Annotated in this window: 102 protein-coding genes, 6 pseudogenes and 2 riboswitches (2 of these 110 only partly in view); of the genes and pseudogenes, 43 read left to right on the top strand and 65 right to left on the bottom strand. The window is 62.2% G+C overall.

Annotation, left to right across the window (positions count from 1 at the left end; translation table 11 throughout):
* The 4 genes from MIC97_RS15150 to MIC97_RS15135 all read left to right on the top strand — a co-directional run.
* On the top strand, positions 1-1278 hold the 3' portion of the coding sequence (locus MIC97_RS15150) for a ribonucleoside-diphosphate reductase subunit alpha (protein WP_239800696.1). 1617 nt of this gene lie to the left of the window's left edge; the window shows 1278 of its 2895 coding nt (coding positions 1618-2895); the start codon falls outside the window, past its left edge; it ends in the stop codon at positions 1276-1278.
* A gap of 160 nt (positions 1279-1438) precedes the next feature.
* Positions 1439-2560, top strand: a complete 1122-nt coding sequence (locus tag MIC97_RS15145; RefSeq protein WP_239800695.1) for a ribonucleotide-diphosphate reductase subunit beta — start codon at positions 1439-1441, stop codon at positions 2558-2560.
* Positions 2561-2833: 273 nt separating this feature from the next.
* Positions 2834-4081 carry an aromatic ring-hydroxylating dioxygenase subunit alpha gene (locus tag MIC97_RS15140; RefSeq protein ID WP_239800694.1) on the top strand — a complete coding sequence of 416 codons (1248 nt, stop codon included), beginning with the start codon at positions 2834-2836 and terminating at the stop codon, positions 4079-4081.
* A gap of 23 nt (positions 4082-4104) precedes the next feature.
* Positions 4105-5211 carry a hybrid-cluster NAD(P)-dependent oxidoreductase gene (locus tag MIC97_RS15135; protein ID WP_239801157.1) on the top strand — a complete coding sequence of 369 codons (1107 nt, stop codon included), beginning with the start codon at positions 4105-4107 and terminating at the stop codon, positions 5209-5211.
* A gap of 142 nt (positions 5212-5353) precedes the next feature.
* Here the strand turns inward: MIC97_RS15135 and metE are convergent, their stop codons facing one another.
* The 5 genes from metE to MIC97_RS15110 all read right to left on the bottom strand — a co-directional run bounded on the left by metE (position 5354) and on the right by MIC97_RS15110 (position 12281).
* The gene (metE, locus tag MIC97_RS15130; protein WP_239800693.1) at positions 5354-7681 is read right to left on the bottom strand and encodes a 5-methyltetrahydropteroyltriglutamate--homocysteine S-methyltransferase; all 2328 of its coding nucleotides are present in this window, start codon (positions 7679-7681) and stop codon (positions 5354-5356) included.
* A 93-nt stretch (positions 7682-7774) separates the two neighbouring features.
* Positions 7775-7986, bottom strand: a riboswitch (cobalamin riboswitch).
* A 75-nt stretch (positions 7987-8061) separates the two neighbouring features.
* Positions 8062-9321 carry an ABC transporter permease gene (locus tag MIC97_RS15125; protein WP_239800692.1) on the bottom strand — a complete coding sequence of 420 codons (1260 nt, stop codon included), beginning with the start codon at positions 9319-9321 and terminating at the stop codon, positions 8062-8064.
* Between the two features lie 14 nt (positions 9322-9335).
* The gene (locus MIC97_RS15120; protein ID WP_239800691.1) at positions 9336-10001 is read right to left on the bottom strand and encodes an ATP-binding cassette domain-containing protein; all 666 of its coding nucleotides are present in this window, start codon (positions 9999-10001) and stop codon (positions 9336-9338) included.
* 4 nt (positions 10002-10005) lie between these two features.
* Positions 10006-10425: a hypothetical protein gene (locus MIC97_RS15115; protein WP_239801156.1), complete on the bottom strand. Its 420-nt coding sequence runs from the start codon at positions 10423-10425 to the stop codon at positions 10006-10008.
* Positions 10426-10532: 107 nt separating this feature from the next.
* Positions 10533-12281 carry an alkaline phosphatase gene (locus MIC97_RS15110; RefSeq protein WP_239800690.1) on the bottom strand — a complete coding sequence of 583 codons (1749 nt, stop codon included), beginning with the start codon at positions 12279-12281 and terminating at the stop codon, positions 10533-10535.
* A gap of 158 nt (positions 12282-12439) precedes the next feature.
* Positions 12440-12542, top strand: a riboswitch (TPP riboswitch).
* Positions 12543-12661: 119 nt separating this feature from the next.
* On the opposite strand from MIC97_RS15110, the gene MIC97_RS15105 reads away from it, so the two are divergent.
* From MIC97_RS15105 to MIC97_RS15075, 7 genes are all read left to right on the top strand, one after another.
* On the top strand, positions 12662-13441 hold the full coding sequence (locus tag MIC97_RS15105) for an ABC transporter permease (RefSeq protein WP_239800689.1): 780 nt from the start codon (positions 12662-12664) through the stop codon (positions 13439-13441).
* Entirely contained in the window at positions 13441-14376 is a 936-nt protein-coding gene (locus MIC97_RS15100) for an ABC transporter substrate-binding protein (protein ID WP_239801155.1), read from the top strand. Before MIC97_RS15105 ends, MIC97_RS15100 begins: the two co-directional genes overlap by 1 nt.
* The gene (locus MIC97_RS15095; protein WP_239800688.1) at positions 14373-15101 is read left to right on the top strand and encodes a hydroxyethylthiazole kinase; all 729 of its coding nucleotides are present in this window, start codon (positions 14373-14375) and stop codon (positions 15099-15101) included. The genes MIC97_RS15100 and MIC97_RS15095 overlap by 4 nt, the downstream gene beginning before the upstream one ends.
* Positions 15088-15744, top strand: coding sequence for a thiamine phosphate synthase (gene thiE / locus MIC97_RS15090; protein ID WP_239800687.1), 657 nt, complete (start codon positions 15088-15090; stop codon positions 15742-15744). Before MIC97_RS15095 ends, thiE begins: the two co-directional genes overlap by 14 nt.
* Positions 15741-16538: a bifunctional hydroxymethylpyrimidine kinase/phosphomethylpyrimidine kinase gene (gene thiD / locus MIC97_RS15085; RefSeq protein WP_239800686.1), complete on the top strand. Its 798-nt coding sequence runs from the start codon at positions 15741-15743 to the stop codon at positions 16536-16538. The genes thiE and thiD overlap by 4 nt, the downstream gene beginning before the upstream one ends.
* Before the next feature lie 105 nt (positions 16539-16643).
* A complete protein-coding gene (locus MIC97_RS15080) occupies positions 16644-18446 on the top strand; it encodes a TRAP transporter large permease subunit (protein ID WP_239800685.1) in 1803 nt (600 codons plus the stop codon).
* Between the two features lie 15 nt (positions 18447-18461).
* A complete protein-coding gene (locus MIC97_RS15075; RefSeq protein ID WP_239800684.1) occupies positions 18462-19457 on the top strand; it encodes a TRAP transporter substrate-binding protein in 996 nt (331 codons plus the stop codon).
* 18 nt (positions 19458-19475) lie between these two features.
* Here MIC97_RS15075 and MIC97_RS15070 read toward each other — a convergent pair whose 3' ends face one another.
* Both MIC97_RS15070 and rnk read right to left on the bottom strand, forming a co-directional pair.
* Positions 19476-19973, bottom strand: coding sequence for a hypothetical protein (locus MIC97_RS15070; protein ID WP_239800683.1), 498 nt, complete (start codon positions 19971-19973; stop codon positions 19476-19478).
* 218 nt (positions 19974-20191) lie between these two features.
* On the bottom strand, positions 20192-20584 hold the full coding sequence (gene rnk / locus MIC97_RS15065; protein ID WP_183827652.1) for a nucleoside diphosphate kinase regulator: 393 nt from the start codon (positions 20582-20584) through the stop codon (positions 20192-20194).
* 522 nt (positions 20585-21106) lie between these two features.
* Here rnk and MIC97_RS15060 point away from each other — a divergent pair.
* The 3 genes from MIC97_RS15060 (at position 21107) to htpG (ending at position 25528) form a co-directional block, all read left to right on the top strand.
* Positions 21107-22207, top strand: a complete 1101-nt coding sequence (locus MIC97_RS15060) for a carboxynorspermidine decarboxylase (RefSeq protein WP_239800682.1) — start codon at positions 21107-21109, stop codon at positions 22205-22207.
* Between the two features lie 42 nt (positions 22208-22249).
* Complete coding sequence (locus MIC97_RS15055) at positions 22250-23482, top strand: saccharopine dehydrogenase family protein (protein WP_239800681.1); 1233 nt, start codon at positions 22250-22252, stop codon at positions 23480-23482.
* Between the two features lie 156 nt (positions 23483-23638).
* Positions 23639-25528, top strand: coding sequence for a molecular chaperone HtpG (htpG, locus tag MIC97_RS15050; RefSeq protein WP_239800680.1), 1890 nt, complete (start codon positions 23639-23641; stop codon positions 25526-25528).
* A 71-nt stretch (positions 25529-25599) separates the two neighbouring features.
* On the opposite strand, the gene pcaF is transcribed toward htpG, so the two are convergent.
* The 3 genes from pcaF to MIC97_RS15035 are packed head-to-tail and all read right to left on the bottom strand — an operon-like array spanning position 25600 to position 28200.
* Complete coding sequence (pcaF, locus tag MIC97_RS15045; protein ID WP_239800679.1) at positions 25600-26808, bottom strand: 3-oxoadipyl-CoA thiolase; 1209 nt, start codon at positions 26806-26808, stop codon at positions 25600-25602.
* A 1-nt stretch (position 26809) separates the two neighbouring features.
* Positions 26810-27481: a 3-oxoacid CoA-transferase subunit B gene (locus MIC97_RS15040; protein ID WP_239800678.1), complete on the bottom strand. Its 672-nt coding sequence runs from the start codon at positions 27479-27481 to the stop codon at positions 26810-26812.
* Positions 27478-28200 (bottom strand): 3-oxoacid CoA-transferase subunit A, encoded by a 723-nt coding sequence (locus MIC97_RS15035; protein ID WP_239800677.1) that lies wholly within the window; start codon positions 28198-28200, stop codon positions 27478-27480. Before MIC97_RS15035 ends, MIC97_RS15040 begins: the two co-directional genes overlap by 4 nt.
* A gap of 136 nt (positions 28201-28336) precedes the next feature.
* Here MIC97_RS15035 and MIC97_RS15030 point away from each other — a divergent pair, with 136 nt between their 5' ends.
* Entirely contained in the window at positions 28337-29098 is a 762-nt protein-coding gene (locus MIC97_RS15030; RefSeq protein ID WP_239800676.1) for an IclR family transcriptional regulator C-terminal domain-containing protein, read from the top strand.
* Positions 29099-29164: 66 nt separating this feature from the next.
* Here MIC97_RS15030 and MIC97_RS15025 read toward each other — a convergent pair whose 3' ends face one another.
* Positions 29165-30730, bottom strand: a complete 1566-nt coding sequence (locus MIC97_RS15025; RefSeq protein WP_239800675.1) for a 4-hydroxyphenylacetate 3-hydroxylase family protein — start codon at positions 30728-30730, stop codon at positions 29165-29167.
* Positions 30731-30889: 159 nt separating this feature from the next.
* Here MIC97_RS15025 and MIC97_RS15020 point away from each other — a divergent pair, with 159 nt between their 5' ends.
* From MIC97_RS15020 to MIC97_RS15005, 4 genes are all read left to right on the top strand, one after another.
* Positions 30890-31531 (top strand): FAD synthetase family protein, encoded by a 642-nt coding sequence (locus MIC97_RS15020; protein WP_239800674.1) that lies wholly within the window; start codon positions 30890-30892, stop codon positions 31529-31531.
* Positions 31528-32049 (top strand): flavin reductase family protein, encoded by a 522-nt coding sequence (locus tag MIC97_RS15015; protein ID WP_239800673.1) that lies wholly within the window; start codon positions 31528-31530, stop codon positions 32047-32049. Before MIC97_RS15020 ends, MIC97_RS15015 begins: the two co-directional genes overlap by 4 nt.
* Before the next feature lie 16 nt (positions 32050-32065).
* Entirely contained in the window at positions 32066-33010 is a 945-nt protein-coding gene (locus MIC97_RS15010) for a LysR family transcriptional regulator (RefSeq protein WP_239800672.1), read from the top strand.
* A 97-nt stretch (positions 33011-33107) separates the two neighbouring features.
* On the top strand, positions 33108-34256 hold the full coding sequence (locus MIC97_RS15005) for a muconate cycloisomerase family protein (RefSeq protein ID WP_239800671.1): 1149 nt from the start codon (positions 33108-33110) through the stop codon (positions 34254-34256).
* Here MIC97_RS15005 and MIC97_RS15000 read toward each other — a convergent pair whose 3' ends face one another.
* Positions 34257-35144: a LysR family transcriptional regulator gene (locus MIC97_RS15000; RefSeq protein ID WP_239800670.1), complete on the bottom strand. Its 888-nt coding sequence runs from the start codon at positions 35142-35144 to the stop codon at positions 34257-34259. It lies immediately after the preceding gene.
* Between the two features lie 129 nt (positions 35145-35273).
* A complete protein-coding gene (locus MIC97_RS14995) occupies positions 35274-36149 on the bottom strand; it encodes a dioxygenase (protein ID WP_239800669.1) in 876 nt (291 codons plus the stop codon).
* A gap of 256 nt (positions 36150-36405) precedes the next feature.
* Between MIC97_RS14995 and MIC97_RS14990 the strand changes: the two genes are divergently transcribed.
* Positions 36406-36792, top strand: coding sequence for a hypothetical protein (locus MIC97_RS14990; RefSeq protein WP_239800668.1), 387 nt, complete (start codon positions 36406-36408; stop codon positions 36790-36792).
* On the top strand, positions 36789-37625 hold the full coding sequence (locus MIC97_RS14985; protein ID WP_239800667.1) for an alpha/beta hydrolase: 837 nt from the start codon (positions 36789-36791) through the stop codon (positions 37623-37625). The genes MIC97_RS14990 and MIC97_RS14985 overlap by 4 nt, the downstream gene beginning before the upstream one ends.
* Before the next feature lie 28 nt (positions 37626-37653).
* Here MIC97_RS14985 and MIC97_RS14980 read toward each other — a convergent pair whose 3' ends face one another.
* The 7 genes from MIC97_RS14980 to MIC97_RS14950 all read right to left on the bottom strand — a co-directional run bounded on the left by MIC97_RS14980 (position 37654) and on the right by MIC97_RS14950 (position 44815).
* Complete coding sequence (locus tag MIC97_RS14980) at positions 37654-38859, bottom strand: FAD-binding oxidoreductase (protein ID WP_239800666.1); 1206 nt, start codon at positions 38857-38859, stop codon at positions 37654-37656.
* A 77-nt stretch (positions 38860-38936) separates the two neighbouring features.
* A complete protein-coding gene (locus MIC97_RS14975; RefSeq protein ID WP_239800665.1) occupies positions 38937-39956 on the bottom strand; it encodes a TIGR04086 family membrane protein in 1020 nt (339 codons plus the stop codon).
* Positions 39957-40049: 93 nt separating this feature from the next.
* Entirely contained in the window at positions 40050-40364 is a 315-nt protein-coding gene (locus MIC97_RS14970) for a hypothetical protein (RefSeq protein ID WP_239800664.1), read from the bottom strand.
* Positions 40361-42655: an FdhF/YdeP family oxidoreductase gene (locus MIC97_RS14965; protein ID WP_239800663.1), complete on the bottom strand. Its 2295-nt coding sequence runs from the start codon at positions 42653-42655 to the stop codon at positions 40361-40363. Before MIC97_RS14965 ends, MIC97_RS14970 begins: the two co-directional genes overlap by 4 nt.
* Before the next feature lie 164 nt (positions 42656-42819).
* Positions 42820-43113, bottom strand: a complete 294-nt coding sequence (locus MIC97_RS14960; protein ID WP_183827598.1) for a DUF6522 family protein — start codon at positions 43111-43113, stop codon at positions 42820-42822.
* Positions 43110-44351, bottom strand: a complete 1242-nt coding sequence (locus tag MIC97_RS14955) for an NnrS family protein (RefSeq protein WP_239800662.1) — start codon at positions 44349-44351, stop codon at positions 43110-43112. Before MIC97_RS14955 ends, MIC97_RS14960 begins: the two co-directional genes overlap by 4 nt.
* Positions 44348-44815, bottom strand: coding sequence for a group III truncated hemoglobin (locus tag MIC97_RS14950; protein WP_239800661.1), 468 nt, complete (start codon positions 44813-44815; stop codon positions 44348-44350). Before MIC97_RS14950 ends, MIC97_RS14955 begins: the two co-directional genes overlap by 4 nt.
* A 398-nt stretch (positions 44816-45213) precedes the next feature.
* Between MIC97_RS14950 and MIC97_RS14945 the strand changes: the two genes are divergently transcribed.
* Both MIC97_RS14945 and MIC97_RS14940 read left to right on the top strand, forming a co-directional pair.
* Positions 45214-46323, top strand: coding sequence for a TRAP transporter substrate-binding protein (locus MIC97_RS14945; RefSeq protein WP_239800660.1), 1110 nt, complete (start codon positions 45214-45216; stop codon positions 46321-46323).
* A gap of 588 nt (positions 46324-46911) precedes the next feature.
* Positions 46912-47922, top strand: coding sequence for a nitronate monooxygenase family protein (locus MIC97_RS14940; RefSeq protein ID WP_239800659.1), 1011 nt, complete (start codon positions 46912-46914; stop codon positions 47920-47922).
* Between the two features lie 410 nt (positions 47923-48332).
* Here MIC97_RS14940 and MIC97_RS14935 read toward each other — a convergent pair whose 3' ends face one another.
* The 13 genes from MIC97_RS14935 to MIC97_RS14880 all read right to left on the bottom strand — a co-directional run bounded on the left by MIC97_RS14935 (position 48333) and on the right by MIC97_RS14880 (position 63919).
* Positions 48333-49403: an acyl-CoA dehydrogenase family protein gene (locus MIC97_RS14935; RefSeq protein ID WP_239800658.1), complete on the bottom strand. Its 1071-nt coding sequence runs from the start codon at positions 49401-49403 to the stop codon at positions 48333-48335.
* Positions 49404-49406: 3 nt separating this feature from the next.
* Complete coding sequence (locus MIC97_RS14930; RefSeq protein ID WP_239800657.1) at positions 49407-50594, bottom strand: acyl-CoA dehydrogenase family protein; 1188 nt, start codon at positions 50592-50594, stop codon at positions 49407-49409.
* Positions 50595-50723 carry a hypothetical protein gene (locus tag MIC97_RS25110; RefSeq protein ID WP_275592353.1) on the bottom strand — a complete coding sequence of 43 codons (129 nt, stop codon included), beginning with the start codon at positions 50721-50723 and terminating at the stop codon, positions 50595-50597. It abuts the gene before it with no gap.
* A gap of 3 nt (positions 50724-50726) precedes the next feature.
* Positions 50727-51500, bottom strand: a complete 774-nt coding sequence (locus MIC97_RS14925) for an SDR family oxidoreductase (protein ID WP_239800656.1) — start codon at positions 51498-51500, stop codon at positions 50727-50729.
* Positions 51501-52151: 651 nt separating this feature from the next.
* Positions 52152-52847, bottom strand: a complete 696-nt coding sequence (locus MIC97_RS14920; protein WP_239800655.1) for a TetR/AcrR family transcriptional regulator — start codon at positions 52845-52847, stop codon at positions 52152-52154.
* Between the two features lie 226 nt (positions 52848-53073).
* Positions 53074-53508 (bottom strand): PaaI family thioesterase, encoded by a 435-nt coding sequence (locus MIC97_RS14915; RefSeq protein WP_239800654.1) that lies wholly within the window; start codon positions 53506-53508, stop codon positions 53074-53076.
* Between the two features lies 1 nt (position 53509).
* Positions 53510-54178, bottom strand: a complete 669-nt coding sequence (locus MIC97_RS14910; protein ID WP_239800653.1) for a histidine phosphatase family protein — start codon at positions 54176-54178, stop codon at positions 53510-53512.
* A 595-nt stretch (positions 54179-54773) separates the two neighbouring features.
* Positions 54774-56480 carry a TRAP transporter large permease subunit gene (locus tag MIC97_RS14905; protein WP_239800652.1) on the bottom strand — a complete coding sequence of 569 codons (1707 nt, stop codon included), beginning with the start codon at positions 56478-56480 and terminating at the stop codon, positions 54774-54776.
* Complete coding sequence (locus MIC97_RS14900) at positions 56477-57061, bottom strand: TRAP transporter small permease subunit (protein ID WP_239800651.1); 585 nt, start codon at positions 57059-57061, stop codon at positions 56477-56479. Before MIC97_RS14900 ends, MIC97_RS14905 begins: the two co-directional genes overlap by 4 nt.
* A 175-nt stretch (positions 57062-57236) precedes the next feature.
* Positions 57237-60272 (bottom strand): aminotransferase class III-fold pyridoxal phosphate-dependent enzyme, encoded by a 3036-nt coding sequence (locus MIC97_RS14895; protein WP_239800650.1) that lies wholly within the window; start codon positions 60270-60272, stop codon positions 57237-57239.
* Between the two features lie 85 nt (positions 60273-60357).
* On the bottom strand, positions 60358-61221 hold the full coding sequence (locus tag MIC97_RS14890) for a helix-turn-helix transcriptional regulator (RefSeq protein ID WP_239800649.1): 864 nt from the start codon (positions 61219-61221) through the stop codon (positions 60358-60360).
* A 64-nt stretch (positions 61222-61285) separates the two neighbouring features.
* Positions 61286-62542 (bottom strand): cysteine desulfurase-like protein, encoded by a 1257-nt coding sequence (locus MIC97_RS14885; RefSeq protein WP_239800648.1) that lies wholly within the window; start codon positions 62540-62542, stop codon positions 61286-61288.
* A 267-nt stretch (positions 62543-62809) separates the two neighbouring features.
* The gene (locus MIC97_RS14880; RefSeq protein WP_239800647.1) at positions 62810-63919 is read right to left on the bottom strand and encodes a hydantoinase/carbamoylase family amidase; all 1110 of its coding nucleotides are present in this window, start codon (positions 63917-63919) and stop codon (positions 62810-62812) included.
* 146 nt (positions 63920-64065) lie between these two features.
* Between MIC97_RS14880 and MIC97_RS14875 the strand changes: the two genes are divergently transcribed.
* The 6 genes from MIC97_RS14875 (at position 64066) to MIC97_RS14850 (ending at position 69682) form a co-directional block, all read left to right on the top strand.
* Positions 64066-64974 (top strand): LysR family transcriptional regulator, encoded by a 909-nt coding sequence (locus MIC97_RS14875; protein ID WP_239800646.1) that lies wholly within the window; start codon positions 64066-64068, stop codon positions 64972-64974.
* A gap of 123 nt (positions 64975-65097) precedes the next feature.
* Positions 65098-66108 carry a hypothetical protein gene (locus tag MIC97_RS14870; RefSeq protein ID WP_239800645.1) on the top strand — a complete coding sequence of 337 codons (1011 nt, stop codon included), beginning with the start codon at positions 65098-65100 and terminating at the stop codon, positions 66106-66108.
* 95 nt (positions 66109-66203) lie between these two features.
* Positions 66204-67061, top strand: coding sequence for an ABC transporter substrate-binding protein (locus tag MIC97_RS14865; RefSeq protein WP_239800644.1), 858 nt, complete (start codon positions 66204-66206; stop codon positions 67059-67061).
* Positions 67062-67066: 5 nt separating this feature from the next.
* Positions 67067-67945, top strand: coding sequence for an amino acid ABC transporter permease (locus tag MIC97_RS14860; RefSeq protein ID WP_210307220.1), 879 nt, complete (start codon positions 67067-67069; stop codon positions 67943-67945).
* Positions 67942-68721: an amino acid ABC transporter ATP-binding protein gene (locus tag MIC97_RS14855; RefSeq protein ID WP_239800643.1), complete on the top strand. Its 780-nt coding sequence runs from the start codon at positions 67942-67944 to the stop codon at positions 68719-68721. The genes MIC97_RS14860 and MIC97_RS14855 overlap by 4 nt, the downstream gene beginning before the upstream one ends.
* A 16-nt stretch (positions 68722-68737) precedes the next feature.
* Positions 68738-69682, top strand: coding sequence for an arginase family protein (locus tag MIC97_RS14850; RefSeq protein WP_239800642.1), 945 nt, complete (start codon positions 68738-68740; stop codon positions 69680-69682).
* A gap of 296 nt (positions 69683-69978) precedes the next feature.
* Here MIC97_RS14850 and MIC97_RS14845 read toward each other — a convergent pair whose 3' ends face one another.
* The 13 genes from MIC97_RS14845 to MIC97_RS14785 form a co-directional block, all read right to left on the bottom strand.
* A complete protein-coding gene (locus MIC97_RS14845) occupies positions 69979-71952 on the bottom strand; it encodes a sigma 54-interacting transcriptional regulator (RefSeq protein WP_239800641.1) in 1974 nt (657 codons plus the stop codon).
* Positions 71953-72022: 70 nt separating this feature from the next.
* Positions 72023-72739, bottom strand: a complete 717-nt coding sequence (locus MIC97_RS14840; RefSeq protein WP_239800640.1) for an ABC transporter ATP-binding protein — start codon at positions 72737-72739, stop codon at positions 72023-72025.
* A complete protein-coding gene (locus tag MIC97_RS14835; RefSeq protein ID WP_239801154.1) occupies positions 72736-73551 on the bottom strand; it encodes an ATP-binding cassette domain-containing protein in 816 nt (271 codons plus the stop codon). The genes MIC97_RS14840 and MIC97_RS14835 overlap by 4 nt, the downstream gene beginning before the upstream one ends.
* Positions 73552-73580: 29 nt before the next feature.
* On the bottom strand, positions 73581-75065 hold the full coding sequence (gene livM / locus MIC97_RS14830) for a high-affinity branched-chain amino acid ABC transporter permease LivM (RefSeq protein ID WP_239800639.1): 1485 nt from the start codon (positions 75063-75065) through the stop codon (positions 73581-73583).
* A gap of 8 nt (positions 75066-75073) precedes the next feature.
* Positions 75074-75991, bottom strand: coding sequence for a branched-chain amino acid ABC transporter permease LivH (locus MIC97_RS14825; protein WP_239800638.1), 918 nt, complete (start codon positions 75989-75991; stop codon positions 75074-75076).
* 22 nt (positions 75992-76013) lie between these two features.
* Positions 76014-76772 carry an enoyl-CoA hydratase/isomerase family protein gene (locus tag MIC97_RS14820; protein ID WP_239800637.1) on the bottom strand — a complete coding sequence of 253 codons (759 nt, stop codon included), beginning with the start codon at positions 76770-76772 and terminating at the stop codon, positions 76014-76016.
* A gap of 2 nt (positions 76773-76774) precedes the next feature.
* A complete protein-coding gene (locus tag MIC97_RS14815) occupies positions 76775-78094 on the bottom strand; it encodes a hypothetical protein (RefSeq protein ID WP_239800636.1) in 1320 nt (439 codons plus the stop codon).
* 42 nt (positions 78095-78136) lie between these two features.
* Entirely contained in the window at positions 78137-78550 is a 414-nt protein-coding gene (locus tag MIC97_RS14810) for a thioesterase (RefSeq protein WP_183827522.1), read from the bottom strand.
* Between the two features lie 466 nt (positions 78551-79016).
* A complete protein-coding gene (locus MIC97_RS14805; RefSeq protein ID WP_239800635.1) occupies positions 79017-80117 on the bottom strand; it encodes a branched-chain amino acid ABC transporter substrate-binding protein in 1101 nt (366 codons plus the stop codon).
* Positions 80118-80176: 59 nt separating this feature from the next.
* Complete coding sequence (locus MIC97_RS14800) at positions 80177-80863, bottom strand: HAD family hydrolase (protein WP_239800634.1); 687 nt, start codon at positions 80861-80863, stop codon at positions 80177-80179.
* A 96-nt stretch (positions 80864-80959) separates the two neighbouring features.
* Positions 80960-82240 carry a TRAP transporter large permease gene (locus tag MIC97_RS14795; protein WP_239800633.1) on the bottom strand — a complete coding sequence of 427 codons (1281 nt, stop codon included), beginning with the start codon at positions 82238-82240 and terminating at the stop codon, positions 80960-80962.
* A gap of 4 nt (positions 82241-82244) precedes the next feature.
* Positions 82245-82715 (bottom strand): TRAP transporter small permease subunit, encoded by a 471-nt coding sequence (locus tag MIC97_RS14790; protein WP_239800632.1) that lies wholly within the window; start codon positions 82713-82715, stop codon positions 82245-82247.
* A gap of 12 nt (positions 82716-82727) precedes the next feature.
* On the bottom strand, positions 82728-83717 hold the full coding sequence (locus tag MIC97_RS14785) for a DctP family TRAP transporter solute-binding subunit (RefSeq protein ID WP_239800631.1): 990 nt from the start codon (positions 83715-83717) through the stop codon (positions 82728-82730).
* Between the two features lie 703 nt (positions 83718-84420).
* Between MIC97_RS14785 and MIC97_RS14780 the strand changes: the two are divergent.
* The 4 genes and pseudogenes from MIC97_RS14780 to MIC97_RS14765 all read left to right on the top strand — a co-directional run.
* Positions 84421-85609, top strand: a pseudogene (locus MIC97_RS14780) (IS3 family transposase); the annotation flags it as partial.
* 23 nt (positions 85610-85632) lie between these two features.
* Positions 85633-85773: a hypothetical protein gene (locus tag MIC97_RS14775; RefSeq protein WP_239801184.1), complete on the top strand. Its 141-nt coding sequence runs from the start codon at positions 85633-85635 to the stop codon at positions 85771-85773.
* Positions 85768-86339 (top strand): annotated as a pseudogene (locus tag MIC97_RS14770) (IS3 family transposase); the annotation flags it as partial. The gene MIC97_RS14775 and the pseudogene MIC97_RS14770, both read left to right, overlap by 6 nt.
* 111 nt (positions 86340-86450) lie before the next feature.
* Positions 86451-86631, top strand: a pseudogene (locus tag MIC97_RS14765) (IS481 family transposase); the annotation flags it as partial.
* Between the two features lie 8 nt (positions 86632-86639).
* Here the strand turns inward: MIC97_RS14765 and MIC97_RS14760 are convergent.
* The 5 genes from MIC97_RS14760 to MIC97_RS14740 form a co-directional block, all read right to left on the bottom strand.
* Positions 86640-87593 (bottom strand): sugar-binding transcriptional regulator, encoded by a 954-nt coding sequence (locus MIC97_RS14760; protein ID WP_239800630.1) that lies wholly within the window; start codon positions 87591-87593, stop codon positions 86640-86642.
* Between the two features lie 120 nt (positions 87594-87713).
* The gene (locus MIC97_RS14755) at positions 87714-88706 is read right to left on the bottom strand and encodes an ABC transporter permease (protein WP_239800629.1); all 993 of its coding nucleotides are present in this window, start codon (positions 88704-88706) and stop codon (positions 87714-87716) included.
* A 14-nt stretch (positions 88707-88720) separates the two neighbouring features.
* The gene (locus tag MIC97_RS14750) at positions 88721-90223 is read right to left on the bottom strand and encodes a sugar ABC transporter ATP-binding protein (RefSeq protein WP_239800628.1); all 1503 of its coding nucleotides are present in this window, start codon (positions 90221-90223) and stop codon (positions 88721-88723) included.
* A gap of 42 nt (positions 90224-90265) precedes the next feature.
* Positions 90266-91213 carry a substrate-binding domain-containing protein gene (locus MIC97_RS14745; protein ID WP_239800627.1) on the bottom strand — a complete coding sequence of 316 codons (948 nt, stop codon included), beginning with the start codon at positions 91211-91213 and terminating at the stop codon, positions 90266-90268.
* Positions 91214-91308: 95 nt separating this feature from the next.
* Positions 91309-92280, bottom strand: coding sequence for a PfkB family carbohydrate kinase (locus tag MIC97_RS14740; RefSeq protein ID WP_239800626.1), 972 nt, complete (start codon positions 92278-92280; stop codon positions 91309-91311).
* A gap of 254 nt (positions 92281-92534) precedes the next feature.
* Between MIC97_RS14740 and MIC97_RS14735 the strand changes: the two genes are divergently transcribed.
* From MIC97_RS14735 to MIC97_RS14715, 5 genes and pseudogenes are all read left to right on the top strand, one after another.
* On the top strand, positions 92535-93569 hold the full coding sequence (locus tag MIC97_RS14735) for an alcohol dehydrogenase catalytic domain-containing protein (protein WP_239800625.1): 1035 nt from the start codon (positions 92535-92537) through the stop codon (positions 93567-93569).
* Positions 93562-95283 carry a glycerol-3-phosphate dehydrogenase/oxidase gene (locus MIC97_RS14730; RefSeq protein WP_239800624.1) on the top strand — a complete coding sequence of 574 codons (1722 nt, stop codon included), beginning with the start codon at positions 93562-93564 and terminating at the stop codon, positions 95281-95283. The genes MIC97_RS14735 and MIC97_RS14730 overlap by 8 nt, the downstream gene beginning before the upstream one ends.
* Positions 95284-95567: 284 nt before the next feature.
* Positions 95568-96527, top strand: a complete 960-nt coding sequence (locus tag MIC97_RS14725; RefSeq protein WP_239800623.1) for an IS481 family transposase — start codon at positions 95568-95570, stop codon at positions 96525-96527.
* A pseudogene (locus MIC97_RS14720) lies at positions 96524-96709 on the top strand (ISL3 family transposase); the annotation flags it as partial. The gene MIC97_RS14725 and the pseudogene MIC97_RS14720, both read left to right, overlap by 4 nt.
* 30 nt (positions 96710-96739) lie before the next feature.
* Positions 96740-96985: pseudogene (locus MIC97_RS14715) on the top strand (ISKra4 family transposase); the annotation flags it as partial.
* A gap of 103 nt (positions 96986-97088) precedes the next feature.
* Here MIC97_RS14715 and MIC97_RS14710 read toward each other — a convergent pair.
* The 4 genes from MIC97_RS14710 to MIC97_RS14695 all read right to left on the bottom strand — a co-directional run bounded on the left by MIC97_RS14710 (position 97089) and on the right by MIC97_RS14695 (position 101372).
* Entirely contained in the window at positions 97089-97931 is an 843-nt protein-coding gene (locus tag MIC97_RS14710; protein ID WP_239800622.1) for a carbohydrate ABC transporter permease, read from the bottom strand.
* Positions 97928-98785, bottom strand: coding sequence for a sugar ABC transporter permease (locus tag MIC97_RS14705; protein ID WP_239801153.1), 858 nt, complete (start codon positions 98783-98785; stop codon positions 97928-97930). Before MIC97_RS14705 ends, MIC97_RS14710 begins: the two co-directional genes overlap by 4 nt.
* Before the next feature lie 107 nt (positions 98786-98892).
* Complete coding sequence (locus MIC97_RS14700) at positions 98893-100185, bottom strand: ABC transporter substrate-binding protein (protein WP_239800621.1); 1293 nt, start codon at positions 100183-100185, stop codon at positions 98893-98895.
* Positions 100186-100265: 80 nt separating this feature from the next.
* Positions 100266-101372 (bottom strand): ABC transporter ATP-binding protein, encoded by a 1107-nt coding sequence (locus MIC97_RS14695; RefSeq protein WP_239800620.1) that lies wholly within the window; start codon positions 101370-101372, stop codon positions 100266-100268.
* 179 nt (positions 101373-101551) lie between these two features.
* Here MIC97_RS14695 and MIC97_RS14690 point away from each other — a divergent pair, with 179 nt between their 5' ends.
* The gene (locus tag MIC97_RS14690) at positions 101552-102397 is read left to right on the top strand and encodes a metallophosphoesterase (RefSeq protein ID WP_239800619.1); all 846 of its coding nucleotides are present in this window, start codon (positions 101552-101554) and stop codon (positions 102395-102397) included.
* Between the two features lie 72 nt (positions 102398-102469).
* Here the strand turns inward: MIC97_RS14690 and surE are convergent, their stop codons facing one another.
* Positions 102470-103219: a 5'/3'-nucleotidase SurE gene (surE, locus tag MIC97_RS14685; protein ID WP_239800618.1), complete on the bottom strand. Its 750-nt coding sequence runs from the start codon at positions 103217-103219 to the stop codon at positions 102470-102472.
* A gap of 221 nt (positions 103220-103440) precedes the next feature.
* Here surE and MIC97_RS14680 point away from each other — a divergent pair, with 221 nt between their 5' ends.
* On the top strand, positions 103441-104427 hold the full coding sequence (locus MIC97_RS14680) for a sugar-binding transcriptional regulator (RefSeq protein ID WP_239800617.1): 987 nt from the start codon (positions 103441-103443) through the stop codon (positions 104425-104427).
* A gap of 207 nt (positions 104428-104634) precedes the next feature.
* Here the strand turns inward: MIC97_RS14680 and MIC97_RS14675 are convergent.
* The 9 genes and pseudogenes from MIC97_RS14675 to MIC97_RS14635 all read right to left on the bottom strand — a co-directional run.
* A pseudogene (locus MIC97_RS14675) lies at positions 104635-104765 on the bottom strand (IS701 family transposase); the annotation flags it as partial.
* Positions 104766-104778: 13 nt separating this feature from the next.
* Positions 104779-106614, bottom strand: a complete 1836-nt coding sequence (locus MIC97_RS14670) for a recombinase family protein (protein WP_239800616.1) — start codon at positions 106612-106614, stop codon at positions 104779-104781.
* 5 nt (positions 106615-106619) lie between these two features.
* Positions 106620-107021 (bottom strand): recombinase family protein, encoded by a 402-nt coding sequence (locus tag MIC97_RS14665; RefSeq protein WP_239800615.1) that lies wholly within the window; start codon positions 107019-107021, stop codon positions 106620-106622.
* 709 nt (positions 107022-107730) lie between these two features.
* A complete protein-coding gene (locus tag MIC97_RS14660) occupies positions 107731-108474 on the bottom strand; it encodes a terminase TerL endonuclease subunit (RefSeq protein ID WP_239800614.1) in 744 nt (247 codons plus the stop codon).
* Positions 108475-108552: 78 nt separating this feature from the next.
* Complete coding sequence (locus tag MIC97_RS14655; protein WP_239800613.1) at positions 108553-108963, bottom strand: hypothetical protein; 411 nt, start codon at positions 108961-108963, stop codon at positions 108553-108555.
* Positions 108964-109107: 144 nt separating this feature from the next.
* Positions 109108-110454, bottom strand: coding sequence for an amidase (locus MIC97_RS14650; protein ID WP_239800612.1), 1347 nt, complete (start codon positions 110452-110454; stop codon positions 109108-109110).
* A 230-nt stretch (positions 110455-110684) separates the two neighbouring features.
* Positions 110685-111341, bottom strand: a complete 657-nt coding sequence (locus MIC97_RS14645) for a DUF2848 domain-containing protein (protein WP_239800611.1) — start codon at positions 111339-111341, stop codon at positions 110685-110687.
* Positions 111342-111376: 35 nt separating this feature from the next.
* On the bottom strand, positions 111377-112240 hold the full coding sequence (locus MIC97_RS14640; RefSeq protein ID WP_345773552.1) for a putative hydro-lyase: 864 nt from the start codon (positions 112238-112240) through the stop codon (positions 111377-111379).
* Positions 112241-112328: 88 nt separating this feature from the next.
* Positions 112329-113231, bottom strand: a complete 903-nt coding sequence (locus MIC97_RS14635; RefSeq protein WP_345773551.1) for a LysR family transcriptional regulator — start codon at positions 113229-113231, stop codon at positions 112329-112331.
* A gap of 132 nt (positions 113232-113363) precedes the next feature.
* Here MIC97_RS14635 and MIC97_RS14630 point away from each other — a divergent pair, with 132 nt between their 5' ends.
* The 3 genes in view from MIC97_RS14630 to MIC97_RS14620 are tightly spaced (at most 55 nt apart) and all read left to right on the top strand, a layout consistent with a single transcriptional unit that may run on beyond the window.
* Positions 113364-114125, top strand: a complete 762-nt coding sequence (locus MIC97_RS14630; protein WP_239800609.1) for an ABC transporter ATP-binding protein — start codon at positions 113364-113366, stop codon at positions 114123-114125.
* The gene (locus tag MIC97_RS14625; RefSeq protein WP_239800608.1) at positions 114122-114823 is read left to right on the top strand and encodes an ABC transporter ATP-binding protein; all 702 of its coding nucleotides are present in this window, start codon (positions 114122-114124) and stop codon (positions 114821-114823) included. Before MIC97_RS14630 ends, MIC97_RS14625 begins: the two co-directional genes overlap by 4 nt.
* A 55-nt stretch (positions 114824-114878) precedes the next feature.
* Positions 114879-115343 carry the 5' portion of an ABC transporter substrate-binding protein gene (locus MIC97_RS14620; protein ID WP_239800607.1) on the top strand. It continues 753 nt past the right edge of the window, so the window shows 465 of its 1218 coding nt (coding positions 1-465); it begins with the start codon at positions 114879-114881; its stop codon lies off the right edge, out of view.

The raw sequence follows: 115343 nt of genomic DNA, 5'->3' as shown, positions 1-115343 counted from the left end.
AAGATCCGCGCGCTCGACCTGTGGCGCAAGATGCTGACCATGCTGTTCGAGACCGGGCATCCGTGGGTCACGTTCAAGGATCCGTGCAACATCCGTTCGCCGCAGGGCCATGTCGGTGTGGTGCACTCCTCCAACCTGTGCACGGAAATCACCCTCAACACGTCGAAGGACGAGGTTGCCGTGTGCAATCTGGGTTCGATCAACCTTGCCAATCACGTCTCCGAGCAGGGTCTCGACCTCGACCGCCTCGCCCGGACCGTGGGCACGGCGATGCGCATGCTCGACAACGTCATCGACATCAACTTCTACACCATCCCCGAAGCGCGCGCCTCGAACCTGCGCCACCGCCCCGTCGGCCTTGGTCTGATGGGCTTCCAGGACGCGCTGCAGGCGATGCGCATTCCTTATGCTTCGGAAGGGGCTGTCGAATTCGCCGACCGCTCGATGGAAGCGATCAGCTACCACGCGATCTCCGCTTCGGTGGATCTCGCCGCCGAGCGCGGCCGCTATCCGAGCTTCGAGGGCTCGCTGTGGTCGAAGGGCATCCTGCCGATCGACTCTATCAGGTTGCTGGAAGAAGCGCGCCCCGGCGTGGACATGGACTCCACCTTCACCCTCGACTGGGCGAGCCTGCGCGAGCGGGTGAAGGAAACCGGTATGCGCAACTCCAACACCATGGCAATCGCACCGACGGCGACCATCTCCAACATCTGCGGCGTGGCGCAGTCGATCGAGCCCGCCTACCAGAACCTGTTCGTCAAATCGAACATGTCGGGCGACTTCACCGTGGTGAACGCACAGCTCGTCCATGACCTCAAGGCGCGTGGCCTTTGGGACGAGGTGATGGTCTCCGACATGAAGTACTTCGACGGATCGGTGGGCCAGATCGACCGTATTCCCGACGACCTCAAGGCACTCTACGCAACCGCCTTCGAGATCGACTCCTCCTGGCTGATCGAGGCGGCCTCGCGCCGCCAGAAGTGGATCGACCAGGCCCAGTCGCTCAACCTCTACATCGCCAATCCGAGCGGCAAGAAGCTGGACGAGCTTTACCGCTTCGCATGGAAGAAGGGCCTCAAGACCACCTACTACCTTCGTTCGCGCTCGGCCACCCATGTCGAAAAGTCGACGCTGAAGGGCACCGACGGCAAGCTCAACGCCGTTTCGCCGGCCAGCATGGCGGCAGCGGAAGCCGCGACGCCGATCGTGGTCGACCCCAGCGCGGCATGGGGCAAGGCCTGCGCCATCGACGATCCCGACTGCGAAGCCTGCCAGTAAGCAGGCCCCTGCCTCCCCCGCCGGGGAGGACAAAGCCGACAGGACGGGATGGGGTGATGTGACCCCATCCTGTGCCTCACCATTCATGCGATCCCGACCGGCACATGCCGACACCTGAAGCGTCAGGAATGGGGTGCGCCAAGCCTTCCGGAGAAATAAGATGCTCGACTGGTCCGAATCCAAAAACAACCCTTCCATCCCGCTTCCGGGCAAGGATGCGCCTGCCGGCGACGCCACCGGGCTTGGCGAGATCGAGCGGGGTGCGGCGCGCGTCACCGTCGATGAAAAGCGCATGATCAATGCGCGCGCCGACGTGAACCAGCTTCTGCCGCTGAAATACCGCTGGGCGTGGGAAAAGTATCTCGCCGGCTGCAACAACCACTGGATGCCGACCGAGGTCTCCATGCAGGCCGACATCGCGCTGTGGAAGTCGAAGGACGGGCTGACCGAGGACGAGCGGCGCATGCTCAAGCGCAATCTCGGCTTCTTCGCCGCGTCCGAATCGCTGGTCGCCAACAACATCGTGCTGGCCATCTACCGTCACCTCACCAACCCCGAATGCCGCCAGTATCTGCTGCGTCAGGCCTTCGAGGAGGCGATCCACACCCACACCTTCCAGTACATCGTGGAAAGCCTCGCGCTTGATGAGGGCGAGCTGTTCAACATGTACCGCGAGGTTCCCTCGATCACCGACAAGGCGGCGTGGGCGCTCAAGCACACCCAGAACCTCGACAACCCCGACTTCAAGACCGGCACGCCGGAAGCCGACCAGTCGTTCCTGCGCGATCTCGTCGCCTTCTACGTCATCTTCGAGGGCATGTGGTTCTACACCGGCTTCGCGCAGATCCTGTCGCTCGGCCGCCGCAACAAGATGGTCGGCATCGCCGAGCAATATCAGTACATCCTGCGCGACGAATCGATCCATCTGAACTTCGGCATCGACGTCATCAACCAGATCAAGCTGGAAAACCCGCATCTGTGGACGAAGGAGTTCCAGGATGAGGTGCGCGGCATGATTTCGGACGCCGCCGAACTGGAAGCCGCCTATGGCCGCGATACGATGCCGCGTGGCTTCCTCGGCCTCAATGCGGCGCTGTGCGAGCAGTACATGCACTTCATCGCCAACCGCCGCTGCGCCCAGCTCGGCCTTGCCCCGGTGTTCGCGGAAACCGAAAACCCGTTCCCGTGGATGAGCGAGGCGATGGATCTGAAGAAGGAGAAGAACTTCTTCGAGACCCGCGTCATCGAATATCAGAACGGCGGCGCGCTCGCCTGGGATTAAGCCCGGATGGCAGCGTAATCACGCGACATCGCCTGTCGTCCTGCGACGAGGCGATGTCGTTTTCACATGCCCCCGCACCTGCGAATGATGTTTAGATCGCTATAGCCCAAGGCATCTGCCTGTTTCCGCCTTCATCCGAAACAGGCACGCGGCCCGGCACAGTGGTTTCGACTGATCGCGGTGGGCGGTCAGGGAGCGAATGGCGGGTGACCCCTCGCGGGGCCGTTCATTCCCAAATCACCACCAAGTTCAGTCCTTTGGCGAGGACAGGACATGGACGCCCGTACGAGAATGCTTGAGCTCATCCGCACCCGCAAGCCGGGTCATGCGCTGGAGCAGCCCTTCTACATCGACCCCGATTTCTACAAGCTGGATCTGGAGCTGATCTGGTATCGCGACTGGCTGTTCATCGGCCATGATTGCGAACTGCCAAAGCCCGGCAGCTTCTTTACCGTGCAGATCGGCGACTATCCGGTGGTGATCGTGCGCGACCGCGAAGGAAAAATACGGGCGTTCCACAACTCCTGCCGCCATCGCGGCAGCCGTGTCTGCACCACGGCGAAGGGCACGCAGGCGCGTCTGGTTTGTCCCTATCACCAGTGGACCTATGACCTCGACGGCAAGCTTTTGTTCGCGCGCCAGATGGCCGACGATTTCGACCCCAGCTCCTATTCGCTGAAGCCTGTCGCCTGCGAGGCGACCGGGGGCTACATCTTCATCTGCCTGGCCGACCAGCCGGCCGATTTCGCGCCATTCCGCGCCGTGATGGACCCCTATTTCAACCCGCACCGCCTCACCGAAGCCAAGGTCGCCTTCGAGACGACGACGGTGGAGAAAGGCAACTGGAAGCTGGTTTGGGAAAACAACCGCGAGTGCTATCACTGCGCCAGCAACCATCCGGAACTCTGCAAGACCTTTCCGGAGGCTCCGAATGTCACCGGAGTCAACGATGTCGAGAGCGATCCCGAAATGATCGCCCACTGGGCCAAGTGCGAAGCCGCCGGTCTGCCGTCCCATTTCCGCATCAGCCCGGACGGCCAGTATCGCGCCACGCGCACGCCGCTCCTGCGCGATTCCGTCAGCTACACGATGAACGGCAAGGCAGCGGTGAAGCGCAATCTGTCGGATCAGGTCAATGCGGACCGCATCGGCAGCCTGATGCTCTATCACTATCCCACCACGTGGAACCATGTTCTGATCGACCATGCGGTGACCTTCCGCGTGCTTCCGCTCGGGCCGGAGGAAACCATGCTCACCACCAAATGGCTGGTGCACAAGGATGCGGTCGAAGGCGTCGATTACGACCCGCATGAACTCGCCCATGTCTGGATGGAGACCAACGAGCAGGACCGCCGCATCGTGGAGGAAAACGCCTTCGGCATCCGCTCGCCCTCCTATGAGCCCGGCCCCTATTCGGAACTTCATGAGGGCGGGACTATCCAGTTCGTGCAGTGGTATGCGGATTTCCTCGAACCGAGGCTGGCAGGTGATGGAAAATCGCGCCTGAAGAACGTCGCCTGACGAAGGAGGAGACGGTGAACGTCATGACCGATCCCGGCCTCTACCGCCATCTCGACGAGATGGCGCCGTGGAACGATCGCCTTCAGGTTCTGGAGGTGATCGGCATCACGGACGAGGCGCCGGAGGTAAAGACCTTCACCTTCCGCTCGGATGCGCAGACATGGTTCCGCTACATGCCGGGCCAGTTCATCACGCTCGAACTGCCCGTGGCCGACGAACCGATCATGCGCACCTACACGCTGTCGTCGTCGCCGTCTCGGCCGTTTTCCATCTCGGTCACGGTCAAGGCCCAGGCGGACAGCATCGGCACGCGCTGGATGTTCGACAATCTGGGCGTCGGTGCCCGCCTCAAGGCCTATGGACCGGGCGGCGATTTTTCGCATCACACCCATCCGGGCGCCAAATATCTGTTCCTGTCGGCGGGGTCGGGCATCACGCCGATGATGTCGATGCTGCGCTGGTTCAGCGACTGCGCGCCGGGCACCGACGTCACATTCGTCAACTGCGCTCGGCGGCCGGAAGACATCATCTTCCGCAAGGAGCTGGAACTGCTGAATTCGCGGATGCCCGGCCTGTCGCTGGCCTTCATCGTGGAGGAGCGTTCGCCACGCGAAGGCTGGTCCGGCCATATGGGACGCGTGGATGCGGTGCGCCTGCCGCTGCTCGCACCCGACTTCCATGAGCGCGAGATATTCTGCTGCGGGCCGGAACCCTATATGAGGGCCGTGCGCGACATGCTGCAAAGCGCCGGCTTCGACATGGCCTTCTACCATCAGGAAAGCTTCGGCGCGCCGCCGGCGGAGCCCGTGTCCCCACCTTTCGCCGAGGCGCAGACGGAAGCCGCCGAGCAGGCGGCCCCGGTTCAGGAGGTCGTGCCGGTGCACTTCAGCCTGTCGGAGGTAGACGGCGAATGCCTGCCCGGCCAGACCGTGCTGCAGGCGGCACGGGCCAGCGGCGTGCGTATTTCAGCTGCCTGCGAATTCGGCCTGTGCGGCACCTGCAAGGTGAGGAAGATTTCCGGCGAGGTCGAGATGAACCACAATGGCGGCATCCTCGATGACGAAATCGCCGAAGGCTATATCCTCGCCTGCTGTTCCAGACCGCTCGGCGAGCTGGAAATCGAAGCCTGACAACCCTGAAGTAGCCGGCCCGATGACAGTGGGCCGGGTTTGAGAATGCGCGCCCGCAGCCGGCAAATCCGGCGGCGGGCCTCCACAGCATCGATAATTCAGATCGTCCTTTGTGCGTCCGAGTGAACGCACGACGATCTCATCAGCTTGCCAGCGCCCGTAATTCGCGCGCGGCGGCCACCATGTTGACCAGCGCCGGCTTCACCTCTTCCCACTTGCGGGTCTTGAGCCCGCAATCGGGGTTGATCCAGATCTGGCTGTCGGACAGGCGCTTGCGCGCCAGTTTGAGCAGGTCCGTCATCTCTCCCGTATGCGGAACGCGCGGGGAATGAATGTCGTAGACGCCCGGCCCGATCTCGTTCGGATATTTGTAATTGCGGAAGGCATCGAGCAGTTCCATGCGCGAGCGCGAGGTCTCGATGGAGATCACGTCGGCATCCATCGCCGCGATGGCGTCGATGATGTCGTTGAACTCCGAGTAGCACATATGGGTGTGGATCTGGGTCGCATCCTCCACGCCCGTCGACGCCAGCCGGAAGCTGCCGACCGCCCAGTCGAGATAGGCCTTCCAGTCCGCCTTGCGCAGCGGCAGGCCTTCGCGCAGCGCTGCCTCGTCGATCTGGATCATGACGGCACCCGCCTTTTCGAGATCGACGACCTCGTCGCGGATCGCCAGAGCGATCTGGCGGCAGCTTTGCGAACGCGGAATGTCGTCGCGCACGAAGGACCAGTTGAGGATGGTCACCGGGCCGGTAAGCATGCCCTTGACCGGCCTGTCGGTCAGCGACTGCGCATATTGCCACCAGCGCACGGTCATCGGCTCCGGCCGCGAGACATCGCCGTAGATGATGGGCGGACGGACATAGCGGGAGCCGTAGCTCTGCACCCAGCCGGCCTGCGTGAAGGCGAAACCGGCAAGCTGCTCGCCAAAATACTGCACCATGTCGTTGCGCTCGAACTCGCCATGGACCAGCACGTCGAGACCGATTTCCTCCTGCCAGCGGATCGCGGCTTCCGTCTCCCTGCGCAGGAAGGCTTCGTAGTCGGCAGCGCTCAGTTCACCCCTTGCATGGGCGGCGCGCGCCTTGCGCACCTCGGCCGTCTGCGGGAACGAGCCGATGGTGGTGGTGGGGAATTTCGGCAGGTCGAGCTTGCCGGACTGATTTTCACGCCGCGCGGCAAAAGCGCTCCTGCGGCGTTCCATGGCCCCGGTGACCGCAGCAAGCCTGTCGCCCACCTTCCTGTCGTGCACCCGCGGCGACTTTCGCCGCGAGGCGATGGCGTCGGCCGATGCCTGCAGGGCATCCGCAACCCCGGCGCGGCCCTCCGACAGCGCACGCCCCAGCACGACCAGTTCGTCGAGCTTCTGCGTGGCGAAGGCGAGCCAGGACTTCAGCTCCGCGTCCAGCGCCGCTTCAAGCTCCAGATCGACCGGAACATGCAGCAGCGAGCAGGACGACGCGATCTCGATACGATCAAGCGGACGCGCCTCCACCACGGGCTTCAGATAGTTGAGTATGGCATTGAGATCGGCGCGCCAGACATTGCGGCCGTCGATCACGCCGAGTGACAGCACTGTGTTGGAGGACACCTTCGCCGCAACGGCTTCAAGCTGCTCCGGCGCGCGGGCCAGATCGACATGAAGGCCCGACACGGGAAGCGAAGCGGCGAGGTCGAGATTGTCGCCGAGCGCGCCGAAATAGGTGGCGAGCATCAGGTTGAGTGCGGGAACCTCAGTGGCGAAGTGATTGTAGGCCGCTTCGAGCGCGGCGCGTTCACCGGCTTCGAGATCGAGAACCAGACAGGGCTCGTCGATCTGCACCCAGTCCGCGCCGGCCGCGTGCAGGCGGTTCAGCAGGTCGGTATAGACCAGCAGAAGCTTGGGCAGCAGCGAGAGCAGATCGAATTCCTCGCCGCCGGACTTGGCAAGCCGGAGGAAGCTCACCGGCCCAAGCACGACCGGGCGCGTGTGGATGCCAAGCGCCTTCGCTTCAAGAAAATGATCGACCGGCTTGGTGGTGGCCAGCACGAATTCCTGATCCGGCGCCAGCTCGGGCACCATGTAGTGGTAATTGGTGTCGAACCACTTGGTCATCTCCAGCGCCGAGGTGGAATGGACATGGCCGGGGTGGCCGCAACCCGCATCCCCCTCACTGCCGCGCGCCATGGCGAAATAAGTGTCGAGCGGCACCTCGCCGCCGGTCCAGCCATAGCGCTGCGGGATCGCGCCGATCATGACGGTTGTGTCGAGCACATGGTCGTAGAGCGAGAAATCATTGGACGGAACGCGCGTGACGCCCTTTTCGGCCTGAAGCCGCCAGTTATCTGCGCGCAGACGTCTGGCCGTCTCGAGCAGCGCCTCGGCGCTGTCCTTGCCCGACCAGTAGTTTTCAAGTGCGAACTTCAGTTCGCGGCGGCGGCCGATGCGCGGCACGCCGAGCGTTGCAACGGAAACTTTCGATTTGGCCATTCCATAAACCCCGATGGTTGGGGCGGATGCGCAAGGCAGCCGTCAACACCCGCACGATGCGGGCATATCATGGCCTCCGGGACACCCCGCCCGTGGACGTGTTTTCGTCATGGCAGGTCTCCTGGCTCACGGGTCCTCGCCTGCGTCCGTCTTCCCAGGGCTTTCACCCCAGTGACCTGAATGGACGCAAGGCTATCCGTCTACAGTTGCGGGGGCAGCGCCGGCTTTCCCATGGAAGGCACCGGCTTCCCTCTTAGCTTCGGGGCAAAATCCCGCCCCGAAGAACCACGACGCCCGCAATCTCGGCGTTTCGGCAAACGATGTCAATATCACATAAAGAAATGTTTATATCGTGATTTGCTTTACTGGCAATACTCTTGCTAGGCGCGCAATGCCTGCGCCGGGCTCTGGCGATAGGCGATCAGCGCGGGAAGAAGGGTTGCAATGGCGCAGGCGAGCAACAGGCCGGCCAGCGTCCACAGGTCCGCCGTCTGGAATTCGACCGGCATGGCGACACCGCTGCTTTTAGCCAGATGCGAGGAGATTGCCCGTACGATGGCATAGCCGATCGCGAAGCCTGCAATGACGCCGGCCGCGACGAGCATGAAGACCTCCAGCCAGACCATGCCCATCACCACAGGCCGCGGCGCACCGAAGGCCCGCAAGGCGCCGATCTGGCGCCGGCGCTGGAGAACGTGAACCGCCACCACCATGAGAATGGCGGCACCGACAAGCCCCTGCGCGCCCATAGCCACGAAGCCAAGCACGCGGCGGGCATCACCCAGCGTGCCATAGAGCCGCGTCAGCACCTCGCCGGGAAAGACGGCGAGAGTCGTTTCGGTACGGTATTGCTGACGCAGATTGTAGGCATCGGCAATGCTTTTCGGCTTGACCAGAATGGCAGGAACGCCCGGATTGTCGGCGCTCAGCAACGCGGCCTCGTCGACCGGATCGCCCGCGAAGCCCGGCCCATGGTCGTGGCCGTGATCGTGCGGAACGTGAGCGACGGCGGCCAGCCCTGCCGTCTCCGCCTCGTGATCGTGGTCGGCATGTGCGGCCCACACGGACTGGATCGGCACCAGTATGGCCCGGTCCCACGGCGTGCCGGTTGGCGCCATGCGGCCGACGACGCGGTATTCCACATGCGCATGCACCTCGCCCGCCTCCCCGACACTGCCATGAAATGGATGGAAGCTGTCGCCTATATCGCGCGTCACCTGAGAGCCGACGATGGCATCGCCCAGATGGCTGAAGCCCTCGCCCTCAGCCAGTCCGCCCAGCATGCCGATGGCATCGCCGGTGGTGCCGACGATGGGATAGCCGCCAACGAAGTCGCCGAAGCCGACCGGAATGGCGTTTTCAACGCGCGGATCGGCACGCAGGGCCGACAATGTCGCCGACGGCAGCAGTTGCAGCGGTGCTGGCTGGAGAAAGATGGACGAGAGGATGAGCTGGGTTTCCGAACCGGCCGCGCCGACAACCAGATCGAAGGCTGCGGCGGCGCGGGCGCTGCCAAGCCGCAATGCGCGCTCCTGCAAGGTGACGGACACGCCGAGCGCCGTCGCCAGCGCGATCAGGAAGGCGAGAATGAGCGCACCGATCCAGTTGCGGCGCAGGTCGGCAAGAATGAAATGAAACATCCGGTATCAGATCCTCATGCAGCCAGACGGCCGTTTTCGAGCCGCAGCGTGCGACTCATGCGGCCGATCAGCCGCTCGTCATGGCTTGCCACGATCAGCGTGGAGCCCGCCTCTTCGGTCAGATCGACCAGCAGGCTGGCGACCGATGCGCCGGCTTCCGCGTCGAGGCTCGCGGTCGGCTCATCCGCCACGATCACGCCCGGACGGCCGACCAGAGCGCGCGCCACGGCCACGCGCTGCATCTGGCCGCGCGACATCGTGCCGACGAGCTGACCGGGGCGCTGGATATCGACCCGCGCCAGCAGGTCGCGGGCGCGCGCCTGCATTCCGTCGGGCAGGCGCAGATGCGACAGGCGCTGCGGCAAAAGCACATTGGCCTCGGCCGAAAGGCCGGGGAACAGATGGAAATCCTGCATCACGAGGCCGACATTTCGGGCCCGCCAGCGATCGCGCCCACCTTCGGGCAGCGCTGCGATATCCTCTTCGTTCCAGACCACGCGGCCGGCTCCCGCCCGCTCCATGCCCGTCACGATGTTGATGAAGGTGGTCTTGCCCGACCCCGAAGGCCCCGCCAGAGCAACCATTTCCCCGGCTTCCAGCCGCAACCCGGCCAAATCGAGCGCTGGCACGGGAAGTCCCGGATAACGGACCTGAAGCCCTTCGACCGACAGAGCCTGCATCACCCTAAACCCTTCGGAAATCGGCGTTGACGATGCGCAGCAGGCTGACGAAACCCGTGTCCGGATCGGTCCACGAACCGACTTCGAGCTTGCCGGAAACCTCGATGGTGGCATTTGCCTGTTCGAAGGTCTGGGCATGGTCGAGATAGACGACGATAATGTCGTCAGGCCAGTCCGCATCGGACGAGCAGAACGGACACAGCGCCATCGGAATTTCAGTGAGCACGAAGAAATTGGCTTCCGCCTTCAGGGGCGGCGCCATGAAGCCGCGCATGGCGACCGGCTTGCCTTCCAGAGCCTTCACCTTGTCGGAGAAGGTCAGGCCCAGCACGCTGACCTTGCCATAGAGTTCATTGAAGGAAATCGGGCTCGGTGCCGAACGGGCCGGCCTTGCCGAAAGGCAGAGCGCAGCGGCACCGATCATGGCGAGCGCCTGCCGGCGATCCGGGGCGGTGAAGATCATCGCAGCCTCCTTGACTGAACGGGTGCAGGCCCGGAGACGATCCGGGCCTGCCGCTTCTTGTTTACGTGTTACTTTTTCTGCGTGGTACCAAGCGCCAGAGCGTCGGCCAGAACGCGGTAGACGTCGCTCTGCTCCATGTAGCCTTTGAAGTTCTCGGAGCCGGGGCCGGTCGCCTGCAGCACCACGTCGTCAACGGCGTGAACGCCGGTGTCGCCGTCACGCGGAATGTTGCCCTCCACGAACACCGCGCCGGGGACATCCTTGTAGGCTTCGTTGGCGATGTACTTCTTGTTTTCGTCCTGAATGGCCGGAACAAACGGACCATCCAGCTTCGGGCGGAAGGTTTCGTAGTGGTCGGGACCATTGTTGGCGGCCAGGAACAGGCGGCGCGAGACATCGACACTGTCGGGATAGCCGTCGCCGTTGGAATCGACGTAGTTCGGGAAACCGGCCTCGGCATAGGTGCCGACCTTCTCGCGCATCTCGTCGCCGGGCTTCTCGTCATCGACCGTGCCGATGATCGAAACGCCATGGGTGTGGTCGCCGGTGACGACGATCAGCGTATCGGGGTTCTTCTCGGCGAATTCACGGGCAACGCCGATCGCCTTGTCGAACTCGATGGTGTCCACGATGGCGCGGTCCCAGTCGAGCGGATGGGACATCTTGTCGATATTGGCGCCTTCCACGACGAGCACGAAGCCTTCGGCGTTCTTCTCAAGCTGGCCGATGGCGGCCTTGGTCATATCGACCAGACCGGGCTGCTCGGGAAACTTCCCGACAGTGCCCTTCTTGAGGAACTCACGGTCGAGGGTGGTGTCCATGTTGCCGGTGTGGAAGAGGCCCAGAACCTTGCCGCTGTTGGAGCCGGCGGCGGCCTCAAGCTCGCCCCTGGTGGTGGCCAGCGTATAGCCGGCATCCTTGAAGCCCGCAACGTGATCGATGTCGTCCTTGCGCTTCGAGCCGGCAACGGACTGCGGCAGGAAGTAGGCCGAACCACCGCCAAGAATGACCTCCGGCTTCAGATCAAAGATCTGAGTGTTGATCGCCGCCTTCTCGGCGCGGCGACGGGTGTGGGAAAAGAGCGCTGCCGGCGTCGCGTCCTGAAGCTCGGAGGTGGTGACGATACCGACCGACTTGGAGGTCTGGCGGCGCAGGGCCTCGACCAGCGTCTCGACCTTCGGGTCGTCGAACGGATCGGCGGTACGGTCGGCGTAGACGCCGATCGCGTTCACGGCGCTCTTGTGGCCGGTCATGTAAGCCGACATGGTGTTGGCGCTGTCGGTGGCGATCGCTTCGGTGGACGAGGTGCCGATGAAGGCCATGCGATCCAGATCATCCATGTTGAGGCGGCCATTGGCCTTGCCCTCGGTCATGCCCCTGGACATGATGCGCGCGGCGGTGCGATGGGCGACGGACAGACCGTCGCCGAGGAAGAAGATCACATTCTTCGCCTTGGGCTCGGTCGCCGTACCATAAACTTCCCAGGTCACGGTTTTCTCATCGTCGCCGGCCTTGGCGACCACGGTGTAGGTGCCGGGCTCGGTGATCGTCACGCCTTCCAGACGCACGGCAGAAGCCTCGACGCCGTCTTCCTTCTCGATGAAGGTGGCTTCCTTGCCAAGAACTTCCGCGGCCGGCTTGCCGTTGATGGTGACGGTGACATCGGAACCCGCGACAACACCATCGAACTCGACTTTCACGTCGAAGGGCGAAGCGGTGAGAATCGTTGCCCTGTCGAGCGGGTAGACCGTGGCGGCGCCGGCAACGGCCGGAACCAGTATGGTTGTTGCGGTCAGAATGGCGAGTAGGCTTCGCATGATCGGGTTCTCCGTAAACTCAAAAAAGAGAACCGCTAGCTAGGACCCGCACGTTACAGCGCGATGACAGCTCGCGATCGGGCTGATGACAGCCCCCTTCCGTTCACTGGCCAGCGGCAACGTCGCTTGACAGAACCGGGCGCTTGAAACATAGATGGCTTCATTCCGAGGGGGGCGCCGTACGGCGCTGAGATGGCAGTGAGCCGGACCCTTGAACCTGATCCGGGTTATGCCGGCGTAGGAACGGAACAAGGGCCTTCGGGCAATCCTGCCAATTCTTCGCACACCTGGATCTCCATGATGACAAGTCGGGAGATCGCCATGCAGCATCGATACGAATTCCGCCCGCCGACACGATTCCGCTTCTAGGGAATCGCGACATGCCGGCTGTTCTGGCAGCATTGCGCACCACGCTGGTGCTGGTGGCCTCATGGCAGGCCATCGTCATGGCCTTTGCCCCGCCGCGCTACATATTGCCGGCGCCGCTGGACGTCGCGGCCGCCTTCCAGCGGCAGCCGCTCTATCTTTTCGACAACATGCTGGTGACGCTGGCCGAGATCGCCGCCGGGTTCGTCACTGGTACGCTCGCAGGCGTGGCGACCGCGCTTGCCATCGCCAGCTTTCCGCGCCTTGGCCGCGCGGTCTGGCCCGTGGTGCTGGTTCTGCAAGCCTTTCCGGTCTTCGTCATCGCGCCGCTGCTGGTGCTGTGGTTCGGCTTCGGCATGACCTCCAAGGTGGTGATGACGGCGCTCATCATCTTCTTTCCCGTGGCCTCCGCCTTTGCGGACGGGCTGCGGCGCACGCCGCCGGAAATCGTCGATGCCGCCGCCCTCACCCCGGCGAGCCACCGCCAGACGCTGTTTCTGCTGCGCGTGCCACTGGCGATTCCCGCACTGGTTTCCGGGTTGCGGGTCGCCGCCCCCCTTGCTCCGCTGGGAGCAGTGATCGGCGAATGGGTGGGCGCATCGGCAGGGCTCGGCTTCGTCATGGTTCAGGCGAATGCCCGCATGCAGACCGACACCATGTTCGCGGCCATGGCCGTCATCGCCGCCCTCACCCTCCTGTTACGGCGGGCCGTCGATGCCCTTGCCCCCCTTCTCACGCCTTGGGCGCGCGAAGGCGGATTCTCTTCCCATCATCAGCAAAGGAAATCCTCATGATCCGATCCTGCGCGCTCGCGCTTCTGCTTTCCGTCACAACCGCAGGCGCCGCCCATGCGACCGACAAGCTCACCGTGATGCTGGAATGGTTCGTCAACCCCGACCATGCGCCACTGGTGGTGGCAAAGGAGCTCGGCCTGTTTGAGGAAGCGGGGCTTGAGGTGGAGCTTGTGCCGCCTGCCGATCCCTCGATCGTGCCGCGCGCGGTGGCCTCCGGCAAGGCCGAGATCGGCATCCATTATCAGCCCAATCTCTATCTCGACCATGATGCCGGCGTTTCGCTGGTGCGCTTCGGCACACTGGTCGAGACACCGCTCAACACGCTCACGGTTCTGGCCGACGGGCCGATCAGGGAGCTAAAGGACCTCGAAGGCAAGAAGATCGGCTACTCGGTTTCCGGTTTCGAGGACGCCATCATTTCCCGGATGCTGGGCAATGCCGGCGTGGACAAGAGCAAGATCGAGCTGGTCAACGTCAATTTCGCCCTGTCACCGTCGCTGATCAGCGGGCAGGTTGACGCCACCATCGGCGGCTACCGCAATTTCGAGCTCACCCAGATGAAGCTCGAAGGCCATGAAGGCCGCGCCTTCTTCCCCGAGGAGCACGGCATTCCGGTCTATGACGAGCTGGTGTTCATCACCCGTCCGGAACTGGCCGGCGACGACCGCCTGAGGCGCTTTCTCGTCGCGGTGGAGAAAGGCGCGATCCACCTCACCAATCACCCGCAGCAGGGGTGGGAGCTGTTCATCAAGGCTTATCCGGATCTCGATGACGAGCTGAACAAGGCCGCGTGGTACGACACGCTGCCGCGCTTCGCCAAGCGGCCCTCGGCACTCGACCGCGCACGCTATGCCCGCTTCGGGGCATTCCTTGAGGAAAGCGGGCTGATCAAGAAGGCCCCTGCGGTCGAAGACATCGCGGTGGAACTGCAATGAGCGCGATCCGACACGCAGCCGGCCTGCTGGACGAGGTGCGCCGGCGCCGCCCGCGCGTTCATTGCCTGATGAACGGCGTGGTCCCTAAATTCGTCGCAGACGGGCTTTCGGCGCTGGGCGCGATTCCTTCCATGACCTCCTCGCCCGAGGAGGTCGGAAATTTCGTCGCCAAGGCGGATTCGCTGCTGGTCAATCTCGGCACGCTGGATGCCCAACGCCGCGAGGCCATCGGCATTGCGGTGAATGTCGCTACGGAGCGGGGGCGGCCATGGGCGCTCGATCCCGCCCATTGCGACTACTCGCCCCCGCGCGCCGCCTTCGCGCAGGAACTGCTGGCGCGTGGTCCCGCGGTGCTGCGCGCCAATGCGGCCGAATTCGACCTGCTTTCCGTGCCCGCCGCAGTGGTGGCGGTACGAACCGGCAAGGCGGATCGCATCGCGCACAACGGGGCATCCTTCTCAGTGACCAACGGCCATCCGCTGACCGCATTGGTGACGGGAACCGGCTGTCTTTCCGGTGCCGTCATCGCCGCCTTCCTCGCCATCGAACCCGATCCCTATCTGGCCGCATGCGCGGCCATGCTCGCCTTCGGTGTGGCAGCCGAGATGGCGGGCAAGGTGGCTGCCGGGCCGGGCAGCTTCGAGCCTGCCCTTCTCGACGCGCTCGCCAATCTCGAAGGCGCTCACATTCCTACATTCGCAAAGGCAGATCATGAACAGGGTTGACTACAGGCTGAACGCCATCATCGACGGCGCGCTGCGCCCGCTCGGCAATCTGGCTGAAATGGCCGGCATCGCCGCGCGCAGCGGCGCCACCATCATCCAGTACCGCGACAAGGAGGCCTCGACGCGACAGATGATTGCGGAGGCGGAGGCAATCCGTGCAGCGCTCGCCGGAACCGGCGTCCCGCTGGTGGTGAACGACCGTGTGGACGTGGCCCTTGCGGCGGGTGCCGACGGCATCCACATCGGCCGCGACGACATGCCGGCCGAGACCGCGCGCCGCCTGCTCGGCCACGATGCCATCATCGGCCTGACGGTGAAGAACGAGGCGGACGCAGATGCGGCCATCGCCGCTCCCATCGACTATGCCTGCATCGGCGGCGTGTTCGAGACCCTTTCCAAGAAGAACCCGGATGCGCCGGTCGGGCTCGAAGGATTTAGTGTCCTGCGCGCACGCATCCGCGCAGCGAAACCCGAACTTCTGGTTGGCGCGATCGCCGGCATCGACGTGCCGCGCACGGCGCAGGTGGTACAGGCCGGCGCGTCGGGCGTGGCGGTGATTTCGGCCATTTTTCGGGCCGCCGACATTGCCGCTGCGACCCGAGAGCTACGAGCGGCAGTAGACAATGCCGGAGGCCGACCATGACGGCAATCGCGCTCACCATCGCCGGTTCGGACAGCGGCGGCGGGGCCGGCATACAGGCCGACCTGAAAACCTTCTCGGCGCTCGGCGTCTTCGGCACCAGCGCCATCACCGCGATCACCGTGCAGAACACGCAAGGGGTGCGCGACGTCGAGGACATCAGCCCACATATCGTCGCCGGCCAGATCGACGCGCTCTACGAGGACATGGAGATCGACGCCGCCAAGATCGGCATGGTCTCGCGCATCGATACGATCATGGCCATCGCCAGCGCCCTGCGCCGCCACAAGGTGCGGCCGGTGCTCGATCCGGTGATGGTCGCCACTTCCGGCGACCGTCTGTTGCAGGCCGACGCCATCGAGGCACTGCGCAGCGAGTTGCTGCCGCAGGCCATCATCGTCACGCCCAACCTGCCCGAGGCCGCCCTGCTCAGCGGCAGGCCCGTAGCGGAAGACGAGGCGCAGATGATCGCGCAGGCGGAGAGCCTGCTGGAGACCGGAGCAAATGCGGTCCTGATCAAGGGCGGCCACGGCACGGGGCCGGAAAGCACGGACCTTTTGCTCGACGGCTCCTCCCTGACCCGGCTTTCGCGCCCGCGCATCGCTACGCCCAACACCCACGGCACCGGCTGCACGCTCTCTGCTGCAATCGCCGCCGGGCTGGCGCGCGGCATGCCACTTGCCGAAGCCGTCGCGCAGGCAAGGGATTACCTGCACCAAGCCCTTCAAGCCGGGGCAGACCTCGCCATCGGCAAGGGCAGTGGCCCGGTCCATCACTTCCATCACTGGTGGCGTTAGAGCCTTTCCGGTGAAAAAAGGGATCACCTCGAATGCTCTCTCTTTTTGTTTCTACGCAGTTCCGGCCGCAAAACCGCTGCGCACATTTGCTGGAACGGCTCTAGGATGACCCGCGCCGGCCATTGGGCAGCTATTTTGCAGCGCGCGCTGGGGCGCGCCTGCGGCGTGGTGCTTGCCCTGATGCTGGCGGCGGTGACGGCAACGACCCTGCAGCGCTATCTGCTGGGTTCGGGCTTCCTCGGCATCGAGGAAGCCATGGTGTGGCTGCTGCTGCTGCTCGCCTGCCTCGGCTTTCCGATGATCGCCGATGGCGCGCTGGCGATGCGCATCGAGCTTTTCGCCCATCGCCGCAAAAGCAGATGGGCCGCCTTGCGCGAGACACTTGCGGAAGCCTTTACCCTTGCCGCCTGCGGCGTGCTGGCCACGGCCGGAACGAAAGCCGCTCTGGAGGTCGGCGGGCATTCCGCCCTGCTCGGCCTTGGCGAATGGATGCGCCCGGCAGCGCTCGGGCTGGCCGGCGCAGCCGGGATCGCAATGCGGGTGCTTGTGCTGATCGGCGCGCGGCGCAAAGGGCTTCTGCTTGCCGCCGGCGCGGTTGCAGCGCTGATGCTCATGCCGGTTGCCGCCGGGGTGTCCTCATCCCTGCTTTCGCCCAGCCTTGCCGCGCTCATCGTGATCGGCATCGGCATCCTTGTCGGCGCGCCGCTTGTCCATGCCTTCGTGCTCGCCGGCTATGTCGCGCTCGCCTTCGGCAGCATGCTGGTCGAGCCGGCTCTGGCGTTGTCGCTGCTTGGCGGCATCGGCCGCTATCTGCTGCTCGCCATTCCCTTCTTCCTGCTGGCCGGGGGCTTGCTGACCATCTCGGGCGCCGCCAGCGATCTGGTGCGCTTCGCCGCCGCGATGGTCGGGAGGCGCCGCGCCGGGCTCGGCCAGACCGTGCTTCTGACCAGCGTGTTATTTTCCGGCGTGTCGGGCTCGTCCATCGCCAATGCGGCGTTCAGTTCCAAGACCTTCATGAAACCGCTGACCGCAGCCGGCTATACGCCCGAACGCGCTGGCGCGATCATCGCCTCCACCGCCGTTCTCGACAACATCATCCCGCCCTCCATCGCCTTCCTGATTCTGGCCGCGGCCACCAACCTGCCGGTCGGCCCCCTGCTGACGGGGGGCCTTTTCGCCGGGCTTGCGCTGGCGGCGGCGCTGGCCGTGGCCATCCATTTCAGGGCTGTCATCGAGGTCCCCACTGCCAGCGAACCGCAAGCTTCGCGCGCGCGGCTGGCGCTGCGGGCCGTGCCGGTCTTCGGGCTGGGGCTGATCGTGGTGGCCGGCATCCGTTTCGGCATCGTCAGTCCCACCGAGGCTGCGGCGCTGGCCGCGGCCTACACGCTGGTGCTGGCCCTGTGCGGCCGTCACAGCCGCGCCGGCATCTTCCCTGCCCTTCAACAGGCAGGCGTCGAAACCGCCGCCATCATCATGCTGATCGGGGCTGCGACCCCGCTCGCCTTCCTGTTGGCCATAGACGGCATCGGCCCATGGGCCACCGGCCTTGCCCGGTCCCTCGGCGAAAATCCGTTCATGGTCATGATCGCAGCCAATCTCATCCTGCTCGGCGTCGGCCTCGTGCTCGACATCGGCGCCGCCATATTGCTGTTCTCCCCGATCCTGCTGCCTGTCGCTGCCGCGGTGGGCATCGATCCGGTCGCATTCGGCGTCGTGGTGGTCGTCAACCTGATGATCGGCGGGCTGACGCCGCCGGTCGGTATACTGGTGCAGGTCACGAGTGCCGCCACCGGCGTGCCGGCAACCCGCCTGTTCTCCGCCACCCGTTCCTATCTCGCAGCGCTGCTTCTGGCGCTGCTGTGCATCAGCATGGGCATCGCCGCCCACGCCGCTTTCCTTAGCCCCTGATCAAGGACCAGAGCCATGCAAACCAATCGCCGCACCTTCCTTTCCGGACTTGCCGCAATGCCGCTTGCCATGCCGGCACTGAGCCGCTCCCTCGCCGCAACGCCCGTCGTCGCAGCCTCGCTGCTGGGCGACGACAAACCCGAAACGCTGGTGTGGAAGCACATAGCCGAGACGGTGGAGCGCGAACTGCCGGGGCGCTTCGCTTTCAACATCGTGCCGAACGCGGCACTCGGCGGCGAGAAGGAAGTGGCGGAAGGCATCCGCCTCGGCTCCATTCAGGCCAGCCTGTCGACGCTCTCCAACCTGTCTACATGGGTGCCGCAAACGCAGCTTTTCGACCTGCCCTTCCTCTTCCGCGATGCTTCCCATCTCGAGGCCGCGCTGGAGGGCGCGTGTGGAGATGACCTTGGCGCGAGGCTGGAAAAGGAAGGCATCGTCGCGCCCGCCTTCATCAATTACGGTGCACGCCATCTGCTGGCGCGCGAGCCCCTGCTGTCACCGGACGAGGTGAAGGGCAAGCGCATCCGCGTCATCCAGAGCCCGCTGCATGCGCAATTGTGGGAAAGTTTCGGCGCGCATCCGATCGCGCTGCCGATCACCGAAACCTACAACGCGCTGTCCACCGGCCATGTCGACGCCATGGATCTGACCTTGTCCGCTTATGCGGGCTTTCGCCTTTACGAGGTCGTGCCGCAGGTCACGCGGACCGGCCACATTCACGCGGCGGGCGCCGTGATCTTCTCCGGCCGCTTCTGGTCGGGACTGGACGAGGAAGCCCGCTCCGTCCTGCAAAAGGCCGCCGTCGAGGGCGCGCGCCATTTCAACGCACTGATGGCGGCCGACGAAAAGGCGTCGGTGAAGGTTGCCGAAGACGGCGGAGCCGTCCTTCATGAAGTCACCGACCGGGCTGCGTGGGAAGCTCCGGCACGTGCGGTGTGGGAAAGCTTCGCTGAACGCGTCGGCGGCATGGAGCGCATCGAGGCCGTGGCCGCCGGACAGTGCAGCGCCTGATCTGCCGGCCCAAGCCTGTCAGGCAGCGCTCGGGCCGGGATCGTCATCCGGATCGAAGGCGACAGGTGCGGCCATGCTTCGGGGCCGGAAGGCCACCACTTTCCTGACGGAGCCGGCCGCACGCGCCTGTGCCTCCGGCTGCGACAGGATCTCGCGAACCTGCACCAGTTCGACACCGCCGTTTTCGGCCGGAACCCGGAGCGCCGAGCCTGCTGAAAGACCAAGCAGCGCGAGACCGTGCAGCGTGCGGATGGAAAGGACACCCGCTCCTTCCTCTGCCTCGCCTGCAACGATTTCGCGTGGACCACGGGTTGTCTGATCAACCACATAGATCAGCCGTGTGCCGATCGTCACCACGTTCGACGGGATATCGTCGCGGAAATAGATGGTGCTTTCGCGCACCTTGCGTTCAAGCAGCGACATGAACGCATCATAGGGGCCGTTGTGCCGTTCCAGAATCGCCTGGAGGGTCGTGTGGTCCCCTGTTGTGAGTTGGAAATGAGGCTCCGTCACCATGGCAAATCTCCCGCAGGAACGGGTAAGCCGTTCCGACGCCAGTCCGTTATGGCTTGATGGATCACTCCCCTGATGCGGGTCGTCGCATCAGGGGTCAGAGGCCTGCGATCAGGCACCCCGCGTGATGGAAAAATCTGTGTGGAGCGCCGGCAACAAGGCTGCCGCGAACAATCATTTCGGGCTGTTCAGGCAGGGCAACACGCGCCGGCACATCCGCCTCACGAAGCTTCGACGACGTCTTCCACCGAGGTGATGGTGAGGCGATGCGTGCGGCCGTCATTGGCGGTCCAGTCGATGGACTGACCGACCTTGAGGCCCAGCAGCGCCGTGCCGATCGGCGTGAGGATCGAGACCTTGCCCTGTGCGATATCGGCATCGGCCGGATAAACCAGCGTGACGCGGCGCTTGTTGCCGTCATCTGATTCGTAATCGACGGTCGCGCCCATCTGCACGGTGTTTTGCAGCGCATTGCCCGAGGCGGCCACCTTGGCGCGCTCCAGCTCGTTGAGCAGGGCGTCGGCCATTTCCGGCTTCCTCTCAAGAAGGCCGTTGGCAAGGGTGGTCAGCCGATCGTGGTCGGCCTTGCTGATGATGATGCTCGGTTTGCGCATGGCGTTTTCTGCTTCGCTCTGCCGCCCGCACGGGCGGTGTGTTGAGCCCGAAGGTGTCGCCTCAGGGCCTTCCGGTTGAAGGTTCTGGTGCTGTCCTGCACCGCTGGATTTCGAAGATGGAATACCCCCGGACTCGGGGGGACGGCCCGAGCCGGGTCAGCATCCCATCAAGGGATGACACCGAAACATGATATGGGCCCACGAAATACTCATGCTTAATAGCTTGGATCATATTGGCGTTTTGTCAAGCAGGACCGTGTCGTGAAGATGTCACTTGAACTTAAGGGGGGGGTCCATTAACTTCCGCGGCATGAAGACGACCCTGAGACCCAGACTGGAGCCCGCGAGGTAAGCGGGCGCATTGCCCGGACGCTGATGATCAAGCGTCGCCGGGTCGTCATTTTCCTTTCAAACGAATCTGAAACAATCCGCCTGGAGCCGCGGACAAGGTTTCAAAAAGCGTTTCCCCGAAATCCGAAGTTTGAAATCTCCTTATCCGGGAGAATTTCGCGAGCAGGCCGAATGACCCTTCAGACCCCCTACTACCTGATCGACAAGGCTAATCTTCTCCGCAACATGGAAAAGATCGCCTATGTGCGCGAAAAATCGGGGGCAAAAGCCCTGCTGGCACTGAAATGCTTCGCCACCTGGTCGGTGTTCGACTTCATGCGCCAGTACATGGACGGCACAACCTCCTCCTCGCTCTACGAAGTACGGCTCGGCCGCGAGAAATTCGGCGGCGAAACGCATGCCTATTCGGTTGCCTACGCCGATTACGAGATCGACGATGTCGTCTCTCACGCCGACAAGATCATCTTCAACACCATCGGCCAGCTTGAGCGGTTCGGGGATCGCGCCGGCAACATCGCGCGCGGCCTGCGGCTCAATCCCGGCATCTCGTCATCCTCCTTCGATCTCGCCGATCCGGCCCGCCCGTTCAGCCGGCTGGGCGAATGGGATGCGGCGCAGGTTGAAAAGGTCATGGACCGTGTCAGCGGCTTCATGATCCACAACAATTGCGAGAATTCGGACTTTTCCCTGTTCGACAAGATGCTGTCGCAGATCGAGGAGAAGTTCGGGTCGCTGCTCGCAAAGGCCGAATGGGTGAGCCTCGGCGGCGGCATTCATTTCACCGGCGACAACTATCCGCTCGACGCCTTCTGCGAACGCCTCCGGGCGTTTTCCGAACGCTTCGGGGTGCAGGTCTATCTGGAGCCGGGCGAGGCCGCGATCACCAGAAGCACCACGCTGGAGGTGAGCGTGCTCGACACGCTGTTCAACGGCAAGCAGCTCGCCATCGTGGATTCGTCGATCGAAGCGCACATGCTCGACCTTCTGATCTATCGCGAGACCGCCAAGGTGGCGCCGAATGAAGGCCCGCACCGCTACATGGTCTGCGGCAAATCGTGCCTTGCCGGCGATATCTTCGGCGAGTTCGATTTCCCGACAGATCTGAAACCCGGCGACCGCATCTCCATTCAGGACGCGGCCGGCTACACCATGGTCAAGAAGAACTGGTTCAACGGCGTCAACATGCCGGCAATCGCGATCCGTGAACTGGACGGATCGGTCAGGACCGTCCGCGAGTTCGGATTCGCGGATTACGAGCAGAGCCTCTCATAAGGCCTGCACTTTCCCTCCAGCGATAAGGAAACATCCCCCGGAATGAAGAAAAACGTGCTCATCATCGGCGCCGGCGGCGTGGCGCAGGTCGTGGCGCATAAGTGCGCGCAGAACAACGATGTGCTCGGCGATCTGCATATCGCCTCGCGCACTCTTGCGAAGTGCCAGTCCATCGTGGACTCCGTCCGGGAAAAGAAGGCCATGAAGGCCGAAGGCGTGTTCGAGGCCCATCAGCTCGACGCGTTTGATATCGAGGCGACCATTGCGCTGATCAAGAAGACCGACGCCAAGATCGTCATCAATGTCGGCTCTGCCTTCCTCAACATGTCGGTCATGTCTGCCTGCATCGACACGGGTGCGGCCTATATCGACACCGCCATCCACGAAGACCCGGCCAAGGTGTGCGAGACGCCGCCATGGTACGCCAACTACGAGTGGAAGCGTCGCGAGGAGGCCGAGAAGGCCGGCGTCACCGTGATCCTCGGTGCTGGCTTCGACCCCGGCGTGGTCAACGCCTATGCCAAGCTTGCCTATGACGACTATTTCGACCGCATCGATTCGATCGACATCATAGACATCAACGCCGGCAGCCATGGCCGCTGGTTCGCCACCAATTTCGATCCCGAGATCAACTTCCGCGAGTTCACCGGCCGCGTGTGGTCGTGGCAGGACAGCAAGTGGACCGAGAACAAGATGTTCGAGATCGGCAAGGAATGGGACCTGCCCGTCGTCGGCACGCAGAAGGCCTACATGACCGGCCATGACGAGGTTCACTCGATCTCGCAGATCCTGAAGGTGCCGAATGTGCGCTTCTGGATGGGCTTCGGCGACCACTACATCAACGTCTTCACCGTGCTGAACAATCTGGGCCTGCTGTCCGAGAAGCCGGTGAAAACGGCGGAAGGGCTCGAAGTGGTGCCGCTCAAGGTGGTCAAGGCGGTGCTTCCCGATCCCGGTTCGCTGGCCCCCGACTACACCGGCAAGACCTGCATCGGCGATCTCGTGAAGGGCGTGAAGGACGGCAAGGAACGCGAAGTCTTCATCTACAACGTCGCCGACCATAAGGAAGCCTACGAGGAAGTCGGTTCGCAGGGCATTTCCTACACCGCCGGTGTTCCGGCAGTTGCGGCCGCACTTCTGGTCGCCTCCGGCGAATGGGACGTGAAGAAGATGGCGAATGTGGAAGAACTGCCGCCGCGCCCCTTCCTCGACCTGCTCGGCAAGATCGGCCTGCCTACGCGCGTGCGCGAAGGCGACGACGACCGCGCGCTGTAACAACAGCTCGACAGATGAGGGAAAGGCGGGCGAATCCATTTTCGCCCGCCTTTTTCATGGAAAGCAGTTCATCGCTTTCAAGGCTTGAAAATGCGTTCCCGTGCCGCCATCTGGGAGCCGGATAATTCAGAGCGGATAATTCAGGGGCAATCCGACATGACGACGACCACACCCGATATGGAAACCAAAAGCTTCGAGGCCGATGTCGCCCGGCTGCTGCACATGATGGTGCACTCGGTCTATTCCGAGCGCGAGGTGTTCCTGCGCGAACTGATCTCCAACGCCGCCGACGCCTGCGAGAAGCTGCGCTATGAGGCGATCTCCCGGCCCGAGCTGCTGGGCGACGATCCCAAGCCGCGCATCACCATTGTCGCGAATGCCGACAACAGGCGCCTTAGCATCGAGGACAACGGCATCGGCATGAATGGTGCGGACATGACCGAGGCGCTGGGCACCATCGCCCGCTCCGGCACCCGCGCCTTCATGGAACGGCTGGAGGCGGCCAAGGGCGGCGAGAAGGCCGAGCTGGTCGGCCAGTTCGGCGTCGGCTTCTATTCCGCCTTCATGGTGGCCGAGAAAGTCGAGGTCGTGTCTCGTCCGGCCGGATCGGACGAGGCATGGCGCTGGACCTCCGACGGCAAGGGCGCCTACTCGGTAGGTCCGGCGGCACTTGAAGATGCCCCGCAGCGCGGCACCCGCGTCATCCTACACCTGATGGAAGACGCCCTCTCCTTCACCGAGGCCTGGCGCCTCGAACAGCTTGTGCGCTCGCATTCCGGCCACGTGCCGGTGCCTGTCTCGCTGATGGAGAAGCCGGACGCGGAGCCGCGCGAAATCGCCGACGGCACAGCACTTTGGATAAAGTCGAAGAACGACATCAGCACCGAAGAATACACCGACTTCTACCGCAGCGTTGCCGGCCAGTATGACGAGCCCGCCGCCACGATCCATTTCCGCGCCGAGGGCCGCCAGGAATACAATGTGCTGGCCTTCATTCCGGGTTCGCGTCCCTTCGACCTGTTCGATCCGGACCGCTCCGGCCACATGAAGCTCTATGTGCGGCGCGTCTTCATCACCGATGACGCCGAACTGGTGCCGCGCTATCTGCGCTTCGTGCGCGGCATTGTCGATTCCGCCGATCTGCCGCTCAACATCTCGCGCGAGATGATCCAGCAGAACCCACTTCTCGCCGCCATTCGCAAGGGCGTGACCAATCGCGTTCTCAACGATCTCGCCAAAATGGCCGAGAACGATGCCGAGGCTTATGGCAAGATCTGGGAGAATTTCGGCGCGGTCATCAAGGAAGGCCTCTACGAGGACTTCGAGCGCCGCGAGCAGATTCTGAAGCTGGTGCGCTTCACCTCGACCGCATCGGGCGACGAGACCCGCAATCTGGCCGATTATGTCGCGGCCATGAAGGAAGGCCAGAAGGCCATCTACTTCATGACCGGCGACGACCGCGCCCGCCTCGAGGGCTCTCCGCAGCTAGAAGGGTTTAAAGCCCGCGGCATCGAGGTGCTGCTGCTCACCGATCCGATCGATGCGTTCTGGACGGCCAACGCCCCGGATTTCGACGGCAAGCCGTTCAAGTCCATCACGCAGGGCGGTGCCGATCTGGCCGAGATTCCGCTGACCGAGACGGAAGCGAAGGACAAGCCGGAAACTCCGGCCGAAGTCGATGGCTTCCTCGCTTTCGTGAAGGAAACGCTGGGTGACGACGTTTCCGATGTGCGCGCCTCCGAGCGCCTGACCGAGAGCGCGGTCTGCCTCGTTGCGCCCGAGAATGCGCTCGACCGGCAGTTCGAGCGGCTGCTCAGCGCAGCGGGTCGTCTGGACAAGGCCTCGAAGCCGATCCTCGAAATCAACCCGCGCCATCCGCGCATCGCAGCGCTTGCGAAACTTGGCGAAGCCGAGCCGGATTTCCGCAGCGACGTGGCGCATCTGCTCTATGACGAGGCCCGCGTTCTGGACGGGGACCGCCCGCTTGACGCCAAAGCGTTTTCGCAACGCCTCGCCCGGTTGATCGACCGTGGGCTCGGCGCTTAAAAAAGCTCTCTTCAATACAAAACGGCGGGGAAATTCCCCGCCGTTTTCATTTCAGCAAGTGTGCAACCGCCTCAGACGGCCTCGACGGCGATGGCGATGCCCTGCCCGACGCCGATGCACATGGTGGCGAGCGCCAGCCTGCCGCCGCGCAGCTTCAGTTCCAGTGCCGCCGTGCCGGTGATGCGCGCGCCCGACATGCCAAGCGGATGACCAAGCGCAATTGCTCCGCCATTGGGGTTCACCTGAGCGGCATCGTCGGCGATGCCCAGTTCGCGCAGAACCGCAAGGCCCTGTGCGGCAAAGGCCTCGTTGAGCTCGATCACATCGAAGGCGGTGGGCACAAGGCCAAGCCGCGCGCACAGCTTCTGCGTGGCTGGCGCAGGTCCGATGCCCATGATGCGCGGCGCAACGCCGGCGCTCGCCCCGCCCAGAACCCGGGCGATGGGGGTCAGGCCATATTTCTTCACCGCCGCTTCCGAAGCGATGATAAGGGCGGCAGCACCGTCATTGACGCCGGAGGCATTGCCTGCGGTCACCGTGCCGCCTTCCTTCCTGAACGGTGTCGCCAGCCTGGCCAGCGTGTCCACCGTGGTGCCGGCGCGCGGATGCTCGTCCTTCGAGACCACCACTGCATCGCCCTTGCGCTGCGGGATCGTCACCGGCACGATTTCCTGCGCGAGGCGCCCGTTCTCCTGTGCGGCAACCGCCTTGTCCTGACTGCGCACGGCAAAGGCGTCCTGATCGGCGCGGCTGATGCCGAAATCGGCGGCCACGTTCTCGGCCGTCTCCGGCATGGAATCCACCCCATACTGCTTCTTCATCAGCGGGTTGATGAAGCGCCAGCCAATGGTGGTGTCGTGGATTTCGGCAGCGCGCGAGAATGCCGTCTCAGCCTTGGGCATGACGAAGGGCGCGCGGCTCATCGATTCCACGCCGCCGGCGATCATCAGTTCGGCCTCGCCGGCCCTGATGGCGCGGGCGGCACTCATCACCGCATCCATGCCCGAGCCGCACAGGCGGTTGATGGTGGCGCCGGGCACCACATCGGGCAGGCCTGCCAGCAGAAGCGACATGCGGGCCACGTTGCGGTTGTCCTCGCCGGCCTGATTGGCGCAGCCATAGAGCACGTCATCGACCGCCTCCCAGTCGACGGACGCGTTGCGCTCCATCAGCGCCTTCAGCGGCACCGCGCCAAGATCGTCGGCGCGCACCGACGAAAGCGAACCGCCAAAGCGCCCGATCGGCGTGCGGATATAATCGCAGATATAGGCTTCAGACATGTCAGAGCTCCGGAACAGAAAGATCGGCAATGGTTCCCTCGACGACCAGCCCGGCTCCGGTGAGCCCCTGCAATTCGTCAAGACTGATGGCTGCCAGCTTTTCGCGCACAACGAAGCGCTGCGCAACGATGTCGATGACGGCAAGGCTGGTGTAGACACGGGTCACGCAGCCGACGCCGGTAAGCGGCAGGCTGCAGGACTTGACCAGTTTCGGGCGTCCGTCCTTGGTGACGTGATCGGTGATGACGGCCACGCGCTTCGCGCCGTGCACGAGGTCCATCGCTCCGCCGACAGCCGGCACGCCCTTCGGCCCGGTGCTCCAGTTGGCGAGGTCGCCGGTCTCTGCCACTTCGAAAGCGCCGAGGATCGCGACATCGAGATGGCCGCCGCGCACCATGGCGAAGCTGTCGGCATGGTGGAAGAAGGACGCGCCGGGGTTCAGCGTCACCGCCTTCTTGCCGGCATTGATGAGGTCCCAGTCCTCCTCACCCTCGGGCGGGGATTTGCCGAAATTGAGAATGCCGTTTTCGGTATGGAAGATCGCCTGTTTGCCGGGCGGCTGGTATCTGGCGACCATTTCCGGAAAGCCGATGCCGAGATTGACATAGGCCCCGTCCTCGATGTCCTGCGCTGCGCGCCAGGCGATCTGGGCGTTGGTGAGCTTGGTGGTCATGCGTATTCCACTCCCGCGCGGATCAGCGCTTCTTCCTGAGCCGCTTCGCGAATCTCGACGACACGGTCGACGAAAATGCCGGGCGTCACCACATGTTCGGGCTCGATCTCGCCGGCAGCGACGATCTTCGATGCCTGAACGATGGTGGTGGCAGCCGCCATCGCCATCAGCGGCGAGAAATTGCGCGCCGCCTTGCGGTAGGTGAGATTGCCGTGAGGATCCGCGAGTTCGGCCTTGATCAGCGCCACATCGGCCTTCAGCCAGCGTTCCTGCACATAGTTTCGGCCCTCGAACTCAGCGACGGGCTTGCCCTTGGCAAGGTCGGTTCCGTAGGTGGTAGGCGTGTAGAAGGCGGGAATGCCCGCACCGCCGGCGCGGATACGCTCGGCCAGCGTGCCCTGCGGCACCAGCTCCAGCCCGATCTCGCCGGCCAGATATTTTTCCGTGAAGGCGCGCGGATCGGACGAGCGCGGGAACGAACACACCATCTTCGCCACCATGCCTTCGTCGATCATGGCGGCGATGCCGATGCGACCATTGCCGGCATTGTTGTTGATCACCGTCAGGTTCTTCGGGCTTCCGGTGGCGCGAAAGCGGTCGATAAGGGCGTGGATCAGCTCGATGGGCGCGCCTGCGCCACCGAAACCGCCGATCATCACGGCCATGCCATCCTCTATGCCGGCGATCGCTTCTGGAAGGCCGGCGACTGTCTTGTCCATGTCAGCATCCTTTCCGGACGGGCGAAATGAGGCCGGTCCTGTGCGCGCAGACTAGGCAGCGGCAGCCTCTTCCGGCAATGGCATTTGTGCGATATAGTGTATTTGTTGACTTATCGCACAAATGAAAAGGCAGGGCATGACCATTCAGGAGCGCGACATCATGGGCGGGCTGGCCAAGGGGCTGGCGGTGATCGAAACCTTCACAGCCGAACGCCCCCGCCAGTCGATCGCGGAAGTGGCGGTCGCCTCCGGGCTCGACCGGGCGACGGCGCGGCGCTGCCTGCTCACGCTCGCCCATCAGGGCTATGCCGATTACGATGGCAAGTTCTTTACGCTGACGCCGCGCGTGCTGCGGCTGGGCACCGCCTGCCTCGCCACCATGCCCCTGCCGCAGCTCGTCCAGCCCCTGCTCGATGCGCTTTCCGAACAGCTCGGTGAAAGTTCGTCTGTTTCGATCCTCGACGGAGCGGACATCGTCTATGTCGCCCGGGCGGCGCAGAAGAAGGTGATGTCGATTGCCCTGATGCCCGGTTCGCGCCTGCCCGCCTATTGCACCGCGATGGGACGGGTGCTGCTTGCTGCCCTGCCCGGTGATCAGGCGCGCGCGCTGCTTTCAGCGACGCCCTTGCCGGCCCGCACCTCGCACACGCTGACCAACCCTGAAGCGATAATGAGCGAACTGGGCCGCGTGAAAAATCAGGGCTATGCGCTGATCGATCAGGAGGTGGAAATGGGGCTGCGCTCCATAGCCGCTCCGCTGTTCAATGCGCGGGGCGTCGCGGTCGCTGCCGTCAATGTCGGCGTCCCGGCCACCCAGGTCGGCGTGGAAGAACTGGTCCCTCTGTATTTCGAGGCTCTGCGCGGCCTTCAGTCCAACCTGCGCGCCGTTCTCAGATGACGACAAAAGCCCGCCACCGGAAACCGGCGGCGGGCTCTTTCACCTCCAGGCGACGCGAAGCGGAGGCTACTTTCCAGCCAGCGTGTGCAGCGCGTTAACGTCGTTCGGATTGATGAGGTCCTTGGCCACCCAGCCCTTGAGGTCGTATTCGGCCATGCAGCGACGGGCCATGTCCTGCAGCATTTCTAGTTCGCCGGTGGCCTGCGCGGTCAGCAGCGTCTCGATGCGCAGATTGTCCTGATTGCCGGCATAGTTGCGCTCGTAGAGTTCGTGGCGTCCGCCGAACTCCGAGCCGATGGCGTCCCACAAGAGCTTGAGCAGCTTCACCCGGTCGATGGCCGCATAGCCGTTGGAGCCGCGCACGAAGCGGTCGAGATAGGGCCGGATTGCCGGGCTGTCGAAATCGGCCGCCGAAGACGGCAGGTAGATCAGGCCGGAGGCGACGTTCTGCTCGATCAGTTCCTTGATCTTCGGATAGGCCATGGCCGCCAGCACGCGATAGGCAAGGCCGTAATTCATGTTGGGCAGGTTGTAGCCATCCGTGCCCTGCCACGGGATCGGCGACTTCACCATGGCATCGGCAAGGCCGTGGAAAGTGTTGCGCCAGGCCAGAGCCTCGCCGACGGCCGCCTGAACCCCGCGGAAGGTGGACGAGCCGGTGGCCTCGACGGCCATGGAAAACAGTCCGGCGATGAAGTCGAGCTTCACCGCGAAGCGTGAAATGCCGTGCAGCGTGAAGCGCGGCACGAAGCCGGAGGCCGGGAAGAAGGCATTCACCTTCTCGGTGTCGCCATAGATGAAGATGTTCTCCCACGGCACCAGCACCTTGTCGAACACCAGAATGGAATCATTCTCGTCGAGGCGTGACGACAGCGGATAGTCGAAGGGGCTGCCCATAACCGCCGCCTGCGCCTCGTATGACTGACGGGCGATGAGCTTGACACCGTCGGCATCCATCGGGACGGTGAAGATCAGGGCGAACTTCTTGTCCTTGATCGGAATGCCGTAGTGGGCGATGAAATTGTAGTGCGTGAGCGCCGAGCCGGTGGCCACCACCTTGGCGCCCGAAACGACCACGCCGGCATCGGTTTCGCGCTCCACATGCATGAACACGTCCGCCACTTCCTCGATCGGGCGGTCGCGGTCGATCGGCGGGTTGACGATGGCATGGTTCCAGTAGTCCAGCTTCTGCTGGGTGCGGCTGTACCAGCTGCGGGCATTGGCGGCGTAATCGCCATAGAAAGCCGAGTTCGCGCCCAGCGTGCCAAGAAAACTCGCCTTGTAATCCGGTGAACGGCCCATCCAGCCGAAAGCCGGCTGCTGCAGGTCCATGATGGCGTTCTTCGACTTCACCAGATCTTCCGAGGTTTTCGAACCGAGGAAGAAGGGGTGAGTGAGCTTGCCTGACCCGTTATCGCAGGTCACGCCGATATCGGCCTTGTTGGCGTGGAAGCGGTCATACCAGCGCGCCACCATGCGCGCCGAATTGCGGAATGCCGGATGCGTCGTCACATCCCTGACGCGCTCGCCATAGATGTAGATCTCGCGGCCGTCGCGGATGCTTTCGAGGAATTCGCTGCCCGTATAGGCATCTGTCTGGCCGGCGGTGATGTCAGGATTGATCTGGTCCAAGGTTTCCTCCCGTGCTGGATCGGGAAGAACTCTCTCATCACCCTCGCGCTTCCATAAGGTATCGTGCCTTACCTGTGCGGGCATTGCCGCGAACCGCCTGCTCCGCCAGCCTGAAACCATCGGTGATCATGCCGCCAGCGTCGGGAAGGAGGAGTCCGGATGCCAGCATCGCTATCGCACACCCCGGTTTCAGCACGCCGCACCAAAGATGCGTGTCCCATAGACGCCTGCCCCTCGGGTGCATCCATTGCCATAGGCGCTTTCGATGGCGTCCATCTCGGTCATCAGGCGGTGATCGGCGCCATGCTGCGCCGGGCGCGCTCGCAGGGGCTGGCAGCTCTCGTTCAGACCTTCGACCCGCTGCCCAAGGTGGCATTCGGGCGGGGCCGGCCGATCTGCCCGCTCTCCGAACGGCTGGCACGCATTTATGCCCTCGGCGTCGACCGGGTGCATGTGGCGGACTTCACGCCGGACTACGCCGCGCGCCCGGCCGAAGCCTTCCTCGACGATCTGAGCGAACTGGGCGTGCGGGAAGTCTATGTCGGCGAGGATTTCCGCTTCGGTTGCGGCCGCACCGGCGATCTTGCACTGCTGGCCACCCGCTTCTGCGTGACGACGGCCGAGAGCGTTACCTGCCCGCTGGGCGAGCGCATTTCCTCCACCCGCATCCGCGGCCTGCGCGCCAGCGGCCAGCCCGGCGCGGCCCGCGCCCTGCTCGGCCTTCTGCCCGGCGCCTTCGCCCTTGTGCAGGAAGCTGCGGCCCAAAATCTTTCTCCCCTCGATCTGGAGATGTTGTCGTGACCACACTGGCCCCAGCACCTGACGCCCCCGTTCTGGACGCCCCCGTTCTGGACGCCCGCGAATTCCGCAATGCCTGCGGCGGGTTCAGCACCGGCGTGACGGTGATCTCCACCCGCTGCGGCGAAGGCGACCATGCCATGACCGCCAACGCCTTCATGTCGATCTCACTCGATCCGCCGCTGATCGCCATTTCGCTGGCCGATACCGCGCGCATGTTGCCGAGGCTGCGCGCCGCAGGGGCTTTCGCCGTCAGCGTGCTGCGCGAAGGCATGGAGGACATCGCCTGGCATTTCGCGGGCAAACCGCGCATCGAAGGTGCCGCCCCGTTCTCGGAACTCGGCGGGCTGCCGGTGATCGATGAGGCGGCTACGGTGTTCGTTGCCGATGTCCACAGCGAGATGACGGCGGGCGACCATGTCATCGTCGTCGGACATGTGCATTCCATGCGCAGCGATCCGCAGGCGCGCCCCCTGCTTTTCCACGGCGGACGCTTCGCCTGCCTGCCGGAGGTGGCATGACGATGCCGGAAACAAGATGAGCGCCGAAGACGGTGCCAGCACGGCGCAGCCCTTCGACATCAGGCGGCTGCGCTACTTCCTCGCCGTGGCGCGCGAACTGCATTTCGGTCGCGCTGCCGACCGGCTGGGCATAGCCCAGCCGCCACTGTCACGCATGATCTCGCAGCTCGAACGCGATCTCGACGTGCAGCTCTTCGACCGCAGTCGCAGCCAGATCGGGCTCACCCAGGCGGGCGAGCTCCTGAAGACGCGGGCGAGCTACATTACCGAGGAAATCGAGCGCGCCGTGCGCGATGTGCGCCTTGTCGGCAAGGGCGGCTCGGGCGTCTTGCGCGTCTCCTTCGTCGGCTCGGCCACCCACGGCCCCTTCCCCACGCTGATCAAGCGTTTTCGTTGTGCCTTTCCGGAAGTGGACCTGCGGCTCAGCGCCATGAACAATGCCGAATCCCACGAACAGCTCATCACCCGCGCCATCGACGTGGCAGTGGTGCGGCCCAGCCTCGATGACGCCACCCTGCGCCAGCAGCTTTTCGCCGAGGAACCGCTGGTGGCGGCCCTGCATGAAAACGCCGCAAAGGAGCTTGGCGGTTCGATCCGCCTCGCCGCGCTGAAAGACCAGCCTTTCGTGCTGTTTCCGCGCAAGCCGCGTCCCTGTTTCGCCGACATGGTGCTCGGCCTGTGCAGCGAGGCCGGCTTCCAGCCGCCGCATATCGTGTGGGCGCCGGATTACCAGACCGCCATCAGCCTCGTGGCCGTGGGCGAGGGCATCTCCATCGTGCCGGCCTGTTGCGAGGCCGCGCACCGGCCAGGCGTCAGCTTCTGCCATCTCAGCGACGCGCAGGCCCGTACCCGCCTGTCGATCTGTGCCCGCACCGACAACCAGAGCCCGCAGGTCTTCAAGTTCCTCGACTTCGCCCGCTCCTTCGCTCGCTCGCTGACAAACGGACAGGCGGCGGCATGAGGTGGGCGGTATCGCGTCAGACCTGCCGAGTATTGGACAATCGACCGCACCAGCCCGAAACTCACGGCATTGATTGCACTGAAGAACTGGACGTGACGTGACCACCATTGATCATATCGAAAGCATCATCATCGACGTGCCGACCGTGCGCGGCCATGTCCTGTCGATGACGACGATGATGACCCAGTCGGTCGTTCTCGTGCATGTCCGCTTTTCGGACGGATCGGAAGGCTGGGGCGAAGGCGCTTCGATCGGCGGCCTCTCCTACGGCCCCGAAAGCGTGGAAAGCATCAAGCTCGCCGTCGACAGCTACATTGCGCCGGTGCTGCTTGGAAAGGACGCCGACCGCATCGCGGCGGCTTGCGGGCTGATGGCGCGCGCGGTGAAGGGCAATCATGCCGCCCGCGCGGCCGTGGAAACGGCTTTATGGGACGGGCTTGCGCGCCGGCTCGGCACTTCCGTAGCGCAGCTTTTCGGCGGCCGCATCCATGAGCGACTGCCGGTGGCGTGGACGCTTGCTTCCGGCAACAGCGAGACCGACATTGCCGAAGCCGAACAGATGCTTTCGGAACGCCGGCATCGCGATTTCAAGCTCAAGATCGGCAAGCGCAAGGTGAAGGACGACCTCGCCCATGTCGCGGCCATTGCCCGCGCCGTCGGCGACCAAGGCACCATCCGCGTCGATGTCAATCAGGCGTGGAGCCTGACCGAGGCCCGCTACGGCGTGAAGGGGTTGCAGGAGATCGGCTGCGTGCTGGTCGAACAGCCGGTGCCGCGCGAACGTCTCGACGGCCTGCGCGCCCTAACACAGGGCTACGAGATCGCCATCATGGCCGATGAGGTGCTGCAAGGCCCGGCGGATGCCATGCGCGTCGCCTGCGAGCACGCCGCCGATGTGTTTGCGGTCAAGGTGTGCCAGTCCGGCGGGCTGCTTCCGGCCGCCGAGGTCATCGCCATTGCGCGCGCCGCCGGCATCGGCCTCTATGGCGGCACCATGCTGGAAAGCGGGCTCGGAACCGCCGCTGCCGTGCAGCTCTTCTCCACCGTGCCGGAACTGGCATGGGGCACGGAGCTGTTCGGCCCGCTGCTTCTGACCGAGGAAATCCTCGCCGAACCGCTGGACTATCGCGACTTCTCCGTCGCGGTCCCCACGGGCCCCGGCATCGGCACCATGCCCGACCCGGACAAGGTGAAATTCTATCGCCGCGACCGCAGCGACAGCCTGCGCGCCGTCGGCGCGCCCTGATCAGACCACCTTGCGCGCCACCTTTTGCGCCAGCGTCACGAAATTGTGGACGTGGATGCCCTGCTCGTCGATGCGGTGATTGACGGAAATGCCGGTGCGAACCGTCAGGCCCGCAATCTCGTGATAGCGCACGCCATGACGCTGTGCCGTTCCGACGGATGCCGGCACCAGCGCCACCCCCTCGCCCACAGAGACCAGTGCGATCGCCGTCTGGAAATCCATGGTGAAGACCCGGCGTGAAATGTCGGCGCCTACGCTTTCGCAGGCTTCGATCACCACATCGGCAAACGAGGGGCGCGGATATTCCGGGTAGAGAATATAGGAAACGGCCCCAAGCTCGGGCAGCGAAACTGGTCCGGGCGCGGTGATCAGCGCATCGGGTGCGGCCAGCACCAGCGGCTCGTCGATGAGCTTGCGGGTGACGATCTCGCTGTCATTCAGCGCCGGGCGCGCGATGGCGATGTCGATGTCGCGCCTGATCAGCGAGCGCTGGAGCTGGGCGTTGTTCATCGGCACCAGCGACAGGTTCACTTCCGGCCAGGAGGCGCGGAACGACTTCAGGATCGTTGGCAGCATGCCGTAGGTGGCCGAGCCGACGAAGCCGATGCGCAGGCGCCCCTCCGCGCCCTGTCCGATGCGCCGGATCTCCAGCCTGATGTCGCTCAGCTCTGCCAGCAGGGCCGAGCCGCGCTCATAGAAGCGCTCGCCGGCCTGCGTCAGCGAAATGGCGTTGCGGCCACGGTTGATGAGCTGCGCGCCGAGATCGGCCTCGATCTGCTGGATCTGGCGCGACAGCGGCGGTTGCGCCATGCCCAGCCGCTCGGCGGCGCGGCCGAAATGCAGCTCCTCGGCAAGGGCGATGAAATATTCGATCTGCTTCAGGTTCATGCATCTGCTCCCTGTGCTCCAAGCTGACGAAATGCCGTGTTGATGGCAAGCCGCGCGTCCGGGCCGGTCCAAACGCAAAATGCCGCGCCCTTCCGGGGCGCGGCATTCATATGCTTGGGAAGATGAAGTTTATTCGGCCGCCAGCCTCTGCTCTTCTGCGTGCGGCCGCAGCGTGAAATCGAAGCGGACGTAGAGGTCGGTGTCATCGCCCGGCCGGCCCTTCTCGAACGTCGCGACGAGGCTGTTCTTGACCGCGAACACGGAGTCTTCGTCCAGCCATGGGCTGTCAGCGTCGAAGACCTGGCTGACCAGAGTGCGATAGCCATCCTTGGCGAGGATGAAGTGGAGGTGTCCCGGCCGGTTGGGGTGATGGCCCATGTAGCGGATGAGCTCGCCGGCCGTTTCGTTGTCCGGGATCGGATAGGGCACGGGGCGCACGGCGCGCAGAACGAAATGACCCTCCTCGTCAGTCTCGAAACGGCCGCGCAGATTGTATTCGGGCTGGTCCGGGTCGTGGTTCTCGTAGAGGCCGTTCGGCGCGTCTTCCCAGATGTCGAGGGTCACGCCGGCCAGCGGCTTGCCTTCCGTGTCGGTGACATAGCCTTCGACGAGTACGGTTTCCTCATCTTCGAAATGCTTCTGGACGGTCGACGCGCCCTTGGGCAGCACCGGCGGGTTTTCGCGATAGAACGGCCCGAGCACGGTGGATTCGCTCTCGCTGCCGTCGATCGGGTTCGACAGCATGTCGACCAGCACCTCGACGCCCAGAATGTCGCCGAGCAGGATGAACTCCTGACGCTTGTCGTCGCACACCTGGCCGGCCCGGGCGAGGTAGTCGCAGGCCTGAAGGAACTCGTGATGCTGGAGTTTCACATCGCGGCAAAAGCCATGCAGATGCTTAAGAAGCGACGTCATGATCTCGCGCTGGCGCGGCGAGATTTCGCCATGCCTGCCAAGCGAGTCGATAACGGCGTCGGTGACTGTGTCGATGGTTACGTTGCGCATGCCTATCCTCCCGGGTCTGCGATGACGGGCCCTGCCTGCCCGCTGTACCGTCCCAACTATTCACGCCTCCCCCGGCGCCGCCAATGCACCGCCCGGTATCGCCCGATACCCCGTCCTTCCCTACCCTCCGGTGCCTGCGGCGCGCCGGTATCGGGACATACCCCGACCGGCATTGCCTCGGAGGTGCTGCTGCTCTTGATGGAATGATGCCGCATTGCTCCGGGCAGGTCGATGCGACTCGGAGGACAAACACATCATGCTTGAAACCTTGTTGACGATGCAGCGGCGCCACAACGCCTCGCCGCATATTCTGCGCCTCGGACGGCTGTTTTGCGAAACCGTGCTGATCGAGGTCGAAGACCAGTCGTTCTATCTGCAATTCCGCGACGGGCAACTCATATTGGTCACGCCCGGTCCTTCGGCAAAGACACCGTGGCGCTTCGCTCTGCGTACCGACAGGCAGGCGCTCGAAGCGTTCTGGGAGCCTCGGCCCGCACCCGGTTTTCATGACATCTTCGGCCTTGTGAAGATCGGCCGCGGCCGTATCGACGGCGACATTCTGGCGCTGGTGAAAAACCTGCGCTTCTTCAAGGAATTCATGGCGCTCGGCCGCCCTGCAGCGAACGGGGAGCAGCCGGCATGAGTTTCGAGCCAGTCACCGGACGCTACATAAACATCACCGTCGCCGGGCGCGGGCAGCGCATCTATGTCGAGATGGCAGGCGAAGGCCGTCCGGTCCTGTGCCTCCACACGGCGGGTGCCGACACGCGGCAGTGGCGGCATGTCCTCAACGATGCGGAGCTTGCCGCCGGGCACCGCTTCTTCGCCTTCGACATGCCGTGGCACGGTAAATCCCTGCCGCCGCACGGCTTCGAGACCGAGGAATATCTGCTCACCACAGAAACCTATATCGAGACGGTTCTGGCGGTTGCGGATGCGCTTTCGCTGGAGAAACCCATTCTCGCCGGCTGCTCGATGGGCGGGCGCATCGCACTCCAGATCGCTGCACTGCATCCCGAACGCTTTGCGGGCTTCATCGCCATCGAAGCCTCGGATTTCCAGCCGGCCTGGTACGACATCGACTGGTTCCATCGGCCCGACGCCCATGGCGGGGAAATGGGCGCGGCGCTGGTTTCCACCAACATTTCACCCCACGCGCCGGCGGCAGACCGCTGGGCGACGCTGTGGATGTTCATGCAATCCGGCCCCGGCGTGTTCCGTGGCGATCTTTCGTTCTACACGAAGGATGCAAGCCTCATCGAACGGCTGCCCCTTATCGACACCAGCCGAACACCGGTGCATCTGCTGGTGGGCGCCTATGACCTGACCTGCACGCCCGACGATGCGAAACGCACCGCCGACGCCATTGCCGGCGCGACGCTGACGGTCATGCCCGAGCTTGGACATTTCCCGATGTCGGAGCACCCGCAGGCATTCCGGCCCTATTTCATGGATGCACTGAAGCGGATGGGCTGACCGGCCGCCCGCTTCACCGCCTTTCGCTTCACAGGGCAAAAATATCGGCATCGGTATCCCCGGCCCCGGCGAGACTGGTGCGGATCAGTTCGGCACCGATGCGGGAGAAGGTGATGCCGTTGCCGCCATAGCCCATCAGGGCAAACAGGCGCGGCTTGCCGGGAACCGGGCCGATAAGAGGAAGGCCGGTCGAGGTGTTGCCGAAGCTGCCCGCCCATGCGAATTCCGCGGTCGGATCGAGATCGGGAAGCAGCTTGCCGAGCTTTCGGGAAATCCGCTGCGTCTTCTCCTTCAAAAGCGCGTCGCGCTTGTCCTCATCCTCGAATTCCGCATCCTCGCCGCCGCAGATGACGCGACCGTCATGGGTGGTGCGCATGTAGAGATAGGGATCGGAAGCCTCCCAGATCAGCGCTTCACCCGGCCACAATTTCGACTTCGGCTGGCGTCTGGTGGCGATCGCCCAGGTGGAAATGATCTGGTGACGGTCATCGCTGACAACGTCCATCAACTCATAGCCGGTGGCCAGCACCACATGGTTTGCGGAGATTTCATGACCCGAGCGCGTCGTGACCTTCACGCCATCACGCCTGTGCACGATCTTCACTGCCTCTTCCGGCGCATGAAGGCGCGCGCCGCGCCGTAGCGCGGCCAGAAGCAGGCCGCCGGTCAGCTTGACCGGATCGAGCGCCAGATTGCCCTGCGACAGGATCGCGCCTGCACGATCGATGCCGAATCCAGACCGGAGCTGCGAGGCGGTAAGATAGCGCGCCGAAAGCCCGGCGGCGGCACGCATGTCCGCTTCCTCGCGCAAGGCCGAACCCGTCAGCACATTGCCGGCAAGGTAGAGCGTGGGACGCGGCACCATGTGGCAATCGATGCCAAGCTCGGCAATGCGCTCGCGCAGATTGCCGACAGCCAGCCGCGCGCGCCGCCATGCCCGCAGTGCGTTGTCGGCGCCGATCTTTTCCTTCAGCTCACCCAGCGGCGTGTCGACCTCATACTGGATGAGTGCCGTCGTTGCCGGCGTCGATCCGAGCGAGACGCCGCGCCTGTCGATCATCACGACATCATGTCCGGCCTCGGTCAGCAGGTCGGCCACCATGGCGGCCGAAATGCCCATGCCGACGATCAGCACATCGGTCGAAACATCCCCGGCCAATTTCGACTCGGCCGGTCTGCGGCTGCGGTAGGACATCCACACGGGAGTGCCGCTTCTGAGGTCAAGCTTGCGCATGAGCCGTCTTCCAATGGTGCGATGAAAAATGGAATTCGGGCGCGGGTTCCCTCGGGAAACCCGCGCCCATCGCCCGATCAGGCGAAGTGGTAGCGGTCGCGGCTGCGCATGCCGAACAGGCCTGCGAAGGACGCGACGGCAGCGCCCACAAGCGAGGCCAGGAAGCCCCACAGCGCCGCGCTGGAGGCGGCGGAGGCAGCTGCATCGGCCTGACGGCGAGCTTCCGCTTCCATCTCGTCAAGACGCTGACGGGCATTGGCGAGCGTCTGCTCGGCCTGATCGATGCGGGCAGTGATGGCATCGCGGGCCTTGGTGTAGGTTTCGACGGCCTTGTCGGCAGCCTGTTCGGCTTCCTCACGGGTCATGCCGTTGTTGACCAGCCCGGTCACGACATCGTCACGGTTGATGTCGCCGGCAACGGAATCGACCCGCGCCTTCAGGTTCTTGCCGAGATCTTCGGCGATACGGCCGAAGTCGCCCGGGTTGAAGGCAAGCTCGCGTCCGGCGCTGGTCACATCCTCGCGTGCCCCCTCAAGAACTGGTTCGAGGTTCTCCGGCTGCAGGGCTTCGATCTGCGTGTTGCGAAGCTGGCTGCGCAGGTCGCGGCGGGTCTGATCGAGATCGAACTCGCCGATCAGCTTGTCATCGACTGCACCGGCAAGGGCGGACGCTGCGCCACCAGCGGCATTGCCCGCGGCCCCGGCCACGCTGCCAGCCGCCGAAGCAACCGAGCCGACGGCCGAAGCCGTAGTGCGCGCGGCACCCGAGATCGCCATGACGCTGAGCACGATCGCCACCAGCATGGCAACCGCCCATGTCAGGAAGCCATGGGTGAAACCCGCGTTCCCGGCCAGCCGCCCGGCGACAAAACCGCCGGCCGCAAGGCTGATCAGAACGGCCACCGCCGAGGAAAAGCCGACAGCCATGCCCACGCCTTCAAGAGGGTTGCGCGCCTGCGCGTCGACCATGCCGAGCCCGAGCGAAGTGGTGAGCATGGAAAGCAGGATGGATACAGCCAGCACGGTGACCGCACCGGCAATGATCGCCCCCCACGAGGCCACGCGCGCATGTTCGTGGGTCGTCGTTACTTCTATCATGTCTGAACTCCACCAGATGTTGCCTTGAGCTGGCTGAACAACCATCACGTGGAAAAGTTCCACAACGCAGGGTTTACGTTGCGGCAAAACCGTTCAGGAGGGCGGAATTCCAAACGCGGCAAGCAGGCGCGCACCTTCGGGCCCGGACTCGTAGAAGGTCCGCATCGTGCGGGCATCGCGCCTCGTGACGCTGAGCAGTTCACCGGTTTCTTCGAGCGCCGTGATCTCGCGCAGCACCAGCGCATGCTCGATGTCGAGCAGACGCGAAAAGCTTCGGCTGTCGCGGGCTATGCCAAGATGATGTGCGGCCAGAAGCCCCGCCTGCAACGGGCTGAGGCGCGATTCCAGCCGCATCAGCCGTTCGGTGGTATCGACGAAGGCTTCGGCGTCCGGCTCAGTGCGCGTCACGCCGCCTCTGGAAGACGGAACTTCACCATGACGGATTTCGAGGTCGGCGTGTCGCTTTCCTCGCCGGCGCTGCCCAGCGGCACCAGGACGTTGAGCTCGGGATAGTAGCCGGCGATGCTGCCGCGTGGAATGTCGTAAGGCACGAAGCGGAAGCTCGGCGCCACGCGCTCGATGCCGTCATCATGCACGCCGACCACGTCGACCCGGTCGCCCGCCTCCGCACCCATCTCGCTCAGATCCTGCGGGTTGATGAAGATCACCTGCCGCTCGCCATAGACGCCGCGATAGCGATCGTCGAGCCCGTAGACGGTGGTGTTGTACTGGTCGTGCGAACGGAAAGTCTGCAAGGCGAAGCGATTGTTTTCACGCCGCGCCCGCTGGTGCACGGTCTCCAGCGGCAGCGGCCCGGCGAAGAAGGTGGCCTTGCCGGCCGGCGTGTTCCATTCCCGATGGGCGGCACTGTTGCGCAGATGGAAGCCGCGCGGCTTGCGCAGGCGCTTGTTGTAATTCTCGAAGCCCGGAATGGTGGCGGCGATATGGTCGCGGATGCGATCATAGTCCTCAGCCAGCGCCATCCAGTCCACCTTGGCGGAACCGACGGTGGCGGCAGCAATGCCGGCGATGATCGCCACTTCGGAGCGCAGATGGCGCGAAGCGGGGCGGTTGATGCCGCCCGAGCCGTGCACCATGCTCATGGAATCCTCGACGCTGACGAGCTGGGACTGTCCCTGCGCGTTGAGGTCCATCTCGGTGCGGCCGAGGCAGGGCAGGATGAAGCTGACCTCGCCCGGCATGAGATGCGAATGGTTGGGCTTGGTGGCGATGTGGACGGTGAGCTTCTGCTTCGCCAGTGCCTTAGAAACCAGCGCGCTGTCCGGCGTTGCGCGGGCAAAGTTGCCGCCGAGGCCGATGAAGGCCTGCGCCGAGCCGTCTAGCATGGCGCCGATGGCCGCCAGCACATTGTGCCCGTCCTTGCGCGGAGCGGTGAAGCCGAACTCCTTTTCCAGCGCATCGATGAAGGCCGCCGGCGGCTTCTCGTTGATGCCGACGGTGCGGTCGCCCTGCACGTTGGAATGGCCGCGCACCGGGCACAGCCCCGCTCCCGGCCGGCCGACATTGCCGCGCAGGAACATGAAATTGGAAATCTCGCGGATGGTGGCAACCGAATGCAGATGCTGGGTCACGCCCATGGCCCAGGTGCAGATGACCCGATCGGCGCTCATGTAGACGTCCGCCGCCCGCTCGATCTCGGCGCGCGTCAGGCCGGACTGGTCCTCGATCTCGTCCCAGCCGGTGGCCTCGACCGCACGGCGATAATCCCCGAAGCCCGCGCAATGCTGGGCAAGAAAGGCATGGTCGAGAATGGAAGGCCGGCCGGCCGCCACGGCCGCATCCTCGGCCGCCAGAACCACCTTGGCCATGCCGCGCACGGCAGCCATGTCGCCGCCCAGCGCGGGCTGGAAATAGTGACTGGCAATGTCGGTGGAGCCGCCCCGGATCATCTCGATCTTGTCCTGCGGATCGGAGAACCGCTCCAGACCGCGCTCGCGGATCGGGTTGAAGACGACGATGCGCGCACCGCGCATGGCCGCACGCCGCAGGTCGCCCAGCATGCGCGGGTGGTTGGTGCCGGGGTTCTGGCCGATGACAAAGATGGCGTCGGCCTCCTCGAAATCCTCAAGCAGAACCGTGCCCTTGCCCACGCCTATCGACTGCCTGAGGCCAACGCCGCTCGCCTCGTGGCACATGTTCGAGCAATCGGGGAAATTGTTCGTGCCATACATGCGCACGAAGAGCTGGTAGAGATAGGCCGCCTCGTTGCTGGCCCGGCCCGAGGTGTAGAATTCTGCGCGGTCGGGATTATCCAGCCCGCGCAGGATGGTGCCGATCTCGGCGAAAGCCTGTTCCCAGTCGATCGGCAGGTAGCGGTCGCTGGCGGCGTCGTAGCGCATGGGATGGGTGAGCCGGCCGTTGAGCTCCAGCTCATAGTCGGTCAGCGCGCGCAGCTCCGTCACCGTATGGGCGGCGAAGAATTCCGGCGTGGCACGCTTTTCCGTCGCCTCCCATGCGACAGCCTTGACGCCGTTCTCGCAGAACTCAAAGGAGGAGCCGTGCTCCGGATCGCCCCACGCGCAGCCGGGGCAATCGAAACCGTCCGGCTGGTTGGCCTTGAGCATGGTGCGCGCGCCGGTCAGCGGCGAACCGCTGGCCAGCAGCTTCTTGCCGCAGCTTTTCAGAGCACCCCAGCCGCCGGCGGCAGCCGATTTCTTGCCGATGAATGTCGTAACCATGCCTTATAGATCGTGCATCCGGACGATGCGTCAAGGCGGCTGACCTAATGGTACGATAGGAGTTTTCTATTGAAAATAGGCTGGAGAAACAACCAGCTACAGTAAAAACGATGCTTTTGGCGGCATGATGCGAACGCGCGTCATTCGCCTGATTGCGCTTACGCTCACGCCGGCCTTCCACTGCGCAGGGGTACGAATTCGAGGTGCTCGTCGGAAATCGCGCCATCCGGGCCGACGATGGCCTGCCATCTTCGGTTGCCGCAGCGCACGGTGAGCCGCCATTTGCCTTCGTCTTCGCCCTCGCCGCGCTCGACTGTGCTGGCCACCATGCCGCGCCGCATGAAATCGCGCAGGGTTTCGGCCGGCCAGCCGAAATGTTTCGCCAGCAGATCGGCGTCGAGGGTAAATGCGCCGGCTGCGTCTCGCGCCACGAGAGGATGTCGGACAAAGGCGGTCATGCAGGTCTTCCCGGCGGTTGCGAGGGCTGCCTGGGTTTCAGTTTCGGCTGCAGCAACATGCCTCCATAGCGCAGGCAAAAGCCGAAAAAAGCAAGTGCCCACAAGCCGGCCGACAGGTGCAGAAGACCGATCTCGTCCGGCATGAAAGCGGCAATGATGCGCGCCAGCGCGGCAAGCACGATCGCCGCATAGATCAGTCGGGTCGGCACATCGGCCCGGAGGTCACGCCCGGTATGACCGAGCGTCGCGCGGGTCATCACGGCCAGCGTCATGGTGCCTATGGCGCCGACGCCGAAGGCATGAAGGGCGGCAACTGCCGGAACGCTGGCCGGGTCGAGCGCCGAGATTCCGCCCAGCAGCAACCCGGCGGGCACGAAGAGGTAGCCGAGGTGCAGGATCAGCACCAGCGGATCGCGCAGGGTGCGGTCTCCCGCCCAGCGGGCAAGGCGGGCGAGATGAAGAACCCCGGCCAGGCACAGCACAAGGCCCGCCATCATGCCATCTGGAGCAACCGTCCACAAAAGCAGGGCAATGGCGCAGACCAGCAGCGTGATCTTGTCGAAGCTGTTGAAGGGAACCGGCAGCCGGCCGGGATTCTCACGCACCATCCAGTTGCGGGTGAAGCTCGGGATGATGCGTCCCCCGATGATGACGATCAGCATCACGGCAGCGCCGATCGCCAATCTGCGCGCGTAGTCGCTGGAGCCGCCAAGGCCCGCTTCGACGTGGAACAGCACGTTGGCCAGCAGGAACACGGTGGCTGGAACCAGCACCATGAGGTTGCGCCAGTTGCGACCGGCGACGATCTCCTTCGCCGCGGAAGCGGCAACGGCGACGAGGAACGCGCAATCGATGATCGCGGCGGCGATCCAGCCGATCTCGGCGGAGAAGAAGACGGCGAAGCGACCTGCCAGCCACAAAAGCACCAGCGCCAGCAGCGGTGCGCCCCGCACGGGCAGGCGGCCGGTCCAGTTGGGAATGGCGGTGAGCAGGAAGCCGGTGATGATGGCCGCCAGATAGCCAAACATGGTTTCGTGAACATGCCAGTCCACCGGCGTAAATGTGCTGGAGGTCTCGATGGTGCCGCTGAAGATCGGCAACCATGCCAGAACGACCAGACCCGCATAAAGCGCACCGAGCAGGAAGAATGGCCGGAACCCGTAGGATAGCAGGGCGGGCCACTCGCCTCCGCGACTCTCTCCTACGTCGAGTGGCAGATGCTTCGCGCGGGCCGTCATGACAGCGTGTCCTCAAGGATGGGTTGGATTTTCAGCGAATCCTCCCCGTGGTGGAAAGCAATGGCCAGCCGGAATGAATGCGCGACGCGCATGGCCCTGTCCATGAACAGCGCCGCCACCTCCGGCGGGCAAAGCTTGCGAACGGTCGCCCTGAACAGGGTGAGCCAGCGCCGGAAATGCGCTTCACCAAGTCCCGGGAGCCTTAGATGAGGCGCCAGAGGGCGGCCATCGTAGCGGCCGGTGCGCAAAAGGGTTGCCGACCAGAAGTCACACATCTTGTCCAGATGGTGAGGCCACTCCTCCGGCGCGATTGCGCCCATGAAAATCGGCCCCAGTAATTCGTCCCTGCGGATTTCGTCGTAGAATCCGTGAACGACCGCGACGATCATCTTCTCGTCCAGAACCTCGGGCAGCGGCTTGCCATCCACGACGATGGTGCGTTGCGGGGCGGGGCGTCCCTTCATACCGAATTCTCCATGGCCGCTCCTGCGGCTTCACCTGCAGCATCGGCGCCGGTATTTTTTCGCACCCGCAAGGCCTGCGGGTGCACGGAACCGATCATCCGTCTCACCGCTTTTCTATTAATGGCGCCTGATGTGGCCAAATACAACAAGTGCAACGCGTGTGGGACTTTGTGTCTCGCCGGTCGTGAACTGGCAAAAACTTCAACACAGCAGCCTACCGGCCATTTCATACTATAGTCGAAGGTCTCATCCTGATCGATCGCCCGACAGCCCTTGGCGCTGGACTCGATATTGACCGCGTGTAATGTCTTGCCGAAAGCTGGCCTGGCAAATCAAATACTTCCTTTCGGAGGTATTCGTTGCAGGCTGGTGCACCATCAGGAAAGGGAGGAGAATTTATGGATCGCCGTTCATTCATCAGGAAGGCCGGCACGACCGGCGTGGGAGCCGTTGCCGCCGGGGCAGCACTTGCCACCCCGGCCATCGCCCAGAGCAACCCGAAGATCACATGGCGGCTCGCCTCCTCCTTCCCGAAATCGCTGGAAACCGTCTATGGCGGCGGCGAGGTGATGGCGAAGATGCTGTCGGAAGCGACCGACGGCAATTTCCAGATTCAGGTCTTCGCCGCCGGTGAGCTGGTGCCCGGCCTGCAGGCCGCAGACGCTGCCAGCACCGGCACCGTCGAAGTGGCGCACACGGTAGGCTACTATTACTGGGGCAAGGACCCGGCATGGGCGCTGGGTTCCGACGTGCCGTTCTCGCTCAACGCGCGCGGCCGCAATGCCTGGCACTATCATGGCGGCGGCATCGAGCTTTACAACGAATTCCTCGCCAAGCAGAACCTGTTCGGCCTGCCCGGCGGCAATACCGGAACCCAGATGGGCGGCTGGTTCCGCAAGGAAATCAACACGCTCGACGACCTCAAGGGCCTCAAGATGCGCATTGCCGGCTTCGCCGGAGCGGTGGTGGAGAAGCTCGGCGTCGTGCCGCAGCAGCTTGCCGGCGGCGATGTCTATCCGTCGCTTGAAAAGGGCACCATCGACGCCGCCGAATGGGTCGGCCCCTATGACGACGAGAAGCTCGGCTTCCACAAGGTCGCGCCTTATTACTACTATGCCGGCTGGTGGGAAGGCGGCCCGACCGTCCACTTCATGTTCAACAAGGACAAGTACGAGGAACTGCCGGCCGCCTACAAGGCGATGCTGCACACCGCCTGCCGCGCGGCGGATGCCGACATGCTGCAAAGATACGATTACCTGAACCCGAAGGCGCTGCGCTCGCTGGTCGCCAATGGTGCACAGCTTCGCCCCTTCAATCAGGAAATCCTGTCGGCCTGCTTCGATGCCGCCAGCGAGATTTACACGGAGATGAGCGCCAAGAACGAGGAATTCAGGAAGATCTGGGATTCGATGGCCGCGTTCCGCAAGGACCACTATCTGTGGGCGCAGGTGGCCGAATACAATTTCGACACCTTCATGATGGTGCAGCAGCGCGCCAACAAGCTCTGACGGCAACAAACGCGAACATGAAAAACCCGGAGTCTTGCTCCGGGTTTTTTTGTCTGGTCTCGTGACGCGCCTCACAGGCAGAACTGAGCATTTGGCCAGCTGCGCCGGACGGCACCAGCAAACGATTTTGGCCTGCCGTAGAACCGTTCCGCCTCGTCAGCCCGTGATCAGAGCGCGCAACCAGCATAAGAAGACTCTACCGGTTCTCGCCAAGCATAAACTGGCAGACATTGCGGATGCCTTCATCCGCCTCTGAACATGGCAATAAATCGAGAGGGAGCAATCACTCCGTTCGGGATGCCGGGCGTGTTGTTTTTCTATACGGACAGCGATGATCTATTCCCGATCATGGGCCTGTGGCCTGCCTTCCTGTGGATGAGGAATTCAGGTTGCTGGACGGGCCCATTCACATGGCTGCACCACTATGAAACGGAGAAGGAAGTTGTTGCACTTTCAGGCAGGTGGCGACAAAAGCGTATAAGTGCATTCAGTGCTTTATCCGGCAGGACCGGCAAGGCCGGCTGGCGCGATGCTCCTGATCCTCGCCCATCTGAAATCATCCTGCCACGGCTATGAGGAGTCGGCCGCATGACATCGTTTGAAAATCGCTTCACCCGCATGTTCGGAATCGAACACCCCATCGTTCAGGGCGGCATGCAGTGGGTGGGACGGGCCGAACTTGTTTCCGCCGTTGCCAATGCCGGCGCTCTGGGTTTCATCACTGCCCTCACTCAGCCCACCCCGGAAGCGCTGGCACAGGAAATCCGCCGCTGCCGCGACATGACGGATCGTCCTTTTGGCGTCAATCTGACGACACTGCCCACCATCAACCCGCCGCCTTATGCTGAGTACCGGGATGCATTGATCTCAGAAGGGATCAAGATCGTCGAAACCGCAGGGAACCGGCCGACCGAGCATCTTGAATCCTTCCGTGCAGCCGGGGTGAAAGTCATCCATAAATGCACATCGGTCAGACACGCGCTTTCAGCTGAGCGCCTTGGCGTCGACGCGATCTCGATTGATGGTTTCGAATGCGCCGGCCATCCCGGCGAAGACGACATTCCCGGCCTGATCCTCATACCCGCCGCAACGCGCAAATTGTCGATCCCGGTTATCGCATCGGGCGGCTTCGCGGACGGCCGGGGGCTCGTCGCGGCGCTGGCGCTGGGTGCCGAAGGCATCAACATGGGCACACGTTTCCTTTGCACGCAGGAAGCCCCCGTTCACGAGGCCGTAAAGGCGCGGATTGTGGAAGCTGACGAACGTGCTACCGACCTGATCTTCCGGACCTTGCGCAACACATCGCGTGTGCAGCGCAATGCTGTGAGCACGGAAGTTGTCGAAAAGGAAAAGCAGGGCGCAAGCTTTGAGCAGATCCGGGATCTGGTGTCGGGCCAGCGTGGAAGGAAAGTCTACGAGACCGGAGACCTCGACTATGGCATCTGGTCCGTCGGCATGGTGCAGGGCCTTATTCACGACGTGCCGACGGTCAGAGAGCTTGTCGAGCGTATCATGTCGGAAGCGCGGCAGATCGTGGCAAACAGGCTGCCCGGACTGCTCGCGACATCTGCACACCCGGTTACAGCCGCCGCTGAATAGCCTTTCAGCCAGAGAAAACGGGGCCGCTGATCAGCGATCCCGTTCTTTGGTTCGGGCAGAGGCAAATCAGGTTGGGTGCCACCCTTTTTTGGAACGGTGTCTCGCCCGCGCGATCACCCGCATGGTGCGTGCAGTGGCCGACTTGTCAGGAACGCGCATCCACAAGCTGGTGTTCAGGAAGCGCCGAACGTTCTGCCTTCCTCGCCTCCCCCATAGGCGTCAGCTGCAATGCGCGAGATATTCCGGGGGTGTGGCGTCCGGAATTTGCCTCATCAGGAAAGCAGCCCGACCCTTTCCTCTTGCCGGGTTGGGCAACGAGACATCAAGGTTTTCGGAACCGACGAAGGTCAGTTCCAGAGCAATCAACTAGACATGTCGCTGCGCTGCGTCCGTGCTCAGGAAAGCTCTATTCACGCAGCATAGGACTGCATGACCTCCTCAAGGCAATGGTCCGTGTCGCCCAACTGGTGATCGATCATGACAAGACGTTTGGAGTAATGCGAACCGGCGTATTCCCAGGTCATGCCGATGCCGCCACTCATCTGGATCGTCTCCTCTGCCACCAGACGCGCGGCCCGGCCGATGAGGTTCTTTGCCATGGCCGCCCTGAGGTCGCCATCAGGTCCATCCAGAGCATCGGCGGCCGCAATCGTGATCGAACGGGCCTGTTCGATTTCGGTCAGCAGATCGACGGTTCGATGCTGAAGGGCTTGGAAGCTTCCAATGGCAACGCCGAATTGGCGGCGGGTTTTGAGGTAGTCCAGAAGAAGCTCATAGGCAAACTGCATCGCGCCAACCGCTTCCGCACACAGGGCCAGCCGCCCGGCTCTGATCACGCTGTTCAGCAGCGCCCCGGCGTCCCTGGCGAGCAACACGGCCGGAGTTTCGTCCATTAGAACCTCGGCCGCGCCGCCTCCGTCAATCATGCCGTAAGGCGTGATACCGGCTGCGCGGGGATCGACCTCGAAGACGGCCGGCTTGCCGTCCAGCAGTGCGGCAATGAGGAGCCTATCCGCCACCTGCGCGCCATATACCGCGGTCTTGCGGCCCGAAAGAGTAAAGCCCACCCCGTTCCCGCGCGCACAGGTGGCAATGCCGGCGAGGTCGTAGGGGGCATCAATTTCGGAAATGCCCACCGCATAACGGATGGAGCCATCGACAAGGCCTGCCTGATCCTGACCCACCGCGCCCAAAACACGGCTGGCAAGAAGAGCGGGCAGAAAAGGTTCGGGACACAGAGCGCGGCCCAGCGCTTCGAACACGACGGAGATATCGAAACCCGTTCCGCCAAAGCCGCCCTGCTCTTCCGGAACCAGAGCCCCCGGAATACCCAGCTCGGCCAGTTCCGACCACTGCCCTGCATCGGAGTAAGGCGCGGTATAAGCGACGCGGTTGCGCGTTTCCCAATCATACCGGCCGGCAAGGAAGCGGCTGAGCGTTTCAGACAGCATCTGCCGGTCTTCAGTCATATCGAAATTCATGGCTTACAATCCCAGCATCGCTTTGGTCAGGATATTTCGCTGGATCTCGTTCGATCCTCCGAAGATCGATGTCTTGCGGTTGTTGAAATAGGTGGCAGCATTGGCCTCCGAGTTCAGCGGACCGAACATGAGATTTGCTTCGGTTATCGTTCCCGGAAATGGAGCCGCCACCGGGCCGAGCGCGCGGCGGGCCAGATCACGCAGTTCCTGACTGACCTGCGTTCCCTTGATCTTGAGGATGGAAGTTTCCGGTCCGGGATGGCCCTGTTTCTGCGCCTGATACAGCATGCGCAGATTCGTGATCTTCATCGCTTCCAGATCGATTTCCACGCGGGCGATGCGCGCTGCGAACAGCGGGTCCTCTATAAGAGGTTTGCCTTTGCGGATCATCCTGCGTGCAAGTGATTTCACCTCTTCCAGTGCCTGCATCGAGATGCCGACGCCCGCGATATTCGTGCGCTCGTGGCTCAGGAGGAATTTGGCGATCGTCCAGCCCTTGTTTTCCTCTCCGACGAGATTGGAGACGGGCACACGCACATTGTCGAGAAAGACTTCGTTGACCTCATAGCCACCCTCGATCAGGCGGATGGGCCGCACCTCAAGCCCCGGAGAGGGGATGTCCATCATGAGAAAGCTGATGCCCTCCTGGGGCTTGCCTTCCTTTTTTGTCCGCACGAGGCAGAAGATTTTGTTGGCGTGCTGCCCAAGGGTTGTCCATGTCTTCTGTCCGTTGACGACATAGTGGTCGCCATCGCGTTCGGCGCGCGTTTTCAAACTCGCAAGATCCGAGCCCGCACCGGGTTCCGAATAGCCTTGCGCCCACCAGTCTTGACCTGAAAGAATCCGTGGCAGAATGCTGTCCTTCTGCTCCTGCTTGCCGAAATTCTGGATCACGGGCCCCAGCATGCTCGGGCCAAACGGCACGATGCGCGGTGCGCAGGCCCGGTTGCATTCCACATCGAAGAGATAGCGCTCCACCGGCGTCCAGCCGGGTCCGCCATATTCTTTCGGCCACGTCGTTCCCAGCCACCCCTTGCGGCCGAGGATTTCATGCCATTCCTGTATGACGGCACGCGGCAACTCGGCGCCTGAACGGACGGCCGCGCAAATATGCTCTGGCAGGCTGGCGTTCAGAAAGTCCCGGACTTCCTGCTGAAAGTCCAGTTCCCGTTGCGTAAACTTCAAGTCCATTCAGGTGTCCTTTCCTGCGCGTTGCAGCAAGCCAAAGAAGTCCGCGCTCAGGGATGCTGCCAGCGCAAGCGCGCGGCCGATGCCGCCCACCGCGCCTGTCACCACCGCAATCCTGCCGGCGATCTCCATGAATCAGGCCCACATATTGGTGCCGCCGCACAGCGTCAGCGCCTGCCCCGTCATGAAGCTGCTTTCATCCGACGCAAGGAAGACCGCGACGCCCGCGAAATCCTCCGGCTCGCCAAAGCGGCGAAGCGGAACCTGGGTGCGCGCCCGCTCCTCGGCTTCCGGCGAATCCCACAGCGCACGGGCGAAATCAGTTTTCACCACACCGGGGCAGATCGCATTGGCCCGAATGCCCTGCGGCCCATATTCCAGCGCAAGGTTGCGGACGAGGCCGATCAGCGTCAGCTTCGACATGCCATAGACACCGAGCATCGACGAAGGCTTCAAAGCCCCCACGCTCGCGGTAAAGATCAGCGACCCGCGCTTCTTCTCAGCCATGTCCGGAACGACCAGCCGCGTCAGCCATAGATTGACCTGCACGTTGGTCTTCATGATCTTCTCATAGGCTTCGTCGGGTATCTCCGAGATCGGCCCGTAATGCGGGTTCACACCCGCATTGCCGATGAGAATATCGACTTTTCCGGCGACATCATGCGTTCTGGCAACCAATGCCTTCAGGTCGTCATCACGGCCCGCGTTCGCCGCCACTCCATAGACCCGTCTGGCTCTGCAATGGTCGTTGATTTCATCGGCAGCGAGATCGAGCTGGTCCTGCTTTCGGGAAGAAATCACGACCGTTGCGCCCTGTCTGGCAAGGCCGAGCGCCATCTGCTTGCCCATACCCCGCGATGCGCCCGTCAACAGCGCCACCCGCCCTGTGAGATCGAATAATCCGGTCATGCTCATGGTCCCTCAAAAAAATGCCGCTGCTGCGCTTCCGGGCAACGGCGGTCTGTCATGAATTCGAAGCCTCGAAGGTGGAACTGAAGCGCGGGCGGCCACAGCGTAATGAACCGCATCCGGGCCGTCGGCGAAACGCTTCCCCAAAGGAATAACCAAATCCTGACACTTGTCAGGCTACACCGGTACGAAGGCAGCTGACAAGCGTCATTTTGGCCTTTCGCCTGCTTCGTCAACGGTTGACGACAACGCTGCGATGCGATCGGCGAGTTCCGCAGGGACAGCTGAAAGCGCTGAAGAATTTTCGGTCTCATGCCGATCCATCGATGATCACGGAGGGTCCGGAAGAGGAATGGAAGTGAGACCTGCACCACGATTGCCGCATGTTGACCGCACGCGAGCGATCCATGGCAGGCCAATCCTCATGGGTCTCAACGGCTTCCGCCGAACGCTCATCGTTCAGAATGCCGGGAATGTGTGAGTGCAGGGCATGGCCCGCATGCCAGCCCCGCCTATAACGCGATGGCGAGCCCGGGAATCGCACCAGTCAGGCAGGCGCGGGATTGCAAAACGTTATAGGCAGGGGAAGCTGACTGTCGCTTTCTGACCGGATGCGGGCCGCGCTCCTTCTCCCTTTGGGTTAGCCGGGCGTTACCTGCCCGCCAAATCCGGCTCGACCGGACTTTCGAGAATGCGCACGATCATTGCCGCGGCTCCGCGTGAAACGAGTTGCACGAGAAGCTCGGAGCCGGCTCCCCTCGGATAGAGCCAGTCCCGCATCGGCGCGAAAGCGGAAAGAAAGACCGTCAGATTTGCCGCGACCTGCGCCCTTATGTCATCAGACGCCAGGCCAGCCCGTGCCGCCAGCAGCGCCCCGCTTTCCTCCAGCAGCTTTTCCTCGCGATCACGCATGGCCGCGCGATCCTCCTTGCGCATATCCGGCACCGAACGATAGATCAGCAGCGTTCCCTTGCGCTTCTTGTCCCATGTCTCGCGAAAATATTCGGCAAGTACATCTTCGAGACTGCGGCCTTCTTCCCTCAGCAGGTCGGGCAGCATCGGAACGTCGGTTCTGAACCAGAGCTGGTTCAGAAGCCTGCGCAAGGCATCATTTTTGTTCGCAACATAATCGTAGATGCTGGCATGATTGACGCCCGAGCGTCCGCAAATGTCACGAATGGTGGTGGATGCGAAACCCTTCTCAAGGAACAGATCAAGGGCTGCCTCGCAAATCTGCTCGCGGCGACGGCGCACCAGATCTTCATTGCGCACGACATCGACAGACGCCTCTGCCAGAACATTGCCCTTCCCACCTTCCGGATCGTCAGGCGGCGCATCTCGGGTCATCTGCAACTCCACGGCATACGGAATCCGACATCATTACCGCGCGTTTTGCAGCGCCTCAACCCGACGGCCATCCTGCCCCGGCTGAACCCCGTGCGCAAACAGGAAACTGACAAAGTCAGGATTTTCCCAACCGGGTGAACGCCTCGCCTTGAGGACAAACGTTTTCTTTCGCTTCAGTCTCCGGAGGCGGCTCCGTCAACCGCTGTGGCGTCCAGCCGCTTGCCTGCTAGTCGCCAACGCCAGTGTAACGAAAGACCCCCGTTCCGCTGGCGATCAGTGTTCCGGTGGCATCCGTGATCCGGCCTTCAGCGAAAAAGGTCGACTTCCCGCCCCCTGTCCGCCGCCCTTCCGCGATCAGAACATCGCCCGAGGGACGGGAAACGAAATGCGTCGTCAGCGACAGGGTCATGGCCTTGCGCCGAACCGCAGGATCGCCTGTGTAGCTGCCGCTGTAGCCCATCACCGTATCAAGGAGCACCGCATAGACGCCGCCGTGAGGAATGCCATAGCGATTGTTCAGATAGTCCTTCAAAGGCAGTTCGAACACCGCCCGGTCGGCAGACCAGGCCTTCATCACAAAACCCATATGGCGCTGAAAAGGATAGGCCGGCTCTGTCAGCAGCACATCGTCGTCGCCTGAGACCACATCGGGTTGCGTCATTTCATGCATAGGTCATCAGCCTTTCATCTGCCTGGCTTCGCAGATAGGGAACTTCGTTGAAGGCGTGCAGAAACATGCCGTTTGCGGACCCGACCAGCGTCGAGACCGCACAATTGCGCATCTGTAGTTGCAGGGAGATCATCTGCGGTGCGGGCGCATCGAGGACGCTGACGATTATCCGGCTGATTGCACCGCCACTGCTGACGGCCAGCACACGCCCCTTTTCCGCGATCATTGCATCGCGAGCACGCAGCACCCGTAAGGAAAAGTCGCGCCAGCTTTCCGGCGGATTGTCTATCTCGTCCCTCTGCCAGGCAAGCACGACATCCCGAAGCGCACGGAAATAAAGGCGGCGGTCACCCCGCACATCTGCCGGCAAATCTTCAGAACCGTAGCGCGCGGCAATAAGCTCGCCCGCGTTGAACTCGTTCAGCCCTTCGTGAACAATGGCGCTGGAGGGATCGAGGCCAAATCCGGCCGCAAGGCCTTCCAGTGTTTCGCGATGGCGACGCTGAGCACCAATATAGATCTTGTCTGGCCGTACAACTGCGCGTTCAGCAAGACTTTGCCCGAGCGCAAACGCCTGCTGATGACCAAGCTCTGACAGGACGTCATAGTCGGATTTGCCGAACGAAGCCTGAGCGTGTCGGACCAGCACGATCTCTGGCATGGATTGATCTTCTTTCCCCGAGCTACGTCAGGATTGGCAAGCGATCGTCGTCAAATTCCGCGGTCACCTGCCTCCCCTTTCCTGACAAATGTAAGGAAGGATTAGCTCCAAATCGGAGAGCAGACAACGGAATTGACATTTCATAAGTGTCATCGATCGAAAAATCTTCTCATATCATATTGATAATAATCTATATTTCTAAAATCACACCTCGCTCATCGCAGCAGAACCCGGTCGTTTGCCGATCATCGACGCACACTTTTTGAGTACCTGCTTTTCCTGACATGATGGGAAAAGCGAGGCGGCCAAACATCGGCATCCAGTTGCGAAGCCTTCAGTTCAACGGAAGCGCTTGTCTTGCCGTAGATCCGAACCCACCGCCTCATTGAAAAATCCTGACAGGCGCAGCAGCATGAAACCGCGCCTGCCAGGAGCCGCGAAGAGATGGAAGTGAATGCCTTTGCGAACACAGTGGAATCTGAACCCGGTGCCCGTCAGCAGTTGGCGGCCCCCGGGCCCGGATCATCATCCGCAGGACAGGATTCACGGCCCGACAAGTTCAACCCGGTCCGGAAACCGCGGCGCGTGACCTCGCCTAATTGAAGCTTGGTGGCTGGGAAAGGTCGGGAGCCGCAGGTGCTGAAGGTGCGCCAGGTGGAGACAGCTCAAACCCGTCGCCGCCGAGCGTCGGCAGGTCCGGCATCCGGATCTCGATGGTGCTGGGATCGACCACCTTGCCCTTGTAGTGCATGACCATTGCGGGAACAGCGATGGTGAGCGCGACCATGAAGATCTGGATGCCGACGAACGGCACCGCGCCCCAATAGATCTGCCCCGATGTTACCGGCGCTATCTTCTGGCGCGTGATCTTGTCGATATAGGACGAGCGCGGCGCGACGGAGCGCAGGAAGAACAGCGCAAAGCCGAAAGGCGGGTGCATGAAGCTGGTCTGCATGTTGACGCCGAGGATCACGCCGAACCAGATCAGGTCGATGCCCAGGCTTTCTGCAGCGGGGGCCAGCAGAGGCACGATGATGAAGGCGAGCTCGAAGAAATCGAGGAAGAAAGCCAGAAAGAATACGAGGATGCTGACCACGATGAGGAAGCCGAGCTCGCCGCCCGGCAGCGAGGTGAGCAGATGCTCGACCCACACATGCCCGTTCACGCCATAGAAGGTGAGCGAGAACACGCGGGCGCCGATGAGGATGAACAGCACGAAGGACGACAGCCGCGTGGTGGAGGCAAGCGCCTGCCTGACCAGATCGAGCGAGAGCCTGCCCTTGACCGCCGCCATGACCAGAGCGCCAACCGCGCCCATCGCTCCGCCTTCGGTCGGCGTCGCTATGCCGAGGAAGATGGTGCCGAGCACCAGGAAGATGAGAGCCAGCGGCGGGATCAGCACGATCACCACCTGCTGCGCCAGCCGCGACATCAGGTTGATGTTGAGCCCCTTGTCGGCGATGGCCACGAGATAGATCACGACGACGCCGACCGAGCCGCCAAGTATGTCGGCATTGGCGCCATGCGTGGGTTCCAGATAGTGATAGGCGGCCCAGCCGATCGCGCCGGCAAACAGCAGGGCGGCAAACAGCGAGGTCGCGCCATGGCCGAGGGTGCGCGCTTCGGGCGGCAGTGCCGGCATGGAATTCGGCCGCACGAACGACATCACCAGCACGTAGAGCATGTAGAGGCCCGTCAGCACCAGACCGGGAATGAGCGCGCCCTTGTACATGTCGCCGACGGAGCGGCCGAGCTGGTCGGCCAGCACGATCAGCACCAGCGAAGGCGGGATAATCTGGGCCAGCGTGCCGGACGCCGCGATCACGCCGGAGGCAAGCCGGCGGTCATAGCCATAGCGCAGCATGATCGGCAGCGAAATCAGGCCCATGGCAATGACGGATGCGGCCACCACGCCGGTGGTCGCCGCCAGCAGCGCACCGACCAGAATGACGGCGTAGGCCAGACCGCCCCGGATCGGTCCGAAGAGCTGCCCGATCGTGTCGAGCAGGTCCTCCGCCATGCCAGAACGTTCCAGCACGATGCCCATGAAGGTGAAGAAAGGTATGGCCAGAAGCGTCTCGTTGGCCATGACGCCGCCATAAAAGCGGTCCGGCAGGGCCGTGAGCAATGGCCAGGACAGGTTGATCGACCCTCCCGACAGTGGCGCCAGCTCGACGCCGATGAAGAAGAACAGCAGTCCGTTCGCGGCGAGAGCAAAGGCAACGGGATAGCCGAACAGCAAAAACACGATCAGCGACAGGAACATGATCGGCGCCATGTTCTGGGCAATGAATTCGATCATGAGCGAACCTCGTCAGCCAGTGCCTTGGCGTCGAGCTCGGCCTGTTCATGTGCGGATATGAAGGGGTTGGGATCGTCCATCCGGCCGCGCATGACGGCGATCTTCTTGATGATCTCCGATATCCCCTGGAACGTCAGCAGGACGAAACCTGCCAGAAGCAGCGCCTTGGCAGGCCAGATGATGAGCCCGCTGGCGTTGGTCGACATCTCGCCGCTGCGCACCGACCGCAGCGTGTAGGGAATAAGATAATAGACCATCAGCAGGCAGAACGGCATCAGGAAGAACAGATGGCCGATCAGGTCGATCCAGTGTTGCACGCGGCGCGACCACAGACCGTAGACGATGTCGATGCGGATGTGCTCGTTCTGCTTGAGCGTGTAGGCGGCGGCGAGCAGGAAAGCCGCGCCGAACAGATACCATTGCAGCTCAAGCCAGGCGTTCGAAGACATGTTGAACGTCTTGCGCACCACAGCATTGACGGAACTGACGAGAATGGAGGCGAGGATCAGCCAGGAGACCCATTTGCCGATGAATTCGTTGACGCGGTCGATAGCCCGGGACAGAGCGAGAAGCCCTTCCATGCAGTCCTCCCTGATGCGCACGCGCGTTGTCTCCCCCGGATCCTGAGCGCGGCCTGAGGCAGAAACCTATGACTTGCATGGCAGTAACGGTCAACAGCAGGCACGCAAGGGTCTTCGCGTTACTCACCGGAACACGCAACGTCATGCGACGAAAGTCGCATGACGTTGCCGATTTTCAGGGCCTTGTGGCGCGCAGCGCCGCCCCTGCCTCCCTCAGGCACAGATTCAGCCTGTCGAGCAGCATGTCGATGTCATCCGCACCGATGGTCAGCGGCGGCCGGATCTTGAGAATGTTGTCGGCCGGGCCTTCGCGGCCGACAAGGATGCGCATGTCCCGCAGGCGGTTCATCACGTAATCGGCAAGGTCCGTGCCGGGCGCACGGCTCTCCCGGTCGATGACCAGATCGAGGCCGGTGAACAGGCCGATGCCCCGCACATCGCCGACGATCTCGTGCCGCCCGCCCAGTTCGCGCATGCCGGAAAGCAGGCGATTTCCCATCAGCCGGGCATTCTCCTGCAACCTCTCGTCCTCGACGATATCGAGCACTTCGGACGCGATGCGGCAGGACAGGTTGGAACCGCCGAAGGTGGAGAAATATTCCGGCCCTTCGGCGAAGCGGGCGGCGATTTCGCGCGTGGTTATGACCGCGCCCACCGGGTGACCGTTGCCGAGCGGCTTGCCGAGAACCACGATATCGGGCCGCACCTTCTGCTGCTCGAAACCGAAATAACAGTCGCCCAGACGGCCAAGTCCCGTCTGCACCTCGTCGGCGATGCAGATGCCGCCCGCTGCCCGGATGCGTCGATACACTTCCGCCAGATAGCCTTCCGGGGGAATGATCTGGCCGCCGACGCTGGGAAAGGTTTCGGCAATGAAACCGGCCAGCCTGCCGCCGTTGCGCCCGATTTCGGCCAGCGCCTCGTCCACCTGCGCGGCATAGCGTGCGGCCCGGTCCGGATCATCGCGGCGGAAACGGCCGCGATAATCATCCGCCACATCGACAAGATGCACCCATGGCCGCCTGCCGTGCATGCCGGGCTTGTTGAACTTGTACGCGGAAATGTCGATCGCGCCGGTGGTGTTACCGTGATAGCCATGATCCGGCGTCACGATGTCGTAGCCGCCGCTCGCGGCGCGGGCCAGCCGCAGCGCCAGTTCATTGGCTTCCGAGCCGGAATTCACGAAGAAGCAGATTTCCAGTTCCTTCGGCAGACGTGCGGTCAGTCGTTCCGCCAGTGCCGTCTGGGCGGGATGCAGATAGCGCGTGTTGGAGTTCATGCGCGCAAGCTGGTCGCAGGCCACAGCCCGGATGCGCGGATGCGCGTGGCCGACATGCGGCACATTGTTGTAGGCGTCGAGATAGGGCCTGCCCCACTGGTCGAAAAGGTGATGGCGCCAGCCACGCAGCAGCGTGACCGGCTGGCGATAGCTCAGTTTCAGATTGCTGCCGAACCGTGCGTTGCGCTCGGCCAGAAGCGCATCCGTGTCGATCACCGTGCAGGCCACACGGTCGTCGGGCAGGTTCAGCAGGGCGGCCGGGTTCGGGCAGATCGCCTGCCACAGCGTCCAGTCGTCCGGATCGGCAACGCCCGGCCAGTCATGGCCCATGCCGTCCAGTGTCAGCGCAAGCTGGAAGTGCAGATGGGGCTCCCAGCCGCCATTGCCCTCCGGCGCGCCCAGTGCGGCGAAGGCAGCCCCGGCCGCAATCTCGTTACCAACCCTGAGGGTTTCGCATATGACAGGATCGAGATGGCCATAGAGCGCATAGAAGATGTCGCCCTCGTCCGTGCGGTGTTCGAGGATGGCGACCCCGCCATAATCGAGCGGGTTGGCGCGATATTCCACCATCGCCACCTTGCCGGCCACCGGCGCATGCACGGCCTGTCCGGCCGGAGCGAAAATGTCGACAGCCATATGGATGCTACGGCGGTTCGACGCCTTCCATGGCCCCTTGCGAAAGGCATGGTCGGTGTAGATCAGGCGCGGTTCGGCATAGCGGCCAAGGCGGATGCGATCATCCGCATGGCCGGTCAGGCAGCGCGCTTCATCGGGGCGGAGGCTGAACGGGTTTTCCGGCAGAATAGCATCCTCGACGGAAAGGCTCGCAATCTCCGCCTCATCGAGGCCTGTTCCCATGACCGGCGCGAAGCTGCCGCGTCGTGCATCGAGCCACGCCATGACCCGTTCGCTGCCTTCCGTCACCGGCAGGCCGCATGCGGCGCGCAATCGCGCTCCCATCAGGGAACCGTCAATCGCCGCATTTTCCAGCAACCGCCACGCCGGAGCCTGTGAAATCGTGACATAAGGATCGTCCGGCTTGCCGGCCGATTCGATCGCCGAGTTGACGACGCTGACGGCCAGCCGCATGCGCAGCAGCGGCCAGATCAGGTCGATCTCGCCGGCGGCAAGCGGCACAACGCCATGATAACCGGCGACAAGGGCTGCAAGCGCCTCTTCCGGCTTTTCGTGATCGAGGATGGCATAGGCACCGGCAATGGCAAGGCCGCAGACGCGAGGTGCCACGGTCATGTCGCCGAAATCGATCAGCCCGCTGATCTTCGCCGGCTCCGTCAGACCCGGTTCGATGAGGATGTTGTAATCATTGAGATCGTTGTGCAGGGGCTGTGCGGGCAGCGCCGCGAGCCGGGGAAACACGCGCTCGTAATCGCCCAGAATGGCCTCCATCAGCGCCCGGCGCGGACCGTCGCCCAGCACATCCGGATGGGACGCGATCCATCCGGCTTTCATAAGATCCCACTTCGCCGCTTCCTGCGCGGGCCCGAGCGCGAATCCCGCAAGCGCGCGGTCCAGCCGCGCCGTCATTTCACCAAGTTGCGACAGCAGAACAGGACTTTGCGGCCCCAGTTCGCCCATGGCGATGCCCGGCAGCGCGCGCTGCACCCAGACCAGCCTTGGCTGTCCCCTCTCATCGTCCACCATCTGCCAGAGCCGGCCATCCGGGAACGGCAAGATTTGCGGCAAGGGCAGACCGGGATCGGCGGTACGGGCAAATGCGATGGCCGCGCACTGGCGCTCGACCAATGACGCATCCGCCTGCGGGCGCATCGCCTTCACGATAATGTCGCCATCAGCGGTGAGGCCACGAAAATTGAGATCGTGCTCTCCGCCGAGCCGTCTCAACGGCCCCGTAGGCGCGAACTGCCCCGTCGCGCCGAGAAGCCACTCATGCCCAATAGCCTGATCGTTCATAAGCCGTCTCCTGAACTTGCTGAGCGGGTGGTATCAAAGCCTCATACCTGCCTGTTATCCACCCAAAGGAGGAACCGCTGGATAGCTACCTTCGCTCTCCCGCCAGCACATCCTTCTCCTGAAGCGAGCGGATGAACAGCGAGAACAGCTCCTGCTGCGTGGCAAGGCCGAGCTTGGCATAGAGGTTCTGGCGGTGGGTCTTCACCGTGGTGATGGAAATGCCGAGGTTGCGGGCGATGGAATCGCCCGAATGACCCTTGAGGATCATGTGGGCCACCTCGCACTCACGCGGGCTGAGCGTACCCTTGCCGAAGTCGACAAGCAGATGATCGAGCGGCGAGATGCGACGCTCATTCCGGGCCGGGCGTGGGCGATGCTGCCAGATGGCGCGAAAGACGGAACCGACAAGCGGCTCCACGGCACTGAGGACTGCACAATCCTGATCGCTGAAACCGCCCCGGCTGGCGAGCCGGTAGAGGCTGATCTCCCCCAGTTCGGCCTCGGGAAGCTCGATGGCGATCACCACTTCCTCCCGGCCCGCAGGCCAGCCCCAGGTGCGGTAGCCAAGCTCCTCGTCGGAATATTGGCGCACCTTGAAACGGCTGTAGTGGTCGGAAGAGAAATAGTTGTCAGGGGCCAGATCGCGCAGACGGTAGACGCCGGCCTTCAACCCGGCCAGATAGGCATTGTAGACCGGGTTGAGGATATAGGTTCCGTCGAGATAGAGATCCATCGCCCGCCTGGCGGTCGGGTCGTCGAACGTATCTCCGATGTGATCGGGCGGCCCCTCACGCCTGTAGGCGACCGACATCACAAACTCGAACGGCACGATGCTTCTGATGGCGTTGAACAGGAGATGCGGGGCGTCGGCACGGTCGCAACGGTCGAGCGCCCGCGCGAGGCGGGCGCTGAATACGGCTACCGTGCCGCTGTCACTGTGCAAATCCAACCGATCCAATTCCCTGCCCGGATCGCCATCAGGCGATTGCCGGTCAGGCTAGCACGTCGGCCTTCTACGCAACAAGCTCGGCAATGGCGGCCAGCGTGCGCTCCACCTCTTCAAGCGTGTTGTAATGGGCGAGCCCAAGCCGCACGACGCCTTCATTCTCGGCCAGCCCAAGGAGCCGCGACGGTTCAAGCGCATAATTGTGCCCCGACCATGCCCAGATGCCCTTCCCCGCCAGTCCCTCAGCGATCGTGTGGGTGGACAGGCTTGCATGGGTGAAGGACACGGTGGGCACGCGGTGCTTCAGGGCTGCCGGATCGGTGATGCCCTGCACGGTTACGCCCGGCAGCGCCACCAGCCCTTCGATGAGCCTGCGGGTGAGACCATCCTCATAGGCGGCAAAGCTGCGATAGGCGCCAAGCAGCTTTTCCCGGCGCGACCCGGCATGGCCCGTGGCCTCGCCAAGCCATTCGACATAGGAAACGGTGGCGGCAAGGCCGGCAAGCAGTTCCGTCTGCGGCGTGCCGGCCTCGTAACGCTCCGGCAGGTCGTCGCTGGCGCAGCGCACCTTGTAGGGCTCAAGCTTGGCCAGAAGCTCCTCCCGGCCCCACAGCACGCCAAGATGCGGCCCGAAGAACTTGTAGGACGAGCAGACGAGGAAATCGCAGCCCAGCGCATGCACGTCGGGCAGGCGGTGCGGCACAAGCTGCACGGCATCGACATAGACCAGCGCGCCAGCCTTCTTGGCCACGGCGGTGAGAGCCGCCACATCGTTGACCGAGCCGGTCATGTTGCTGGAGAAGTTGAGTGCCAGAAGCCGTGTACGCTCGCTCAGAAGCTGTTCCAGATCGGCCGGCTCGATACGCCAGCTCTGGCGGTTGAACGGCAGCCATTTTACCGTCAGGCCAAGATCGCGGGCCAGCAGCAGCCACGGCGACACGTTGCCCTCATGATCCATCTGCGTGAGGATGATTTCATCGCCCGGCCTGAACAGCCGGCCGATAGAGCGCGACAGATGAAGCGTCAGGGCCGTCATGCTCTGGGCGATGACGATCTCGCGATGCGAGGTCGCTCCCAGCATGTCGGCCATCGCCTCATGCGCGTCCTGCCAGATCGCTTCGGCCCGCTTCGAGCCCTCGAAGAAACCGCCGAGATTGTGGGTGGCGCTGGCCATAGCCGCGGCGACCGCATCGATCACCTGCTGCGGAACCAGCGTGCCTGCGGGATTGTCGAAATAGACCGGCGGATTGTCCAGCTTCGATATGGCCGGAAAGCAGCTGCGCACCTGGTCTATGGGAAAAGCAGGAAGTGTGTGAACGGTCATGGCTCGCCTCGGAATGGAATAAAGAGCGCAGCTTGCGCTGCGGTCTTTCTGTCTACTTCAGCGCACCGTGATCTGACATCATACCGAAGGGGGAGGCGCGCCATGCAATCCGGCACCTCAGCATCAGGCAGGCGTGTGCCGCGAGGGCTTCTTTGCCGGTCAGATCCGCTCACCCAGTCTGGCGACGGCCATGGCCAGCACCTCACCACCCAGCGCCAGATCGTCTCTGTCGGTGTCTTCGGAGAAATTGTGGCTGATGCCGCCCCTTTAAGGCACAAACAGCATGGCCATAGGCATCACATTCGACACACAGGCTGAATCGTGCAGGGCGCCGGAAGGCATCCGGCGCCATTTCCCCGGCGCAAGTTGCGCAGCCGCCGCTGCCAACGCTTCCACCAATGCCGCATCCGACCGGGTCGGCGCGATCAGATCGCAGCCGAAACGCTCCCATTCGAGACCGAGATCTGAAGCAGCCTCGCCTGCGGCGGCATAGATGATCTCCGTCATGCGGTCGAGCCGGGCAGTGTCCGCATCGCGCCACTGGATCGTGAAATCCACCCGGCCCGGAACAATCGAACTGGCGTTGGGGTGAAGGTCCACATGCCCGACCGTCCAGACGGTGGCCGGGGCGGCCACCTCGGCCAGTCTCTCGTTGATCACGGAAACAAAGCGGTTCAGACCCCGAAAGGCATCCCGGCGCAGATGCATCGGCGTCGTGCCGGCATGGTTCTGCTCGCCGAGGAAACTCATCTTCTCGGTTCGGATGCCGACGATGTTCTCCACGACACCGATGCGCTCGCCGGTTGTATCCAGTATCGGCCCCTGCTCGATGTGGATTTCGAGGAATGCCGAAAAACGGTCGGGAGAGACTTCGCGGGAAGCCGGGAGGCCCTTCCGCTCCAGCCGGGCCTGCCCGAGGCACAGCCCGGTCACGTCACGGCTTTCATCGGCTTCGTCCTGTGACATCAACCCTGCCCAGACACGGCTTCCTGCAAGGCTGGAAAAACGCCCTTCTTCATCCTGAAACGAAACGCAGGCCACGGGAGGACCGCCCTGCTCCAGGCTTGCCCTTGCGATTTCGAGCCCGACAATCACCCCGTAAGCGCCATCCAGCCAGCCGCCTTCGGGCTGGGTATCGGAATGTGAGCCGACCAGAATGCATTTATCCTCGCCGGGCGGCAGGCCGAAGACATTGCCGATGGCATCGACGCAAACCGCCAGCCCCGCCGCTTCCATGCGCTCGACCAGCCAGGCCCTCGCCAAACGATCGGTTTCGGAATAGGCCGGGCGCACCACGCCGGTTTCCACCGCGCCGATGCCGCGCAGCGCGTCCAGATCCGCAAGCATGCGCCGAGTGTCTATCGTAAAGCCGGCCATTGTCGATTTCATCCTCCTGAGGGAAGCAGCGGCAATCTCCCCCGGAACACCGCATGCCTGCTGCGGTGAGCCTAGGGGCTGCAATGTTGCGAAGAAAGGTTCAAGATGATTAGTTCACTTGCTGTTTCGCGCAAGTGAGAGTTCGCATGGCCCGCTTCCTGACTTCCAGTTACGATGTACGCCACCTGCGTACCTTTCTCGCCGTCGTCGAGCATGGCGGCCTGTCTTCGGCAGCGTATCGTCTTGGCGTGAGCCTCTCCAGCGTGAGCCGCGACCTCAGCGCGTTTGAAACGCGGCTTGGCCTTGAATTGTGCAGGCGCGGCCGCTCCGGTTTTTCGCTCACGCCGCAAGGCCAGGACGTTTATCAGGCCGCAGTCGGCCTGCGGTCGGCCCTGCAATCTTTCGAGGAGACAGTGGAAAATACCCGCCAGTCCCTGGGCGGCACCTTGATGCTTGGCACGATCGACAGCGTGATCACCAATCCGAACGCCGGCATAGTGGCGGCGCTCGCCCGAATGCACCGCATGTTCCCGGACATGCAGGTGAGCGTCAGCATGCATACGGTTTCCATCATCGACATGTATGTGAGGGACAGCAAGCTCGATGTCGGCATTACCGGCCAGCCCGAGGATCTGGAGCAGTTGGTTTACGAGCCTGCATTCATTGAGAGTCATCAGCTCTATATCGCGCGTCATTCCCCCTATTTTGATCTGGCCTTCCATATGGATGAGCGGCCGCAGAGCCAGATGCAGCAGCGCATCCCCTACATCGCGCGGGAATATCGCACCGATATCTTCAAGGCTTTCGAGCGTGAATATCCTTTTCAGGTGGTCGCTCGCGGCAGCACTCTGGAAGCCATTCTTGCCTCCGTTCTGGCCGGTGTGGGATGCGCACTGCTTCCTTCTCACCTTGTACAGAGCACGGGCGATATCCAGCTTGTCGAAATAAAGACACGTCACACGCCTATCGATGTGCAGTTCCATTTCGCCTACCGTCGCGATGCAGCCAAACGCCGGGCGATCCGGGCCATGCTCGACTGCTTCCGCAAACGATAGCCGCCTCAACTCCGCCGCCTGCCCATAACTTGCACTTTCTGCAAGTTCGATTGCGTCCTTTGGACTTTCGGAAACCCTCATTTCAGTGAACGCTTACGCAGCTTGCAATGTGTGGAGGAATGCATGGTTGCTTCGGCGTCGGCGACGGTGGCTTCACCGCAGGACCAGATCTATGTGGAGTCCGAATGGGCAGCACTCCGCGAGTGCGTCTACGGATCGCCCGAAACCTGGGTTCTTCCCGTTTTCCTCAGCGATGTAAAGCTTCGTGCCCAGGGCGAATTTGGTGAGTTCTGGGCAAACAACCAGGGCCGTGACGTTAAAGATGCTTGGCCGGAACTGTTTGCCGAATTCAGCAGCCAGATCAAAGGCGCGATCCGCCTGCTGGAAAGTCATGGCGTCAAGGTTCATGTCGCTGGCGAGATCAGCGCCGAAAACCGCAAATATCCACGCGGACAGGACCATGGCGTTTCCACACCATGGATGCGCGATCCGTTCGTAACCATTGGCAACAACGTAGTTGAACTGGCGCCGCGCAGTTTCTTCCACCGACGCCAGCGCTTTGCCATTCGCGAAATTCTCGCCGGAACCATGGACCGCGGTGCGCGCTACTTCTCCCAGCCTGATGGCGGAGCAGACGATTACAATGAAGGTCCCGGCTGGGGATATCTGGAAGGCGGCGACGTCTTCGTTCTGGGCAAGGATGTCCTGGTCGGCAATTCGGGCGGCTGCAGCAATCCGGAAGGCGCGCGCTGGCTGCAACATATGCTCGGTCCGGAATACCGCGTCCAGACGGTGAAGATCGATCCGATGTTCCCGCATCTCGACTGCGTGCTGATGACGCCGCGCGAAGGCGTTGCAGTCGCGTGCATGGAGGCGCTGCCTGAAGGCCTGCCGGCTTTTATGAAGGACTGGGATGTCTTTTCCGTTCCGAAGAGCCTCGCAAAGGGACACATGGGCTGCAACAATCTCGTGCTTGACGACCGTACCGTCGTGGTGCCCTCGGAAGAGGCTCTCAACCCGGTGGCGGAAGCGCTTTCTGCCCGTCAATTTGAGGTCATTCGCATTCCCTATCGCGTGCCCTGCATGGCCGGCGGCTCTTTCCGCTGCGCCCATCAGCCGCTTATCCGCATCTAAAAAGCAAAAGAGGAAACAACCGCGCCGTTGCAGGCGGCACGGTTGAACCCCAGACAGAAACGGGTTCCCATAGCCCACAGCCGGAGGAAAAACTTATGCGGAAACTAGCATCTCTGCTTCCCGTCATGGCGCTGGTGTCATGCGTGGCATTTGCATCGCCCAGTATTGCCGCCCCTGACGAAAGGCTTCCTGACGCCATAAAGACATCGGGTGTTCTGGTGCTGGGAACGACATCCAGCATTGGCCTGCCCTGGACCGGGATCAAGGAAGGCACCAGCGACGTTTATGTCGGTGTCGAACCGGACCTTGCCGCCGAGATCGCCAAGCGCCTGGGTTTGAAGCTTGAAGTCAACAATCTTGGCTTCGATTCCCTCATCCCCAGCCTTGAAGCCAACCGCATCAACATCATCATGTCCGACATGCTGGACACGCCGGTCCGCCAGAAGAAGGTCGACTTCGTCGACCATATCATGGGTGGCTCCGCAATGTTGCAGAAGGCCAACTCTGAAAAGAAAATCGCTTCGCTCGATGACGTATGCGGCCTGAAGGCTTCGGCGCTGCGCGGCTCCATGGAATCGCTTTCGATTTCCGCACAGTCGGAAAAATGCGTCGCAGACGGCAAGCCCGCCATCGACGTCCAGTTGTTCCCCGACACCAATGCGCAGATTACGGCACTGACCAGCAGTCGCACCGACGTGGCGATGAGCGACCTCATCTATGTCGGCATGCTGGCCAGCAAGCAGCCCGAACAGTTCAGGATGGTTGGCGAGCCGTTCAACTTCGGCCCCTGCGGCATTGCAGTGCCGAAAGGCTCGCCGCTCGGTCCGTTGATTGCCGAGACCCTTGATACAATGATCGCCGACGGCACCTATGCGGAGATCATGGAACGCAACGGCTTTATCCAGCAGTCTCATGTCACCAAGGCCGTCATCAACGGCGGCGCCAGCCAGTAATGGTGATGACCAACAAACAGGCTGGAGTGCCATCCGTGCTTACGGACGAGCAACTCGCATCGGCGCGGCTTTTGCCGCGCCGACAGTCATGGACCTGGGTGGCGGCGGTGGCCGTCATCCTCGTGCTTGCAAATGCGCTCTATTCGATCCTCACCAATCCGGGTTTCGGATGGCCCGTCGTCGCTGAATATTTCTTCTCGCCACAGGTTATGGCAGGCCTTGTCACCACACTGATGCTCACGGCGATTTCCATGACGCTGTCGCTCGTGCTTGGGATCATCGTTGCGGTTTCCGCCGCCAGCAGCAACCCGGTCCTGTCATCGGTCGCGAAAGGCTACATCTGGATATTCCGCGCCATTCCGCTGCTGGTCCAGATCATCTTCTGGTACAATCTGGCGGCCCTCTATCCCAGGCTGGGCCTTGGCCTTCCCTTCATGCCATCGTTCGTTGAGGTGGACACGAACAGCGTGATAACCGCCATCAGCGCGGCCATCATCGCCATGTCCCTTAACGAAGGCGCCTACATGGCCGAAATCGTGCGCTCGGGTCTCAACTCGGTGGATTCAGGTCAGCGTGAGGCATCCCGGGCGCTTGGCATGTCGTCATGGGACTCCTTCCGGCGCATCGTGATGCCGCAAGCCATGCGCGTCATCATTCCACCCACCGGAAACGAGACGCTGTCCATGCTGAAATATACCTCGCTGGTGAGCGTCATTGCCTTGCCTGACCTGCTTTATTCGACACAGCTCATCTCCTCCCGCAACTTCGAAGTCATCCCGATGCTTCTCGTCGCCAGCCTGTGGTATCTGATCGTCAGCACGATCCTGATGATCATACAGTCCGGTATCGAGCGGCATTTCGCGAGATCGGTGGTGCGTCCATGAGCGGCTCCGCAGTGAACCCGATCCGCGCACGCGGCATCCGGAAATCGTTCGGCGCACTGGAGGTGCTGAAAGGCGTCGACCTCGATCTGGCCAAGGGTGAAGTGCTGTGCATCCTTGGACCATCCGGGTCGGGCAAAAGCACCCTGCTTCGCTGCATCAACCATCTGGAACGGCCCGACGGCGGCATGATTGAGTTCAACGGCGTGCCCGTGGGCTATCGTCGCTCTGGTGACGTCTTTCATGAACTGCCCGAGCGCGAGATACAGAAGCAACGCGCAGCCATGGGCATGGTGTTCCAGCGCTTCAACCTGTTCCCGCACCTGACGGCACGCCAGAACATCATGGAAGCGCCAAGGCGGGTTCTCCGCCTGTCTGCGGCTGAAGCCTCGCAGCGCGCCGATCGGCTCATGAAACAGGTCGGTCTTGCAGACAAGATCGACACCTATCCCGGCGCCCTTTCCGGCGGCCAGCAGCAGCGGGTTGCCATTGCGCGGGCGCTGGCGATGGAACCTTCCGTCATGCTGTTCGACGAGCCGACATCCGCACTCGATCCCGAACTGGTGGGCGAGGTCCTCGACGTCATGCGCTCGCTTGCTGATTCACATGCGATGTCGATGATCGTTGTGACCCACGAGATCGGCTTTGCCCGCAGCGTTGCGGACCGCGTCATGTTCATGGACGGCGGCGTCGTGGTGGAACAAGGCAAGCCACAGAATGTGCTGGTCAATCCCGAGCACGAGCGAACCCGCACCTTCCTGCGCAGAATTCTAGAGTAACATTCGGATTACAGTCATGCTCTCCCCTTCCCTTCCCACATTTCTGGGCTCTGAAAACAGTTCCGATCCGGCCGGCGTCAGGACACCGTACGCCTTCCTCGGCATACCTTACGGCCCCTCATACGAGGCCTGGGAACTTTCGGCTGCCGCCGGCAGCGCCGACAAGGTTCGCGCTGCCGCGGTGGATCACGCCTACACGCGATTTCTCACGCACTGGAATTTCGACATCGGCGAACCGCAGTTCGAGGATGGCAAACCGAACCTGACCGACCTCGGCAACATTGCTGCAAATGTGAGGGATCCTGAAGCCATCGTCGCGGATGCCGCAGCGATTCTCGGTCCGCTGGTAAAGGCCGGTGTCGTGCCGGTCGTGATTGGCGGCATGGATTCGGTGCCTCCCATGCTTGTTGCCCCCTTCGACGGGCATGAGGAGATCAACATTCTCCAGATCGATGCCCATATCGATTTTCGCGACGAGATAAACGGCCGGCGCGACGGTTTTTCCAGCCCCATGCGGCGCATCCGGGACTATGCCTGCGTCCATGATCTGGTCCATGTCGGAGCCCGCTCGATCGGCAGCGCCCGCCGTGAAGAAGTGGAAGCAGCACTCAGGGCCGGCAACAGGATTGTGACTGCCTGGGATGTCCATCAGGATGGAGCGAAAGCAGTCGCGGACTCTCTCGATCTTTCCAGACGATGGGTCGTTTCGCTGGATTGCGATGGCATGGATCCGTCGGTGGCCCCCGGCGTGGGCGCAATCGAGCCCGGCGGGCTGACATTCATACAGACGGCAATTCTTCTCAACCATCTCGCCCGGAACAACCGGTTGGCTGGCATCGTGTTTACGGAATACCAGCCCGCAAGAGATGTAGGCGGCGCAACCGCACATGTCATCACGAGGCTGATACTGGGCATTATCGGGCTGCAGCGACAGCCACAGGCGATCCAGCTGCAATCATAGCGGCGGGGACACCGGATCGCGGTGACGCGCGCGTCAAGCCGCTGGAGAACCCACTCGCTCCTGCCGAAGCCTTTGCGGATGCCGCCGCAAAGGCTCCTGACAAAGATGCGGCTGACCGCAATGGTCCGCCGTCGATGGGAAGCGAGGATTTCGCGGACATGCTTGCCTGAACTTCGGGCGCGTTCCTACGCCTCCACCATTGCAGTCCGGAGACGCTGCCCGGCCCGGAAGTTCGCTTCGATCTGACACTCCTGACGCCCGGTGCTGCGATTCTCGCCCGACTTCTCGGGCAGCCGCTAAAACTGGCTGCCGGTGCGTTCCAGCCTGATGCTGTGGCGCTTGATCATGCGATAAAGCCGGGGCTTGGTGGTGCCAAGCAACTCTGCTGCCCGGGTTACATTGTAGCGCGCCAGTGCAAGAGCGTTTCGCACGGCATCATGCTCAAGCTCGGCAAGCGTGAGCACCGGATCAACTCTGGCCGGGTTGCCGGCAGGCGCCGAACCATGGTCGCGCTCTTCGCCTGCGAGTTCCACATCGCTGTCGATGAGGGCATCGTCGGAGAAGTTCACCATGCGTTCCACTACATTCTGAAGCTCACGCACATTGCCGGGCCAGGAATAGGCTTCCAGCCGATCGAGAACCCTTTCGGCAAAGCCTTTTGCGGGCTTCTTCAGCAGGTGGGCATAATGGTGCAGATAATGCTGCATGAGAAGCCGGATATCGCCTTCCCGGTCCCGGAGAGCCGGAACGGTGATTTCGATCACGTTGAGGCGATAGAACAGGTCCTCACGAAACAGCCGGGCCGCAACAAGGTCGCGAATGTTCTGGTTCAGGGCCGCGACGACCCTGACATCCACGGGCAGAGGATCCGACGCACCGAGACGCGTCACCTCGCGCTCCTGCAAAACACGCAGAAGCTTGGCCTGCACGTCCATCGGCATTTCTGAAATCTCGTCCAGGAAAATCGTGCCACCCGAGGCAATTTCGAATTTTCCCGGCCTGCCGGATTTGTGCGCGCCGGTGAAGCTTCCGGGCATGTAGCCGAAAAGCTCGGCCTCGATGAGATCGCGCGGCAGCGCCGCACAGTTGACGGCAACGAAAGGTCCGCCGGAGCGGGCGCTCGCCAGATGAATGCCCTGCGCGAACAGTTCCTTGCCGGTTCCGCTCTCGCCATTGATGAGCACATTCGAGGAGCCGACCGCCGCCTTGCGGGCCGTCGCCACCGCCTGCAGCAGGGCGGGCGAACGTCCGATGATGCTGTCGAAGGAGTAATGAGCCTGGTTGCCGCCAAACTTCTGGGTGACCCTGGCGACGCTGCCGAACTCACGGAACGTGTTGACCACGGAAAGAACGCGCCCGGCTCCGTCCTTGATCGGCACGGCCGTATCGACCAGATGCAGGTTCGCGAACTCGTTTCTGATGCGAACCTCTTCGTCGGAATAGCCGATGCCGCTTTCAAAAATCGGCGCGATGACCGGTTCAAAGCCCAGAACATCGGCAAGCCGGCGGCCGATCGACTGCTCCGGATCGACCTTCAGGATGCGGCAGGCCGGCAGGTTCATATATTCGATGACGCCTGCCCGGTTCACGACCATGGTGCCGTCCTTCATCGCATTGGCGATGGCCTTCTGTTCGGCGAACAGCCGCTCAAGATTGGTGTTGGAAATGTCGACCTGAAGCATCAGCTCAAGCATCATCGCCGAAATCGCGATCACCGAACGGGCATCGCCGGGATTGCCGTCCGCCTGCATGAGCAGCCCCAGCCCGCCCAGCGGTTCTCCGTTCTGCGCCAGCAGGGGATGGGCGAAGATGACGATGTCGTGCAGGGCCTCTACCGTATGATCCGACGTTCCGGTCTGGGCCGGGGCACGGTCCCGCAGGCAAAGATCGAGCGCGTTCGAGCCGGCATGGTCCTCAAGGAACGACATGGCGCTGCGCCATCCCGAGCCGGCCAGCCGCCGGGTAATCACCTCGCCGCCGTCGAAGGCTGCGAGCGTGCCGGCGGCATCGATCAGCACGCAGATGCATTCGTCGGGATTTCCGGCCAGAGACCGCAACTGAGGCCCGATTTTCCTGATCGACTGGACAAGCGCCTCCGACATGGCAGGCGCGGCGTTATCGGCAGGCCGGCTGAACCCTTGCGACTGCGATATGTTCTTGCTGCGCAGCCTTTTCCAGGAGCGCCCGATTTCGCGGGAAACACAGCCGTCCGGCAGTTCCGGCAGTTCGCCTGACAGAAACCTCGCCTGTAGTTCCAGTATCTCGGGCATTTCCGGCATTTTCCTGAATTCGGCACGATATATTACGTACGATAGATTTTGTGCCGCCTTTGTCCGGGGGTCAACCGCCGCCCTCCAGATATGCCGCCCTTACGGCCGGGTCCGAGAGAAGGGCCCGCGATGTGCCCGAAAGATGAATGGTGCCGGTGACCATGACGTAGCCCCGGCTGGAAATCCTGAGAGCATGGAAGGCGTCCTGCTCGGCGAGCAGGATCGACGTGCCCAGATTGCGGTTGATCTCGACCAGCACCCGGAAGATCGTCTTTGCGATCTGTGGAGCCAGTCCGAGCGAAGGCTCGTCCAGCAGCAGAAGCCTTGGCTCCGACATCAACGCACGCCCGATGGCCAGCATCTGCTGTTCCCCGCCCGAAAGGGTTCCTCCCATCTGCGCCTTGCGCTCCGCAAGTCTGGGAAACAGATCGAACACCTTGTCGAGATTGGATCGCTGCGCTGCCTTGCTGGTGAGCCATCCACCCATCTGCAGGTTTTCGGTCACGCTCATATGCGGAAAAATGCGCCTCCCCTCAGGCGATATCGCAATATTGCGCCGGGCTATGTCATGGCTTTCCAGCCCGGCGATGTTTTCACCCGCAAACGAGATGGTGCCGGCGCCGGGCTTCGGTCTGCCGCAGATGGTGGACATCAGCGTTGTCTTGCCCGCGCCATTGGCGCCGATCAGCGCCACGATCTCCCCTTGAGCCACATCGAGCGATACGCCCTTCAGGGCTTCGATGGCGCCGTAGAAGGCCTGAACATTCCTCGCAGAAAGCAGGGTCATGCCTCAATCTCCCGTCCTGTGGTGTCGTCCCCGATAAGGTCTTCGAGATCGTCGTCCTGTTCCGCGCCGAGATAGGCGCGGATAACGGCCGGATCGTTTCGGACCTCCTGAGGACTGCCCTGTGCAATCTTGCGGCCGTAATCGAGGACGATCACGTGGTGCGAGATGTCCATGACCATTTTCATGTCATGCTCGATCAGCAGGATTCCGACGCCGACTTCGGTGCGCATCTCCTCCAGAAGCTTCGCAAGCTGGACCGATTCCGCGCCATTCAGGCCGGCAGCAGGTTCGTCGAGGCAGAGCAGTCTGGGGCCGGTACACATCGCGCGGGCTATCTCCAGGCGGCGCTGGTGGCCGTAGGGCAGCGATCCGGCCTCCTGATCGGCCCAGTCCTCAAGGTCGAGGCGCTCGATCCATGATGCCGCGACGTCGATCGCCTTTTCCTGCTCCTGCCTGTAGGCGGCTGAATTCCATAATCCGCCCACTGCCGGAAACCACGACCGGTGAAGCGACACATGCTGGGCGACAAGAAGGTTTTCCAGAACCGTCATGCGCGCAAAGAGCCGGATGTTCTGGAAGGTTCTTGCCACCCGGCCACGGGCATTGATCCTGTGGCCGGTCATGCGGGTGAGTTCAAGCGTGCCCGTGTCATCCGACAGGCTGATGCTGCCGCCGCCCGGCCGGTAGAAGCCGGTCAGGCAGTTGAACACGGTCGTCTTGCCGGCTCCGTTCGGGCCGATCAGCGAAGTGATCTTTCCCTGCTCGGCCTCGAAGCTCAAAGCATCGATGGCCGTCAGCCCGCCGAAGCGCATGGTGAGATCGGAAACTTTCAGAAGAGGGCTCACGGTGTTTCCTCCAGCGCGGAAAATCTCCTGCGCATGCGGTTCCTCACCTGCGCATAGCGCACGGACGGCTCCCGGCCAGCCAGCAGCCCGCCCGGTTTCCAGATCATCACCAGCACCATGGCGGCGCCAAAAACGAGCATCCGGTATTGCTCGACCTCGCGGAAAGCTTCCGGCAGGCCGATGATCAGCAGAGTGGCCAGAAACACGCCCAGCTGGCTGCCCATGCCGCCCAGCACCACAATTGCCAAAACGATGGCGGATTCGATGAAGGTGAAGCTTTCCGGGCTGACATAGCCCTGCCGCGTTGCGAAGAAGGCTCCCGCCATGCCGCCGAAGGCTGCGGAGATCATGAACGCCCAGAGCTTGATGCTGGCCCGGCTGATGCCAACCGCCTGACAGGCGATCTCATCCTCACGCAAGGCTTCCCATGCCCGGCCGATCGGCATCCGTCGAAGCGTCTTTGCGACATAGCTGGCCAGAACGGCCAGAGCCAGAACTATGAAATACAGAAACACGATGCGGTGCATGGTTGAGAATTCGAGGCCGAAGAGTTGGTGAAACGCCGTTTCGCCCTCTGATGGATTGCGCTCAAAGCCCGCGATGCCGAAGAAAGACGGACGCGGAACGCCGGTCAGCCCATCCGGCCCGCCCGACATTTCCGACCAGTTCAGCAGCACGATGCGGATGATTTCACCAAAGCCCAGCGTGACGATGGCGAAGTAATCGCCGCGCAGCCGCAGCACCGGAAATCCAAGCAGGAAGCCGGCAAAAGCAGCAAGCAGTGCCGCCAGCGGCAGCGCCAGCCAGAAGCTGACATCCAGATGGATGGCAAGCAGCGCATAGGCATAGGCGCCCACCGCGTAAAATGCGACGAAACCCAGATCGAGCAGGCCGGCGAGCCCGACAACGATGTTCAGCCCCCATCCCAAGACCAGATAGGTCAGGATGAGGATCGCCAGATCGAGCCAGGAGCGGTCGGCGAACGGGAGGAAGGGAAAGAGCACGGCGGCTGCAAGGCCAAGCAGCACCAGGCCGCGGTTCCGGGACGCGCGTCTGGCAAGGGCTCCCGCCGTCACCGGCTGGCTCGCCGGGGTGAGCAGGGTTCGCATTCTTTCGTTTGCGGCCGCAACTGAGGCGAAGCCGGCTACACTGAGCACAAGTCCGGCCACCAGAAAGGTGGCGAACTGGATTTCACCGAAATGCCGCGCATAGCCGATGATCGCGAACACCGACACCAGCGCGGCCAGCCCGACAAGCAGGCTGTGCGCGCTGCGCGCTGAGGGCAGCAGAAGCCGCACCACGAACACGGTGGCAACGATGGTGACGACATCCCACGGCTTGTAGTCGATCCACAGGACGCCGGTTTCATCAGACGTTGTCCGCATCCCGACTATGGCTACGGAGAGAATGAAAGCCCGGATGCTTCCGAAGAAGGCGTCACGCCACGGCAGGCTGCCTTGCTGGTTCCTGATCTCGGTCATGGCCGGCCTCACACTTTCTCGGTTTCGGGGCGGCCGATCAGCCCTGTCGGCCGGACCAGCAGGATGAGGATCAGAAGCGAGAAGGCTGCGACGTCCTTGTAAGCGAAGGACAGATAGGACGACCACAAAGCCTCCACGAGACCGAGTATGATCCCGCCCAGAAACGCACCTCTGATCGAGCCGATTCCTCCAAGAACCGCGGCGGTGAATGCCTTGATGCCGGCAACGAAGCCGACAAAGAAATCGACCACGCCGTAGTAGAGGCTGACGAGCACGCCGGCGACGGCGGCCAGGGCAGCCCCCAGAACGAAGGTGGTGGCAATGGTGCGATCCACCTGCACGCCGAGATAAGCGGCCATCACCTTGTCCTGAGCGCAAGCTCTCTGCGACCGGCCAAGAGGCGTCTTTGCGACCAGAAAGCCGAATGCGAGCATCACCACGGCAGCCACCCCCATGATCAGGAGCTGGCTGTTGGTAACGGTGACCATGGCGCCGGGCCCCCCGTCATAGAGGACATGGCGTTCGGTGATCAGCTGCGGCACGGATTTAACCCGTGCGCCCTGCACCAGAAGAACGAAGTTCTGCAGGAAGATCGACATGCCGATCGCCGAAATCAGCGCCGCGAGGCGGGTGGAGCCGCACAGCGGCCGGTAGGCAACCTTTTCAAGCGTATAACCGTAGACCGAGGTGATCACGATCGAGGCGATCAGCGCCACTGCAATCAGCAGCGGCACGAAGGTTATGCCGAGGGAGCCCAGAACCGTCAGCACGATCACGCCGACGAATGCTCCGATCATATAGATTTCGCCATGCGCGAAATTGATCATGCCCACGATGCCGTAGACCATCGTGTAACCCACTGCGATCAACCCGTAAACGCTGCCGATCGTCAGTCCGTTCAGCACTTGCTGCGCGAAATACTCCATTGGTTCCTCCTCCCCTGCCCGGCTAGTTCTTGGTCGGGAAGTTGGAGGATCGCGCTCGCGCTTCCGGCGTTTTGAAGGCCTTGATGGTGATCGTTTCCTCCAGATCCAAGGCGCGTCCGAGCCCGCCCGAAATATCCCGGGTGAGCAGGCGCTTCAGGCGCGAGACCGAAAACGGCGATTTGGCCGCCGCGACGCCGGCAACTTCGAGGGCTTTCGCCATCATGTCCTCGCGCCGGACCACCCAGTTCACCAGCCCGCGATGCAGAAGGGCCTGCGCGGTCTGCCGCTCGCCCAGAACCAGAAGCTCCATTGCCTGCTGGTAGCCGATCGCCTGAGGCAGCAGATGCGTTACCCCGCCCGTGGGGAACTGTCCCCATTCCGTTTCGGGGAAAAACGTCACCAGATCGTCGGAGGCCACGATCAGATCGCAGTTGAGCATCCACTCGAAGCCACCGCCGACCGCGAAGCCATGGACAGCCCCAACGACGAGCTTGTCGCAGAACATGAGGTCACGGGTGATGCGCTGGATCGCCTCGATATGGCGAACGGTGGCCGCATCGCTGGCCGTTTGCAGATCGAACTCCTTGAGATCGTCGCCGGCGCAGAATGCGCGGCCTTCGCCGCTGAGCACGATGACGCGGATGTCCGGATCAGCGGAGATGGCGAACAGCGCATCATGCAGATCCGACGCCAGCGTGGTGGAAATGGCATTGAGCCGATCCGGGCGGTTCAGCGTCACCGTCCCGATATGGCCCTGTTTCCTGAAATCGACGAACGACATGGTCAGATCCTTTCCACCAGCGAAGTCTTGCCGTCTGTACGGGGCAGGCTTTCGAACGGCACCATCTCGATTTTGGCGCTGGCCCCCACGGTGTCGCGTACCCGCTTTTCCAGTTCGGCGGTGACGCTTGCCCAGTCCGCGCGCGCAAGGCCAGCGGCGGCTTCCGCCCTGATCGCAATGCGGTCATAGGGGCCGGGTCCTGCCAGCATGATCCTGAAATGACCCGAGGCCATGTCACCCGCGGCGGCGATCACCTTGTGTATGGCGGACGGAAAGACGTTCACGCCCCGCACGTTGAACATGTCATCGGTGCGGCCGCTGACGCGGAAGCGGAACGAGGTCCGTCCGCAACTGCAGGGCCCGGTGCCGGTGACGGTGATCACATCGCGGGTGCGGTAGCGGATCAGCGGCTGGCATTCCTTTTCCAGATGTGTGCAGACCAGCTCGCCGCTGACGCCTTCCGCTATTTTCAGACGCTGGCCGGAGGCCGGGTCGAGCAGTTCTGCAAACACCACGTCGCTGCTGAGGAAGTGAAGGTCGGTTGTGTGCTCGCACTGGCTGCCCATGGTGCTCATCACCTCGCTCAGCCCAAAATTGGCATTGCGGACCCCGAAACCCCAAACATCCTCCATCGCCTTGCGGAAACCGAGATTATCAAGGCCCGCTTCACCGCCGAACAGCGCCAGCCTGAGGCCGAGATCGCGCGGGGTCAGGCCGTAGTCGTCGCGCACGATCCGCTCCAGAAGGGCCGGATAGGACGGGGTGCAGGAAATCGCGGTGATGCCCAGATCACGGATCACCTCGATCAGCTTGCTGGCACCGCCTACGCCATAGGGAAGAACCGTCGCGCCGGTGGCCTCAAGGGTCAGGTGATCCGTGACGCCGCCTGTCCACATCTGATAATTCAGGCAATGAACCACCCTGTCGGACGGCCGCAGCCCTGATGCCCACATGCCGCGCGCGCCCTGCTGGGCGATGATGTGCGCATCATTGGCGCTGTTGGCCAGAATGAGGGCGCGCCCCGTTGTGCCGGAGGTGCGATGGATACGCACCACGTCCTCGGGCCGGCAGGCAATGTAGTCGCCAAATGGATAGTCGTCCTCCTGAGAGGCGCGCAGCTCCTCCTTGTCGGTCAGCGGCAGGTCCTGAAGACCGTCCAGCGTAAGGCTCTCATTGAGTGCGCTGCCAAGCTTCCTGCCGTAGAAGGCTGAAGCAGAAGCCATATAGGCACGTTGCCGCTCCCATTTGCGCGCCTGCAGGGCCGCCATGTCAGTTTCGGAAAGCGTCTCGACATCTGGGTGGAAATGCGAATTGTCTGTCATGATCCCGCCGTTGATTGATTGAAAATTGTCTGAGCGTGAGAGCTAGCTGCCGGAGACAGACTGATCGGCGCGCGCAAGAATCGCCGCCTCCGAGACGATGGCGCGGGCAATGCGGCCCTTGCCGATAATGCCGGCGGAGTCTTCGGCGACCACCTCGAACCAGAACAGCGGAGAGCGGTTCTCGATAAAGGTGGCGGTTGCCGTGTAACGGCCTCCCACGGCGGTCGGTGCCAGATGGCGTACGTCGATATGCGCGCCGACCGAAAGCTGGCCCTCTTCAAGAAGCGGCGTCAGCAGAAGCGCGCAGGCACGTTCGAGATCGGCGATCAGAAAGGGCGTCGCCAGAACGGCCGGGAATTTTTCGGCGGGACCATCGGCAAACCGGTCGGCGGTCATTTCCGCCGTGACAATGTTCTCAAGGCTGGCCTTCTGGCCCAGGGTTAGCTGCTCGGACATGTTGAACTCCTTTTCCTGCCCCAGCCCTGCAAACAGCGGGCCAGTTTTGAAAAGGCGGTTCACTTGAATTCAACACACTGATTTAAAAAGGTATTCTCTGAATCATCTTATTGCCGCGCCGTTTTGCCATCATTTCATTACGAGTTAAGTCATGTCATACGGAACATTTCGTTTCGATCAGGCCACGGTGACCCGGATGAAAAAGCCGAAGAAGATGGCTGCGCGGAACAGAAGCGCCCGGTTGCTTCCGGACGATGATACGCAGAATGCTGGATGAAACACTTTCGCAAATCGGCCTGACGCCGCCTGACATCTTGTCATGAGCAGGGCCGGAAACAGCAAAGCCCGGACCAGTCGGGGCCATATCTCAGGCTCACGCTGGTCCGGGCATCCTGCAAATGAGGCGTGCGCTTTATGCTGTCCGGCACACGCTTTTCACAGGCCCGGTATCACCGGACGGTACGGTTCAGTCGACCACGGCGATGCTGCCGCCCTGCCATTTATAAAGCCGGTAGAGATTGCGATCGACATCGCCTTTTTCGTTGAACCTGAGATCTCCCACGACTGTCGGCACGGTAACGGCGCGCAATTGCTTCGCCACGGCTTCGGCGTCGGTGCTTCCGGCGGCATTTGCCGCATTCGCATAGGCCTGAATTGCCGCATATATGTAGAGCGTGAAACCGTCGCCGCTCGACCCCATCGCGGTGAGCCTTTCGAGTGCGGGAGCTGCTTCGCTGTTCTCGCGCGCATCGGGGAAAAAGGTCAGCAGCACCCCATCTGCAGCGGCTCCTGCGATGGTTGCGAATTCCTGCGCCTTGATGCCATCGCCGCTGATGAAGGTTCCGGTAAATCCGGCCTCTCTGGCCTGACGGATCAGCAGCCCGCCTTCGCGATGATAACCGCCGAAATAGATCACGTCCGCCCCATGCGTGACGATGCGGGTGACGAGCGCCGAGTAGTCGTTTTCTCCGGCGGTGATGGAATCCTCGAAGGAGGGGGCGAGGCCGCCCTGCGCGAGATAGGTTTTCGTCTGGTCGACAAGACCTTTGCCGAAGGCTGACTTGTCATGCACCAGAGCAACCTTCCTGTCCTTCCCTTCCGCCAGAATTGCGGCGGCCGCAACCTGTCCCTGCTGGTCGTCACGCCCCACAGTGCGAAAGACGTGCGCCATGCCACGATCGGTCAGGGCGGAGTTGACGGAAGCTCCTGAAATCATCAGCATCCCTTCCTCGTCATAAACGTCCGAGGCGGCCAGCGAACTGCCGGAACAGAAGTGCCCGATCACGGCAGTGTAGCCTTGCTGCACATTGCGATTTGCCACCGAAACGGCCTGTCTCGGGTCACAGGCATCGTCGGCGAAGTCAACGATGAGCCGCTCTCCCATGATCCCGCCATTTTCGTTGACCTCCGCCGCTGCTGCCTTGCCCGCGCTCTCGACCTGAGGCCAGTAATTGGCAAACTGACCGGACATGGGGCCGACAACGACCAACCTGGTTTCGGCCTGTGCAACAGGCGCGCAAAGACCCAGCCCCGCAGCAAGTGCTGCGGCTCTCAACAACCACGACATATTTTTTCCTCCCGTTTTTGCCGGCCGCAGCCAGCACCTTGCGTCAGGCGATGGCCGCCTCAGACTGCAAACAGTTCACCCAGCCCCTTCAGATCGCGGAACTCGAAAAGCGGACGCGGCGTGAAGGGCCCGAGCGCCTCGCCGCCGCGATTGATCCACGCGACCTTCATGCCCATCGGCATGGCCCCCTCCAGATCGGCAAACTGAGCCAGAGAGACGTGCAGAATGGACTGCGCCGGAACCCCAAGCCGCTCGATGGCTTTGCCGAAAATGATAGCCGAAGGCTTGAAGGCTCCCGCATCCTCAGCCGTGAGATACTGGTCGAATTCGGCCCGGAACGGATTCATCGCGAACAGGCGGTCATCCATGTTGGTGATGGGCATCAGCGGATAGCGTCGTTTCAGAGCGGCAATGACGGCCGGAACCTCCGGATGCGGCTTTGCCTGTGAAGTCATCGTCGAAATCAGCAATTCGGCGTTTTCGGCGAATTCCGCATCGCTCAACGAGACGCCGAGAGGCTCCAGAACATCGCGGAGCGCAAGCGCTCCCCATTGCACATAGGGCCGCCAGACATCGGACCTGTATCTGCGGACCGTTGCGAAATCCCACTTCAGATAAAGCTCCCGCGACGACATGCCGGAAAGGCCGGTCCGCTCCATCACCTTGGCCATTCCGGTCTCGCCGCTGCTGTCGACATCCACCAGCGTCCCCCAGAAATCGAACGTTATCGCTTTGACCCAATCCATGTTTTTGCTCCCGTCATGGCCAAGTTCAGTGTCGGACAATTCCAGTTCCCCGTTGGGCTGTGGATGCGGCGCGCTGACCTGCATCCGTGGTGTCTTTCAGTCGATAAGTGAAGCCACTCCCGACGATATTGCGGGGGTGAAGGTAACTATAAGCTGCACGATGAGGGACACGCCGATGAAAGGCAGCGTTTCCTTCACCGTTGCCACGACATTGGCGCGCGCGATGCGAGTGCTGATGAACAGCAGAATGCCCACCGGCGGCGTCACGGCCCCGATCATCAGGTTCAGGGAAATGATGATGCCGAAATGGATGGGATCGACGCCCACCGATTGCGCCAGCGGCAGCAGCACGGAAGTGAGGATGATGAGCGCGGGAAACGTGTCCAGGAACATGCCCACGATCAGAAGTATCAGGTTGATGAGCAACAGCACTAACACGGGATCAGTAGTAATGCCGAGTACGGCATCCGCCAGTATGACCGGCACCCGTTCCACGGCCAGTATCCACGCAAGCAGATTGGAAACGCCGATGATGAGCATCGTGTCGGCCATTTCCGATCCAACTCTGAAAGCGCTGGAGGAGAGTTTGGACCATGTCAGGGTCTTGTAAACCAGCGAGCCCAGCACGATCGCCAGCAGCACCGCAAGCGCACTGGCCTCGGTCGGGGTGGTGATGCCGAAGACGATCGCCCCCATGATGATGGCCGGCACGGTAAGCGCGGGCAGCGCGGAAATGCCCGTTTCCGCTACGCGCCGGATGCTCGTGGCCTCCCCCGCCGGATAGCCGCGACGGTAGGAAAGTGTAACCGCCATTGCGAAATGGGCGCAGCTCATCAGCAGGCCCGGCACGATGCCAGCCATGAACAGGCTTGCCACCGAAGTGCCCGACAGAGAGCCATACATGATGAGAACGATGCTTGGCGGAATGATCGGCCCGATGATTGCGGAGATCGCGGTCAGCGCCGCGCTGAATTCCGCAGAATAGCCCGCCCTTTTCATCATCGGAATGAGCAGCGATCCCGTGGCCGAGACATCGGCCGCGCCACTGCCCGTAATGCCTGAAAAGAACATGCTGGACAGCACGTTCACCGCGGCCAGCCCGCCCCGGAGGCGGCCGACGAGAGATTGCGCGAAGGCCACCAGCCTGTCCGTCAGGGTGGCCTGGTTCATGATCTCGCCGGCAAAGGCGAAGAGCGGGATTGCGAGCAGCAGGAAGATATCGATGCCCGTGAACAGACGCTGCGCAAACAGCGAGATGGGCAGGCCCTCCATCAGAATGTAGACGACACAGGGAAGACCTATCGCAACGATCAGGGGAACGTTGCGAAACAGCAGGAGCACGAACAGTGCCCCCAGTACGATCAGGCTGAGGGACATGATTTTATCTCGGGGCGTTCGGCAGGAGGATCTTGAGGAGCACGATCAGTGCTCCTGCCACTCCGCAGGCCAGCATCGGTGAGTAGACCAGCCACATGGGCAGGCCGAGGGCGATCGATTTCTGACTGGCTGTGCGGGAAATCAGCGAGAAAGCCGACCACCCCAGCAGGCCGAAGAACAGCAGCGTTGGCGCAAAAGAAATCGCCCGCCCCAGGACACTGCGCGCACGGGAGCGTACGCCGAGTTCAATGGTGGTCAGGCTGTCCTGCTGCAGCAGATACAAGGACCCGATGAACGTTATCAGAACAAGTATGTATCTGGAGAGCTCCTCGCTCCAGTACAGCGAGGAATTCAGGCCGTATCTGAAGACGACCTGAGCGATGAGGATGAGGGAGAGAAGCACAACCGGAAGGGCCAGAACCAGATAGACCAGCCCTTGCGCAAGCTGCACAAATTGTTCGCGCCGCGATGTCATGGCTTTGCCCGGCTATTCAGCGATGACAGCCAGCCAGGCATCGACAGGCGCGTCTCCCAGTGTGTCGCGGATTCTGGAGATGACCGGCGGCTGAGCCTGCGCCTTCAGCACGGCGATCTGGTCGGCCGGCGTTTCCGTGACCTCAACCCCGAGTTCCGCCAGATCCGTCCGCGCCTTCTCCACCGCGGCGTCGACAAGTCCGCGCTGAAAGGAGGTGGCCTCGGCCATCGCGTCCGTGATCAGCTTTCTGTCGTCATCGGAGAGGGAGGACCACCAGCTCTCGCTGGCGACCACGGGCATCGCATCATAGATGTGATTGGTCAGGGAAACGAACTTCTGAACTTCGAAAAGCTTCTCCTGCGTCACCACGTAGAGCGGATTTTCCTGTCCGTCGATAATGCCGGTCTGAAGGGAGGAATAGACCTGCCCCCAGGACATCGGCGTGGGGTTCGCGCCCATGGCACGCCACGCCTCCACATGCAGCGGGGCTTCCATCGTGCGCAACTTCAGCCCCTGCACGTCAGCGGATGCGGAAATGCCTTTCTTCGCGGAGCTAACCTGCCGGAAGCCCTGCTCCCAGATCGACAGGCCATGCAGGCCAATGCGGTCCAGATCCGTGAACAGGATATCCTGTGCTCCATCGAGCGCCCGTCGTGCGGATTCGCTGTCGCTGAAGCTGAAAGGAATGTCGAGCAGCATGAATTGCGGTGCGAATGCCGACATCACGCCGTTGGAAACGGAGGTGAGGTGCATAGCTCCGGTCTGCAGCGATTCCAGAAGCTCTCTTTCATCCCCGAGCTGACCGGAAGGATAGATCTCGACCTTGAGGCGCCCCTGTGATTTCTCGTCCACAAGTCTGGCGAAATGGACGAATGCCTCATGCTTGGGATGCGCCTGATTATCGGAGTGGCCCACCTTGATGGTCTGAGCGGAGGCTCCCGTGATGTTAATCAGGGCCAATGCTCCCGCGACAAGCACGGGCAGGAAAAGTCTGAGCTTCATGATTGCAGTCCCCTGTTTTTGTTATGACTTCAGGGAAAGCATGTTCCATACCAATCGCGCGGATCAGGAAGGAACTTCATAATGATTTGAATTATAAAGTTTTTATCAGTTTTCGTTTCAATCCCGTTATGCGCAAAACATTTTATCAGGAACATTTTGTTCCGGAATATTTCGTGCCACTCCTGGCGCCATGGCCCGCTTTAGATTCCGCCTGTGTTTGCCGCGTCCCAGTCACAGCACAAGGAAGGTACGGGCCCCTGAAGGCTGTGAGTACTCTCTCACACCTCAGGGCGGTTTTGCAGAAGTGCTTGGGCTTGCAGCAGAACTATGCGAGCTTATGACGCCTGCTATAGGCACCGGCCAGCAGCCGGCCCGCGCCATCCCCTCCAGCAGCGCCGTTTCGTCGGAGAGATCATGAGTATTTCCCGGATGTCAGGGCGAAAACGCCGGGCCGGCTACGATCATCGCTCAACGCATGGATTTTCGTCGCTCAGCCGCTGCCGGGCGATGGGTCTTGATGTGGGTGGAATTCACTAAGCGGGTGAACGCCGGCCCAGACGGTCAGGGCGCAGAAGATCGGTTCCCACACACCTTTCCGGCTCCGGCGACTACAGATTGTCCGGCTTCAGCACCAATGAGACAAAATCGGCTTAACTGAGAGGGGAGGATTTCTGGTTCATGATAGCCTTTCAAAGGAGCACCAATGAGAGAGAAATCCGGTACAGATAAGCGCCCTGCAGGAACGGTGATCAAGGACATCCGCCGGGCCACCCGCAAGCAGTATGGAGCGGAGGAGAAGATCCGCATTGTGCTGGAAGGGTTGCGCGGCGAGGAGTCGATCGCGGCGCTGTGGCGACGTGAAGGTATCGCCGAGAGCCTGTATTACAACTGGTCGAAGGAGTTTCTCGAAGCCGGCAAGAAGCGGCTGGCCGGCGACACGTCGCGTGCCGCCACGAGCGACGAGGTGAAGCTGCTGCGCAAGGCGGCGCGCGATCTCAAGGAGGTCGTCGCCGAACGGGCGCTGGAGTTGCGGATTCTGAAAAAAAGCATGATCGCGGATGGGGCGACGACGAATGAGATACCCCGCATCCGAAAAGCTCGAGATCATCAGGATCGTCGAGCAATCGCATTTGCCGGCGCGGTGCACACTGGGAAAGCTCGGCATCCCCCGCGCCACCTTCCACCGCTGGTATGACCGGTTCAGGGAAGGCGGTGTCGATGCCCTGGAGGACGGCCGGCCACGACCAAAGTGGGTCTGGAACCGCATCCCCGAGGCGGTGCGCGAGCGGATCATCGACCTTGCTCTCGACAGATCGGAACTGTCGCCACGGGAACTCGCGGTGATGTTCACCGACACCGAAAGCTATTTTGTCTCCGAGGCTTCGGTCTACCGCCTGCTCAAGGCCCACGACCTGATCACCAGCCCAGCCTTCATCGTCATCAAGGCGGCCGACGAATTCCAGGACAAGACAACGGCGCCGAACCAGCTCTGGCAGACCGACTTCAACCACCTGAAAGTGATCGGCTGGGGCTGGTTTTATCTGTCGACCATCCTCGACGACTTCTCCCGTTACATCATCGCCTGGAAGCTGTGCACCACCATGCGGGTCGAGGACGTCACCGATACGCTCAACCTGGCGCTCGCAGCATCAGGCTGCGACAGCGCCAGAGCCGCGCAGCGGCCGCGGCTGCTGTCCGACAACGGCCCATGCTACATCGCCAGCGGTCTGGCCGAGTGGCTCGCTGACCAAAGCATGGAACATACCCGTGGATCGCCCAGCCATCCCCAAACGCAGGGCAAGATCGAGCGCTGGCACCAGACGCTGAAGAAGCGCATCCTGCTGGAAAACTACTTCCTGCCCGGCGATCTCGAAGCCCAGATCGGTGCCTTCCCGAACGCCTCGGCCGCATCGTGATGGCGTCAGCCTGGACGAAAGCGGACGGGTTCTTCCGCCGCTGCTTCGAGGTTCGCCGCGAACTGCTTCGCAATGCCGGTCCGGAAGCCTATATCAAGGCAACACCGATTTTCCTGCATCCGAGCTGGTGGATCGGCTAAAAGCGCCGGCCCGGCTCCTATGGCGGCAAGCCGTCAGTCGTGATCGACAACACCTTGGCTCGACAGTTCGATGTCGATGCGCCGGACAAGGCGTGGGTGACATACATCACCTACATCCGTACGCAGGAGGGCTTTGCCTTATCTGGCCGTGGTGATTGACTTGTTCTCGCGCCGCGTCATCGGCTGGTCATTGCAGAGCCGGCAGACGACCGACGTCGCGCTGCAGGAATTGATGATTGCCGTGTGGCGGGGAAAGCCGAAGAGCAAGGTCCTGGTCCACTCGGATCAGGGCTCGCAGTTCACCAGCGTGGACTGGGCAGCCTTCCTGAAACAACACAATCTCGAGACTCGATGAGCCATCGCGGAAACTGCCATGACAACGCCTTGGCCGAGAGCTTCTTCAATCTCCTCAAGCGCGAGCGAATGCGACGCAGGACCTACCGAACACGCGAGGAGGTAAGGCAGGACGTGTTCGACTACATCAAATGTTCTACAACCCGAAGCGCAAGCACGTCAGGAACGGGATGTCGTCACCTGTCGGCTTCGAACGGCAGCAGAAAATGTAACCCGAGGGCGTCCACGAAACATGGGGCTATTCACATTGCTAATTTGGGACCGGCTTAACAGCCGAACTGGTGGACGACACGTTAGCCATATGCATTACCGCTGCCGATCTTGACGGCCACGATCAACTGCGTCGGCACCTCATCGACTTCATCCACGTCTATAACTTCGCTCGAAGGCTCAAGACCATCCGCGGCTTCACACCTTACGAAGACATCTGCAAGATCTGCACTTTCAGAACCAGACCAATACATCATCGATCCAATCTACCAAATGCCGGGAATGAACAGCTAAATATCCAGTCAGAGACGAGTTTCGACGAGGCGTTCGGCTACCACCTCGTCAGTGATCAGCACATGCGGGCGCAGGAGCCGTATGGAAGCTTGGATCACCTGGTATTTGTGCCAGCCGCCGGACGCCAGAACGATCTTACGCGCATTGACCAGATCGCGCGGGTCGACCGCTACCACCCGGTCGTTTACCTGGTGGTCGATCACCTCGCCCTCAGCGTCGATGAAGCGGCACAGGATGTCGCCCACGGCCCCCGCCCGGTGCAGAGATGCCAGTTCATCGCGCTCCAGCAGGCCGTATTCGGCGAAAGTCGATTGAGGGGAGAGATCGCCGACGCTTAATATCGCCATGTCGAGCTGGGTGGAACGGTGGAATATTTCGCGGATGCCCGGATGCGTCATCAGCGCCTCGCGTGTGCGCACATCGGGCGCGAAGACGGGTGCCGCGAGCATGTAGCAGCTTGCCGCCAGACGATCGGCGAAGCGCCATGCGAACTCGCTGGGATTCACAGAACTGACCTTGGTCAGGCCGCCCAGTAGCGAGACCACGGTCATGTCGGAATGACCATTGCCGGTGATGGCCGGCAGGCTGGAACTGAGCGTGCGCCCCCAGCCGAGGCCGATGGTCATGCGGTCCGACAGGTTGTCGGCTACATAGGCTCCAAGCACGGCACCTATGATCTGCGAAACCTGCTGCGCCTCGCGGGGATCGGGAATGACGATGGCGCGCTCAATGCCGAGCGTCGATTCGATCTGACGCTCCAGTTCGACGCAGCGGCTGAGTCGCGCCGTCACCCTGATCTGGACGGTGCCGTCCTGGCGCGAGGCGGACAACATCCGCAGGACGCGCGTGCGATGAAGGCCCACCTCCTGCGCGATCTGGTCCTGCGTCATGCCCTCCATGTAATAGAGCCAAGCGACGCGCGCCTTGATGTCTTCCGTCAGTTCCGCTTCGCCCTGTTTCATCGACCTTCCGAAATCGTGCTGTACCGTTGCGGCTTTGCCGGGCACCCTCTTTTACATACCCTGTTGGCAGCGCCGATAAAGCCCAACCAGCAACCAGAAGCGGTTTCGCACAGGCGCGGTTCAGTTGCGGCGGCGGAAGAGATCGACCAGAACCGCGATCAGCACGACTCCGCCGACGATCACCCGCTGCCAGAAGCCCGAAACGTTGAGCAGCACCGTGCCATTTGCGAGGACCGCCAGCAAGAGCGCGCCCAGCATCGTGCCGACGATGGAGCCCTGCCCACCCCGCAGGCTCGTTCCACCGAGGATGGCGGCGGTGATGGCTCCCATCAGCCAGCCCTCGCCGACCGACGGCTGGCCCGCGTCCATGCGGCTGGCGAACAATATGCCCGCCAGTGCGGCGAACATGCCGGCCATGCCGAAGGCGATCAGCTCCACATATCTGACGTGGATGCCAGCCAGCACCGCCGCATCGCGGTTGCCGCCCACGGCGAAGATGTTGCGGCCGAACCGAGTCTGGGTGAGCATCCAGATGAGGATGACGCCGGCGGCGATGAAGATGACGACCGGCACCGGCACGCCGAAGATGTCGCCCTTGCCGAAGACGGCGAAAGTGTCGCCCAGCGGACGGATCGGATAGCCCTTGGTGATGACCAGCGTCATGCCGGCAAAGATCTCCCATGTGGCCAGCGTCACGATGAAGGGGTTGAGCCGCAGCCCCGCGACAAACACGCCGTTGAGCAGCCCCAGCATCAGCCCGAACGCCATGGTGAGCGGGATGACGAGATAGGGGTGGACGCCGAACATCGTCAGAAGCAGCGAGCCGACGATTGCCGATAGGCCGGCCGCCGCGCCCACCGACAGATCAATGCCGCCGACCAGCAGAACCAGCGTCTGGCCGAGCGCGACCAGCCCCACGAAGGCGGCCTGGCGGGCAACGACCGATATGTTGTAGGTCGACAGGAAGTTGTCGGTGGCGATCGACAGGACGGCGATGAGCACGATCAGCGCCACCAGGATGCCGCTCGCCTCCCATCGCCAGAACCGGGCGAGCAGGCCCGCACGTCGGCTGGACCGGGGCGCCGATGCTGCACTGTGGCTGTCAGCAGTCATTGCAGTTTCCTCATTCAATTCATAGCTGCCTGAAGCAGCGTTTCCGGCGTGGCGTCCCGGGCGGGGAAAATTCCCTTTAGCCGGCCCTCATGCATCACCAGAATGCGGTCGGACACGTCGAGCACCTCCTCCATCTCTGATGAGATGAAGATGACCGAAAGGCCGGCCTGCTCGGTGAAGATGCGCAACTGGCGCTGGATCTCGAACTTCGCTGCGACATCGATGCCTCGCGTCGGCTCGTCCATGATGAGGATGCGGGAGTTCTTCATCAGCCACCGGCCGATGATGACCTTCTGCTGGTTGCCTCCCGACAGCGAGGTAATGGGATCCTTCGGATGGCCGATCTTGATCTTCAGGTCGGTGACGAAGCGCTGCACCTCTTTGAACATGTCGGCACTGCGCATGTGCGCAAGCCCGCGGAACCTGTCGAGATTGGGCAGTGCCATGTTCTCGGCGATGCTGAGCAGCGGGAAGATCCCCTCCTGCTTGCGTTCCTCCGGCAGATAGACCAGACCCTGCCGTATGGCGTCGGCGGGGGATTTGATGTCGGCCGGCTGGCCGGCGATCTCAATGCTGCCCGCGTGGCAGCGCGTCAGGCCGAATATGCACTTGGCCACTTCGGTGCGGCCGGAACCGACGAGCCCGGAGACGCCGAGGATTTCCCCTTGCCTCAGGGTGAAGCTGATATCCTCGAACTCGCCATGGCGGGTGAGGCCGGAAACCTTCAGCGCCGCCGCGGCATTGCCGGACACGGTGCGCGCGGCGGCATTGCCCTTGCCGACGACGCGCCCGGCCATCATGCGCACCATTTCGTCCTTGGTGGTGGTTTTCGGATCGAGCTCGCCCACATAGCGGCCGTCACGCAGCACGCTTATGCGGTCGGACAGGTCGAGCACCTCGTCCAGCCTGTGCGAGATGTAGAAGGCTGAGCCGCCGGCGGCGCGGAAGGCATTGAGATAGGCGTAGAGCTTTTCGGTCTCGCGGTATGTGAGGGCGGCCGTCGGCTCGTCGAAGATAAGGATCTTCGCATCGGTTGCCGCCGCACGGGCGATCTGCACGAGTTGCTGATGGGCCTTCGACAGCACGGAGACCGGCATGCGCGGATCGATGCTGTCGTCCACCATTTGCAGGTGCTCGATCGCGGCCTTGCGGGTGGCGCGCCAGTCGATGGCCACGCCCCGCGTGATGTGCGCGCCGAGCATGATGTTCTCCGCAACCGACAGGTTCGGGACGAGGTTGACCTCCTGCGGCGCGATGGCGACACCCGTCCGCTGGGCGTCGATGGGCGAGTGGAACACCACCCGCTCGCCATTGCGCAGAAGCCCCCCTTCCGAGGCATGCAATTTGCCGCAGAAAATGTTCATGAGCGTCGACTTGCCGGCGCCGTTCTCGCCGATGATGGCGTGGATCTCGCCCGGCCGTATGCCGACGGAGACGTCTTTCAGCGCCTGGACGACACCGAAAGAGCGCGAGATGTTGCGGGCTTCGAAGGCAAACGGATCCATGGACTCGCTCATGAAAGGACGCAGCGCATGCTGAGGCGCTGCGCCGGCCGAAGGCTATTTGCAGTCTTCGCTGGTGATGAAGCGCGACCCGGTGTTATGGTCCCACGGATAGGTGTGGTTCTGGTTCATCGCCAGCATGTAGCGCACCGCCCAGTAGCCGATGTCCCACTGGCGCTGAGCCTTGAGCGCGGTGATCGTGCCTTCGCAGACGAAATCGACCGCTTCTGGCAAATCGTCCATACCGACCACCGCGACCTTGCCGCTCAGGCCCGCATTCTTGATGGCGCGCGCCGCGCCGATGGGGTTGGACGCATTGGAACCGAAGAAGCCGGCGATGTCGGGATGCGCCTGCAGGGCGTTCTCGGTCAGCGTCACCGCCTCTTCGAGTACGTCGTTGTCGGGCTGCTCGAACACAATCTGCATGTCGGGGTGGCTTTCCAACGCCTTCTTGAAGCCCTGAATGCGCTCGACGTGGTCGGTCGCCGTCAGGCTGCCCGAGAGGATGCCGACCTTGCCCTTGCCGTCCAGATGCGTAGCCAGATATTCGCCGAGGTCGTAGCCGTCCTGATAGCTGTTCTTCTGGCCGACGAAGGGAAATTTCTCGTCGCAGAAGGAGTTGAAGGTGTAGACGTTGAGGCCAGCTTCCTTGGCCTCGGTCAGCATCTGCACATTGGTGGCCTGGTCGAGGCAGGCGACGGCGAGACCGTCCGGCTTCCTGCCGATATTGGCCTCGATGCGCTGGTTCTGATCCGTCACGTCGGCCTGCGGGGGCTGGTCCCAGATCACATTGATCTTGATGCCTTCCCTGGCGATTTCCTCGGCCGCGAACCTGCTGCCCTCGGCAACCACGTCGTACCAGGGGTGGATCACCTTCGGAATGAAGACGAAGGTGAGTTCCTTGTCGATCGGCTTGATGAGGTCCGCCTGGCTCTGGGCCAGCGCACTTCCGGCAAGGCATGCCGTCGCGACGCCGCACATGGCGGCAAGGGTAGTCAGTCTCATGGTTTTCTCCTCACTCCATAAAAATCCGGCGCCCGCAAGCATCGGGGCGTGTCCTCCGGCCCGCAGCCCGCGCGCCTGCCATTTGCGATGGATGCCTACTCCGCAGCCGCCAGGCGCCGCTTCGTCGGTGTCTTCTGCATGAATTCCAAGGTGTGCTCGAACGAACGCACCCCCGCCTGTGAGCCCAGCCCCGTTGCGTTGAGGGCCGATGTCGCCTGCGCGAACCGCACCGCCGTCTCGGGATCGAAATCGCGGCAAAGGGCCACCGCATATCCCGCATCGAACGCATCGCCGCATCCGCAGGTGCACTTGACCTCGATGTCGAAGGCCGGGATGCTGAACGATGCTCCCTGCGCATCGCCATAATGCGCACCGCCCTCGCCCAGCGTGAAGACGCAAGCCCTCGCCCCGCGATCCAAAAAGAATTTTACGCAGTCGCCGATTTCTTGCAGCCCGCTCAGGGCTTGCGCCTCCTCGATAGATGGCATGAAATAGTCCGTCCAAGGCAGCACAGCGTCGATGTCGGGCAGGTCAGCCGGCGATCCGGCAAAGACATCCACCGTCGTCACGCAGCCGCGCGCCTTTGCATGCTTCATCAGGGCCGCGTTGGGAGCCCCGTCCATGCGGTCCATCAGGCCGACGCCGCCGAGGTGGAACACCCGCGCATCTGTCACTCGGTCGAAATCGGAAGGCTCGACGAAGAAATCGCCGGTGGCGCCCTTCATGTGAAGGGCCGGCCGGGATCCGTCCTGCCGCGTGAGCACTATGGAGGAGGACGTGCGCGAGCCTTCGATGCGCTGAAGCGTGCTGATGTCGACGCCGAACCCGGCGATCCGCTCGAGCACCCAGTCTCCCATCAGGTCATTGCCGACGCCGCCCACGGCAAGCGTGCTCAGGCCCATCTTGGCGGCCGCGATCGCCGCCACTCCGGCGGCGCCGGAAACCGCCATGGCGATCTCGTCGAGAAGAACCGTGCCGCCGCCTTCCGGCACCGTGGAAAAGGGCCAGCCCAGACAGTCGAACGTATAGAAGCCCATCGACGCATAATCGTAACGCCAGTCAGCCACGGCCTCTCCTCCCAAAAAGTGAACTTTTGTATAGCTCACATCCTAACTGTGCATCCGCTTGGGGTTTTCGTCAAGCAGTTTCTGCATATCTATCTCATCACAATCACATAAATTCACATCGTGCAGCGATACTTTTGGCCAGTATTCTCCATATATGGGCGAATCTTGGTGACGCCTCGTCGTCAGATATGAATATCTTGACATTTAAAATGACAAATGTGCAGTATGATGGGGATCAACGGGAGTGACTGACAATGAAGGCCGGCGTGCTTACGGGGCCCAACGAACTGGTGCTGGACGAGGTGCCCGATCCGCGACTGGAAGCCGGAGACCTGCTGATAAGGGTCAAGGCCGCCACGGTCTGCGGAACCGACATTCGCATATTCCGCGGCCGCAAGACGATGGGCATCCGGTACCCCTCTATACTGGGTCACGAGTTTGCCGGCGAGGTGGTCGCTGGCGGCAACGGCACCTGGAAGTCCGGTCAAGCCGTGTGCGTGTGCCCCGCCATTTCCTGCGGCCACTGCCAGCACTGCATCCGCGGCTACGAGAACCTGTGCCAGAACCTGCAGGCGGTCGGCTACGAGATCGACGGGGCTTTCGCGGAATATATCCGCATCCCTGCCGCAGGCGTTGAACGGGGCAATGTGTTCGCCGTCCCCGAAGGCCTGCCCTTCGACAAGGCATCGCTGGCCGAGCCTCTCGCCTGTGTCATGAACGGACAGGAAAGGGTGGGCGTCCACCGGGGCGACACCGTGGTCATCCTCGGTTCGGGGCCGATCGGCATTCTCCACATCAAGCTCGCCCGCCATGCCGGCGCGCATCGCATCATCGTCAGCGAACCGAACCCACTGCGTCGCGCCGCCGCGGAGGCCGCGGGCGCCGACTTCACTGTCGATCCCACCACCGCAAAGCTCGGCGCGTTCGTGCGCGCGCACACCGATGGGCTGGGCGCCGACGTGGTCATCGTCGCCATCGGCGTGCCAGCCCTTGCCAACGATGCGCTGGGCCTTGTCCGCCATCGCGGCAGGGTTAGCCTGTTCGCCGGCTTCTCCGCCGGGGACAGGGCGGAACTGGATGTCAACGCCATCCACTATAATGAAATCCGCGTCACGGGCGCGTTCGGCCTCAGCCGCCTGCAATATGAAAACGCGCTCAGGCTCATCGCAGGCGGCCGCTTCGAGGTGGATTCCATGCTCACGCATCGCTTCACCCTCGCCGACATCTCGACGGCGCTGGCGACCGCCGAACAGGGAACCGCGATCAAGGTGGCCGTCATTGATGCGTGATGAAGACAGCAGTGCCGGCGCCACGACTGATACCGCGGGCGCAAGCCCGTTCGCGCGCCCCATCCGCCAGCACTATCCCGTGGTCATCCTGGGCGCCGGCATCAATGGCTGCGGCCTATTCCGCGACCTTTGCGCCCAAGGCGTGGACTGCCTGCTGGTCGACAGGAGCGACTACTGTTCCGGCGCCAGCGCCGCGCCCTCCCGCCTTATCCATGGCGGCATCAAATATCTGGAGACCGGGGAGTTTCGTCTGGTCAAGGAATCGGCGCTGGAGCGCAATCTCTTGCTGTGCAATGCGCCGCACTACGTGAAGCCACTGGAAACGGTGCTGCCCATCCGCTCGACATGGGGCGGCCTGTGGGCATCCGCCTTGCGCTTCCTGCGCCTGCCTTCCAAGCTCAACGACCGCGGCGCCATAATCACACGGATCGGGCTGACCCTGTACGATCTATACGGCCGGCATTTCCAGACCATGCCCTCCCACCGCTTCCTGCGCGGCGACACGCTGCGCCGCGAGATGCCGGAGGTCGACCCCGCCGTCACATTCGCCGGCATCTATCATGAAGGCCGAGTCACCCACGCAGAGCGGCTGGCCCTCGAACTCGTCCGCGACGGCCTGGCGCTCAACCCTGCCGGCACGGCCCACAACTACACGCCGGTCGTGGCGTCCGAGGGCGGCGCGCTCCTGCTTCAGGAAGAGGTCACCGGCAGGTTCCATCGCGTGAGGGCCGACATCGTCGTCAACGCCGGCGGTGCGTGGATCGACAAGGTGAACGCCGCTCTCGGCATCGACAGCCGCCACATGGGCGGCAACAAGGGCGCGCATCTGGTTGTGCGTCACCCCCGCCTGCTCGAGGCGCTGCAAGGCAGGATGATCTACTTCGGAACGCACGACGGCCGCGTCAATCTCCTGTACCCGTTCATGGGCAATGTGCTGATCGGCTCGACCGACATTCCGGTGGACAATCCTGACGAGGCCATCTGCGACGCAGACGAAACGCAATATCTTCTGGATGTGGTGTCGGAGATTTTCCCCGGCATCCGGCTGGCAGGGAGCGATGTCGTCTTCACCTACTGGGGCGTGCGCCCCCTGCCGCGCGCCGACGGGCTGGACCCGGGCGCGGTGAGCCGCGATCACCATATCGCCGAGGATCGCCTGCCGGGATCCGGCGTCCCCGTTTTGTCGCTCATCGGCGGCAAGTGGACCACTTTTCGTGGCTTTTCCGAACAGGCAGCCGACCGCATCCTAAAGCTTCTGGGCAAAAGCCGCGGCACTGACACCCGCAACATGCGCATCGGTGGCGGCAGGGACTATCCGGTCGATGCCGACCAGCGCCGCTGCTTCTTGGCAGAATTGTCGCGAATGCGGGGAACAGACCTGCGCCGCAGCGCCATCCTGTTCGAGCGCTACGGCACCTATGCCCGCACAATCGCCAGCGAGACAGACAATGGCGAGGCACCGAACGGTCTGCCAGACTATGGGCAGGAAGAGCTTGCATTCCTGTGCCGCAGCGAATCCGTGGTCAGGCTGAGTGACCTGCTCTTCCGGCGCACCGACATCGCGCTTAGCGGAAAGCTGTCTGACGAGGTCGTCGAGACCACGGCCCGGATCGCTGCCGAAGCACTCGGCTGGAACTCGGCCCGCACGCAAAGTGAGATTATGGAGACGAAACGGCTGGCCCGCCTGCATTCCGTTGACATTGATGCAACTTAAGGAAATTAGGACAGCGCCGCGCATCCGGAATATGCCAACGGATAAACCGATTCTGAGGTCATTCGTTGTTTAAGGCGAGCAAGGTCGATGCGGTGAAACGGGGTTCAGAACCGTTCCGCAGGATGCGTGGATTGGCCATGCGCTTTACCGGAATCTTGCGCGGCAAAAATCCGGATACGCTGGATGAGTGGATCGACGAGGCCATCGACATCGAATTGCCGCATTAGGTGTTTGATCCCATGATTTAATGGTGCGATCCTTTCTTTGGAATGGAAGGAAGCCCTATGGGACAAATTCATCATGGCAGCGCCACGACTACGCACGCTGTCCGAGCAGCAATACAGCGATCGCAAGCTTCGCTCGCGCAGCTGAGCAGAGAGCTGGGCATCAATCCCAAAACGGTTGCGAAGTGGCGCAAGCGCGCGACGGTCGAGGATATGAAGACCGGGCCATCGGTGCCGCGTTCGACGATCCTGACGGAGGCCGAAGAGGCGGCCGTCGTCGCGTTTCGACGCCATACGTTGCTGCCGCTGGACGACTGCCTTTATGCCTTGCAGCCGTCCATCCCGCACCTGACACGCTCGGCGCTGCATCGGTGCCTTCAGCGCCACGGCATCTCTCGACTGCCCGACGTGGGCGGTGACAAACCGAAACGGTCGAAGTTCAAGCGCTATCCTATCGGCTTCTTCCACATCGATATTGCTGAGGTGCAGACCGCTGAAGGAAAGCTCTACCTATTCGTCGGCATCGACCGCACAAGCAAGTTCGCCGTAACCCAGCTCGTCGACAAAGCCGACAGGAAGACGGCCTGGGAGTTCCTTCAGCACATGCTCGAGGCCGTGCCTTATCAGGTCCACACCGTCCTCACGGACAACGGCATCCAGTTCGCAGAACAGCCTCGGAACCGGAACACCATCACCTCCCGTCCGATGCGCTTCGACATGATCTGCGAGGCAAACGGGATCGAGCACAGGCTGACCAAACCCAATCACCCTTGGACCAATGGCCAGGTCGAGCGGATGAACCGCACGATCAAGGAGGCCACCGTCAAACGCTTCCATTACGACAGCCACGACCAGCTACGAACGCACCTCGCCGACTTCATGGCGGCCTATAACTTTGCGCGCAGGCTCAAGACCCTCGGCGGCCTCACTCCCTATGAATACATCTGTAAAATCTGGACTTCAGAGCCAGATCGATTCATCCTAAACCCGATCCACCAGATGCCGGGACTGAACACCTAAGGCGTTTCGCAAGCGTTCTGCGGCGAGACATCCATGCCGTGAAAACACAATCGAACTGCCTTGGCAGCAACGTCCAAGCCGAAGGGCAGATCAATCGCCTCAAAACGCTGAAGCATACCATGTACGGCCGAGCCGAGCCAGAACTGATGAAGGCCCGAATGTTACCGCTCAACCAAACAAAGAGAGGAAGAGCCCGGTTAAGTGCTAAGCGACATGGCTAACACTACCGCTCCGGAGAGTGGATATCCTCCGCTTTCGTCGAGGCCACCGTCAACGCTGTCGTCAGCAAGCGTTGCGCCCAGAAGCAGCAGATACAATGGCGCCGGACAGGCGCGCATCTTCTGCTGCAAAACCGACCGCAGATCCTCTACGGCTCGCTGCGCTCGACATTCCAGAAGTGCGATCCAAGCATTGCAAACGATAGTCACCGAAATTCCGGCAACCAGGACGCAGCGTAGCTGCCACACAATTCCTTATGGTGCCCATTAGGACTTCCGGACCAAGAGTCCCCGGTTCATCCGCGTGATCTAGGGTGGATAATTCCTGTGAACGCTGCCGGCATCACTTGATGCCGGCACGCATGAAGCTCTGCACGAACTGGCGCTGGAACAGCAGGAAGCCGATCAGCAGCGGCGCCGAGGTCATCAGCGTCGCAGCCGAGATCACGCTCCACTGCACGCCCTGATCGGGCGAGGCGAACACCTGAAGGCCGACCGTCAGCGGTCTGGTCGTAACCGAATTGGTGATGACCAGCGGCCACAAAAGGTTGTTCCAGTGATAGCTGACCGAAACCAGCCCGTATGCGACATAGACGGGGCGGGCGAGCGGCACATAGACCTTGAGCAGAACGGCGAGCGGTCCCGCGCCTTCGACGCGCGCGGCGTCATCCAGTTCCTTCGGCACGGTCAGGAAGGTCTGGCGCAGCAGGAAGATGCCGAAGGCCGACGCCATGTAGGGCAGGCCCATGGCCAGAACCGTATCCACCAGCCCAAGGCTGGAGATGGTGCGATAGTTCTCCACCATCAGCACTTCCGGCATGATCATGAGCTGGATCAGCACCAGCATGAACACCACCGTCTTGCCGGGAAACTCATAGCGGGCGAAGGCATAGGCGGCCAGCGTGCAGACCACGAACTGGCACACCAGAATGGTGGTGATCAGCGCGAAGGTGTTGAGGAAGTAGCGCGCGAAGGGCGCGGCGTTCCAGGCATCGACGAAGTTCTGCAGCGTCAGGGGCGCGAGCAACTCGAAGCGCACCTCGTAGGCCGGCGGATGCACCGCCATCCACACCGCATAGAACAGCGGCAGGATCCACAAGAGCCCCAGCAGATAGCAGGCCCCGGTTTCCAGAACCCGCCAGAAGGAGGCTTCGCGGGCATGGTGGGAAAGGGTCATGGCGCTCATTTGTAGTGCACCTTGCGATCGAGAACGCCGAACTGGACGAAGGCCAACAGGGCAAGTACGGCGAGCAGGACGACGGTCAGCGCCGAGGCATAGGCCGTATCCCAGAAACGGAACGCGACGTTGTAGACATAGTAGAGCAGCAGCGTGGAGGCGTTGTCCGGCCCGCCGCGGGTCATGACGATGACATGGTCGATCAGCCGGAACGAATTGATGATGGCGTTGATCATCACGAACAGCGTGGTCGGCATCAGAAGCGGGAAGGTCACACGGCGAAAGAAGTACCAGCGGCTGGTGCCTTCCAGCGCGGCGGCCTCGGACAGCGTGGGGCTGATCTGCTGCAAGGCAGCCAGATAGAAGATCATGAAAAAGCCGGCTTCCTTCCAGATCGCCAACACCATGAGGCTGCCGAGCACCGTGTCGGGATCGCCCAGCCAGTTGCGCTCATGGAAGCCGAACAGGCCGAGGAACTGGTCGATGAGGCCGTAGCCGGGCGTGTAGAAGAACAGCCAGATGTTGGCGACTGCAATCATCGGCAGCACCGTCGGCAGGAAGAACGACATGCGCATCAGCGCCCGCCCGCGAATGGCCGAATTGACGATGATCGCCATCAGCATGGACAGGGCGATCGCCGCCGGCACCGTGCCCAGCGCATAGATCGCGTTGTTCTTCAGCGCCGCCATGAACACCGGATCGCTCAGCATGCCGCTGTAGTGGTCCATGCCGACGAAGCGCGCCGGCCGGTTGCCGCGCGGCGTGCGGTAGAAGCTGTTGATGAAGGTCATCACCGCCGGAATGTGGGTAAAGGCGGCAAGCAGGACCGTGGCCGGCAAAAGCAGCAGCCAGGGCACCACCATGTTGTTCGTCTTCTTCACCTGCCAACCTTTCCGGGCTGTGATTTTCGACCCTGCAACCCAACGCGGGTACCACGGAGCGCAACGAGCGCCCCGTGGCAGCCGACACGTCAGTCCCGATAGTCCTCTAGGATGCGGTCCGCTTCCTTCTGGGCGTCGGAAAGCGCCTGCGCGGGCTCCTTCTTGACCGTCAGCGAAGCCTCGATGGCATCGTCGATGACGCGCGATATGCGCTGGTTCTCGTGCGTGGACAGTTCCGGCACCATGTAGGGAATCTGCTCGTGCGGCACGAGCGCGCCGGGGAACTCGGCGACATAGGCCTTCATGGCATCGGTTGCCCAGGCATCCGCGCGCGCGGCTATGTAGCCGGTCTTGATGCTCCATTCAGCGGCCTGCTCGGGCGAGGACAGCCACTTGACGAACTGGAAGGCGGCTTCCTGCTTCTCCGGCGCCACGCCGTTGAAGATATAGGCGTTGCCGCCGCTGGTCGGTGCGCCGCGCTTCTTGTGCTCGGGCAGGATCTGCACGCCGAAGCGGAACGGCGCGTTGGTCTTGATGTTGGTGAGGTTGCCGCTGGTGGTGGTGATCATCGCGGCGCGGCCCTCGAAGAAGTCCTTCGGGTTGGTCGCCCATTCGATGACGCCCGGCTTCATGACCTTGTGCTTGTGGGCGAGATCAACCCAGTACTGCAGCGCCTCGACCACTTCGGGAGAATCGAAATGGGTTTGCGTGCCGGTCTCGTCGGCGATCTTGCCGTCGTTCTGGGCGACATAGCCCTGCAGCAGCCAGTAGGAGGTCAGCGAGGAAGGAACCTGCATGCCCCAGCGGCTGACATTGCCGTCTGCTTCGCGCTTGGTCAGCTTCGTGGCGAACTCGACCACCTCGTCCCAGTTCTGCGGACCCTTTTCCGGGTCGAGGCCAACCTCCCTGAACGCATCCTTGTTCCAGAAGAACAGCGTGGTGCCGCGCTGGAACGGAACGCCCCAGGTCTTGCCGTCGTGCTCGCTGTTGACCATGAACACCGGGAAGAACCCTTCCAGCCACGCCTTGTCCTCGTCGGTCCTGACGAAGTCGTCGAAGGGGACGATCGCGTCCTCGTCGATCAGCGTGTACATGTCGGTCGAAAGCATGACCGCGACTTCCGGCGGCTGGCCGGCACGGTAGGCGGTGAGCGCCTTGCTGATCGTCTCGGGATAGGTGCCCGAATAGACCGGCTTGACCCTGATGTCGGGGTACTGCGCCTCGAAGCGGGCGATCAGGTCCTCGACGATTTTGGTGACAGGCCCGCCGATGGCGACAGGGTAGTAGAAATTGATTTCCACGGGCGCCGCCTGTGCAGCACCTGCACCCAGCATGGCAACGCCTGCCAGCGCGCCCTTTATCCATCCAGTCCAGGAATTCATTGTCTTTCCTCCCGTGAAAATTCAGATTTCGATGTAGCGGGCCGCCGGCAGAAGGCGGCTTCACCCGATTACTTGCCCGACTACCTGACTGCCCGCAGCGCCGGCGCCTCGCCGGCACCATCGGCAGCCACCAGCACCTTGCGCTCGACGCGCAGGGTCGTTTCCCTGTCGAAGACATGCATGGCCTCCGGCTTCCACTCGAGGCCGACAGGCTCTCCCACCGCAGGGCGGCGCACGCCTTCCACCCGCACCTGAATGAGCTGGTCGCCGACCAGACATTCCAGAATGCTGTCAGCGCCGTGATAGTCGATCGACTGAACGATGGCGGAGACGATGCCGGTGGAGACGATCCGGATTTCTTCCGGGCGCACGCCAAGCAGCAGACCCGTGCCCCGACCCTCGACCAGAGCAGGGCCATCGGTGCCCTTGACCACCGCGCCGCCGTCGCCGTCCTCCAGTTCGACCAGATTCATCGGCGGCGTCCCGATGAAACGCGCGGCAAAAGACGTGGCGGGCCGCAGATAGAGTTCGGAAGGCGTCGCCTTCTGCTCGATCCTGCCGTTGCGCATGAGAATGACCTGGTCGGCAAGGCTCATCGCCTCGATCTGGTCATGAGTGACATAGACCATGGTCATGCCGAGCGACTTCTGGATGGAGCGGATCTCCTTGCGCATCTCGTGGCGAAGCTGGGCATCGAGATTGGACAGCGGCTCGTCCATCAGGCAGACCGGCGCCTCGGCGACGATGGCGCGGCCGAGCGCCACACGCTGCTGCTGGCCACCCGACAATTGCGAAGGCTTGCGATCGAGAAGATGGGAAAGACCCAGAATATCCACGGCGCGCTGCAGGCGGCGGGCCCGCTCTGCCGCGGGCACCTTGCGCACCTTCAGGCCGAACACGATGTTTTCCGCCACGCTCAGATGCGGGAACAGGGCATAGGACTGGAACACCATAGCGAGGTCGCGCCTGGCCGGCGGCTCGTTGGTGACGTCGCGGCCGCCGATGCGGATCGCGCCGGACGTCGCGCTTTCAAGACCGGCGATGAGCCGCAGCGTCGTCGACTTACCGCAACCGGAAGGTCCCAGAAGCACGGTCAGCGTGCCCGCCTCGACCGCGAAGGAAACGTCCTGCACCGCATTGAAGGTGGCCCAGCTCTTGTTCAGGCTGGCAATCTCGATCCCCGACATTCCGGTTCTCCTCCATGGGATGCGGCTACAGACGCTGACTGCCAGACGAACAAGGCATAGCTGCGTCGCAATCTCTGAAATCGAAAATATTGAACTATTCTATCAAGGTCAATACATTTGTACAAATCTGCAAAATATGCGAAAAGCGTGGCGGCGCAATGCCTTCCATGGAGAACCCGATGAGTCCGTTCCGCATCCTGCACATATCCGACACCCACCTCTCGCCACGCACCGAGCACTTCCGCCGCAACAACGAAGAGATGATCGCGCCGCTCTCCGCCTCCGATCACGACTACATCGTCCACACCGGCGACATCACGCTGGACGGCATCCGCTTCGAGGAGGACTACGTCTTCTGCCGCGAGTTCCTTGGCCGCACGGGCAAGGACATTCTCTACATCCCCGGCAATCACGACATCGGCGACAATCCGAACCTGTCGAAGCCGGAAGAGGAGAAGGGAAGCCGAATCAATGCCGGGCGCCTCGCCCGCTACAAGCGCTATTACAACAAGGATCGCTGGTCCTTCGACCGCGACGGATGGCGCATCCTCGGCATCAACTCGATGCTGATCGGCTCCGGCCTGCCGCAAGAGCAGGAGCAGTTCGACTGGCTGGACGCACAGCTCGACACGCTTGGCGACCTGCATCTTGCGGTGTTCAGCCACCAGCCGCTGTTCATCGACGCGCCGGAAGTGACCGAGCTCACCTACTGGACCGTGGACCCCAGCGGCACCGAACGGCTGCGCCGGCTCGTCAACCACCCGTCGCTCAAGTTCATCGGCAGCGGCCACCTGCACCAGCAGCGCTCACGCGCCTATGGCCAGATCCGGCTGGAATGGTGCTCCTCGATCGCCTTCACCACCCGCGAGGAGCTGGTGCCGGAGATGGGCGGCACGCGCCTCGTCGGCTATCTGGAGCACAGTTTCCACCCCGACGGCCGCGTCGAAACCACCGTGCGCACGCTGGACAGCTTCACCAACAACTATCTCGACGATGTGCTCGAAACGGTCTATCCGAAATATTGACCGGCCCAGATGCCGGCTGGCAAGCCTCGCCCCCGACACGACGGGGCGAGGCCATCTTTTTCCCAAGCCGCTTCAGGCTGTTTCCAGCTCGTGCAGCGCGCCCGCAGGCACCTGCGCATTTCCGAACCAGTTCAGGCAGGTTACGGCGGCGAAACCGCGGTCGATGAGGCCGTTTTCATCCTCTCCGGTGGTGAAGTAGTTGCGGTCGGCCAGCGGCTCGATGCGCGCCGAAACCTCGTCTTCCTCATGAATGACGACACGTGTCGCCACCTTGTCGCGGCCGATGCGGGCGGCGCGCATGGGGGCCGGCACGCGGCGCGGCAGGTTGACGTTCAGCCAGTGACCTTCACTGGCCCATTCACCGCGCGTTTCCCAGAAGGAGCGGATGCGCGCCGACAGCCAGTCGAGACCGGCATCCGAGAAGGTTTCGCTGTCGCGCGGTGCCGAAAAGGCGATGCCAGGAATGCCGTTCAGCGCCGCCTCGCGCGCCACCGCCATGGTGCCAGAATAGGACACATCCTCGGCCACGTTGCGGCCTTCGTTGATGCCGGAGAGCACAAGATCGGGCCGGCCACCATCGCGGAACACCCAGTTCAGCCCGGCGATGACGCAATCGGCCGGGGTGCCGGTGCAGGAATAACGCTGCTCGGCGACACGGCTGACAGAAAATCCCTTGCGCAGGCTGATGCAATGACCGAAGCCGCTGCGATTGCCATCCGGCGCAATCACCCACACATCGGCTTTCAGGCGCAGCGCGGCCTCCTCTAGAACCTTGATGCCGGGAGCCCCGATCCCGTCGTCGTTCGAAATCAAAATGCGCATCAAATCCAGTCCCTGTTCCAGCCGCGGCCTTAGCCCTGCCCGGCCGCATCGCATATCGCACCCGCAGAGCTTCCCGCACCGCAATAGAACATTTATTGCAAAAAAAGAATAATTGTTCAATATTGCAACGTACGTGACCACACAAATCATGCATCGATGTGCCAGGGCCGGATTCCACTTTGTTTCGAATTCGGCTATCTGCCTCCGAAGAGGAGAAGACCATGGCCCGTACCGCCACCCGCCAGAAGAAGACGAAGTTCCAGTCCGATCAGGACGAACTGAAGCTGCGCGCGGCATGGCTTTATTTCATCGAGGGCCTGACGCAGGAGCAGGTGGCGCAGCATCTGGGCATCAGCCGCATCAAGGCGTTGCGCCTGCTGGCCGCCACGCGCGAGGACGGCACGGTGCAGATTTCCATCAATGCACAGGCCGAGCCGCTGCTGAAGCTGCAACGGGCGCTGGAGCGGCATTTCGGCCTGTTCGAGGCGATCGTCGCACCGGCGCAGGATCAGTCGGAAGCGAGCATCGCCGCCGTGGTCGGCCACGCCACCGGCCGTTACATCTCCGAGCGCGTTTCCGACGGGCTGACGATCGGGGTCGGCTGGGGAGCCACGCTGGCTGCCTGCATGAACTCGCTGAGCTGGCGCGAGGTCGAGAACATGACGGTGGTGTCGCTGCTTGGCGGCCTCACCCATGCTGCCGCCCACAATCCCTCGGCCGTGGCATGGCGGCTTGCGGAGTTCTACAAGACGGAACTGTTCCAGATCACCGCTCCGATCTTCGTGCCGCATGAGGAACTGGCCTCTGCCCTATGGGAACTCGACGATCTCCGGCAGCTCCGGAAACGGGCGGGAGAGGTCGACATGGCGCTGCTTTCCGTCAGCGACATCAGCAAGCAGGCGTCGATCTTCCGGCGCGGCATCCTCTCATGGGAAGAAGGCGAGAGCCTCAGGGTTGCCGGCGGCGTCGGCGATGTGCTCGGCCGCTTCGTCGATGCCGAGGGCACTGTCATCGACCATCCTGTCAACCGGCGCGCCATGTCGATCAACCCCGCCGACATCCGCAAGGTGCCGAAGGTCATCATCTCCTCGGGCGGAGTGCGCAAGATTCACGCGATCCGCGCCGGCATCGCCGCCACGAACGCCAAGGTCCTGATCACGGACGAGGCGGCAGCCCAGGCGATGCTGGAGTTGCCGCCGCTGGGCTAGCACTACAGTTGCATCTTCGATTTAATATGGGTTTGTTGAGCGGCGGCCTGATGGGAGCGTCGCCAGAGCGACCATGCTATTGCTATGATGTATGCCTGCTGAATTTGCTTCAGCGCGAGATGGGTGGCAACGTGAAGAATTTCCTGAATCGATGAGCCGGTCGCGGCGGGTGCGACGGATCGTTTTTGGGGGCGTCTCGGCGTTGGCTTAGTGGCGGATGTTGGCCGTCGTTGCAAAGGCGAGCATGATGAGCGAGAAGTGGCGATGCCACCCGTGCCAGGAATGGTTTTTTTTGTGGTCGAGACGAGCTCGTTCTTGGCGATCTCGAACCTGTCTTCCCGCACCGGTACATTATTGGGACACGGACAAACGATAGGTAGGGCAATCCAGCATGATTGCTGCGCAGCTGATACCCACCGGTGGCGAGCGGTAAGGCTTCCGACCAGATGTAGTCGTCGGTGATACTGATGTGACCCCATCCGAACTGAGAAGGCGGGCCGTGATTGTGCCTTCAAACTTCGTCCTCCTGCCCTTGTTTCCGTCACTATTCTTCTGAGGTAGTGTCAGTTGAAGAGGATAATGGCGGCGGTGCCGAGATTCAGTAGGCTTCCCGACATGACTGGTTTTCGTGGCCGCGAACGCGGAGGCGCCCCAGTCGATGGAAGGCGATCGAGGCTGCCCTCGAACGGCCCGCGCAGTTGCTTGGCATGGGCCATCGCCGTTCGGTTCAGCCGGTAGAACCGTTCCGTTGCATGGCGGCCCACCACCAGCGAAAAGCGCTGCCGGTAGACCGGCACGCCCGAGACGAAGCGCTGGACCAGTTCCGTCTTCACGCGGCTGTCGAGGCGGGAGAGCGTCCCACAGAGATCTCAGTCGCCAGCGCTTCCCGCAGCGGCGGCATTTCGGACGGCGTTCCGAAAGACGCCAACTCCAGCCAAACACAGGTTCATGGCATCGTGACATGGCCAAATCCTCAACGATTTGGTCCAATTTCGATAGGAACTGATCCGCGCCCGCGCCGGAGAATCCCTCGATATAGAGTTGGAGGCGTGCGATGGCTCGGGCCACCTCGGTCTTCCTGCCGACATGGCCGGTGGACCGACTTCGGCGGAAGACCGGCGACACAGCGCCGCTGGTTGAGACGGTGCGGATCACGTCCTGCATTTCCAGCGTCGGGCCTGCACGCTTCGCCAATGACTCGATTCGATCCGCTTCCATCTCGGCCCGCTCCCGAAGGGTGGAGAGTTCGGCGATGCGCTCCCCGAACATCCGATCGGTGCTAGCAAGCATGTCATCTTCGACTGCTTCAAGGAGATTCCGAAGCTTGCGCTCCGCCTCGTCCGCCCGCTCTCGCATTTCGACGACATATCGCTGTCGACGATCCGCCCAGCTTTCCCGATGGGTCAGAAGCGGCCCCATCAAGACTTCGATCCGTTCCAGCGCAAGAAGGGTCGATCTGAGGAAATCAATCACAGCCTCGTCCAGGCGATCCATCCGAATCGCCGGCCCCTGGCAGCCGGTTGTTCCCTGCCGCGCCCGGGTCGAGCATTGGTAGTAGCGATATCGGATTCCGGAACTGCTGGTTCCGATGCGGATGGTCATGGCTCCGCCGCATGAGGCGCAGAAGCAGATACCGATCAGCAGTGTCGGCCCTCCGACCGCTTGCGGGGGCATCATATTGGGGTTGCGCGATCGGAGCAGATTCTGAACCTCGATGAAGTCATGCTCTGCGATCAAGGGCGGCACGCCCATGATGGCGTGCTCTGTCGCCGCTTTGCGCTGTTTGGTGCGTGCATGGTTCCGGTTGAAACGGTGCTCGCCCATATAGGTGGTACGGGTCAGGATCGCGTGGACTTGCCCAATTCCCCAGCGCCCGCCGTCGCGTGTGCGGATGTCGCGCGCGTTGAGGACACAGGTGATGGCCTTGACGCCCATCGGGCCGCCATCAACGCCCTCAAGGGCAAGTCGAAAGATCAGACGGATCGTCCCGGCGTGAAGCGGATCGATCTCCAGCACCTTCTTGACCTTCGCGCCTCGCTTCTCGACCGCCACGGTGCGGTAGCCGATGGGAGGCCGAGCGCCATTCCAATAGCCCTGCCGGGCGTTTTCGCACATCGCGCGGAGCGTGTGTTTGGCGTTCTCCTTCGACTGGTATTCATCGAACAGGGTGACGATTTGGCGCATCATCGTACCTATCGCGTTGTCCCCCAGTCCTGGGTGATCGAAATGACCTGTACACCGTTCTTTGCGAGCTTGCGAGCGTAGCGTTCGAACTGGAACTGGTCGCGGAAGAAGCGCGAGAAGCTGTGGACGAGGATGATGCTGAACATGGGCGGCGGGGCCAGGGCCGCATCGATCATTTCCTGAAAGGCCGGACGGTGATCGTCGGTGGCGCTGCTGCCGGGCTCGACATAGTCCTCCACGATCGTCCAGCCACGCGCCGCGCAATAGCGCTCGATCTGGCGACGCTGATCGGGGATCGACAGGTCGCTCTCGGCCTGACGACCGGTCGAGACGCGAAGGTAGGAGGCGACGCGGATCGTCGCGGGAGATGAGGAAGCGGGCTCGAAACGCACCGCGGTATTGGTCGTCAACAGGATGTCCTTTGCAGATGAGGTGAAAAGTTGAATCGGGCGCGGCGCGGCGCGCGCCATGAGACGCGGTGCGCTTACCAGCGTTCTGCAAAAGCATGCCGTTGGGATTATCCAGGCCGTCCGGCGGATGATCGGTCCGCACGCCCTAGCCAAGCCTGGTCTTGCCGGCTCGACTTGGACCGGCGATCCGGACCACTGGGATAGCTGAAGGAGCTTCTTCTATCGGCGTTCTACAAATCGCTTGAACATGCCACTTCTCGGTCCTTGATGATTGGGACCGTGAGATATGATAATTGGAAATCAGTACCCTGTAGATTGGAGACGGACACGCGCACGACCGGGGATGTGCCGATGGAAGCTGCGCCTATTATCGTAACCCCGAAAGGGTTCGATGCTTTCCTGATAGCGCTGTCTACGCCGGAATTTCCGGTCCCGGAGATGGTCGATGTTCTGAGCCGCACCGCCGTGGGAAGACGACGCCCACGAAGCCAGTTTGGGAGACGCATAGCTACGATATCCAGAAAATATTTGTGATTTCAAATGGTTTCCGGCCAGTCGGCAGGGGTGAATTTAGAGGGCTATAGCGTAGACATAATTCTCATCTTTACCCGGCGCAGCGCGCCAATAAAATCAATATCTTAGATCATCTTCTCTACTACTTTTCAGCTTCACAGGAAGCATATAGGAAACGGGCGGCAAAAAATTCGTGCTATTCCGCGCCATTCGAAAGGAAGCGGCGAAGCCCGTTTCCCTCGTCGGCCTCTTCCGTCTTTTCTTCGTCCCATGTCTTGATCCATTCGCCATCGGTGCCGCCGAGGGCGCGATAGGACGCTTGCGCCTGCCGAACCATGACACTCCGAAGCTGTTCATCTGCAACGCCGACACTTCGGCGGGCCGCATCCGCGCCTTCGAGCTTCGGCGACCATCCCGTCAAGCCTGGCGCGGTGTTCGAACGAAGGCGCATCCAGCCAGCGTCAAGCCGTTCGCCTTGCAATCGAAGAATGCCAGAATGGTGTTGCCGCCCTTGTTCGGCTTCGGATGCGAAACCCGGTTTAATCCGGTGATACTGACTTGGTGCATGGCCTTGCTCTTTAGATGAAGAGGAATCCGCCTTCTCGGCTCTCATAGGGTGATGGTGTGACTTCGTTTGCGATGACGCGGCCAACGGCCATTGCGGCAGCAACAGCACCGTCGATGCGCCCGCGCGCTCGTTCCTTCGTGAACTTCTCGTTTTTCGCCGCGTCTTGTCGGCCACCACGTTGCCGAAGCACATGCGCAAGAGCGGGTTGCCACCGTGCCGGAAATGCCTGGTGAGGATCGCTCGCTTCAGCTCTTTGATAGGAGCGGCCATGCTGGCGAAGCCCTGGCCGAATTGGTTGATGGTGAAGGCCTCTTCCTGAAGGGGCGTATTCACCGCCGTCGAATTCCATCGGTCGATCGCGATTTCCTGCACACCGTGATTTTATCCGAGGGCAATGACGTGATCCACAATCGCGCTATGGTCCACTACGTTGCCGGGCGTGAGGGTAGGTCACGAGTTTCTGCTTGATCTGACCGAGGGCGAGGTGGATGAGGAACTGATGGCGCTGGCACTGGATTTCGGTCGCCGGCATTCCTGCGGTCCGCCCGGGAGATTCAGCACGATGGCACCAGCGGCGGCCCATATCTGCGCGTAATCTGACGGGCATCGCGCAAGGCCGAAACGGGGATGAGGCTGAAAGACTATCCTGTGATCGAGGTGGAAAACCTCAGCAGGACATTCAACACCCCCGGCAAGCGCGGCAGGATTGCTGCGATTAGAAATATCAGTTTCAGGATTGCCCCGCGCGAGGTTCTGAGCGTCGTCGGCAAAAGCGGCGCGGGCAAGACGACGCTTCTGCGCGTGCTCAGCCTGCAAATGCCCCCCCGATAACGGCACACTGAATTTCGGCGCCAGCAGCATTGAAGACAGCACATCCGCATCGGTTGTGCGTGATGTGACTCGATGGACCTCGACTGTGTTTCAGGGGTTCAGCCCCATACTAAGGAAAAGTGAGAGCAAGAACCGTTCCCAGCTCGCAGCAACCTCGATCGAGCAGGGATAAAGTCAGCGAACGACGACCGGCTCCATGGCCGCGGTCACGGCCAGTAATCGGGCATCGGTTCCGCCGATTCCCGCCACAGTAAGGCCAACCGGTGCGGTTCCTTCCTCGTGGACGGGAAGGGAGATGGCGCAGCCGTCAATCAGGTTGATGAAGGTGGAGTTGCGCAGGACCAGAAGGTTGATCGCAGTGTAATCCGCATCATTTGCGAGCTCGCTCACCAGCGGGGGCACAATTGGTACAGTTGGCATTACCAGCACATCATAGCCGGACATGCGTTGCGCCGCACGCGCGATGACCGATCTGCGCAATTTCAGCAGACCAATGTAGTCGGCCGCGCTTTGTTCCGAACCCCGTCTGATGCGCATGAGGACGCGGGGGTCATAAAGCTCAGCCTTTAGCTGAATCAGTTCGCGGTGATAGGCGAAGCTCTCGGCTGCCGAAAACCCGCCCTTGTCCAGCAGGGCTGAGGCTTCAGCGAATTCAGGGAAGGGCGCTTCCGAGACCACGGCGCCAGCAGCGTAAAGCTTGGACAGCGCTGCCTGGAAATCCGCAGCCACCTTGTCCTGCATTCCATCTAGCGCCACTGTCGTGGGAACCAGAATGCGCAGCCCCTGCAGATTGGCTGTGCTGGGGTGCAAAGGCTGGTCGGAAAGGATGGCGTCGAGCCGGGCGCAGCAATCGGCGCTATGCGCGATAGGCCCGATCGAATCCAGTGTAGCTGACAGAGGGATTGTACCCTTCAGCGGCACACGCCGTGCCGTGGGCTTGAAGCCGGCAAGGCCGTTGAACGCAGCAGGGATGCGACAGGAGCCTCCGGTGTCCGAACCCAATGCCGCGTGCGCCATGCCATCCGCTACGGAAATGGCCGCGCCGGACGACGAGCCCCCGGGAATGCGTCCCGCATCCCGATCCCATACGCACAGCGGGGTTCCGTAATGGGGATTGAGGCCGAGTCCGGAATAGGCGAATTCGGTCATGTTTGTGCGGCCGATAAGAATGAAGCCGGCCCGCCGCAAACGCGCGACAGCTTCAGCATCGGTCTCAGCAGGGCCAGCATCATCGAGCGCCCTGGAACCGGAGCGCGTAACCTGACCTTCGATGTCGCACAGATCCTTGACGGAGATGGGGATACCGGCGAACGGGCCTGTCGGGATGTTGGCCTCTCGAAGGCTGTCACAGGCGTCGGCAGCTGTCCGCGCCCGCTCTGCATCGACCGAAATGAAGGTTCGCGCACCCTCGCCGTCGGCCGCTTCTATTTTTTCGAGGCACTCCTCGACCAGTTTGCGGCTGGTCGTGCGAAACCGCGCCAGATCTTCCGACAGTTTGGAGATGGTCGCTGGGGTTGCCATTGCTTACCTCTGTTTGTGAAACGGGATCATAACGAGCGTGACGCCCCGCCGGCCAGACTGGCTCGGATGCCCGCACAATGCAATTGCTGGCTGGTGAGACGATCGGATCGGTCGTCTTAGAGCACTTCTGCTTCTCTCTGAATCGCAGAAGTGCTCTATCTCTTTGTTTTTGCATCATTTATACGACGCCAGATGTTGCCATCTGGCTGCAAGATGCTTTAAGGAAAACTCTATGCGATGTTTGGCAGGTTCAGCGTTTCGTATTGATGCTCGATTGTCCGCCCGAGAACGGGGTCGTGCATGGACATACGGAAGTAGCGGGCCGGACGGATGCTCCCGGAGACGACGCCGAACGTTCCGCACATCATAATCGTGCCATTGACGAAGACCTCGCTGCCATGCGTGGCACGCGCACCCGCGACCAGTTCATGCAGAGGACGCAGATCCGCCAGCGTTCCCTGCTGATAGAGCGTCCACTCCTGTTCCTCGCCATCCCGGATCCAGGCCCTGAACTCAACCAGGTCGATATGGGATTCGACCTCTTTAAGGTTCCAGAATTGCGGGGCCACGGGCTTGGCGCATATCTGTTTGGCTAGGGCGACGGAATGCGCTTCGAGGGCACGATCCGTATGGTCGGAACCGACGCCCAGTTTGAGACGCTCACCGTCCTGAAACAGAACCGGCTCAACCTCACCGGAACTGTCCGCACCCACAGCCTCGATAAGGGAAGCGGTGGTGAAAAGATTCGCGCTGACCCGATAATAGAGCGGAACCGAAGAAGGAGCGGGAACGCCGAGGGCCCCCAGTTCGTCAATATGATGCTGAATGGCTTCCGCATTGCGACCGGCCCATCCTGCAATGATGGCCTGTCTGGGCGACGCGGACACGACCGCATCGCCGGCATCTGTAAGAGGCAAGCTTGTCATGAAATTCTTTCGTGGGAAGTTGCGGGCCAGCCCGGATGGCGAAGGCTCTGCCCGGGGGAAGCATTTTCTGCCAGCATGTCCGTCACCAGCATAAAGCCGGGCATGTGGGTGATTGCGAGGTCGGGCCTAGCCGTGCCTATGGCCATCTGGGGCGTTACCCCGCAGGCCCAGAACACAGGAACCTGCCCCTCACCGATCAGTGGCGCATCGCCAAAGTCCGGGCGATGGATATCGCCGATGCCGATCCGGCCCGGGTCGCCTATATGCACCGGCGCCCCATGGGCGAGCGGATAACGCTCCGACAGCACGATGGCCTGAATCGCGTCTTCGGGACTGAAGGCGCGCATCGAAACCACGAGCGGGCCACCGAACGGACCCGCTTCCTGGGTCTGGATGTTGGTGATGTACATCGGCGCGTTTCGCTCCGCTGCAATATGGGGAACCACGATGCCGGCGCGCGTCAGGGCACTTTCAAACGAGAAGGAACAGCCCAGAACGAAGGAAACCAGATCATCGCGCCATAGCTTACCGAGATCTTCGGTCTCTTCTTCGGCAACGCCATTCCGGAACACCCGGTAAAAGGCAATATCGGTGCGGATATCGATGTCGCCAAGCGCTGGCAGAGACGGATTGCCCGGCTGGCCGATAGCCAGAACCGGGCAGCTTTTGGGATTGAGCAGACAGTAACGCATGAAATCGCCAGCGTGCGCGGCGGGCAGGATGGCAAGATTGCCCTGCATGTAGCCGTCGGAAAATCCTGCTGTCGGAACAGGGAGTTGTCCATTTCTGATACGTCCGCGAACCTGTGCGGGCGTCATCAGTCTGGGGTCGATCTCAACATTGCCGATACCGCTTGTCACCAAGGCTCTCCACGACCTGCTGTCATTGAGGGCCAAGTCATAAATGCATAAAAGTTTCCGTCAATGGATCAAAATTTGATAATTTGATCTATTTTCGAGATCGGAATTCTGTTGCGGCTGCCTCTGCGCACAGCCTGATCTGCTCCATCTGATTGCTGTTGCGGGCGCGCAAATGGCTGAAGGAGAACTCCAGACGGTCGATTTTAGCGCCGGGCGATGTCTTCAGTGGAACCAGAGCGCCGGAAGCGACGGCCGGAGCTGCGAACGATGCAGGCAGCAACCCGATGCCGAAGGAATCGATGACCAGATGCATCATGGTTGAAAGCGATGCGCAGCCGTGCAGCAAAGGCGAGGGCAGGTTGGGATCAGAAAATATCCGCTCGACTTCGACATAGGGCAGAGAGCCCTTCAGGAACGTAACGATCGGGAACTGAGCCAACTCCCGGGGGCTGAGAACTCCATTAGGCAGCGTCATCGAGGGAGAGGCGTACCAGCCAAGATCGCAGTTGTAGATCGGAACATCGATTGCCCCGACAGGCACCAGCTGACTGACCAGTATGGCTATGTCGATATCGTCGTCCATCAGTCGTCTGGCAAGCACGGGCGAGAGGTCGACCGACAGTTCCAGCCGGGCATCGGGAAACACATCGCTGATCCTGCTCAACATGTTGGGCAGAAGCGTATGGACGATGGATTCGGCAACCCCGATGCGGATCGTTCCGGCGAAACCAGAGGAAGGCAGCAGGCTCGCAGCGATCTGGTCGCGCATTTCGATCAGCCTCTCTGCCTGATCGAGAAAGCGACGGCCAATAGGGGTGAGCCGCGCGCCGTGCCGTTTGCGATCAAACAGTTCCACACCCAGTCTCTGCTCGGTTTCGGATACTCTGGTCGAGACCGCCGATTGGGACAGACGCAACTTCTGGGCTGCCGCCCTAAAGCCGCCGCAACGTGCCACTTCGCGGACTATTTCTGCATCTCTAAGACCAAACACGCGCGACGAGCCTCCCTTGGATCCAGCAATTTGATCTATTTTTCAGATCATTTATATCATTTAATAATCGATTGACGAGAACAATTTTATCGGCTCAACTCATTGAAAGCGGCGAAAACTGCCAGAAAGCTGATGAGTAGACCTTTGCTGACGACGGAAGACCTTTCATTGAGTTTCGGAGGCGTTCACGCCGTTTCAGGCGTGTCACTTGCGGTGCGCGAGAAGAGCCTCCATGTCGTGATCGGCCCGAACGGTGCCGGCAAGACCACGTTCTTTCACCTCCTGAGCGGGGTGTACAAACCCACCCGGGGGATCATCCGCTTCGGAGGCGAGGACATTACCGCACTGGGACCTGCGCAGCGTGTTAAGCTTGGGATCGCGCGCTCTTATCAGCGGACGAACATATTTCCCAGGCTCACGGTGCGGGAAAATCTGAGCCTTGCGGCAGCCCGTGCGGCGGGCGAAGGCTGGTCGGTGGTTCCGCGTTCGTCCAGCCATACCGCAAGCGCGCTGGTTGATGAAGCGCTGACGCTTCTCAATCTGAAGCACTTTGCCGAACGCGAGGCGCAGACCCTGCCTTATGGCGTCCAGCGCCTTATCGATATCGGGATTGCGCTGTGCTGCCGTCCCAAACTCCTGCTGCTAGACGAGCCGACAAGTGGTCTTTCGACGGCGGAGCTGCGTGAGGCTGTCGACATCCTCAAGATCCTGCGCGAGCATTTCACCATTCTGCTCATTGAGCACAATATGGAACTCGTGGTCGGCTTGGCTGACCGTATCAGCGTTCTCAATTTCGGTTCGCTGCTGGCTGAGGGATCGGCCGAAGAGATCGGTTCGAACCAGGAGGTTCAGCAGGCCTATTTCGGCACCCGTGCAAAGGCGGCCCTGCAATGACCGGTCTTGTCATCAGGAATGTTAATGCCGCTTACGGCAAGAGTCACATTCTACACGATGTGTCTTTGTCCATCGGCAAGGGACAGGTTGTAACCTTGCTTGGCCGCAACGGTGCGGGCAAGACGACAACCATCCGCACGATAGCCGGATTGCTGACCGCGACGAGTGGCAGCATTGAACTGAACGGCACGGATATTACCCGTTTGCGGCCGGATCAGATCGTAAAGCGCGGAATCGCCTGCGTTACGGAAGGTCGCGGAATATTCACCCATCTGAGCGCCCAGGAGAATCTGGCCCTTGCCGAGCGGAAGGGACAGAGCTGGACGATGGAGCGCGTGCTCGACGAGTTTCCGTTGGTGACCCGTCTGCTGCCAAGACCGGGTGGAGCACTTTCCGGGGGCGAGCAGCAGATTCTGGCTGTGGCGCGGGCGTTAATGCTGGATCCTGCCGTTCTTCTTCTTGACGAACCCTCACAGGGGCTTGCCCCGGTGATGGTGGATCGCGTGCTGGAAGTGCTCTCGCGTCTGCGCGCCACCGGCCTGTCCATGCTGATCGTCGAGCAGAAGCTGGATATCGCGCTTGAGATCGCGGAATACGCCTATGTTCTGGAAAATGGCCGCATTGCCCTTGAGGCACCGAGCGCCGAGCTGAGCGCCGACCCGGCCACCGTCAACAAATATCTGGGAGTGAGCGTCTGAGGACGCTGCAGCGCCAGGCGATCGTGCCTGCCCGCCAAGTGTAACAGGAGGTACTATGTTCCCGAACGTAAACAGAAGATTGCTGCTGCAGGGTGCAGCCGCTCTTGCCGGAACGTCCGCCATGCCCTTTATGGGTTCCATTGCGCGGGCCGCACAGGGCGAGGTTTCCATTCTTGGCATCGTGCCCCTGACCGGGCCTTATGCCGCCGATGGCGAACGCATCAAGCGCGGCCAGGAAATGGCCATCGAGGATTTCAACCAGCGCTCCACCGGTCTCAAAATCAACTATATCTCGCGTGACAGCGCCGGCGATGCCGGTACCGCAACCCGTCGCGTCTCCGAAGCCATTGAGCGTGAAAACGTGGTGGCGATCGCCGGCCCGTGGGCTGACGATGTGTCCGCAGCCGTTTCTGAGCTGGCGCTGCGTGAAAAGCGCGTGCATTGCTTCAGCGGTGGTCCGCTGCCGTGCCACAGGTATAATTTCCAGTGGGCGCCGCCATATCATGCGGGCGTGGAAGCC

Origin of the sequence: Aquamicrobium sp. NLF2-7 (genome assembly GCF_022359935.1) — a bacterium.
GTDB lineage: Bacteria > Pseudomonadota > Alphaproteobacteria > Rhizobiales > Rhizobiaceae > Mesorhizobium > Mesorhizobium lusatiense.
This window is presented reverse-complemented; position numbering and strand designations above follow the sequence as displayed.

Coding starts and splice junctions, on each gene's coding strand:
- MIC97_RS14985 (WP_239800667.1), top strand. CDS start 36,789: ATGAGTTTCGAGCCAGTCACCGGACGCTACATAAACATCACCGTCGCC.
- MIC97_RS15115 (WP_239801156.1), bottom strand. CDS start 10,425: ATGATCGGTGCCGCTGCGCTCTGCCTTTCGGCAAGGCCGGCCCGTTCG.
- MIC97_RS14925 (WP_239800656.1), bottom strand. CDS start 51,500: ATGACCGGATTATTCGATCTCACAGGGCGGGTGGCGCTGTTGACGGGC.
- MIC97_RS14885 (WP_239800648.1), bottom strand. CDS start 62,542: ATGACCGTTCACACACTTCCTGCTTTTCCCATAGACCAGGTGCGCAGC.
- MIC97_RS15035 (WP_239800677.1), bottom strand. CDS start 28,200: ATGGACAAGACAGTCGCCGGCCTTCCAGAAGCGATCGCCGGCATAGAG.
- MIC97_RS14805 (WP_239800635.1), bottom strand. CDS start 80,117: ATGTCGTGGTTGTTGAGAGCCGCAGCACTTGCTGCGGGGCTGGGTCTT.
- metE (WP_239800693.1), bottom strand. CDS start 7,681: ATGGCCAAATCGAAAGTTTCCGTTGCAACGCTCGGCGTGCCGCGCATC.
- MIC97_RS14745 (WP_239800627.1), bottom strand. CDS start 91,213: ATGAGACTGACTACCCTTGCCGCCATGTGCGGCGTCGCGACGGCATGC.
- MIC97_RS14815 (WP_239800636.1), bottom strand. CDS start 78,094: ATGACAGACAATTCGCATTTCCACCCAGATGTCGAGACGCTTTCCGAA.
- MIC97_RS14875 (WP_239800646.1), top strand. CDS start 64,066: ATGGCCCGCTTCCTGACTTCCAGTTACGATGTACGCCACCTGCGTACC.
- MIC97_RS14940 (WP_239800659.1), top strand. CDS start 46,912: ATGACATCGTTTGAAAATCGCTTCACCCGCATGTTCGGAATCGAACAC.
- MIC97_RS14625 (WP_239800608.1), top strand. CDS start 114,122: ATGACCGGTCTTGTCATCAGGAATGTTAATGCCGCTTACGGCAAGAGT.
- MIC97_RS14710 (WP_239800622.1), bottom strand. CDS start 97,931: ATGAGCGCCATGACCCTTTCCCACCATGCCCGCGAAGCCTCCTTCTGG.
- MIC97_RS15040 (WP_239800678.1), bottom strand. CDS start 27,481: ATGACCACCAAGCTCACCAACGCCCAGATCGCCTGGCGCGCAGCGCAG.
- MIC97_RS15135 (WP_239801157.1), top strand. CDS start 4,105: ATGACCGATCCCGGCCTCTACCGCCATCTCGACGAGATGGCGCCGTGG.
- MIC97_RS25110 (WP_275592353.1), bottom strand. CDS start 50,723: ATGGAGATCGCCGGCAGGATTGCGGTGGTGACAGGCGCGGTGGGCGGC.
- MIC97_RS14700 (WP_239800621.1), bottom strand. CDS start 100,185: ATGAATTCCTGGACTGGATGGATAAAGGGCGCGCTGGCAGGCGTTGCC.
- MIC97_RS15075 (WP_239800684.1), top strand. CDS start 18,462: ATGCAAACCAATCGCCGCACCTTCCTTTCCGGACTTGCCGCAATGCCG.
- MIC97_RS14735 (WP_239800625.1), top strand. CDS start 92,535: ATGAAGGCCGGCGTGCTTACGGGGCCCAACGAACTGGTGCTGGACGAG.
- MIC97_RS14965 (WP_239800663.1), bottom strand. CDS start 42,655: ATGGTTACGACATTCATCGGCAAGAAATCGGCTGCCGCCGGCGGCTGG.
- MIC97_RS14670 (WP_239800616.1), bottom strand. CDS start 106,614: ATGATGCGCCAAATCGTCACCCTGTTCGATGAATACCAGTCGAAGGAG.
- MIC97_RS14825 (WP_239800638.1), bottom strand. CDS start 75,991: ATGGAGTATTTCGCGCAGCAAGTGCTGAACGGACTGACGATCGGCAGC.
- MIC97_RS14730 (WP_239800624.1), top strand. CDS start 93,562: ATGCGTGATGAAGACAGCAGTGCCGGCGCCACGACTGATACCGCGGGC.
- MIC97_RS14895 (WP_239800650.1), bottom strand. CDS start 60,272: ATGAACGATCAGGCTATTGGGCATGAGTGGCTTCTCGGCGCGACGGGG.
- MIC97_RS14960 (WP_183827598.1), bottom strand. CDS start 43,113: ATGACCGCCTTTGTCCGACATCCTCTCGTGGCGCGAGACGCAGCCGGC.
- MIC97_RS15030 (WP_239800676.1), top strand. CDS start 28,337: ATGACCATTCAGGAGCGCGACATCATGGGCGGGCTGGCCAAGGGGCTG.
- MIC97_RS14915 (WP_239800654.1), bottom strand. CDS start 53,508: ATGACGCAACCCGATGTGGTCTCAGGCGACGACGATGTGCTGCTGACA.
- MIC97_RS14930 (WP_239800657.1), bottom strand. CDS start 50,594: ATGGACTTGAAGTTTACGCAACGGGAACTGGACTTTCAGCAGGAAGTC.
- MIC97_RS15110 (WP_239800690.1), bottom strand. CDS start 12,281: ATGCGAAGCCTACTCGCCATTCTGACCGCAACAACCATACTGGTTCCG.
- MIC97_RS15055 (WP_239800681.1), top strand. CDS start 22,250: ATGAAGAAAAACGTGCTCATCATCGGCGCCGGCGGCGTGGCGCAGGTC.
- MIC97_RS14820 (WP_239800637.1), bottom strand. CDS start 76,772: ATGTCGTTCGTCGATTTCAGGAAACAGGGCCATATCGGGACGGTGACG.
- pcaF (WP_239800679.1), bottom strand. CDS start 26,808: ATGTCTGAAGCCTATATCTGCGATTATATCCGCACGCCGATCGGGCGC.
- MIC97_RS15095 (WP_239800688.1), top strand. CDS start 14,373: ATGAGCGCGATCCGACACGCAGCCGGCCTGCTGGACGAGGTGCGCCGG.
- MIC97_RS15020 (WP_239800674.1), top strand. CDS start 30,890: ATGCCAGCATCGCTATCGCACACCCCGGTTTCAGCACGCCGCACCAAA.
- MIC97_RS14835 (WP_239801154.1), bottom strand. CDS start 73,551: ATGCGCTTCGGCGGGCTGACGGCCATCGATGCTTTGAGCTTCGAGGCC.
- MIC97_RS14920 (WP_239800655.1), bottom strand. CDS start 52,847: ATGACCCGAGATGCGCCGCCTGACGATCCGGAAGGTGGGAAGGGCAAT.
- MIC97_RS15080 (WP_239800685.1), top strand. CDS start 16,644: ATGACCCGCGCCGGCCATTGGGCAGCTATTTTGCAGCGCGCGCTGGGG.
- htpG (WP_239800680.1), top strand. CDS start 23,639: ATGACGACGACCACACCCGATATGGAAACCAAAAGCTTCGAGGCCGAT.
- MIC97_RS14865 (WP_239800644.1), top strand. CDS start 66,204: ATGCGGAAACTAGCATCTCTGCTTCCCGTCATGGCGCTGGTGTCATGC.
- MIC97_RS15060 (WP_239800682.1), top strand. CDS start 21,107: ATGACCCTTCAGACCCCCTACTACCTGATCGACAAGGCTAATCTTCTC.
- MIC97_RS14850 (WP_239800642.1), top strand. CDS start 68,738: ATGCTCTCCCCTTCCCTTCCCACATTTCTGGGCTCTGAAAACAGTTCC.
- MIC97_RS14680 (WP_239800617.1), top strand. CDS start 103,441: ATGGCCCGTACCGCCACCCGCCAGAAGAAGACGAAGTTCCAGTCCGAT.
- MIC97_RS14755 (WP_239800629.1), bottom strand. CDS start 88,706: ATGACTGCTGACAGCCACAGTGCAGCATCGGCGCCCCGGTCCAGCCGA.
- MIC97_RS14860 (WP_210307220.1), top strand. CDS start 67,067: ATGACCAACAAACAGGCTGGAGTGCCATCCGTGCTTACGGACGAGCAA.
- MIC97_RS15120 (WP_239800691.1), bottom strand. CDS start 10,001: ATGCAGGCTCTGTCGGTCGAAGGGCTTCAGGTCCGTTATCCGGGACTT.
- MIC97_RS14775 (WP_239801184.1), top strand. CDS start 85,633: ATGGCGTCAGCCTGGACGAAAGCGGACGGGTTCTTCCGCCGCTGCTTC.
- MIC97_RS15000 (WP_239800670.1), bottom strand. CDS start 35,144: ATGAACCTGAAGCAGATCGAATATTTCATCGCCCTTGCCGAGGAGCTG.
- MIC97_RS14905 (WP_239800652.1), bottom strand. CDS start 56,480: ATGATCGAATTCATTGCCCAGAACATGGCGCCGATCATGTTCCTGTCG.
- MIC97_RS14785 (WP_239800631.1), bottom strand. CDS start 83,717: ATGAAGCTCAGACTTTTCCTGCCCGTGCTTGTCGCGGGAGCATTGGCC.
- livM (WP_239800639.1), bottom strand. CDS start 75,065: ATGACCGAGATCAGGAACCAGCAAGGCAGCCTGCCGTGGCGTGACGCC.
- MIC97_RS15140 (WP_239800694.1), top strand. CDS start 2,834: ATGGACGCCCGTACGAGAATGCTTGAGCTCATCCGCACCCGCAAGCCG.
- MIC97_RS14690 (WP_239800619.1), top strand. CDS start 101,552: ATGAGTCCGTTCCGCATCCTGCACATATCCGACACCCACCTCTCGCCA.
- MIC97_RS15145 (WP_239800695.1), top strand. CDS start 1,439: ATGCTCGACTGGTCCGAATCCAAAAACAACCCTTCCATCCCGCTTCCG.
- surE (WP_239800618.1), bottom strand. CDS start 103,219: ATGCGCATTTTGATTTCGAACGACGACGGGATCGGGGCTCCCGGCATC.
- MIC97_RS14760 (WP_239800630.1), bottom strand. CDS start 87,593: ATGAAACAGGGCGAAGCGGAACTGACGGAAGACATCAAGGCGCGCGTC.
- MIC97_RS14935 (WP_239800658.1), bottom strand. CDS start 49,403: ATGAATTTCGATATGACTGAAGACCGGCAGATGCTGTCTGAAACGCTC.
- MIC97_RS14845 (WP_239800641.1), bottom strand. CDS start 71,952: ATGCCCGAGATACTGGAACTACAGGCGAGGTTTCTGTCAGGCGAACTG.
- thiE (WP_239800687.1), top strand. CDS start 15,088: ATGAACAGGGTTGACTACAGGCTGAACGCCATCATCGACGGCGCGCTG.
- MIC97_RS14800 (WP_239800634.1), bottom strand. CDS start 80,863: ATGGATTGGGTCAAAGCGATAACGTTCGATTTCTGGGGGACGCTGGTG.
- MIC97_RS14880 (WP_239800647.1), bottom strand. CDS start 63,919: ATGGCCGGCTTTACGATAGACACTCGGCGCATGCTTGCGGATCTGGAC.
- MIC97_RS14855 (WP_239800643.1), top strand. CDS start 67,942: ATGAGCGGCTCCGCAGTGAACCCGATCCGCGCACGCGGCATCCGGAAA.
- MIC97_RS14980 (WP_239800666.1), bottom strand. CDS start 38,859: ATGCGCAAGCTTGACCTCAGAAGCGGCACTCCCGTGTGGATGTCCTAC.
- MIC97_RS14900 (WP_239800651.1), bottom strand. CDS start 57,061: ATGGAAGGGCTTCTCGCTCTGTCCCGGGCTATCGACCGCGTCAACGAA.
- MIC97_RS14750 (WP_239800628.1), bottom strand. CDS start 90,223: ATGAGCGAGTCCATGGATCCGTTTGCCTTCGAAGCCCGCAACATCTCG.
- MIC97_RS14705 (WP_239801153.1), bottom strand. CDS start 98,785: ATGGTGGTGCCCTGGCTGCTGCTTTTGCCGGCCACGGTCCTGCTTGCC.
- MIC97_RS14840 (WP_239800640.1), bottom strand. CDS start 72,739: ATGACCCTGCTTTCTGCGAGGAATGTTCAGGCCTTCTACGGCGCCATC.
- MIC97_RS15125 (WP_239800692.1), bottom strand. CDS start 9,321: ATGTTTCATTTCATTCTTGCCGACCTGCGCCGCAACTGGATCGGTGCG.
- MIC97_RS14910 (WP_239800653.1), bottom strand. CDS start 54,178: ATGCCAGAGATCGTGCTGGTCCGACACGCTCAGGCTTCGTTCGGCAAA.
- rnk (WP_183827652.1), bottom strand. CDS start 20,584: ATGCGCAAACCGAGCATCATCATCAGCAAGGCCGACCACGATCGGCTG.
- MIC97_RS15010 (WP_239800672.1), top strand. CDS start 32,066: ATGAGCGCCGAAGACGGTGCCAGCACGGCGCAGCCCTTCGACATCAGG.
- MIC97_RS14655 (WP_239800613.1), bottom strand. CDS start 108,963: ATGCTGCTGGCGCCGAAATTCAGTGTGCCGTTATCGGGGGGGCATTTG.
- MIC97_RS14630 (WP_239800609.1), top strand. CDS start 113,364: ATGAGTAGACCTTTGCTGACGACGGAAGACCTTTCATTGAGTTTCGGA.
- MIC97_RS14650 (WP_239800612.1), bottom strand. CDS start 110,454: ATGGCAACCCCAGCGACCATCTCCAAACTGTCGGAAGATCTGGCGCGG.
- MIC97_RS14950 (WP_239800661.1), bottom strand. CDS start 44,815: ATGAAGGGACGCCCCGCCCCGCAACGCACCATCGTCGTGGATGGCAAG.
- MIC97_RS15070 (WP_239800683.1), bottom strand. CDS start 19,973: ATGGTGACGGAGCCTCATTTCCAACTCACAACAGGGGACCACACGACC.
- MIC97_RS14945 (WP_239800660.1), top strand. CDS start 45,214: ATGGATCGCCGTTCATTCATCAGGAAGGCCGGCACGACCGGCGTGGGA.
- MIC97_RS14975 (WP_239800665.1), bottom strand. CDS start 39,956: ATGATAGAAGTAACGACGACCCACGAACATGCGCGCGTGGCCTCGTGG.
- MIC97_RS14870 (WP_239800645.1), top strand. CDS start 65,098: ATGGTTGCTTCGGCGTCGGCGACGGTGGCTTCACCGCAGGACCAGATC.
- MIC97_RS14790 (WP_239800632.1), bottom strand. CDS start 82,715: ATGACATCGCGGCGCGAACAATTTGTGCAGCTTGCGCAAGGGCTGGTC.
- MIC97_RS14955 (WP_239800662.1), bottom strand. CDS start 44,351: ATGACGGCCCGCGCGAAGCATCTGCCACTCGACGTAGGAGAGAGTCGC.
- MIC97_RS15105 (WP_239800689.1), top strand. CDS start 12,662: ATGCCGGCTGTTCTGGCAGCATTGCGCACCACGCTGGTGCTGGTGGCC.
- MIC97_RS14795 (WP_239800633.1), bottom strand. CDS start 82,240: ATGTCCCTCAGCCTGATCGTACTGGGGGCACTGTTCGTGCTCCTGCTG.
- thiD (WP_239800686.1), top strand. CDS start 15,741: ATGACGGCAATCGCGCTCACCATCGCCGGTTCGGACAGCGGCGGCGGG.
- MIC97_RS14810 (WP_183827522.1), bottom strand. CDS start 78,550: ATGTCCGAGCAGCTAACCCTGGGCCAGAAGGCCAGCCTTGAGAACATT.
- MIC97_RS14990 (WP_239800668.1), top strand. CDS start 36,406: ATGCTTGAAACCTTGTTGACGATGCAGCGGCGCCACAACGCCTCGCCG.
- MIC97_RS14725 (WP_239800623.1), top strand. CDS start 95,568: ATGGGACAAATTCATCATGGCAGCGCCACGACTACGCACGCTGTCCGA.
- MIC97_RS14995 (WP_239800669.1), bottom strand. CDS start 36,149: ATGCGCAACGTAACCATCGACACAGTCACCGACGCCGTTATCGACTCG.
- MIC97_RS14695 (WP_239800620.1), bottom strand. CDS start 101,372: ATGTCGGGGATCGAGATTGCCAGCCTGAACAAGAGCTGGGCCACCTTC.